The sequence below is a fragment of the Hahella sp. HN01 genome (assembly GCF_018986435.1).
Classification (GTDB): Bacteria; Pseudomonadota; Gammaproteobacteria; order Pseudomonadales; family Oleiphilaceae; genus Hahella.
In genome coordinates this window covers 57,672-173,014 of sequence record NZ_JAHMIN010000010.1, presented here as the reverse complement: position 1 = coordinate 173,014, position 115,343 = coordinate 57,672, and the positions used below count along the sequence as shown (strand labels likewise).

Genomic DNA, 115,343 nt, shown 5'->3' with positions numbered 1-115,343 from the left:
GCTAACGGCGCAGTTGGCGGCTTCGATCCAGACAAACTCACATTCTCATCAGGCGTCTATCGCTATGCCGACTCCAGCATAAATACACAGTGGGGAACGAACGCAATCCCGTACTCAGACCTTGAGTTGTACATGATGGGCATAATGGATAAAGCATCCGTTTCCCCTCTTAATGTCTACAGAAATCCACGCAATGTATCTGTTGGCTCCGACGCCATTACTTTCAATGCCGACAGGCACGTTTACTCTGTCGAGGATATAGAGGAACTGGCGTTCAGCAAAGTCAACGGATTTACAGGATCAAGCGCCAACAAATCCTTCAGGTCCATTCATATTGTCGCCACGGTCAGTCCACTAACCCAGTCAGAGTGGGAAGAGGTCAGCACTCAGGTGAGCTGGTTCAGTCACCCCGGAGATGACAGTATATTCGCTGATCAACTAGGCGATAGCGCAGTTGAAAGACTCAATAACTTTTGGGAAGCCACCAAAGGAAAAGGGAAATTAAATGCGGAAGGTTTATCAGACTTTCTGCTCGGCGCAGGTAAAACCAACCCACCCCGCGCCTCTCGCAAACCTGTCAATATATGTTGGACAGGCAGCACAGATGAATATGACGCTTACATCAATGAGTCCGTCAACGAATTAAATCAAAACTATAATCAAAAGTATGGCTTCAGACTGAGCTGCGGTCTTGATAGCGATTCATTCGGGATGCTGAATATCAACGCTGGCGCTTCATTTCAGGTGTCTCAAGCAACGATAGATAAGGTCAGCATCAACACAGATACAACTGATTCTGCCTGCACCCAAAAATGCTACAAAAATCAGGTTAAAGAACTCATTTTTAAAGGCCTTGCAGTGATAGGGTCACTTAAAAGTGAATCGCCTGAGAAAGTAACCACCAAGCATTACCACAACTGTCAGTTAAAGGACGACGCCTCTGTTTCCTGCTGGGGAAGTAACTCATTCGGCGGAGCGGACGCGCCTTTAGAGAGCTTCAAACAGGTTACTGTCGGCAACTTCCACTCTTGCGGGATCAAATTAAACAACGAAGTGCAATGCTGGGGTTATAACGGTAACGGTCAAACCCAGCCTATTCAGGGCGTCTACAAAAATATTGTCGGCGGCGACTATGCAACGTGCGGCATTAATAACGATAACGAGACAGTTTGCTGGGGAAGACTCAGTTACCTACCGCCGCAGAAAACGAAGGTGAAGCAGCTTAAACTAGGCTCTTATCATAGTTGCGCCATTATGTTGGATGACTCTATTCAATGCTGGGGCAGCAACTTCAGCGGTTCCGCAACGCCTCCTGCCGGTAAATTTTCCAAACTCAGCACGAATTACTCTCAGAACTGCGCAGTAAGCTTTGATGGAAACATCACATGCTGGGGACAGAACAACTATGGTCAGACTAACTCCCCTGCCGGAAACTTCGTAGACGTATCTATGGGCTGGGGCCACGCATGCGCTCTTCGCGCCGATGGCGCAATTAATTGCTGGGGCTTAAATGAAGACGGCCAGGCGACGCCGCCAAATCAAAGTTTCACCGAAGTTCACGCCGGCATGAGACACACTTGCGGCGTTACGTCTGAAAATACGGTCCAATGCTGGGGCAGAAATGCTGATGGCGAGACTAACGTTCCACTTTAACGCATAAACACCATCCCACTAAAACAGAAGATCAGTTGCAGGTGCGACTGATCTTCCCAAAACAATCCACTATGGAGAACAAGAAGTTGCAACTAATACGGAACATTAGCCTGCTTATTGCCGGCGCTACCATGGCTTCAGGATCAATGGCGGCGGAGTTAGGCGATGATGTGAAGTTGGTGGATATCACCAACCAGAGCGTTTTCAGGCACAGTGGTTATTGGCTGTGGCAAAATCCCTTGCCGGTTGGCGCCAGCGAGCTGGATATTCAGGACGCCACGTTTGTCTTGAGAGCAGGCTTGGCGGAGAGTAACTGCTACTCTTTTGAATCAAAAAACTATCCGAATCACTTCATCCGTCACACCGGCTCAAGATTACGCATCTCCCAGAGCGATAATTCACAGCCATTCAAAGAAGACGCCACATTTTGCTTTGGCTCCGACCAAACTCTCAACGCGTTTAATTATCCCAACAGCAAGCTGACGGTGAACAGCAAAAACGAGGTGTGGATCTCCGGCGATTACAGCCACAGCACCTTATTGCGACTGCGGGAGAACAGAGAATCGCAAGCCTGCTGGAACGGTGTGACCGGTCAGTTCAACAATGTATCGGGCAATAACGCCCTTAACCTGGCCTGCCAGGCCCAGTTTGGCGCAGGCTCCGCAATGAAAGCCGCAGGCGCCGCCAGCTACGTCTGCGTCACGCCTGGAGGCGCAACTCAGTCGATCAATTACAAGCCTTGCTCTTCCTCCTTGTCCGACATGCTCCTGAAAGCGGGATGGCGCTCCTACAAGTATCTGGATGACATGTCCGAAGGCGACAAGCACAATACCCTGATCGTGGAGCTGTACAATCGCAGCGCCGACGATATCGTCAGCCTGCAACAGCGCAGCGACGAGGACCTTGTCGCACGCGGAGAAACATATTTGTCCCTGCTAAACAGAGTGGGCTACGGTGAGAAAACAAGAATCGAACAGCTCACCACGGATCAGCAGTATCAGGAACTAAACGGCGACAAGGCCGACTATCTTGCGCAACACTTGCCGGTGGCGAGAGTATCGCAACTTCCCCTGGCGCAACGTCAGGCGCTGATTCGCGATAACCTGCCCATCTGGATATTGCATGGTTCCGAGGATTACTATCCGAAGGCCTTCCAGCAATATTTATCCGCAGACGTGAAGTTCGGCCGCGCCGACGGCGTTTACTACAACCTGCGCGCGTGGGTGGACAAGCGCCATCACGATAAAAACGGCTCCCAAAACTCCGTCAGACCTAGCGAAAACAGAATCAACTCCAATATATTCGTGGATAGAATGGGAGACCGGAGCGACGTCAATGTCTCCGCCATGGCGCCTCAGGCTGCGCCCACCTACACCACTTATCTCGAAACCCAAAGCGGAGAAGTCTGGATCCGGTATTTCCTGTTCGCAGGCTACAATGACACGTCCGCCACCAATCCAGGCAGCGCAATCAAAGGCAATCATTTTGCGGACTGGGTGCACGTTTCTGTCAAATTGACCAATCAGGGCGGGCAATACCTTCCGGCTGAGTACTACTTCTCTGCACACGCAGGCGGCGAGCATTTCGCGGCGAATGACGGCCGGCTGACTTTTTACGAAGCCAACCTGAACGCCAGTGCGCCCTCATTGAAAGAAGTGGGCTTTGACGCAGCGACTCAGAGCGGAGAGCATCATGTCGGCGTCTACCTCGCACTGGGAACCCATGAGGCTTACGCGCAGGCGGGCAACCATAGCTTCCTGGACGGAGCCAGCACTTTCTGGGATATCACGCAATTCGGCTCCCTGATTATTCCATTCGCCGATGCGCTGCCCAATAACTCCAGGTACTCCTATCACCCTTATCCGACCTGGGATATGAGCAGCCCGATGAATAATCCTTATTTCCAGTCTCACACTGCGACGCCGGAACAAGCTCAAGTGCATTGGCTGCAAAAGGTCCCTGAAGTCATCTTCGGATCAAGCGACCCCAACCATCAGGACAGCTTTATGCAGATATTCACGACGAAGTACAAAGCGAATGAAAGCGAGAGCAACCGCAGGGCCATCCAAAACTGCGGACAGGATGACGGGCTGTTTGAAAATAACGAAAACTTCACGGCTAAAAACCCGATCGCGAAGATTTTTGAATGGGGCGGAAATTTCAATAACTAAGACGTTTTCATAACTCCTTGTTCGCCATTAGCTCTTTGAGCCAGCCTTGCAGCGGAGCTAATGGCGCTTTTTTGGGACTACCTTTTCTTCTCCTGTGACGCGACTTCCTGCGTCCAGCGATCCAGCAAGCGCTGCCGGTTTATCCCCGCCCACTCGAAATCCAATGGCAGCAGTTTTACATCCTGCAATTTAATCTGCTGACTTTGCTCGCTATACAACTTGCTGTGAGTGGGTATGCGATCGCTGCCTGCGCTTGTTATTAAAGACTGCCCTTCCCAGGAAAGCGCAAAGTCGATAAACGCCTGCGCCTTCTGCAAATCCTGGCCATCATGTTTGATGATGCTCAGCCCGCCAATTTCATATCCCACGCCTTCAGGAGGAATGATAAACGCCACATCGCCGCCCTCGATGGCATTCACGACCTCATGGTAAAAGGTAATGACGATGCCGATCTGCCCTGTCGAAACGCGATAGGTCTGTCCTTTGCCGTAATACTCCACGTTCTGATGCAGCGCTTTGAAATAATCGAAGGCGGCGTCTTCTCCCATCAGGGCGATCATGCTGATCAGGGTGGTAAAAGCCGTGCCCGAAACCAGAGGGCTTTTCATCCCGATCATGTCGCGATACACAGGATCTGCAAGGTCCTTCCATGTTTTAGGAATCGGCGCGCCCCTCTCCTGCAGGAACGGTTTGCTCACGACTATTCCCAGAATGCCGCCATACAATCCATTCACCGTTCCCTCCATAAAGGGGCCGCCCAACAAAGGCTCCAGCCTGGTCGTTTCCGGCGAAACATAAGGGACCAAATATCCTTCCGCGCCAGCCTGAATATGCGACCCCAGACTGCCGCCGAACCAGATATCGCCACTACCGGAATGCTGCTCGTATTGCAGTCTGGCCATCGCCGCGCCGCTGCCGCGCATCTCAATGATGTCCACTGGTATTCCCGTTTTTCGGGTGAACGCATAACTCACCACGTTCGGGTATTCGGATAGCACGCTATATAAAATCAGAGGCTTAGTTGCCGGATCAGTTTGACTTGCAGCGTTAGCAGGAAGGTCGGCGCCTTGCGCGAACGACAGCGGCGCGAATAAAACAGTGAGGGAAAAAAGCCGCCGGAAATGGCGACATCTGTTGGCGAAATCCATTGCATGACCACGTGTATCGACCGTCGAAACTCAACGCTTCCAGTGAGGTTCCGGAAACAACATCCGCCGCTTTCTGCAATACGAATCAGACAGTTAAGTGCTGCCGCAACAGAAAGAAATACGGGTAAGGAAGGGTAAGGCGCCGGGAAACAGGTTGTCAAAAGAGGAGAAGTTAAAAGACCAAGCGGTTCTCAGTCGATAATGATGCCGCGCTTTTTCGCCGCCATCACCGCCTGCGTCCGATTCTCCACGCCAAGGTGGTCGATAATGTCGGACACATACTGCCGAACGGTGATATCGGAAATGCCGAGGTTCCTGGCGATTTCTTTATTCGATAATCCCTGAGTCAGGTACTCCAGGGTTTCAAGATGACGAGGCGAAAACGACGGCAGTTGATCATGACATTGCGTCACTGTCACCAGTTCGCCGCGCAGTATCGCCAATAAGCCTTCCTGCATTTCATGCTTTTTGGCTGATTTGGCGATAAATCCATTCACGCCCAACGCCATGACGTTCTGCACGTTAGGCCCCATTTCCAAGGCAGACACAACCACTATCGGCAGCAACGGATAAGCGCCGCGCAACTGCTTCACGCCATCCAGGCGTTGCGTGCCGGGTAGCTGAATATCCAGAATCAGCAGGGACAGGTCCGGGTGCAGTATGAGCTGCTCGCTCGCCGTATAAAAGTCAGACGCCTCCACGATCTTGGCGTCCGGAAAAATTTCCATAACCAAATGCCGCAGGCCGTCTCGATACAAGTCATGATCTTCGGCGATGAGTATTTTTGAAGCCATCATCAGGAATGTTCTCAATAGTCCCTTAACATGTAGTCGCGCGGCGCGCACTCCCCGCCAAGCACAATGCGCGCAGCCTAGTCTAAACCCCTCCTGATTCATATCCTGCAAATGTAGGATATCCTGCCTGCGTCTCTTATTTATCCGACCAACCCGCGACAGTGCTTATACAGTTTCTGATTGCCGCTGGTTTTGCGCATGCATCAACAAGGAGCGCAACTGGGCTGGCGCGACAGGTTTGTATAGCATGAGCAACCCCATCTTCGCCGCTTCCTGCATGCGCGCCACCGAAGTGTCTCCTGTAATCAGTGCCGGCGTAAACGGCGTTTGCAGCCGCCGCGACATCAGTTCAATCGCGGCCACGCCGTTCTCGCCATTCGCCAGCTCCACATCCGCAAGCAGCAGACTCGGCGCGCTGGAGAGCGTATCCAGCTTATCGTCCAATTCCGCCAGACTGCTCGCCAGCACAACGTCACAGCCCCACCCTGTCAGCAACGCTTCCATCGCCTGCAATATCTCCTGATCATCATCCAGTACGATGACCAATTGGCGCGCCGGGACGCCCGCCAGCTCCGTCTGCGCGTCAATGAAGGGCATTTCCGGTTTGGCGACCCGCGGCGCTTCGAGCGTAAAGATAGAGCCTTTGCCGGACTCCGATTGCAGACTCAACGGGAGTTCCAGCAATTTCGCGGTTTTCTCCACGATGGATAAGCCGAGCCCTAACCCATCGCTGCGTTTATCCAGTTGCACAAACGCTTTGAAAACCTCCTGCTGCTGCTCTCGCGTCATCCCCACGCCGTTGTCGCAGACCTGAATAAACAGTTTGTCGCCCCGGCATCGACACCCCATCAGCACCTTGCCGCCCTCGGCATATCGCAAGGCGTTGGTCAGGAGGTTGCGTAGCATGCGCTCCAGCAACAGTGAGTCTGTATGAATATAGGCGCCGCAATGGGCGACGCGCAGCCGGACGCCCTGGGCTTTCGCCTGAGCGCGGTACTCGCCCTCCAATGTGCTGAGCAGGGAGTCTACGCAAAACGTCTCTTTATTCACCGTCACCGCACAGGCCTCCAGCCGCGCCATGTCCATCAGGGCGTTAAACAGTTTGGTCAGGGAGTCGTGGGAGGACTTGAGTCGACGCATATGCTTGGAGCCGGTTGCGTCCTCCACATAAGGCTCCAGCGCAGAGATAAACAGTCCCATGGCGTGCAGGGGCTGGCGCAGATCATGACTGGCCGCCGCCAGAAAGCGGGACTTCGCCTGATTGGACGCTTCCTCCGATAGCATAGCCTCCCGCATGGCGTAAAAATAACGCTCGATGCGGCGGATATCATCCTGCTGCTCGTCGCTCTTCGCTCCGGCGCCTTGTTGCTCCAACAACTCGTCCCCCAACAGCGTCAGCTGCTTTATCGGGCGGGTAATCACCCCGGAGTAGTGCCAGGCGACGACGCCAATGATAAAGATCACGCCAATGACGATAGCCAGCCCAACGCCCAAGGTGGCGTACATCTCGTTAAAGATGGGCTGGCTGGGTATCTCCGTCACCAGCGCCCAGGCTTCGCCATAGACGTCCACCGGCGTGGAAACTGCGAGCACCTGGGCGCCATCATAGGACGCATACGCCTGTCGCACGCTCAGTCCGGCTAAGGCAGAGGCAACCGCCGGGTTATCAATGTCGGCGGGGCGCTCGCTTATCCGCGTCAAGGCGGAATGCAGTCGATGATCCGGCGCAACCAGGTACGTCTCGCTGAGACCGGCCAGATGCGCAAACCCGCCCAGCAGCCGACAGACGCTTTCATTGCTGTATTGCAAAACCACCACCCCCACCAGTTCGCCGAATTCAAACAAAGGTTTGGCGACATAATTCACAAAGTGGTCTCGGCCAGGATAGGGATAAAATCCGGTGAACACGCTATCCGTGGCGAGGGTTTCAGTGTGAGCGGTTACTTTCTTGAATATGCTCGTCAAACCGGCCTCAGCACCGGTTGAGTATCTCCCTGATTTAAGGTCTTCACCGAAATAGACGCCTTTCTTTACCGAGTAGACCACCCGGCCGCGTCGCTCAATCAGGTACATATCGTCAATGGCGAAGCGTTCGCTGAAGGCACGCAGACGGGTATGGAAGTCGGCGTGGATATTATCGTAATAGGCGCGTCGAACAAGACCGCCTGCTGACGTCGATAACGATGGCGCGCTGGAAGGCCCCTCCCCCGCCGCGCTCTCAGCGAACATGGACTTCAGGATCTCCGTACGCTCACTGTCGTCAGAGGTCAGATGCATGACCCCAATGCTGAATTCTTTCAGATAATGCAAAGCGGGCGTGTTATTTTCAGACATTCCATGACTGGGGGCCTCACCCACAAACACCTGCGCAGTCGCCACCCGTTCTTTGAACAGCTCCGACACCTGATTGCGCTTTACATCCTGCACAGAAGCCAGATGCTCGTATCCCTGCGCCGTCATATTTTCCGAAAAGGTAAACGCGAGGATCGCCGCAAACAACAACAACGGCAGCACGCTCAGACTGAGGCAGACCAGGATAAGCTTGCTGCGAACGCTCAGGTTCCGCTGAGCAATCAAAGGAAGCGCCATCTCAGCCCTACAGCGCCTGGCGCTCCGGACTGGCGCGCAGGATCAGAACGAAGGAAAAGGGGAAACATTTCTGTACAGGTGAAATAAATGGCGTCTTTCAACATCGTCAAACCAGTCCATTTTAGTGGTGCGCGCGATTCCTGCGCTGTTCGGCGTAGCCTGGATCGACAGTCAGACAGACTGTCAGGCCAAAGCGCCTATCGAATTGATCTTAATCGTTTTTTCTCACCTCCGGCAACATACCGACGCCAATGGTGTGAACGGTTACGACAAGTACGCTTTGTAGTTTTGCAGATAGAACGTCGTCATGCAGGAGTCCGATAGAGGAAAGCGCGTTGCATTCAGCGCGTGCAGGACATCCGCTATCAGAGAAGGCGCGATGGACATAGTGTCGCCAGTACTGCGGTAGGGTTCTGCGCAAACAAGGGCGAGCAACTCCAGCAGACGCTTTTCCGTTGCCTGGCAAGGCGCAGGATTAACGAAAAAGAGACCACAGATGGCAGACAGAAAGGCTCCCTCTTTTTCAAACAAATTGATGAAGTAAGGTTCATCCTGATTCTTGCTCTTAGCTTTCGCCTCCACGAGAAGATCGTTGATTCGGCCGATCAATGCGTCATCTATCTGCGGTCTGGCGTCCGCCAGCGCGCTTTCATATTTGCCAATCAGGTCGGCATGCAGAATCGGTCGGTCTGAACCGGTATACAGGTAGTGGTCAGCGACCTTTTGCAGCAATGCGTCAAAGTCGGACAGGTCCTGCTCGTCCACGGTGATAACTTGAGAAGGTTCGAACACTTTATCGAACAGGTCGTCAGCGATGGTTTGTTTGGCCAGAGCCACACTCTCCGCTTCATCCAGGTCCCAACTCGCCGCGACAAACGCCACAAAGTCATCGACTGTGTTCATCGTGCGCAACTCCGCGCTGACGTCTTTCAGAGCTTCGACGTGCGCCTCCAGGTAGAGGTCAGGGAGGAGCGAGAGAAGACGCTCGGCGGTTTCCCGCTCATCCGTCCCTGCATCCGCGTCTTCCGACGCATCAAAATAGTCACGACAGATTTCATTAAACAATACGCTGAATTCTTCCAGCTCATCATTGCCTTCCGCCCGAATGGAAAAGTCATCTACATTGAATTTGCGTCCGCTAAAACCCAGTAAATCTGCGGCGGAGTGACTCTCACTGCCGGTAAAGGCCTGATAGCCAGCCAGATTATTTACGCCCACCACACAGTAATAGTGATGTATGCGCACATCGATAATGAACGCGTAGATATCTTCGTTATAAGGCGACGGTTTGATCTTCGCGATCAAGTCCAGCAAATACCGGCGCAGGGCCTGCCGATAGTTTTGTATTGTTTCGCGCAACGCCTGTTCGCTTTGCATGAGTCGCCTCCAAACGTTTTATCTATGCCCTATCGGGACTTTGCGGAGAATACCGGTTCGTCAATAAAAGTGCCTTTGCACTTGGGACATTTGCCCGGCTTTTTGACTCGGGAGCGGTCTTCAAATACATAGTCGCACTTGCCGCAGCGAGCAGGTTCAATGTTCAGAGAACCGGTCTTCTGCAAATGCTCCAGATGACCATAAATTTCTTTTTCGGATTTTCCTATCAGCTTTGATAAAGAGCCGACAGTAAAAGCGCCGTCCTGCAACACGGACATCAGTTCCCGCCTGACCGTTTCATTGCGTTCTTGTGGAATGGGGGTCTTTGATTTCATGGGTTCCATGCATTCAATTGGCAATCGCCACTGCGCCTGTCATGAAGCGCAATAAGTTCGTCATTACTTACACTTACACAGGACTTCATCGTGCTCAAATGAGCAATAATGAACCAGCGACGCCCCTACTTGGCCTTACCGGCTTCCAGAATCGGCAGCCCGGCTTCAGTGGGAATATAAATCCGCTCACCATTCCCGTCCTGCAAGCCTTTAATCCAGACGTAGCGCAGATAGGCTTCATTGTCTTTCAGTGACGCGCCGATTATTTTGTTGGCTTCGGCGGCGGCTTTGGCCCTTTCAATATCCGCCTGCCCTTCGGCTTTGGCGCGCGCAATCGTCGCCCTGCCTTCCGCTTCGGCCAACGTGACTTGAGCTTTCGCCTGCAAAAGCGACGCCTGTTCCTTGGCTTTGGCTTCTTCTATCAGAATCTTCTTGGTCCATTCCGCTTCCCGCAGCGCGGCTAAGCCGTCCGCCTCCATTCTGTAGATTTTGTACTTTGGCCATCCCCATAACGCCAGAAGAATGAACGCCACAAATGCGAAAGCGAAAAATATCAGAGATCCTAACGCCAGTGCTTGTCGGTTTTGATACATCTAAAAACTCAAGTCCAAAAAAGAATTGGGCGTCATGTTATACGGAGATCAGTCCCCGGCCAACTCTTTCAGCTCCACGTATGAGTAGTAGGTCCCACGACCGCCACTATGGTCGATCCAAACGCCGTCTCCGACGGAATCAAACTCAATGGTGAAACCTGAGCCTTCCGCGCCGTTAACCTGAAGGAGGCCAGCAGTAGGCGCGTGGTCAACGACACCTGACACTTGCTGTCTGGTCATAACGCTAAACCTCTTGTTATCAATCATTGAACCGCTGACATAATAGGACTGGCTGTAATTGTATTCGCCATATTCTATGTTCATCGCCATTTTGATGTCGCCGATAGTGACGCTCTTGCCAGTATAGTGGTCACGCAAACTCACACTTCCACTCGTATTGGAGTTACTCCTTGAGCCATGATCATAACTGTCGCCAGCAGTCGATAAGGCTCCATTCAAGGTAAAATCGCCGTCGTCACTACAGTTATCAAATGCAAAGGTTCCCGAAAAAGTAGTTGAGACGCCACCGTCATTTGATATTGAGGTCATATCCATAGTGACCGTACCATTGTGCTCGCAACTAACAGATAAACCGCCTCCCGTTGTATTGCGCTCATACAGCCCATCGTCAAGCGCCTCAAAATACTTCTTTTGCACCGGAATGGCCGCAAAATCAGACGCATCATCGATACCGTTTTCTAAACCACCAGTAAAATCAGCGGCGACAACAATGGCGGCTATCTTCGGCGCGTTTTCACTATTAATTACCAACGTGTCTGCAGGCTGACTATTACTGGAACCGCCACCTCCGCCACAACCAAATAACGAAACAGAGAGCGTAAAAAGACTGCCAGCTAAAACTTGTTTATTCATAGTTATATCTCTAGAACTCTTGGATTCTTCCACATTGAATTAAAAGATGATAGAGAGCTAACAAGAAGGTGATCAACTCTCACGCCAAGCATTCTAAACAGATACCTAATCGATAAACAAACCTTATAATTTACCCTTGTTCAGTTTACATTCAGGTTTCTTTATTAATGTATATAAAACGCTAAAAAATACATTACATTTAGCCTATAAACCCTTTATGAATAATAGAAATAAATGGCGACTCCGCCAAAAAATGACAGCAGCTTCATTCCCAAGAAGCCCAGATACTGAGCAACACCAACGCCACCTCGGGTCTTTACCAAATAGTACGGTAAAGTAAACGGCCACAGAAAAAATATGAATGCATGAAACTCGAATGGCGCTTTAAAGTATTGTCTCTTGGGGTCCTTGGATACCCAAAGAGCAACTAGCGATGCAAACACCAGGCTCCACACAGTGTCTGTTGAATCTGAGACATCAACGCCTTGTAGATTCAGATACGCTTGAAAAAGCGCGTATAGAATGGATAAGGCAATCAGCAGCGCCAATATCATGTTGTGGATTTTTTTCATTAAACTTCCCGTACGCTTTTAATCCGATCCGCCACAGGTTGGCGTTCCTCCTGGAGCATTCCCAGTTGGAGAGAACCCTCTGATATTCACCTTGAAATCTATATCCCCAGCGAAAAACTTGTCCGCCAACTCTTTGCGGACTCTCTCGTATTCCTGTTCTGGAAAGTGCTCAGTGAAAATAACCTCAATATTTTCCTGAACGGCAAACAACGCGACGGCGTAATGAATATACTTGCCTGACAAGCCGTATTTGGAAATCGCTGTCGTAATCTGTCCAACTGTATATTGAGGACCGCCGCCATAATCCTTACGCAATACGGACGGCAGCACTCGCAAGTATTTATTCAGTGCACGGCGCTTAAAAAAACTGCTTAACATATTAGTCCTTTGGTAGATCAACCTGTTTGAATTATTACTGAATAGCTTCAGCATAATGTTTAAGCGCAGACAGTCTACGTTCAGCGCTACGACCAAATACAAAGTTAATCACTGGCGTCACGATATAACGCAGCCATGATGGGGCGCCAATGATGTTATATTTAAAGGTCACTTTACTGCTGTCGGGGGATATTTGCTGGAATGTCCAGGAGCCGGCGAACTTTGCAAACGCCCAGGGGCCGCGCACCATTTTTATCGCGACAACGGATGGGCGTTTATAAGAGACATACTCTACGGTCATGGTGAAACCGTTTTTCGCAACGATTTCAAGCTGCAATCCCTTTGCAGGCTGTGTCCCATTTAAAAAGCGATAAGATTCTGGAAACGAGTCCCACGCCAAGCGTTTACTGTAATCCTGACTGAGGTCAAACAACATCTCGGTAGACGCCTTTATTTCCAAACTCCGCTCTATCATATATCACCGCACAAGATTGATGCGTACAGCCCGCGGCTCACCCGCCGCGCCATCGCCTTCCCGGCAATTTTCCTCTGGTCGCAAGCATCTGTCTCATTTAAAGTAAGAAGGCTTTCCATCATTCCGACAGATTTCCCGGCGATAAGGAACTTCCGTGAAGCGCGCAGTTGTTCGCCTGATGGGTAAGCGCCGTACGTATAACTATTAATCCTATAGCTTTCAAGAAGATTACTCCTTTAATCAGGCTAAAATCCTAAAAATGGAGCCGCCATGGACGATCAATGGATAAATAGAGAGGAATACCCTTTCACATCGCACTATATTGAGCTCGGACCCGGACGCATGCATTACGTCGACGAAGGTCAGGGCAAGCCTATTGTCATGCTGCATGGCAATCCCACGTGGTCCTTTCTGTATCGCAACATGATCAAAGGTCTGTCTGGACAATATCGCTGTATTGTCCCGGATCATCTCGGCTTCGGCCTCTCCGACAAGCCACGCAACTGGTCCTATCTGCCGCAAGATCACGCCAGGAATCTGGAGACTCTGATCAGGCAACTGGACCTGCAGGACGTCACGCTGGTGGTGCAGGACTGGGGTGGCCCTATCGGTCTTTCCTACGCTCTGAACAACCCTCATAACGTGCGCCGGCTGGTGATTATGAACACCTGGATGTGGTCCGCGCACGGCGATGTTAAATATGAGACCTTCAGCGCCTTGATGGGGGGACTGCTCGGACGCTTCATGATCAAACGCTTCAATGTTTTCGTCAGCGTATTGCTCAAGCAGGCAGTGCAGAAAAAGCTGAGCGCAGATGTCTACAAACACTATTCGGAGCCGCTGAAAAACCCTGCGGAGCGCAAAGGCTGCTGGGTGTTTCCCAAGCAGATCATCAAAGCGGACGAGTGGCTGGAAGAGCTCTGGGAAAAGCGCGCCAACATCGCCGACATTCCTGCGTTGTTATTGTGGGGGATGAAAGACTTCGCCTTTCAGGAGAGAGAGTTGCGCACCTGGATGCAGTTGCTCAACCATCACACTGCGGTGACTTTCGATGACGCGGGCCATTTTCTGCCCGAGGACAAGGGCGCGGAGGTTTGCCCTCTCATCGCCGACTTCCTGCGGGACGCGGAGCCGACGTTTCAGCGTGAAGCCAGCGCTCCAGCGCCAGCGATCTAGTTAGAAATGAACCACCACCGAAGGAGTCAGGGCGCAGACCGCCCTGGCTACCCGCGCTTTTCCTGCAACGCTTTCTCCAACCTGTCGCACAACGTCTCAAGCACCGTTACTCGGGCATGTCGTTTGCTGTTGGCGGGAACCAGCGTCCAGGGCGCATAGTCCGTACTGGTGCGCATGATCATCTCGTGGGCCGCCTGTTCATAAGCGGGCCATTTTTCTCTGTTGCGCCAGTCCTCATCCGTGATTTTGTAGCGCTTACGAGGCGTTGCCTTACGCTCTTCAAAACGTCTTAGCTGTTCTTCCTGATCGATATGCAGCCAGAACTTCAGCAGCACATTACCGTGATCGCAAAGCTGCTCTTCAAAATCATTAATCTCTGAATAAGCGCGACGCCATTCGTCTACGCTGGCGAATCCTTCCACACGCTCGACCAGCACCCGTCCATACCAGCTACGATCATAGATAGTGGCGCGCCCCGCCCGCGGCACATGTCGCCAGAAACGCCACAAGTAATGATGCGCTTTCTCCTCATCCGTCGGCGCGGCGATGGATATAACTCTGGCGATGCGCGCATCGACCGCCTCCATAATACGCCGGATAGCGCCACCCTTCCCCGCCGCGTCCCAACCTTCGAACAACAAGACGGTAGAGACGCCCTGGTGATAGGCGCGCCAACTCAGACTGTTCAACCGCGTCTGCGCCAGCGCCAGTCGCTCTTCGTATTCCTCCCGCGACAGGTCTACGGAAAGATCAATCTGGTTCAGCACGGTTTCTGTCGGAAAGTCGCCGGGAGGTTTTTTGCCGGAGGCGACCTTGATCGTTTCGACCTCTTCCTGCTCCTCAGCCAACCGCTTTTCCAACGCCTGCAGAATCGTTTTCGCCACCATGATATTGCGGAAGTAGTCATCCTCGGACTCCACCACGATCCATGGGGTTTCAGGCTGGTCGGTCAGGCGCACCGCGCGCTCGGCGGCCTTGATGTAATCGGAATACCGTTCGTGCAACGCCTCGTCCAGTTCCGACACCTGCCAGCGGCCGTGTTTGTCCTTTTTCAGCTCTTTAAACTTGCGCTTCTGATACGCCTTGGAGGTGTGCAGCCAGAACTTCAGAATCAGCGCGCCGTCTTGAGCCAGCATACTTTCAAGACGATTGATGCGCAGCATATGGCTGTCGAAGTCGACCTTGCTCTGCTTTTCAAGAGAGCGTTTGATCAACTCCCCGGTATACCATGAGCCATAGAACAGGCCAAAGCGCCCACGGGCGGGAAAGGTGCGCCAATAACGCCAGAAACGGGGCCGCTCCGCCTCTTCATCCGTCTTGGGACCAAAACCGGTGACTTCCAGCCCCCGTGTATCCAGCCATTGATTCAGCAGGTTGACGACTTCGCCTTTGCATGTGTTGTCGACGCCTTCCAGCAAGATATACACAGGCACGCCCGCATTGACCAAGGCGAACTGCGCGAACAACAGCTTGTCCCTGTAATAAGCCGCCTGCTTCTTGTAGTCCTTCTTGTCCAGCTTACGCCCCAGCTCCACTGCTTCAAACATGCTACAACCCTCTGATTCCCATACCCTTTACGGCGCATAGCGGCCGTCGCCTATGTGTCCTTTAACTATAGTGGATTCAGGGACAGGGAGTCGAAAAAGTCTGCATTCAGGTGGAGGTCGCATTCAGCGGCGTCTTGGTCTGTGCCTGAGGCAGCGTCTCAGACGGCGCCGACTCGGGAGGACCAAATAACGCCCTTAATCTGCCCCCCAGAGTGAGCCCGGGAGCCCGGGCGTCACGCCACATGTCCCGCCACTCATGAAAGGTCAGAAAGAGCGGATTGTGGCTGCGCACCTGTTTTACCACGCCATATTCACAAGGCGACTCTTCCCTTTCCGCAACAAAGGTGCCGAACATTTTGTCCCAGATAATCAGAATGCCGGCGAAGTTCTTGTCGATGTATTCCGGATTACGCGCATGGTGCACGCGATGATGGGAGGGGGTGTTAAAAACAGCCTCCAGCCAGCCGAGCCGCTTCACCACCTGGGTATGAATAAAGAACTGAAACGCTAGGCTCAGCATCACCATTGTTACGGCTTGCTGTGGCGTAAATCCGACCAATATAACTGGCAGCCAGAACAGCCACATACCGGAAACAGGATAAGTCAGGCTCTGCCGGAACGCAGTGGAGAGGTTCAGGGACTCGGAAGAATGGTGCACGACATGGGACGCCCACATCCAGCGAATGCGATGGCTTCCTCTGTGAAACCAGTAGTAACAAAAATCCTGCAGCACAAACAACAGGATGAAACTCCACCAGGTAGCGGGGATGTCAAACAGGCGTATCGCGAAAACCGCATCGTACACATAAATCAGCACGATGGCGGCCACCGCCTCAGCCCCCTCATGCATTAACGCCAATGCTGCGTTGCTGAGCGTATCCGGCCAAGTGTACCGCGCAGACGGAAACTGCTCCCCTCGTCCGTTGAGATACCACGCCTCCCAGGCAATAAAACCGAGAAATACAGGCGCTAACGCAAGTAATAAGTATTGAAGTTCAAACTGCATCCGAACACTCCGTTAAGTCCATACATAACCGGCCTGCGCCAGTGTGGACATTTTCTGTTGCGGAGACAGTTTGATTATAGATGTTTCACGCCGAGGTTATTGACCTGAGACGACAGCAGATGATCGCGGTGATCAGAACTGGATGAGCGCAGCGCACGGCAGGGGCGCGCTACCCTTGCCGCTCCATTACAATATCCTGACTCGCGGTCCAGTCCGCGACCGAGCCGTCGCCCAAGGCCACCGCCATCAGGTCCGGGAACTGGTCCGGCGTGCAGGCGAAGGTGGGGACATCCAGACTGGCGAACTGTTGCGCCAGACGTTTATCAAAGTACGGCGCGCCGTCATCATTCAGCGCCAGCAAAGTGATGACGTTAACGCCGGCGTGTTTCAGCTCCGCCACGCGCTGCACCAGTTGCTTCTGGTCGCCGCCTTCATACAGATCCGTGATCAGAATGAACGAGGTGTCCTGCGGCTTGGTGATTTGCTGCTGGCAATAGGTGACGGCTTTGTTGATATCCGTGCCGCCGCCCAGTTGCACGCCGAATAAAACATCCACCGGATCCTGCAGTTTTTCCGTCAGATCCACCACGGCGGTGTCGAACACCACCAGCCGGGTTTTCAATGCAGGAATGGACGCCATCACCGCCGCAAAAATACTGGCGTAGATCACACTCGACGCCATGGAGCCGGACTGGTCCACACACAGCATCACTTCCTTGAGCGCGCTCGGTTGCTTACGCCCGTATCCGATCAAACGCTCCGGCACGATGGTGCGATATTCCGGCTGATAGTGCTTGAGGTTCGCCCGAATGGTGCGCGCCCAGTCGATATCCGCATGACGCGGGCGCTGCTTGCGCATGGCGCGATTAAGGCTGCCGCGAATGGCCTGCTCGGTGTTGCTCTGCAACTTGCGCATCAACTCTTCGACAATCTTGCGCACTACTTGTCGCGCAGTCTCCTTGGAGCGCTCCGGAATCAGATGACCTAGCGACATCAGATTGGCCACCAGATGGATATCCGGCTGCACCGCTTCCAGCATCTCCGGCTCCAGCAACATGCGCTCCAGATTCAGACGTTCGAAAGCGTCTTTCTGCATCACCCGCACGACGGAGCTGGGGAAACGCTCGCGAATATCTCCCAGCCAACGCGCCACCTTTGGCGCGGATGAGGATAAATCCGCGCCACGCTCGTCGTCAGAGCCATACAGTGCGTTGAGAATCTGGTCCAGCTGCATATCCTCGGCGCTCATCGACGCGTTGTCCTGATTATCGCCGCCGAGCAACAGCCGCCAGCGTCTTTCTCGTTCGGAAAGCAGAGTCATGAGGATGAGTTCTCCGTATCATTATTGGCGCCGAGGCCAAGCAGGGTTTCCAGCAAAGGCAGCATGGCGTTCACCCGGCTGTAGTCAAAATCAGGGTCAGCAATAATCCCCGCGGCGGTCGCCGTGGCGGAGCGAGATTTGCGTTTCAGGTTCGCCCGCTCGCCATTGGCGAAGCTGGAGAACGTCCGGCGCAGCAACGGCAGCAACAGCATGAAGCGTTCTTCCGGCAAGGCGCATAAATAGGCGTCCAGCACCGTCCACAAGCGGTCGTCGTGAATCAACAGCAATCCGGAACCTTCCAGCAGCCCTTCAATCCAGGCCGCAGCGTGAGCAGGCTCTTCCGCCGCAGACAGCGCAAAGGACAGCGCATTCGCGGCATCCTCGCCACTGATCTGATCCGCCCCCAGCAGCAATCGATAACAGCGCCCCAGAATCACGCCATTCACCTCAGTTTGCCGCGCCAGGCGAGACAGCTCTCGCCACCACTCAGAAAGACGCTCTGCGTCCGCATAGAGCTTGAGAGCGTCCGAAACGTCCGCGATCAGTTTGGCGTGCGCCTTGGCGGCGTCCTCATCCACATTGCGGCATTGATACACCAGCCCGATATTGATGCGGGCGCAGAAGCCTTCGATGACATGATGCAATATCGACGTATCCGCACCGCGCACATCGCCGTAGCGCACGATGTTCACCAGTCGCGGCAGCGCCGCCATCAGCTGGTCCACATCATTAACCGTGGCGGCCTGCTGTTGCAGGAAGATAATCGCATCCTGAATGGCGTCCGGCAGGTCCGCCAGCAGCAGTCGATCCACCCAGGCGGTGATATCGCTTAATTTGCTGGCGTTGCGCAGCTGTTCCAGAGCGTATCCCATGGCGGCGGTGGCGATGTTATTGCCCCATAGACTCTGTTCAATCAGGTTGAGTTCAAACTCAGGCTGCCATTGCAGACGCCAGATTTCTTTAAACGTGCCCTTGCCGCTGCGATCGCTGACCAGACGCGCCCACTTCACTCCCAGCAAATTAAGCCGATGAAATAACGCGGAGCGCAGCTTGCCATTGCCTTTGCGCAGATCCAGTTCAAGATCTTCCTCCACCGTGGACACTTTCAGGCGCAAGGACTTCTGCTGGGCCTGCAAGTCCGCCTGCAGCGGCGTCTTGGGTAAATTCTCCGGCACGGTTCCAATGCGGTCGCCGACCAGCAACTTGCGTTGCAACAACGCAAGCGGAGCGGCGTCGCCGAAACAGAACAGGGTCTGGATGGTTTCATTCATTTCATCCAGGCTGGGCTGCGGCTTTTCCCGCAACGCCGCCAGCGTATCCGCCATGCGCACCGCTTCGATGACGCTGGAAGGCGCCACGTCAAAACCTTGCTCGCGCAACTCCCGCGCCGCCCGGGCCAGCCAGGAAGCCGAGATGCCGTCACGGACAGGCGCGCCGTTTTCTCCCTCCCGCACCGCGTAACGCCAGATATGCTCATACCAGCCTGGGGCGTCCACCCCTGCGCCGTAGCCGCTACGGTAACTGATACGGTCGTAGGTCCAGGGAATCCATGTGGCGCTCAGCTTGATTTTGGGCAAGCCTTTGATCAGTGCGTTGTCGTCTTTGACGGCGACCTTCCGCACCAGCGCCGGGACGTGCCAGGCGCCGCAGATTACCGCGATACGCTGAAAGCCTTCTTTCTCTGCCTTGCGCACCATCGAGCGCATCCAGGCTTCGCGACGCGCCTCCCTATCACTAAGCTTCTGTGCGGAGGCTTCTGCGCGCAACGCTCCCATGGCGTCCGCGATCGCAGCGAACACTTCAGCGCCCTGGCTGTGCTGCTCCACTACATGCTCCCACCAGCGCTCGCCGTCGGAGAATCCTGCCGCCGCCGCCAACGCGTCGAGAGGATCGCCGCTGAGGGCCAATGAATCGATACTGGGCTCGCTGTCCTGTTCAGAGCCGTCGTTTTCGTCAGTCAGTGCTTCCGCCGCAGGCGCATCAGTTTCCGCCTCATTCTGGCTCGCAGGGCTTTCATCCAACGCCTCTGCGCTCTGTTGCTGCGCCATCTCCCGCTCGGCCGCTTCCGCAGCCGCCGCGGCTTCCTGTCGAGCTTGCCGCGCCAACGCCAGACTGTGGGTTTGCGGCAGGTCTATAAAACGCAACGGAAGATTATTGCGTCGCGCAAAGTGCATGGCCTGCCATTCCGGCGAAAATTCCGTGAATGGATAGAACACGCTGTCGCGGTAGTCATCGCCGGCGTATATCAATTGCGCCACCGGTGGCTGCAACTGCTCGTTGTGCAGGTGCTCCAACAATGGCTCCGCTTCCTGCGGTCCCTCCACCAGCAGAATCTCCGGCTGGAAATCCACCAGCGCCTTCAACATGCTGGCGGTGGAGCCCGGCCCGTGATGGCGGATACCGAGGTATAAAATCTTGTCGTTGATAAGCATGCTTCGCTTGTCGCCCTTTATTGGCGCGCGCCTTCAAGCCATCATGGCTCCGCCGCAAATAGCAGCGCTTGCTTAAGGCGCGCGTTCGTCAGACCGGATGTTTCAGCTCAGTTCGCGACAAGCGCGATAGACGTCTTTCCAGCCGTCGCGCTCTTTCACCACCGTTTCCAGATACTCACGCCAAACCACTGCATCCTGCACAGGATCTTTCACCACGGCGCCGATCAAGCCTGAGGCGAGATCCGAAGCCGATAGCTTTCCGTCGCCAAAGTGATGGGCCAGACTCATACCGCTGTTCATGACAGAAATGGCTTCAGCAGTGCTGAGCGTAGCGCTGGGGGACTTCAATTTTTCCTTGCCATCCAGGGTCTTGCCTTCACGCAGTTCGCGGAAGATGGTCACCACGCGCTGGATTTCCGCAATAGCGTTGACCTCCACCGGCAACTCCAGCGCGCGCCCCATATCGCTGACGCGTTTGGAGACGATGCTCACTTCTTCTTCAATGGTGGCGGGCGTAGGCAGAATCACTGTGTTGAAGCGACGCTTGAGGGCGCTGGAGAGTTCGTTGACGCCACGGTCGCGGTTATTAGCGGTGGCGATAACGTTGAAGCCGCGCACCGCCTGTACTTCGTCATTGAGCTCGGCAATGGGTAGGTGTTTTTCCGACAGGACTGTGATGAGCGTGTCCTGCACGTCGGACGGAATCCGCGTCAATTCCTCGATACGACAGATCTTGCCCTGAGACATGGCGCGCATCAGCGGAGACTCCACCAACGCATTCCGGCTGGGGCCGTGAGCCAACAGTTGCGCGTAGTTCCAGCCGTAACGCATGGCCTCTTCGCTGGTGCCGGCGGTGCCCTGCACGACTAACGTGGAATCTCCCGACACCGCCGCCGCCAGATGCTCGGACACCCAGGATTTCGCCGTACCGGGCACGCCGTATAACAGTAGCGCGCGATCGGTAGTCAGCGTCGCCACAGCAATTTCCATCAGTCTGCGCGAACCGATGTACTTGGGCGTCACTTCAAAGCCGTTATCCAGCTTGCCGCCCATCAGATAAGTGCATACCGCCCAAGGGGACAGCGCCCAGTTAGCAGGACGCTGACGCTTGTCCACTTCACGCAATGCCTCCAATTCCTGCTGGAACAGTTGCTCCGCATGCTGTCTTAAAATGGCTTGTTCGGTCATGACTGTAGCTCCTTATGGAAATCAACGCGGTTCTTGTACACCGCCAGCAAAGGGTTGGTTCGATCGTCTTGCAAGGGCTCCAGCAGGGAGCGGATTTTTTCGTAAGACGTCAACGAGAACTGATAAGCCAGTTGGTCAATGGTCTGGTGAGCGTCGTAATACCAACTCTCACCTTCGAGTATCTTGGCGCGAATCATCTCCGCGATGGCTTCAGATAATTTGGGCGTCAGACGAGAGAAGGCTTTGAGCTGATATAGAACCGGCAGCCAGAACTGACTGTCTTTCTTCATCGCCGCCTGCAGCGCAGGTAATATCAGCGGCTCGATCTTTTCGGCGGCAAAGCCGGCGGCCAGCCCGCCCAGATATTCCGTCCGCTCAACTTCGGTCAGCGCAGGAAACAGCGTCTCAAAATAAGTCACGTCGCCGTGCAACATAGCGCCTTCGGACAAGGCCAACAGCGCAGCTTCTGCGTAGTCGCTGCGGCGATACAAATCAATGGTCTGTTCTAAAGACGCTTGCAAAATCTCGGCGCTGACGCGCGGAGGCAGCAAAGCCAGCACTTGATAGAACCAGCCCGCCCGTTTGCCCACCTTGGTGCGATTGGGCAAATGCGACAGATCTTCTTTGACGCCCCACTTCTCCCAGGATTTATCAAAATCCTTGGGGGGCTCAATGTTCAGTTGGGACTTCTTCAGCAAAGCCTTTTGTAGCTGCAAAGCGCTGGCTAGCCACTCCCGTAACGGCGTCAACACGGACGCATCGCCCAACTGCGCTAAAAACCGCGTCGCCTGATATCGCACAGGCAAGCTGCGATCATCGACGCAGGCGGCCAGAAATTCAGCGTCGTTGGGATTCAAACCGACTTTCATCACTTCCAGTAACGCAGCGCGCTCCTTGGCGGGCTCGTCTTTCCAGATCGCGTTCAACTGATTCAGCGCGGCGGCTGGGTCCGCCTCACGCAGACGACGAAACGCATCTACTCGGGCCACGCCGCTGAGATGGGCCAGTTCCTCCGATGCGGGAGCGTCGCTGCGCAACGTTTCCCACTTGGGGTTGAGTCCGCATAGCCAGCGCCCGCGCGCGCCCATGACGTGACGCAGACTGACCTGCAATCGCGGCTGGTTAAGCGCTGCGTCAAACAGATCCGCCAATGCTGCCGGCGGCGACACCCGTCCGGCGTCGGCCAGCGTAGTCAGATACTCAGCCAGCAAACGCGTATCTTTGGCGCGCAAGGCGGCGCGTAGTAATTCTTCCGCACGTTCGCTGCATTGCTCAACACTGTCACTCTGAGCCGGCGCTACCGCTAAAGCGCGCTGATGAGACTGTCCCACCAAACGCGTAAAGTTGAACATAACGGCGGCCTTCAGCAGGCGACGCTCCGCCGGCTCCTCGGCCATTTTATCCAGCGCCGCGCCCAACTCCGCCGATGGCGCGGTCCAAGGCGCGTCTTGGGCGTCGCAGCCCAATATCAGACGCTTAACGCTATCGTTCCATTCCTGCATGATGATTCCTGACCTGCATGATAATTTCTGAATAGATCCGACGGCTCAGGCGCCGCTTAAGCAGCGAGCGCCTGACGCGAGGTGACATCGAAATACTGATGTTCGGCCCATACGCCGAGGGGATTGAAACGATCGCCGCACCACTCGCCTACAACGCGCACCGGGTGGCCGCCACTGACGGCCAGCAGTTTCCAAAGATCCCCCGCGCGCTCGGCCAGCGGGACGGCTTTACCGTCAGCGTCAACCAGCCAGAATGCGTCATCTTGCCGCCAGGGAACCACCGCGTCGACGATAAAGGGGTAAGGACCGACCCAGGGATTTCGCGCGAGTAATTGCTCATACTGGTTGAACATCGCATCCAGACTTATTCCGGCGGGGGTCGTATGCGTATCGCCCACATGCTCCGGCGACAGGGTCGCGGCGTCAGCAAATATCGCCCGCAACGGCGAACCGGAGGGATAAAAGTGAGCGTCGCCCCGGATCAGCTGACCGCCGCGCCATCCCATCACCAGGCTGGCGCGTTGCGTTTCATGCGCGAAATTAACTACCTTGGCCATGCGCCCGCTCTCCAGCCCCACCAGATGGATCACCTGCATCACCAACCGCTCTTCCTGAGTCTGACTGTGCGACAACGCCAACCAGACGTCCTTCACAGGCGGCGTGGCCAACAGCTCGTCCTGGCTCCATGGCCAGCCTATTTGCGTACGAATATCCGCCTGCAGATCATCCGCCAATTGCTCCATTCTGCCGTAGGCGTTTAGCAGCAGATACAAACGGCTCAGCGACGCCGCCAGCTCAGACATGCGATCGCCGGTAATAGCCAAAGAGGCCATCTGGCGCACATGATTGGCCAAACCCGGCGCCTGCGCATCCACCATGCGCGACTCCAGATTTTTCCAGTACTGGTAATTCTTGTTCTGCAAGTCCGCCAGCCCGGTACGGGCTACGTCTTCAGCCCATAGCGAGAGTTCTTCTACGCCACGACTGACTTTTTGTTCGCGCTGCCCTTTACGCTTTTCCTGCGCGGCGGCGTCAACCGGCTTCTTGTTCTGAGCGCGCTCGACTTTCTTCTGTTCCCGGTCGGCGCGGCTATCCAGCCATTCAGCAACCCAATCTGGCGCGTCTTGCTGGCGGGTAAAGCCACTCTGTTGCTGGGCATACAGTAGAAACAGCGCGAGCCCGTGCTTACAGGGAAATTTACGGCTCGGGCATGAGCATTTGAACGCAGGACCGGACAGGTCGATGCGGGACATATAAGGCTTCGAACCGCTTCCCTGACAGTGCCCCCAAATGGCGTCATCGTTAAATTCCAATAACGGCCATTTACTTGTGTTGGTGAGTTTCTGTGCGGCTTTGACTGAGGCGCTATCCGGCGCCATGGCGATAATTTGTTCTTGATTCCAGGACACGAATTACAACTTTCCAATATGGGTGGTTGATTAGTGACGAGCGGCGGCCTATTTAAAACAGAATCGGCGGTAATTGTATAGGGCCGTCATTCATAATTCATATTTGCGCTTCGCAGGCAAAGGTTGGGTAGAATAAGTTCGCCTGTGAACGCAAAAAACACAAACTCGTTCCAACATGCAGCTTAAAGACGCGCCATGATTATTCGAGACAGTCAGATTTCCGCCGCCTATCTCCGCGGCCTGGTAGATTATCTCATTCTGAAACGACAGGATGCGTCTTTATTTCTAAAACCTTTCCAGATTTCCGCAGCGGCCATTGGCGAACCGCAGCAACGTCTGCCGACCCGATTATTCGGCGCCATGCTGGAGGCCGCAGGGGCGCTGCTGCATGACGCAAACATTGGGCTGCACGTCGGCGAACAGATTAAACCCGGGCAGTACGGCGTACTCGGACTCAGCGTCATGAACTGTAAAACCCTACGGGAAGCAATCGTAAGGCATGAGCGTTACGAACGACTGGTATGTGATGTTGGACACACCACTTACCGACTCGATGGCGATGAAGTGATTCTAAGTTGGGACAGTTGTTCACCGGACCTGTCGCGGCATATCGCGGAAGAAAATATCGCCAGCTGGACCACTTTCGCCCGCTGGATAACCGGCGCGGATGTGTCCCCTACGCTCATCCGCTTTCAACATTCGCGCCCACAGGATATTCAGGAGCACGAACGTCTTTTCCGTTGTCTCCTGCAATTCTCCTGCGACAGCATTGAAGTGCGCTTTCCCGTCGCCTATCTGGATCTTCCCTTACGCCAACATGACCCCGCCATGCTGGCGCTGCTGGACGAATACGCCGACCGCCTGCTGTTGCAGCTCAACCCGGAGGCGGACTTCAGAGATAAAGTGAAAGCGGCGCTGACGGATCTGCTACAGGCTGGCGACATCAGTCTGAAAAAAACGGCGCAGACGTTGGGGCTTTCTGAGAGGGCGTTGCAACGCCGGCTACAGGAAGAGGGGCGCAGTTACCAGCAGATTTTGGATGACACCCGTAGGGAATTGGCGCTCAGGCAAATCAGTGATAAGCGTCTGGATCTGTCGGAAATCACCTTCTTTCTCGGGTTCGCGGATCAGAGCGCGTTTCAGCGGGCGTTCAAACGATGGACCGGGCGAACGCCGGGGCAATATCGTCGCGAACTGGAACCTGTAAGCTAACTATTCGCAGGCGGCTAATGATAGCTGATGCGATGCGCATCCAGACGCACATCCTTGACCCAGCGCCCCAAAGTGTCCACTTCGCCGTTGTAGCGCTCTTCCCCGGTTGAGGAAAACTCAAACGTATAGGTTCGCGCCAGCCGCATAGAGCCCCGCGCATCCCGCCGCAAACCCAGCTTACGCAGGGCCACGCTGCCGTCGAGAAATTGCAGATCAAGCTCCTGACATTGACGCCTCGCAGCACCAAGAGCGATCTCCCGCACCTTTAGCGCCTCCCACCATCCCCAGAGCGCGATGGCGCAAAGCGTCAGCCAGAACAGGTCGATCAATTGCAGATTCATAGGGTTTCCATCTTTACTATGGAGATAGCTTTCATCATAACGATTTTGCCGCAGGGGACGCTAATCACCCGCAGCGCATCTGACTATTTTTACGCAGTTGAAGTAACGACTTTTACGCAGTTGAAGTAACGACGCAAATCACTTTTTTGGGGGCGAGTCAGGCGTAGGTCAAGTGCATCAACAGATATTCGCCTGTCGGCAACTCGACACCGCGCTCGATTTCGCGCCAGCCGCGATGGCGATAAAAAGCTACTGCAGGCTCATTTTGGGCGGCGACTTTCAGTTGCAATGGCGAGGCATATCGCTGACGGCAAAACTCCAGCAGCGCCGTACCGACGCCATTGTTTTTGAAAGGTTTGTCTACATACAGGTTATGAATGAAGCTCTCCGGCTTCCAGATAGAGATAAATCCCACCGCCACTCCCTCGTGATCGGCGACATACACCTCTTCGTCCCGCACGCTGCCTAAAAAGTCATGGATTGAAAACATATCGGCCTCAATCCAGTAAAACGTCTCCTTGCGCGACTCAAAAAATATCCTGCTTAAATCAGGCGTGTCCGCCGCCGTTGCAGCGCGGATAATCAGCTCATTCAGCTTCATCTGATACCAATCACTCAGTCCTTTTTTTAAACCGTCAACATGGTTCCAGAGCCCACCTGCGAATGCAATGTCGGATTGAGCGCTCCTACGCAACGCCCCCGTATTCGTCATTGGATCGCTCGCAACCTCTTCTAATCAAAGCACATCCCTTAAACCTGGGGTGAACGCATCCGGCGTTAGAAATATTTTTTAATAAATTATTTATTGACAACCACAAACAAAGCTATAGACTCAGGAAAAGGTAGAAAGTAAGCCTATAGTTTTATTTAACACTCCGCTCGATGTTTTATTCATAATCTTCGTCCTGTAGTTTTAAATTCCAGTCTTGTTTTTCCACTTTAAAAACCGCCCGCAAGGCAAATTTTATTCATTTATTTTCAGGAAATTTTTATGTCCGAAACAGTTAAAGGCACTGTTAAATGGTTCAATGAAACTAAAGGTTTTGGTTTTATTCAACAAGAGTCCGGCCCAGACGTATTCGCGCACTTCAGTGCTATCACTGGCAACGGATTCAAAACCCTGACCGAAGGTCAGCAGGTTGAGTTCACCGTCGCCAAAGGACCAAAAGGTCCACAGGCTGAGAACATTGTCTGCTTATAAGCGACAGTGATCAGAGCTACCAAAAATACTATTTTTGTTAGCCCTTTTTCTCAGTGCGAGACCGGGGCGGATATATCGCCGCCTCGGCCGCATGAGTTTAAACCATAATTTGATACGCCTTAACCCGCACAAAGCTTTACGGCATCTCGCCATTGCCTTCCGCACATGTACCTTTATAAGCGCCAGCCGCTTATTTCTTAATAAATTAAAGCATTACCAGCCAATATATCTTGTCGAGTTTTATCTGAACTACACTGAAGCCTCTCTTCATATATCATCCAGAGCAAGTTATCGGCTGTCTTTTCCAAAGAGGAAACACCATGAGCACAGCCTCAATAACTGCAATTAGCGCTCAAGACGCGCAAAAATACGAAAATCCGATTCCCAACCGTGAGTACATTCTCAGTGTGCTTAGCCAGCAGGGTGGGCCTCTTAACCGTGAACAACTGGCCGAACGCCTCAAACTGAGCAGCGATCAGGACCTGGAAGCGCTCAGACGTCGCCTGCGTGCGATGGAGCGTGACGGGCAAATCCTTTTCGATCGCGGAGACTACACGCCAATCAACCCGAATGAGCTGATTTGCGGTCGCGTTATCGGCCGCCGTGAAGGACACGGTTTTCTGGCTCGGGATGAAGGGGGCGAAGATCTGGTTCTGGGTAAAAGCCAAATGCGCAAAGCGATGGACGGCGATCGCGTGCAGGTTCGCATCAGTGGCGTCGACCACCGTGGCCGACAGGAAGCCCAGATCGTCAACGTACTGGAGCGCAACACCACGCAGTTGGTGGGTCGCCTGAAAACCGAATCCGGCGTTCATACGCTGATTCCAGATAACGACCGCATCTGTAACGAGATCATCGTTACGCCGGAAAGCATCGGCGACGCCGTTGACGGACAGTATGTAGTGGTAAGCATCTCCAAGTACGCCCGAAACCGTTCGCCAATGCTGACGGACGTGATTGAAGTGCTTGGCAACGCCATGGCTCCGGGCATGGAAATTGACATCGCCCTCCGTAATCACGACATTCCCTTTATCTGGCCCAAAGACGCCATTCAGGCGGCGAAGCGACTGGGGGCAACAGTCTCTGAAGAAGACAAACTGCACCGGTATGATCTGCGCAGCGTTCCCCTGGTCACCATCGACGGCGAAGACTCCATGGACTTTGACGACGCGCTCTTCTGCCAGCCGCGCAGCAATGGCGGATGGCGTTTATTTGTCGCTATCGCGGACGTCTCTCACTACGTAACGCCGGGCAGCCCGTTGGATCAGGAAGCTCAGAAACGCGGCACATCCGTTTACTTTCCCGGTCGTGTAGAGCCCATGTTGCCGGAAGCGCTGTCCAATGGATTGTGCTCGCTGAATCCTAATGTGGATCGTTTGGCCATGGTCTGCGAAATGTTCATCGACGCAGCGGGCAATCTCGGCAAGTATCAGTTCTACGAAGGGATCATGCGCTCTCACGCCCGTCTGACCTACACTGAGGTGGGCGCGCTGCTGGAGCAGCCGGAATCCCGACTTGGCCAACAGGTGCAACAGCGCTACAGCGACCTGGTTCCTCACCTGCAGGCGTTGCATCAGTTGTACGGCGCGTTGCGACAGGCTCGCAGCAAACGCGGCGCAATTGATTTCGAAACCACGGAAAGTAAGTTTCAATTCGACGCTCAGCGCAAGATCCGCCGCATTGATCCAGTTGTGCGTAACGACGCTCACAAACTGGTGGAAGAATGCATGCTGTGCGCCAATGTCGCGACAGCGCGCTTCCTGCAGAAGCTCAAGCTTCCCGCACTGTATCGGGTTCACCAAGGACCGTTGCAGAAAAAGCTGGAAAGCCTGCGCGCTTTTCTCGGCGAATTGGGATTGTCTCTGGGCGGCGGCAAGCGGCCAACCGCTACGCACTATCGTCGTCTTTTGAACAGCATCAGCGAACGTCCGGATGCGGAAGTCATCCAGTCCATCATGCTGAGATCGCTCAGTCAGGCTGAATACAGCCCAGACAACCAGGGACATTTCGGGCTGGCTTATAGCGCGTACTCTCATTTCACATCGCCGATACGACGTTATCCCGATCTGTTGACCCATCGCGCCATTCGTTCGGTGATCCGGGGCGATGAAAGCGGCGGTAAGCTCAAGCGCGCACTCAAGTCGATTACCGGGCTGGGCGTCGATCCCGTGCGCCGCGTCGACAGCGCCGCCTCTTTGTCGCCATCGCAAAGTTATCCCTACAGCCTGGAGGACATGGTGAAGCTGGGGGAGCAATGTTCTCTCGCATCCCGTCGGGCGGATATGGCCAGTTGGGATGTTGAAGCCTGGCTGAAGTGCGAATACATGCAGGACCGTATTGGCGACGCCTTCGCCGGAACCATCTGCGGAGTGACTAACTTCGGTCTGTTCGTTGAGCTGAAAGGCGTGATGGTTGAAGGTTTGATTCATATCTCTGCGCTACAGGGCGACTATTATCAATTCGACGCCGCCAAACAGCGTTTGATCGGCGAACGCAGTAAAAAGAGCTATGGGCTTGGAGACGCGCTTCAGGTCAAAGTAGTTCGTGTCGACCTGGAACAGCGCAAAATCGAGCTTGAACTGGATAGCCATGAGCAAGCGCCAGGAAACGGGAAAAGCGCCACCGGCAAAAGACGACGCCCGCATGACAAAACTTCCGGCCGCCGCCCAGGAAAATCGAAATCCGCCAGCCGCTACGGGAAAAAGAAATCTGCGGTGGGAGAAAGCGTCCACTAAACCCAGGTTAATTACTTAGCGCAGAATTCAGGATAGGCTGATGGAAAATTGATTGAAGAAGGATAAATTCAATGACTTTGACCGAAATCGCCAACGCCTATTTTACTGACCTGGACGTTAACCCGAGTCGTCCAGTCCTGGAAATGATCCGCGATATGCAGAGCCGGCATATCGCCAAGCACAGCTTTAATAATCTGGCGGTGGCGCTGTCACAGGACATCCAGATCGACAGTGAGTCTGTGTTCAACAAAATCGTGCGCCAGGGCTTCGGCGGCTATTGCTTCGAACACAATAAACTGACCTTCGACGCCCTTTCCGCACAGGGTTTGGATGTCCGCATCCTGCTGGCCCGAGTGGTCTACAACACCGACAACGATGTCCCCCGCACCCACCGCATCACGTTGCTCACGCTGGATGAAGGCCAGTACATTGTCGACACCGGCTTTGGACACTTCGGCGCGCGCTTTCCCATCAAACTCGAAGAGGGTCTGGAGCAGGATCTGGGAGACGCCGTCTATCGCATCGTCAAAAATGCGCGGGGAGATTACTGCTACCAGATTCTGAAGGAAGGCGAGTTTTTTACCCTCTACACCTTTGATCTGGGGCGCTATACCGAAGCGGATTGCCTGACTGGGCATTTTTATTCTCACAAGCATCCCAACGCCGCGTTCCTGCACAATCTGGTGGTGTGCCGTAAGTACTTCAACGACGTGCAGTCATTGCGCAACGGCGAACTGCATCGTATGCGCAACGGCGAAACTACCATTGAGCCGGTCGCCGACGTCGAGACGCTGCACCGCCACCTGACGCAAACCTTTGAGTTGAGCGTGGACGCCGCCGTTTCAGAATTCCTGTTCAATAAATTTATCGCAGAAAAGTCCGCTTAAACGCGGACTCTCCTCGCGCGGAGCGCGAACCTTTCGTTTTTACCCTGATTTTATTCCTTAAAGTGGATTCGACTTATGCACGCGCTCACGAAAGATACGCTGACGCTGTTGCTATGGGTGGCGTTAATGGCGTCCTCCTTTGTGGTATCAGCCGACCTGCCTCAATACGCCAGCCCCATCGCCGGTACGGAGCTGCGTTTTATTCTTGCGACCTTACTGCTGGCGCCGCTGGCGCTGTCCCGTTACGCCCTGTTCAGCGACCTTGGCCTGCTCATGCGCTATGGTTTGATCAGCCTGTTCCTGGTGCTGTTCTTTATCGGGTTGTTTGAAGCGCTGAAAACCACGACTGCGCTGAATACCTCCGTGATCTATACCCTGGTTCCGTTGATGAGCGTGGCGATCAGCCGCATTTTTCTGGGAGCCGGCGTCAACGGCGTTATGTTATGCGGATTCGTCCTTGGCGCCGGCGGCGCGCTCTGGGTTTTGCTCGCCACTCATGGAAGCAGCGCGGAAACGCTCGCCTGGAACGACGGCGACGCGCTATTCCTGCTCGCCTGCGCCAGTCTCGCGCTGCATGTCACGCTAGTCAAAAAGTGGGGCTCCAATACGCCCCCCATTCAAGGGGCGTTTTACATCATGCTGATGGGCGCGGTCCTGATGGCGCCAATTACGATTGTCGCAGGCGATATTGAACAGGTCGCCTGGGGTGAGTTCGATTTCTGGCGGGTGCTGTTATATTTGACCCTGTTCGCCACGATCGCCACTTTTTATCTGCAGCAGCATCTGGTGCAGAAAGTCGGCCCTAACCGCCTGCTGGCGTTCAGTTATCTCATCCCTACATTCGTCGCCATCGGACAGGGTTTCATGCAAGGCCCAGGGCTGTGGTACAGTCTGCCCGGCGTGGCTCTGACGCTGCTCGCCCTGCTGCTGATCTCCGGCGCCTGGTCGCCAGCGGCGCGTAAGCCCCATGTTAGCGACGCACCGGCAAATTGATGTAGAGATGAGGGGACACGATGAATCAGCGGGAAATCGAACGGAGTTTCCTGAATTTTCTCAAGCAATCATTCCACCTGATTGACGCCGTCGACCTGACGGATTTGGATCTGCAGGGCGAAGTGCATTGCTACCGCAAGGGCGACCTGCTGATTCAGCAAGGTCGACCCGCCCCCAAGCTTTACTACTTCGCCAAAGGTTTCGCCCGCTATGTCTGCGTCTCCCCTGAAGGCAAAGAGTTTACTCAGTCCTTCGCCTGCTCGCCCAATATCGCCGGCTCCACCCGCGCCATGGTGCTCAATGCCCCAGCGTTATTCAGCATAGAAGCGCTGGACGACGTACTTTGTCTGGAGTTCGACTGGAGTCATTTCAGCCAGAGCCTGCAACGTCATCCCGGGCTGCTCGCCACCTACACCAAAATGCTGGAAGCCCTGTTCATTGGTAAAGAAGAACGTATCTATGGCTTTGTGCAACTGACGGCGGAGCAACGTTATCTCAACTTCCTGGAACAAAATCCTCAACTGAGCGACAAAATTCCCCTGCAATACATCGCCTCCTATATCGGCATCACCCCTGTGGCGCTCAGCCGCATCCGCAAAAAACTCCGTCTCGACTGAACACCTAACTACCCTCGACGGCTCCTTGGTAGATGGAGGGACAGGCGGAAGGGTGAACAGATGGACGGATTGACGACTCGAATTTGAAAGCAATCCTCAGAGTGCGAGCAAAGTCGTCCATTGCTAAATTCTCCGCCATCAGGTAGACCTTAACCAAGGAGCGCCACCATGAACGCATCAACCAAAGCCATCGCCACAGAAAATGATCCCCGCTGGCGCGCGCTGCTGGAGCGCGACGCCCAGGCGGACGGAAGTTTCTATTACTCAGTGAAGACCACCGGCGTTTATTGTCGTCCATCCTGCGCCGCCAGGACGCCGCGCCCAGAGAACGTATGCTTTTACGATAGCCGCGAAGAAGCGGAGCAGGCGGGATATCGCCCTTGTCGGCGCTGTCGCCCTGACGCTCCGCCTCTGGCCGCGCAGCAGGCGGAGAAAATCGCTGCGGCCTGCCGATTGATCGCTGACTCAGAAACCTTCCCCAGTCTGGATGAATTGGCTCAAAGCGTAGGCATGAGCAAGTTTCACTTCCATCGCCTGTTCAAACAGATCACCGGCCTCACTCCGCGCGGCTACGCCGCCGCACAACGTCAGCAACGCCTCAACAGCGCCCTGCAGAATGCTGAGACGGTGACGGATGCCATCTATGACGCCGGGTACAGTTCCAATGGGCATTTTTATGGGGAATCGGATCACTTTCTCGGCATGACGCCAAGCGACTATCGTCGGGGCGGAACCAACGCGGAAATCCGTTTCGCGGTGGGCGAGTGCGCCCTGGGCGCCATCCTGGTCGCGCAAAGCGCTCGGGGCGTCTGCGCTATTTCACTGGGGGACGAACCTGAAGCCCTTGTGCATGAATTGCAGGATCGCTTTCCCAAAGCGCAACTGATTGGCGACGACGCTGACTTCGAACGCCTGATCGCCAAGGTCGTGGGATTTGTGGAAGCGCCTCAGATCGGGCTCGACCTTCCCCTTGACGTGCGCGGCACCGCCTTTCAACAGCGCGTGTGGCGCGCTTTACAAGAGATTCCCTCAGGCGCGACGGCGAGTTACGCCGATATCGCCCAGCGCATCGGCTCCCCCAAATCCGTGCGCGCGGTGGCGCAGGCTTGCGCCGCCAACCTGCTGGCCGTGGCCATTCCCTGCCATCGCGTAGTGCGCAGCGACGGCGCGCTCTCGGGCTATCGCTGGGGCGTCGAGCGCAAGCAGGCGCTGCTGGAGCGGGAGACGTAGGAATGAACGGTTTTACTGGCGCCGCTGTAATGCAAACACCCGCTACGAGCCTGTCCACGCGTTTGAGCGGCTACGATTGGGAACAAGCGGGTCATGAGTTAACGACCCGCGGCGCCACCATACTGGGTGGATTGCTGAGCGAGCAGGAGTGCGCGGCATTGATCTCCCTGTATGACGAAGCGGAACTCTATCGCAGCAAAGTGATCATGGCGCGTCATGGCTTCGGGCTGGGCGAATACCAATACTTCCGTTATCCCCTGCCCCATCTGGTCTCAGAGTTGCGGGCGCAGGCTTACCCCTATCTTGCGCCCGTGGCGAACCAATGGAACGCCGCCATGAATCTGGACATCAGCTACCCCGAAGCGCATCAGGACTTTATCACACGCTGCCACAACGATGGACAGACGCGCCCGACGCCATTGATCCTTCAATATCAGGAAGGCGACTACAATTGCCTGCACCAGGATTTATATGGCGAACATGTCTTCCCCCTACAACTGGCGGTGTTGCTGTCCGCGCCAGAGCGCGACTTTAGCGGCGGTGAATTTGTGCTGACAGAACAGCGGCCGCGCATGCAGTCCCGCGCGGAAGTGGTTCCACTACGGCAGGGCGATGGGGTAATCTTCGCAGTGCATCATCGCCCTGTACGAGGCGTCCGAGGCGTGTATCGCGTCACCATGCGCCATGGCGTCAGCCGGGTGCGCTCAGGCAGGCGCTATACGCTGGGAGTGATTTTTCATGACGCCAAGGGTTAAATTTCTCAGCAAGATCCAGGTCTGACAAACGGCCGCAATTGACATTGATGGACTTATTCATGACAGCAGAGCACAGCGACAAGCAGTTCCATATCCAACCCGGCGTTGGCATCGGCGATTTGATATTCGGCCTTGGCAGAGAAGACGTGGAAAAATTGCTGGGTGCGCCGGATAAAGAGCATGTCAACGACTACAACGACGTCTTCCTGCATTATCACGAAAAACAGCTGGCGCTGAGGTTTGACCATGACAGCGATCTCCGCCTGTCGTGGATTGAGTGTCACAACCCCAAGGCGGTTTTGTTTGGACAAACACTGATCGGAGAACCCCAGGGAGAGGTCCTCACAGTGATCCAAAATCATCATGCAGGAAAGTCTGAAGTCGATGAATTTCTGTCGTTCGAAAGTCATACCTATCACGATATCTGGACAGAATTTCAATTCACTTTAGGCCGTCTTACCAACATTAACTTCGGCTATGTGTTTGACGAGGACCATGAGCCCGTCTGGCCTGAGCGCAGTAGTTAAACTGCGCTTCCCACTTAACCTCCGCCTGTTCTTCTAAACGCTCGCCGCGACCTGACTTGGACGCGTCGAAAAAATTAGCAGTCGCCTTCACGCCGGCCAAAGATAGGCTTGCAGGGATATGCAGGCCATTCTTTCTTTGATGGGATCTTTCCCAGCCTCCGATTTTCCAGACAGTCCCGTCAGGTTACTTTACAACCAGCCCTGATCAACCTCGCCGAAAAGCTGACAATTACTCGATTTATAAAGCCCATAGCCCTGACTGGCTTAAGACTTGCTGGTTGTCACAGTTCATCACATTAGCAGTGGAAGTACGTGATTATAAAAGTCAGGGCGCCACTCGCTGTTTCCAGGCGCTGCTCCGATAAGATCTACCAAGGAGAAGGGATATATGGTGGACAAAAAGCGCACGATCTCCTTCCTGTATATTGCAGCTCATGTCTTTGTATTTCTGATTGGCTGTCTGTTAATTCAGACATCCTTCGCACAAGAAGATGGCGACGTCTGGCCCACGCCGAACGGGCTTGTCGCTCCCTCGATGCTATTGACCCGCAGCTCACCGTTCGATCCTCCGGACACTGACAGTTTCGTCGCGGACGATGGCCCCGGTCTGGATACGGGATGCACGTTCAATACCAGCCCTGAACACCCGCTCATGATCGACGTCATGATTGACGTTTCCGTCGGGCCGGTGGACGGGGACGGCTACTTGATCGATCCCACTCCCCTCATCGCCCAGGGAATCATTCCCGCCACCGTGGACATCATTCTGCCCGCCTTCGATGTGGACTATAACGGCTCACCGCCGCCGGAACGCGATGAAGTTGTCTTCAACGGAACCAGTCTGGGCCTGTTGACCGGCGACAACAATGTCTGGAAGCTGAACACCTTCACAGTAGGCATCGAAAACATTAAGTTTCCTGCGCCGCCTGCGCCCGGAACGCCTCCCGCTCCTCGCGCCAACCGCGTCCAGGTCAACATCGACACGCTCAGCACCGGCCGCTGGTGCACCGCCGTCGATTGGGTGGCGCTGATTCTCCCGGTGGAGCCGAAAGTCGCGCTAACGCTGGAGCCCACTATCTCCAACCCCGTACGCGTCAATGACCTCGCCTCTAATGACTTGATTGACGTGATCTACCAGCAAACCAGCGACGCCAGCTGCAACCTGACGGAAGTGATCGGGCCGAAAGACGACTATCCTTTCTCCGGGCCAGCGGAATCCGGATGGTTCGGCTCTGGCGAGGTCAAGATACGCACCCGTCTGGACGCCTGTCCCACAGGCAGCCTGCCCTCGGATGCGGAAGTCGAAGCCTCCTGGACAATTGTCGGCACGTCGTTGCACGGCACGGAAGTCTGGTCTGGGCCGGAGGGCGACATGACGCTCACCATGCCGGACGTCATCGGCGGCTATGACGTCGAGTTTGAATACAAAGTGGATGGCGACGCTCTGCCCACCATCACCCGCAAACTCTACGTCACCAAAACCACGCCGATCACGGCTGGCGCGCCCCGCATTTCCTGGTACGAGCACGCCACTGACTGGGCCAGTGGTTTGATTGATGAAGGCGACGTGCTGGAGCATCTGCTCAGCGGCGGCTATGCCTATGGCGGCTTGAACTGGCGTTACGGTTACAGCTTCGGCGCCGCCGTCAAATGCAATTGGAGTCAACTCAGCGCCGACCCGATCACCTGTGACTACTCCGACTGCTATGTATTCAGCGATGTGTTTGAAAACATGGCGGCCACATTAGGAATTGGCGGACTCAGCGCGGTGCGCACTGACGGGCGCGGCAATGGCTTCGTCACCACCGGCGCGCCATCGCTTGACCCCGCCTTTACCGGCAGCGCCCGCCCCTTCGCCGGCGGGCCTTATGACAAGTATGAGTTCTCCAGTCACAGCCTGCGCAGTCGCGGTTTTTTCTTTCCCGATTATTACGACGCCACCTTTAACGGCATTTATTCCGCCGTGGATGAGTTCATCCTCTGGAACCATAACGGCGCGGTCGACTACGACGCGGATGGCGGCTATCTGGAAACCTTCGAAGGCGCCAAGGTGTATCCGGTTCCCGGCGCCCACTCTTACGATTCATGGGGGGATTACAAATACAAAGCGCCGGCGCCACTGGCCTTGCTCGCCTCAGCCAACAACGATCAGGGAGTGATGATGATAGAGCCTGACCTCAGTATTCCCGGCGACGTCGACTACGTGACGCCGGACTCCAACAGCGACGGGGCGTATGAAGCCTTAATCGCCAATGTGCGCGTGGACGTCAATCGCGCAGGCGTCTATCTGGTGATGGCGACCTTGCGTAAGAACGGCGAAGTGGTCGCCAATATTCCTGAGTTTGAGTCGATGAAATTCACCCAGGACACCGTCGGCGACGACCCGGGGCAGTACTCCGCCAAGCTGAAGTTTTCCGGCGAGCAGATCCTGCGCTCCGGCAAAGACGGCCCTTATGAAGTCAAGATAATCGCATTCGCCGAGGGCTCAACGCCAGTGCAGGCCGTACTGACGACGCCCGCGTATGCTCACGGCCAGTTTGGCGAGAAAGGCTCGCACCTGACGGATATCGCTGAGGCCGCCGTGGATACTGACGGCGACTCCCGCTATGACTATCTGGAAGCCGTGGTGCAGGCGAAAGTCTCCAAGGAAGGCGAGTACATGCTGCAGGGCGTTTTGATGAAGGCGGGCAAAACGGTCGCCAACGCGACGGAACGCTTCCCTCTCGCCAATGGCCCTCACAGCCTGACCCTGCGCTTCCCCGGCTCCACCATTTTCCGCTCCGGCGAGGACGGCCCATATGAGTTGGTGGTGGGCCTGTTCAATGCCGATGGAGAACGTCAGGCGGATATTGGCGCGATGACTCAGGCGTATCACCATGGCGAGTTCGAAGGACTGCTGGACGTCACCGGCGCCTTTTCCGATCAGGGCGTGGACACCAATGGCAACGGACTGTTCGAGCAACTGAAAATCCAGTTCAGCGCAGACCTGAGAGCTGCCGGAACCTTCATGACGTCCGCCGCGTTGCGCAACGCATCCGGTCCTTTGGCGGTATACATGGATGAGGTCAAGACCTTCAGCCACGGTGAGCAAACCATCACGCTGACCTTCTCCGGTCCTGAAATCAACCAGTTGGAGTTAGATGGGCCCTATTTCGTCAGAGTAACGCTGCGTCATCCCGATACGCTGGAGATTATCGACCAGGTCGCCATCAGCGATGCGACCGCACCTTACAGCCACAGTGACTTTGAGCCGATATCAACCCCCGGCGCTATCGTACTGACCGGCGCTTCCAGCGACGCCGGTGTCGATAACAACGGCAACGGGCTTTTTGACTTGCTTCGCGTCAAGGTTGGCGTCTCTCTCGCCAAGTCCGACGTCTATACCTGGAGTGCAAGGCTGCTGGACGTTAAGGGCAATGAGATCGGCTTCCACGCCAAAACCGGCGCGCTCAATAAGGGAGATTCGGAGATTGAATTCAATTTCGCCGGGCTTCCCATCGGCCAAAACGGCATTGCCGGCCCTTACTACGTGCGGGGCTTGCTGATGTATGGCTCCAGCGGCGGCAATCTGGTGGCGAGCAGCGTGGCGACGACCAAGGGCTACGCCGCCAGCGAGTTTGAAGGCTTTGTCGGCCCCGTCAAAGGCGATGTTGATGGCGACGGCGACGTGGATCGGGATGATCTGAACGTCGTAGTGTCCGCTCGTAACACGCCGGCGACAGGCAGTGATGACCCCAGGGATCTGGATGGCGACGGCATGATCACCAGTCTGGACGCCCGCCAGCTGCGGCTGCTGTGCACCCGGCCGTACTGCGCGACGCAGTGAGCGCCGTCGCCCTGTCGTTTTGACGTTTATATTCACTCACAAGCACTAACCGGAAACCGGAGCGACGGCGCAAGCCGCCCGCTCCGGCCTCAACCCCACAGGGAGAACTTCTATGTCCACCTCTCGGTTGTTGTCTATCGTACATGTGTTGAAAAGCGTTCTGGCGTCGTTTCTATTAACTTTCGGCATAGCGGTGTTTTGCGGCACGCAGGCCCAGGCCGCAGTCATTACCGTTCTGCCTTCCACCTCCACAGTACTCCCGGGCCAGCTGTTTACTGTCGATATTTCCATCAACGGTCTGGCGCCCGGCGGCGCGCCGTCGTTATCCACCTTTGACCTCAATTTAAGCTTTGATCCCGGCGCCGTCGCTATCGACGCCACCGACGCGGACGGCAATGGCGTGATGGACAGCGTCGCGCTGGACCCACACGGCCAGTTGGATGTTCTGGGGCTTGGTTTGAATCCCATGTCAGCCGAACTTCTCGCGCCCGGGGAACTGAACCTGTTCGATCTGTCTCTGGATATTCCTGCGGATCTGGACGCCCATCAGGACAATTCCTTTCTGCTCGCGTCTCTCAGTTTCACCGCCCTGTCGTCGGGATTCAGCTATTTTTCCGTGGTCGTCAACTCACTGGGAAATTCTCTCGGCAATCCTATTGCAGCGACCGTCAATAACGGCGGCGTGACGATCGTGGCGGAGCCCGCTCTATTCCAGAGTCTGTTTATCGGCGGTCTGATGTGGATAGGTATGGCGGGATTGCGTAAACGAGGCGCACAGGTCGTATAAAGGCCAACCTGACCCACGCCACTGTCGGAGTCCAACTCCGGCAGTGGCGCTAACAGCTTGATGTAAGTCTACTCAAACACTTCCTTGCGGAAATACGGCGCCGGCCGCTCGTCCATCACTTCAAAGGCTTTTACGCTGGTGTAGATCTGACCCTCGCCGTTACTCACGATGACTCTCAAATAGTGCGAGCCTTGCTCCAGGTCCGCGGGAATAGCAACAGTCCAGATATGATTAGAGGATTCCGTCCACATGGACGCGCCGGAGGGTTGCGGATCGGCGACGCCAAAACGGGAGCCGTTAAACAACTCAAACCCCTGCGCCCGCTCTTCTCCTGATTCACTCTTGGCGGCATAGCGATACACATACATCTGCTTCTTCAGGGCGAAAGGATCGAGGCTATTGCTCTTGCCTTCACCGGTCCCACTCTGAGTACGCACGGCTTCAACCAGAGGACCATCGTCGATATGCGTCCACACCTGCGTATTTTTGGAGCCGTTCCACACATTGATGATCGCACTGACGCCGCCAGCGAAATCAGCGTCGGTCAAAATGCTGGTGTCCGGTAAATCATTAAGATTCAAGGGCGGCGTCGGCGAACGGGAGCCTTCGGGCGTCAACGCCCACTCTTTCAGAGACTGATACCAGTTCAAAAAGGTCGGCGACAGGAAGTCCACGGACATTTGCTCCTGTGGGTCCTTGCCGGCGGCTTTGAAAGTACTGGTGAACTGCGATCCCTTAAACTCAAAGAGCATATATCCACGCGGCGCTCCCATGCGCTGGATGGACATCGGCAGGTTGTTATCGTCAAAGTCGCCGGACCACCATGAGCCCGCCGTAGCGCCGGTAATAATGTGCGGGATTGGCGTGGGACCCGCCCCCACCGCTTCGTCCCATCCCTGATAGAACTCGCCGGCGACGATGTTTTCCAGGTTATGCGTATGCCCCGCCAGCGCCAGCGCGGGACGCCCCTGCAACAACTCATACAGCCAGGCGACGTTATCCGTCTGATGCTTGGTGGAGCCCATATCCGAAAACGACACCAACGGAATATGCATGTTCAGCACGATCAACTTATGTTCCGACGTCGCGGCGATATCGTTGGTCAGCCACTCCACCTGCGCTTCATCAATGACGCCGTTATAGGTGGGAGCAGTCGCCGGATTGTCGCAATAGTCATGTTTGCCGTCAGCATTGTCCGACTCGGGCGTGCAGGGATAGCGTACATTATCCAGCACGACAAAATGCACGTCGCCGACTTCAAAGGAGTAGTAGGCGGGTCCCCACTCGCGCTTGAACGTATCCAGGCTGTGCTTATCGCTGGTGGCGTCATTGTCGATATCATGGTTGCCCGGCGTCAGATAGACCGGCACGCCAGCTATGCTCATCGTCTTTTTCAGACGGGGGTATAGACCCAGATCATCGCCAATGATGTCGCCTTCAATCATCACCAGTTCCAGATCCTGCCTCGCCGCCAGCTCTGCGGCCAGAGAGTCGCGCACGTAACCAACTTCGTTGTTGGAATAGGGCTGCGTGTCGCCGGATACGGCAATTTTGAAGTGTTTCTTATAAGGGCCCCGCACCATGGGGAAATTCACCGCCTTCGGCTGCGGTCCGCTGGCTGGCAACCCGCCAAAGCGCAGCTCCGGCGAACCGTTGGGAATATGGTGATAGGAAAACTGCGGGACGTTGTCTTCGTTGACCGGCAAATCGAAACCGGCCGGCTTGGTGACGAACAGGGTGAATGCATTCAGGCCGCGGGATTTCGCGGGTAATTTGTAATAACCGCGATAGTCCGTCAGCGCCACATCATATCCGTTGGACACCCGCACCCGTGGCAATCCGCGCTCGCCACGATCCAGCTTGCCGTTACGGTTACGATCTTCAAAAACCCGACCTTCCGCAAATTCCCGTGTGACCTCACCGTTGTCGGAGGGAATTACTTCCACTCCGCCACGATACAATTCCGGGCGTCCGCCCAACCCGTTGAAAGCGTCCGCTGACACCGTCGGCGCCGCATCAGCCAGCCCGGCGAACGCCGCGCTCACGCCTATAATGAATGGGGTTATGGTTTTCACAATGCCTCCTTTTGTTGCATGAATTCCTTTGTCTTGAGCTAAGGAGTGTACATCGTAAAAGTGCAAAGTGACGTTATAAGGTCATGTTTGTAAAAGTTATTTTGCAGGGATCAAATTAATGGTGGATGGGCTGGACGATAGCCCGATTGCGTGCTTCAGCAAGCAGGTTAAGACGCTGGTTAGAGGATATTTCAGCTTATGAGAATGTCTGGCTTTCTGTCTCAACTGTTCAGGGAAATCATTATCCCCCTCGCCATCATAGCGGCGTTGATCGGCGCCGTTATCGCCCTGCGATGGGGACTGGAGCATTCAATCCAGACATTTTGCGAGGACCTCCCGCAAGGCGCGTTAATGGAGACCGTCATTCAAGAAGCCGAGGCCAAGGGATTCATTGTAATGCGCGACGGCGCCGCGTCAGACAAGTTAAGCATCCTGAACCATCAAGCGCCGTTCTTCCGGGTGGCCTGTCAGTGTGAGTTTTCGGATGGAAGGCTGCAAACTAAGCGACTATTGCAGGCGGACTAGCGCTTAAGCGTGTGGCTACTCATTCAGGAACAGCGCGTCGATTCTCGGCTTGTCCTGATCCAGAATCCAATCGTTACAGCGAACGTATACTTCTCTCAGAGCGCTACGATTTGTCGCAATGACATCCAGGCCACGATCATCGTACAAATGAAGGATCATACCTTTTGTTCGGTTCACGAAATAACAGCGCCCACGCAACGACGGTTTCCGTTGAGGAAAATCCGTGTTCACAATGGATAAAAACAGGTTTGCATAGTTCACTTCTTTGGAGGTTGCTCCAGTCACATACGCGATTTTCCGATATTGGCCTCTAGCGCCATCCACCTTTCTCGATGCAAAGGTTACATGCTTGCGCGCCGAATCATTTATCTGGCGTAAAACATAACTCTTCATTTTTATTTTACGGCGACGATGGCCAAGAATTTCATATACAACGTCCACGTCGTCGGATTCTGAAAAGACCGCATTACAGATAGATACCGCTCGTAGTAGGGCATTTTCAAAATAAAGGGTATTCAAAACGCCGTTTTCAAAATCGCGCCAGACACCGGCTTCCGGCGACCCGATCTCGAACCGGACTCCAATAGGCCACCTGTAAAACAAGGGGGACGCCAACTCGAGCCCCTTGAAGTTATTTTGAAGATAGCGGCACACTGAGTTTTCCATTTGCACTCTCTTTCAAACCCTTTCTCACTTCACAGACCTTCGGGAACATAGAAAAAATTCACCTCAGACGGCACTTAATCTTTAAGCGCCACATGCTAAAACAGCTGGCGCCAGGCTGGCCTTATACTTTTTGGCCATACCTGAGCAGCGTTATCACGCTGGGCTATAATAAGTAGGAACACCTATTCAAGAAAGGCTACAATAATTTACCACGTCCACTTGTTGAGAGCGCCGTGACCTCATTAAAAGCAAAACTCGTTTTGGCCCTGATTTCCACCAGTCTGCTAGTCGTAATCATCATCGCCATTATGACGCCGATTATGGTGGAGCACGAATTCGTCGAGCATGCCAAGGACGCGCATTATGGGCGCTTTCAAGCCGCCATTGAACGCTATATCCGGGAGAACAATTCCTGGGACACGGAAAAAGACGCGCTGCGTTTCGCCATAGCGGAAGAAAATAGTCGCAAATTACATCGTAAGCCTCGCAATCCTCCACCTATGAGGCCACAAGGCCAGGGAGATGCGCCCTACTTCTCCGGGCTGCCCCCGCCGATGCAACGCCCTGACGCCAATGCATCGGATGAACGCCCCTTCGCCTTCGTACTGACGGACACCCAGGGCCATATTCTGCATGGAGGCAAGGACTATAAAATTGGTCAGAAGCTCACAGAAGAGGAGCTGTCAGGCGCCGATTCTCTGTGGTTGAAAGGCCGCCTTGTGGCCTATGCGCTTTCCAGCGGCGAACCAGATCTGTCGGCAGCCGATCTCGCCTATTTGCATACGCTGAGGGAAACGCTGTTCTTCTCCGCATTAGGCGCCATCGTATTCATCATTCCATTTGGAATCTGGGAGGGAAGCCGCCTCGTGCGTACGCTTAACCATCTGACATCCGCGGTGAACCGCATGGCGGAGGGCGACTTCAAGCAGCAGGTGCCGGTCAAATCCGAAGACGAAGTCGGCGCTCTGGCGAAGGCGTTCAACCTGATGAACACCCAGTTGCATGAGGCTTACAAAAACCTGGAGGACTCTCGCAACAAAGTCGCGAAACAGGCGGAACAGCTAAGAGAACTCAGTATCCGCGATGAACTCACCGGGCTTTATAATCGCCGCTTTTTCAATGAAGAAGTCAAAGTGCTTCACGCCAACGCGTTGCGCTACGGTAACGGCTTTTGTCTGGTGCTGGGAGACATCGACTTTTTCAAACGCATCAATGACGGTTATTCCCATGTCATTGGCGACGAAGTGCTGAAACAGGTGTCGAAAATCCTCATGAACAGCATCCGCAACAGCGACATCGTAGCCCGATACGGCGGTGAGGAAATGGTGCTGGCGCTGCCCAACACCTCCCCTAAAGCCGCGATGGAAATGATGGAGAGAATCCGCAAAGCCATTGAGCAGCACCCATGGGAGCAGACGGCAGAAGGTTTGACCGTCACCATGAGCTTCGGCATCTGTGATGAAACCAACGGCGAACACTTCGAACACATGCTGGCCGTGGCGGATGAGCTGCTATACAAGGCCAAGAACAATGGCCGCAACCAGGTTTGCAGCCTGAGCTGCTCCCAGGTTCATTGAAGAGACATCAACCAGGCCGCCGCAGATGGCGGCCTTTCCTCGCCTGACGGCTAATGCGAATCGTCCCGCTGCGATTCCTGTCTGAGATAGCCAGCCGCCTCTTCATCATGAGCCAGGGTTTGCTGGGTGGGGATAGCCCGGGTTTGCTGATTAAGCTGATGAATCTGCGACGCGTTGCCTAGATCTCTTGCGCTGGTGATCGCCGCAATGGACTCCCTGTCTTTCAAGAACGCCACCACGTCGTGTTTAATCTCCTGCAACTGCTCGTCATCCCGATGCATCTCCAGAATATGTCTGGGATGCTCCAGGTTTCTCATCCCAGTGGCGGCGAAAGTGGTCGAAACGATGCGCGAGACAATCACCCATGGCGTAATGCTGCAGCGCACCAGAGTATTCTCCGAACGGGTGCTGTCGTGAATGCCTGTTCCAGTGGAGATTTTCGACTCAGTAAAAGTGCCTTCGCACTTGAAGTAGACCAGCAGCGATTCAAACTGGATTTCAGCGAAAAACAAGTGCGCCGCGCCACTGAGCAATTTGGCGAAAGACTTGAGCAGAAAGCCGATCAGAAACATATGCGCGCAACTCATCAGCAGCCCCGCCCATTCCTCAAAACGCGGCGTTCCCCATATTTCTTTCAATGAAGAGATGCCCGACTGCGCAGTAAAGGCATATAGATCCACCAACGCATACGCCAGCATCAACGTGTACACAGTCGCTGCGATAAACAGGATATTTCCCACCAACAACGCCGCTACTCGCAGCTTTTTGAAGAGCTCACCCAGTTCCAGGGCTCTGACCTTAGGCTGCACTTCCTGAATCATTTCTCCTTTGAAGCCGCCTTTGCCATCCACCTGCTCGTCCAGTTTTGGGTCAAGTTCGCGGTATACACGGTTCGGGACCTCTTTGTAACGGCGATTGGCCATGACAAGGTTATCGAGATTGATGAAAATTTCCTTGGGATGGACCGACTCCTGCCAGTTCTCCCGCAGCTCGGACACTTCGGCGACAGGCTCAGCGCTACTCAGGCGCCGTTTCAACATCAGCAATACGATCACACTGCAGGCGGCGGCGATCAGCAATGTGCCGACAATATAAGGCCCAGCGTGCAGGTCAGGCAGTTGCGCCAGCCAGCCTTCAACGTCCGTCCGCGAGATTTTCCACTGTGACATGGCCCAGGACAACGCCAGACCGACGATCAATGGAATAATGAACGAGAGCGCAATCACCTTGGCGAGAGAACCGCCGCCCAGCGATTCAACCTGCTTCTCCGCTTTGCGGTCCAGAGGTTTACCAGCAGCTCTCCAGGTGAACAACAAATAGGCCATCAATAACGCCGTATACACGGGAAAGGCCAACTCTCCCGCCTCTCCCGCAAAACCGGCGAGAGACACAAATGCGACAAACGCGTAGGCGACCAGCATCACTGCGGTATTCACCCAGGCGCCAAACAGACGCTGCGACATATTCCTGACTGGATACGGCATAAATAGCAGCTTGGGAACAAGGCTGTGAATCAAGCGCGCCAGCAAGCCTTTCGGCTCCACAAAGGTGATGTTCTTGCGCCCCATCAGCATTTCTTCCAGCTGCCGATGGTCATAGCCCACGTAGGTCCGTTCTTCCTGCGCCGTACTGGCCTGGGATTTACTCTGATTTACCGCCAGCGAGGTAGGGTGATTACGCCCGACAAAATAACGCAGCATCGCATAGACGCCCGAAGATAAGGCGATGACGCCCATGCTCAGAACGAGCACGCCAAAGGCCATCAGAATCCAGCCTGAAGCGGCGTCGTCTTTGACCACACTCGCCGCCGTCACAAGAAGATAAAGAGCGACCAAAACCTGAATCGCGCCTCTGCCCGCCGTCACGGCGCCTTCGAGTTTGAAAGGATTTTTCAGCCCCAGGTCGATGGAGCCATAATCAAATGCCATTCGTTAATCCTTAAGTCAGGGATGTAGTAAGAGGTGTAGTTGGTTTTTGTTGTATTAATTCGCCCTATTATATTCCGAGCCCAGGCGCTTTGGATAAACAAAAATCGTCCACCCAATAACGCGCGCCCACACAGGGAAAACAACGCCGCTAGGCGACGTCGGGAAACACAATGGTCGGATAAGCCTGCGACAGGACGCTGATACAGTCGTTTTCGCCAATGATCAGATACTCCTGCAACCCTTCATGATGCTGTGACACAAACCCCGACCGCTGCGATTCCTGCTCCAACCAGCCGCCGGCGTGAATCCTGAACGCCCATCCCTGCTTTGAAGTGAGACTTCCCCAGAACTCCAGCAGATCTCCCTCATCAAGCACCCTGAATCCCGTAGGCTGCTCAAAAGTCATGCTGATCCGGCCATCCAGCGTCGACGACGCCAAATCGACCCGTAAATACTGTAAATCATAGTGAACGCCAACGATTTCCAGTCCCTCGCTATGCTCACTTTCAATGACGTCAAAAGTAACCTTTTTATCTTTATCCACACTCACATCCATACTCATAAATGACTAGTAATTGGCTCCATCAATCTCGCGCACAGAAATAGCTGCAAGCACCTCCAAAGGAGCCATGTTCATATTAACCGCCACGACCTTATCCGGGCATTTAGGCGTCGTGACATAGTGGGTGACGCATCCGCAGAGATTGCAGCGATGGAACTCCACTTCCCTGTCTCCCCATATATAAAAGACAGATTTTTCTTTCTCATATGCAATATTTACTTCTTCAGGGGAATAGTATCCCCATAAAGCGGCATACCTGCGACAAATAGAACAATTGCACTTACCAACTTCGGCCGGCGGATTTTCAACTGATAGCTTTATGTTGCCGCAATGGCAGGTTATTTCCATTTACTAATCCCTTGAAAAATAATAACAATAAGAACAGCTGCAAACGGGCGGCGCATATTTCCGGTTTCCTCGATTAGCTTCGGTGAAAATCACTTTCCCCACAAGCTCATAGCCAGATAAAAGCGTCGCATTATTGTCCCCATCAGCAAGCCTTTTACCAGAGAAGAAGCAGGAAAATAACGATAGGCAAACAGGATGTTATACAGCTTTCTATGCGCTACTTTATGGGCGTCGACAGGGATTTTCGTTAAGTTCATTGATGGCATGAGCGTTTTCCATATCATCTGGGGACGCTTTTTAGTTGCTTTCATTTTCGGCGCAGTATTACTAAAAGCGCATTCTTTCAGGCGTAGTGGGCCTTCTGCCTATCAAGCGCAGGAATTCCCATTGGCGTTGATGATGACGCTTTATTATGTGCTGGCGACATTCTCTTTCTATTACGCTCCTGTCGCCGTCGCTGCGCTGTTGATCGCTCTCGCGCCGTTGTTTACTTTTCTTCTGCGTTTGTTCCTGCAGAGTGAATTCAATCAGAACGAACTCATCGGTTTTCTTATCGCCTTTGCCGGCCTGGCGTTCTATTTCTACGGCAAAGACTATGCTGCGGAAGGTTACGCCATCAGCGATATACTCCTTGGCTCTGCCCTTGGTTTGGGCGCCGCATTTTTGCGAGCCGTGTTTTCTTTTTCCCTATGGCGCAGAGTAAATCAGGGGAGAGTCGTTAACGCCGCCAACATCAACAATCTGACCCTCGTACTTGGCGTCGCGCTCTTATTGCCATGCCTGCTTCTTCAGCCAGGAGAAGCAAAAGTGACTCAGCAAAATCTGATATTGATTGTCGGTTTGGGACTGCTCGCCACCTTTTTGCCCAATTTTCTGAACAATCTGTCTTCCATGAAATTGAGCCCGACCCTGCATAACATCATCGGCATGACCACGCCCATTTCAGCCAGCCTAATGGCCTGGGGGTTTCTGGATGAGGCTCAGGACCTGCAAGCGTTGCTAGCCATCATCATAACGGTATCAGGTATTTTTCTGTCCATGCGCCCAAGCAAAAAGCCGGTTCGCATTGGCGCCACAAAAACCTAACCTGATATCACGTATATGCCAACGACTCCTGCAAAACTTGTCTATTCTTGCTTAGAGGAAAGGAATAGTCGCTGGGAATATGCGTATGAAGAACACTCTATGGGAGCAGTTCAAAGCGGGCCTGTTTCGTGGCAAAGCGGAGCGGGAGACGTTGCACAATGTAGTGGAGTACGCACCCAACGCCATCATACTGATCGACCAGGACGGTCTCATTCAAATGGTGAATGCGCAAACTGAGCTCGGCTTTGGTTATTCACGCAGGGAACTGATTGGCCAGCCGGTTGAGATACTGGTTCCTCATCGTTTCCGTAACGCTCACCCCGCACAACGCAACAGCTTTTTTGCACATCCTGAGCGTCGCGCAATGGGCTCCGGGCGCGACCTGTTCGGCATGCGCAAAGACGGCGCGGAGTTCCCTATTGAAATCGGCCTGACGCCAATTCCCTCAGGAGGCAAGATGCTGGCGATGGCCAGCATTATCGACATCACTGAACGCAAACGCGCGGAGGAGCGTTTTCGCCAGGTCATCGAGTCCGCGCCCAACGCCATTGTGGTCGTCAACAGACAGGGCGAGGTGACGTTGGTGAATGCGCAAATGGAAAAGATATTCGGCTACTCCAGGGATGAAGTGATTGGTAAGCCAGTCGACTTTCTCATTCCAGAGCGTTTTCGCAGTCGCCACGCCAGCTTTATCAATTCCTTTTTCGCCTATCCCAGCGCCCGCAGCATGGGAGCCGGTCGAGAGCTGTACGGACGCAAACGAGACGGGACTGAGTTTCCTGTCGAGATTGGCTTGAATTCCATGGCGTCTGAAGAAGGCCCTATGGTGCTAGCGAGCATTTTTGACATCTCCGAGCGCAAGCTGGCGGATGAAAAGGCCACCCGACTGCGCAAAGAGTTGCACGATGTCATTTCCGTACTTTCAACCGCCAACGATGAAATCATGTGCTCCGTCAATCAGGCGGTGACTAGCAGCCAGGATACCGCCACCGCCATCAGCGAGATCGCCGCCACGGTTGAAGAAGTCAAACAGACGGCATTAATGGCGGGCAGTAAAGCCAAGACGGTCGTCGAAAGCGCCGAGCAAACCCGTAAAGTCGCCAAGGAGGGGCACGCCGCGGTGAATGACACGCTGCAGGGAATGCAACAAATCCGCACCCAAATGGAAGGTATTGGCGAAAGCATTACGCAGCTGTGTGATCAAACCCAGACCATCGGCGATGTGGTCGCCGCGGTGAACGATCTGGCGGAACAGTCGAACCTGCTGGGCGTGAACGCCTCCATTGAAGCGGTTAAAGCAGGGGAAGTCGGGCGAGGTTTCTCCGTCGTGGCGCAGGAGGTTAAATCCCTGGCTGAGCAATCCAAAGTCGCAACCAAACAGGTACGCGCCATTCTGACGGATATTCAGAAGGCGATGAACAAAACTGTATTAGTTGCGGAGCAAGGCCACAAAGCGGTCGCGATTGGAACCCAGCGGGCGCAGTTCAGTGGTGAAGCGATCAAGGCGCTCATGGACAACGCCACAACCTCAAGCCAGATGGCGATTCAGATCGCCGCCACCAGTCAGCAACAAATCAGCGGCATGGATCAAATCGCCCAGGCGATAGAGAGCATCAGAGAAGCGAGTCAGGGCAATGTCAGCGGCATCCGACAGGTGGAGGAAACTGTGCGCAACCTGCATCAATTGGGCGCAAGACTAAAAGAGCTGGCGGCGCACTTTAAACCTTAAGCAAGCGCCCTGCCCCCAACCCAAGCCATCATCACCTTTACTAATCAGCGCCATATAAAAGGTCAATTAGTCCTGTTTGCGTTTCACCCCCATTATTGCCTCAGTTACACAATTTCAGATTCGAGGTGAGCCATGAGCGCATTCGTAAAGCACATTTCAGATGCAGATTTTAAAGACGCCGTCATCAATTCAGACAAGCCTGTATTAGTGGATTTTTGGGCTGAATGGTGCGGGCCATGCCGGGCGATTGCGCCAGTGCTGGACGAGTTAGCGGAAGAGATGGCGGACGATATTCAGGTCGTCAAAGTCAATGTGGATGACAATCAGGCGATCGCCAGCGCGATGGGCATTCGCAGCATTCCGACTCTGATTGTCTTCAAGGATGGCAAGGCCGTAGCCAACCACAGCGGCGCCGTGGGTATGGCGCAGTTAAAGAACTTTGTTGCGCAAGCGATTTAGTACCCCCTCTTGGAGCAACGCCCTGTTGCTCCTTTTTTATCTATTCACCATTTTTTTATTCGCCACGCTTTTCCGCCATCACGTCTTGGCGACGTCTTGCGCCTGCGCTAAAAACACGTCGCCACAAACGAAAAAACGCGCCGCCCGGAAGACGTCGGACGAACGCGTAATACAGCTAAGACAGTTGACGGTTTAATCGACGCGACGCCAGTTAATCTGGATCTCTTCCTTGCGTGCGAAGCGAACCAGGTGATCGTCCAGAATATATTGAACCACGCCAAGCGCTTCCTCGTTCTCCGCCTCGCAAACCATTTCCAGCGTCGCCTGATCGGCTTTCATCACGCAAGTACCGGGCTTGAACTGCACCCGACCTTCATGATCATCCCATTCCGCCGGCACTTTATGGCGAAAGTGTTTGCACAGTTTGTTGAGGTACAGGCTCGCAGAGTCTGTAGGTACTGTCGCGACAGATTTAAGCATTGGTGTTTCCTTTTTATGTTAAGGCCTCTATGCAGAGAGCCAACGGCCCCGGGCTTAGTTTCCAAAATTCATCGCAAACTATCCGAGGCCGGAATCACTGACAAGCGTCCTTGTTACACAAGCATTAGAACGAATACGCCAGCGTCAATTTGTAGTTACGGCCTGGCTCGTAGTCGTTCAACAGCAATTCGCCAAAGACAGGGTGATTGGTTCTGCCAGTGCGTGAAGCGTGAGCGGTGTATAGCTCATCAAACAGGTTTTCAATACCAAAGGTCACCGCCACACCATCAAGCTGTCCTTTCGGCAGCCATTGCATGGACACATTATGTACTTGGTAGCCGTCTTTATTTTCTGAGCCTTCAGCTACGTTGTCTTCCTCGGATACGAATTGCGCGTTCCAGTCAAACGTCAAATCAGCACGAGGTACATAGTAAGTTACGATAACGCCTATTGTGTCTCCAACTTCTCGATCCAGCGGCGTAGTTGAACCATCATGACGACGCACTTCCGAGTCCATGGAGGCATAGGTCAGCATCAAGGAGAGGTCCGTCAATGAATACTTAAAGCTGGCTTCATAACCATCGATAACGGCGGTTCCCACATTTTCATCCATGTCGACAGTTTCAGACGCCTGAATCACATCATGGATCTTAGTGCGGTATAAAGTCACGCCACCGGCGATAGACTTAGCCCCCCATACGTCAGGCTTGAAATAGTTAACGCCAAACTCTTCGTTATGACCGTCTTCAGGTCTAATGTCTGGATTAGGCGTTTTTACTCCACCTGCGTTATTGAAGATCTCAGACAACTCAGGCCCTTTAAACGTCTGAGTCGTGGAGGCGCGAATACTTAACGCATCCGTTACAGGCATTTCTACAGCCAGCGCGCCAGACACTTCCGTGTAAGTTTTATCCGCATTCACGGAATCAAGGTTATAACGATCTACTCTGACGCCAGGCGTAATAGCGAGGCCGCTATCGAAAGTGGCGCGATCTTCCGCAAACACAGCAATATTCAGCGCCTTCTCTTTAGTCAACTGTTCCCCATCTTTATTGGAAATACCCTGTTGACGCAGGATATCGGAGCCATAGGTGAACAAGTGCTCCAGACCGAACGCTTCGGTCAACGTCTGCGCTGTAGCGTTCGCCCCTGAGTTGATCGCCTCGCCTTCAATGATGCCGCCGGATACGATGGATTCATCCCGCCTTAAGTCCAGTACATTGTGAGACAGACTCAGACGCAAATTCAGCATATCGCCGCGATCCATGTCGTAGTTCAGAGTGTAAGTGTCACGGTTATATTCCGTTGGATAGGGCAATGAGCTACCAGGAATATTGGTGTTTGTGGCCGGTCCCATATCCGGACGGTAGGTGTAATCGCCCTCGTCCCGATATGCGCCATAGCCGAACTCCAGACGATCATACTCTCCGATGTCATAACCCAGCTTGATCAGGTGGTCTTTGATTTTGCCGTCATTGCCGACGTTTTCCACGCCATCGCCATCTTTCGGATTGTCTCTGTCGTTCACCAGCATATAGGCCAGGAAGTCAAAGCTGTCGCCCAATTTTCCGTAACCGGTCAGAGAACCCTGTGTGGCGTCATTGGTGAAATGTGAGAAAGAGACTCTGCCGCCGAAGTCGTGGCCTGGCTTCAACAGGTCTTTCGCATCTTTGGTTTCAAATTTGACGCCGCCGCCTAATCCTCCGTGAACGATGGAGTTAGCCCCCACCTGAATATCCACCGCCTTCAAAATATCTGCGTTGATCAGCAGATTGCCCATGTGGTGGTACATGAAATTGCTTTGGCTGGCGCCGTCGATACGGATGTCCAGGTCAGTGTCGTCCAGGCCGCGAATGTTGATGCGCTGGTTGACGGAGTGAGTGCCGCCTACTTCTACGCCGGGCTGGTCTCGTAACAGGTCGCTGAGGTGGTCCGCCTGTTTGATGGAAATGTCTTCTTCACCCAGATACACGGACGAGCTGGATACCTCCGTCCCCCAAACTGTCACCGGCGCCAGATTGGTGCTCTCCTCCGCCTGAGCTACGCCAGCCACTGGCGCCAGGGCGACAGCCAAAGACGCACAGCGCAATGCAAGCGGCAGCTTGGCGGGAGGAAAAGGAACTTGGGCGGAACGCGCTAACCTTCGGACAACATGAAAGGACATTTCAATACCTCTAATTAAGAACCAGCCGGATCGACGCGCAATAACGCCCCAGACGACAAAAAGCCGTCCAGATGCGATCATTAGACGCCGGGATATATTAATGAGAATTATTATCAATTATATTATCGTTAACATGAGCTGCGATTAAGGCTCAATGCTTATGCAAAATCGTCGAAACGTTATGAGGTATCGCCAAATGGCAAACGCGGCTCAGTCAACCGCCCCGCGCATTAACGCGGACGAGCTGATCAGACTGGCAAACGACGCCGGCTACCGGCAGCAGGTCGAGTATTCAGAGTCCCATCGTAAAGACGCCATCATGGAAGGACGCTTCGCGCTGACCAGTTATCCGTCCGGTCTTTCCGTGCACCTTAGTGACCTCAAAGAGCTGCAAACGCTGTCCACCAGCATGGAGCTACCGGCTAAACTGACCTTATCGGTCATACTCAGGGGCAAGCTGGATTTCGCTTTGGGCGACGCCAGCTTTGAAGCCGGGGGCGCAGGTCCGGAATGTTTCGCCTTATGCATTCCCAACCAGCAAACCTTCCACCGCAGACTGCGCGCCAATCGCTGCCTCACCAAGGTGAATATCTCCGTCAGTCGCGAATGGCTGGAATGTCGCAGTCTGGAGGAAGGCGGCACGGCTCTTGATCTGGAGGAACTGTTTGGAGAGGAGGTGACGTTCGCAAAATGGCCAGCGTCCGCCCGCTTGATTGGACTGGCGGAGCAGATTCTCAATCCCCCTCCCCTGAATCGTCTACTCTTGAGCCTTTATATTGAAAGCCGCGCTATGGAACTACTCAGCGACGGCATGTTGATGCTGCCGAAGCATATCAGCAAGCCCCGCGCAGAAACCGCTGACGCCCTGAAGCCCCAGGAAAGCCGCCGCATTGCAACCGCCAGGGAGTTTATTGAGGCGCATCTGGAGACTATTGATTCGCTGGAAGAGACCGCCGCCGCCGTGGGCATGAGCGTCAGCACCTTACAGCGTCGCTTCAAGCTCGCTTACGGACGCACCGTATTCGAATACGTGCGCCAACGAAAACTGGAGGCGGCCCGCGATGCATTGTTGAAAAAAGAACTTAGCATTGGCGAAGCCGCTTACAGAGCCGGTTATCGCCATCCTTCCAATTTCGTCACCGCGTTTAAGCGCGCCTTCGGCGCCACTCCCGGAGAGCTGTAGAGCTTCCTCGAACGGAGCCATTGTAAGTTCATTGCGTCTGGTCCAAGGGAAAGACTTGTTATAACATAACACCCGTTTCCACGGACCGACGACGCAAAGGGACTCGCATAATGCCAACCAAAGAACAGAACGCAGTGCCTAACAGAATCCCCACCAGTATTATCACCGGCTTTCTCGGAGCCGGAAAAACCACCGCCATTCTTCACCTTCTGGACCAAAAACCCGCCAACGAGACCTGGGCGGTTTTAGTAAATGAGTTCGGTGAAGTCGGCATAGACGGCGCCATTCTTTCCAACAAGGGCGCACTGGTGAAAGAAGTCCCTGGCGGCTGTATGTGTTGCGTGAACGGGCTGCCAATGCAAATTGGCCTGAACATGCTGCTGGCGCGCAAGCCGGACCGCTTGCTGATCGAACCGACCGGACTTGGGCATCCCGATGAAATTATCGCGACGCTTAACGGCGAGCACTACCGGGACATCGTCAGTATTCAAGCGACCCTGACCCTGCTGGACCCAAGAAAGATCACAGACCCACGTTATAACGAGAATGAGAATTTCAGGAAGCAGGTTCTGGTCGCCGACATCCTGATCGCCAACAAAACCGACTTATGCTCAGACGAAGATAAGCGGGTGTTTTATGAATGGGTTAAGGCCGCCAGACCCGACTTGCATGAGGACGCCATTGGCTGGGTCAATCATGGTCGCGTGAACCCGGATTGGCTGGGGCGCTCCGCCACCCCCAGCGACTATAGCATTCCTGCGTCGCCGGAAAGCAAGCTGCCATTTATCGACATTGCTCTCGCCCCTCAAGAGGATATCGTACGCAAGGAAAATCGCGGCGATGGTTATTTCAGTTGCGGCTGGGTTTTCTCACCCAAATACCGTTTCGATATGAAAGAAGTGCTGAATCTCGTCTACTCCCTGAATGTAGAGCGCTGCAAAGGCGTATTTCGCACATCGGAAGGCGCAGCGGTGATCAATGCGGAGAACGGAGGCGTTACCGTTTATACCGTCACCGAAGCGCCGGACAGCCGTATCGAAGTGATCGACAGTCAGCCTCTGCTGGTAGAAAGCTTGGAAAAGCTTCTAAAAGAGATTCTGGTCAGCGAGACGACGACTTAATCAAACCGCGTCCAGCAGGCCGCGCAACTCCTCTGCGGTGAAGGACACATGTTTGATCGTCTCGCGCCGCCATGTATAAGCGATATGGAGATCGCCGCAGCGAGTCACGCAGGCAGACGGGTATGAGAATTCTCCCTCGCCGTTTTCGAGCACATGAACAGGTCGCCATTGCTCGCCGTCTGTCGAGGCGGACATGATCAGCACAGCGCGACCAGCCGCGCCGGAGTTATGCAACAGTAGAAACTGACCGTCGTTGGCGCGCACCACATCAATGGCGGCGTCCGGCGCAGGTATTTGCGTCAGGCGCAAATCAGTCCAGCTTACACCTTCATCAAACGACCAGCATTCACCCAGAAAGCCTTCCGTCGTACGGCAAAGGCTCTGAATAGCCTGCCCATGAATCAGCAATACGGGCTGAATCGCCGACAAAGACGAGGCCCTTGGCCCATGCGCGCTCCAGGTTTCTCCCCTGTCTTCACTGCGCTCAAAGCAGATTCGCCACGCCTCATTTTCTGTGCTGGTTGGGATAAGCATGACGCCGGAGGGCAAAATGACTGGACGCCCGCGCACCGGCCCAACTCTACCGCTATCAAGCAATCGCGGCTGCGACCAGGTAGCGCCTTCATCCACAGATTCGATATAGGCGCCCCACCAGCGGGAAGGACTCGGGCCCACTTGATAGTACAACAGTATGCGACCGTCGCCAGACCTTGAGAAAACAGGATTCCATAGGGGGTAGCGGCGTCCGCTTGGCTGCAGGGGATCAACCAGGAGGCGCTGATTGCGCCAGCGTCCGTCACGGTACTCAGCTCCCCAAATCCCCGTTTTCTGCGATCCTTCCCTAGGGCCCGCAAAGCAAGCGAGCAATAAGCCGTCTTCTACGTCCTGAATGGTCGCAGCATGATATTGCTTCCCATCGTTAACATCGAAAACAAAGGCTTCCTGCATGGTCGACCACCTCTTGTGAAGCTTTCCTACAAATCGATGCCGGCATCGCCATCGCGAAACAGCATGCGAATGAGACGGAAAGGCAGAATGACCAGTTCAAAACCGATGTCGATAATGAACTCCAGCCAATCCAGTGCGTCCAGCCAGCCGCTATCGCTGTGGCGATGCTTTTTACTTGGCCAGACATAATGAGCGAGGATAAATCCCGCGATGGATGCCGCCAGTATCCACCCATTAAAACCCTGGGTGAACTGACTTACAACGCCGATCACCGCGCCGACGAATAACGCCAGCGACAATAACACTCTCAATAAATCCATAACGCCAGGTCAAACCTCTACAGAATATACGCCAGCAGTAAGGCGCCATAGGAGCGGCCATCAGGCCGAAAGCTCATGCTCAATACTACGTCAAAGGTTAACCCAGTTTAATGCGGAGGAAACGCCTCATCCTAATTCTTTCTGCTAACATACGAGCGCTAGTCGGTGAAGGCGCATGATGAAGGCATGGGGATTTCGAACTATTCAAAATTAATTGCTGCGCTGGCGATAATATTGCCGGCGATGGGACTCGCTTTGTATTTCAAAGCTAACAGTCGCGGTAACGCGGCTTCGCAGGAGTGTCTGTTCGGCAATATTTACGAATTACTGGAAAGCCAGAAAGTCGGCGATAACGTCTACGAGCTGTATCTTCATGTAAGCGGCTGGCCGGACAGGATAGAAAGCATTTCTCTGTTCAGTCCCCCTGCGTCCTTTGACGCCTGCGGACAACCTTTGCAAAAAGCGCTGGCTTCATCGCCAGTTGAGTACGGTCAGGAAGGAAAAATCGTTAAGTGGCCGATCCGCTTTGTCGTGGAAGGCGGCGCTGTCAAAATCCGCTATTCCAGCGACAAAGACGGCAGACTGGCGATGGAAGACGTTCCCGTAGACTGGAAACTCAGCTCAACCACGCAGCTTCCTCCACAGCTTACGCACTAAAGAATTCGCATACTCCGCTCGCATCTCGTGAGCCCGATTGATGTAGTAGCGATAATCGATGCTTCCATCCTCTTCTATTCGATAGTCCACTGTACGGGCTTGCTTCGCGGGGTCTTCCCGAGCGGTTTCCGTCATCAGGAACACTTCCGCCATTGTCAGTGCTTTCATACTCATAACCTCTTGGATCTGTACTGAACTTTTATTTCATCTTAGTTCGTTCTATGATTCATAAAAATCAATATTTCATGATCATATAGTTCAAGATATTTGATATATGAAGCTACCTGATATTTCCACGGAATTAGTGCAAACCTTCGTCACCGTTGTGGACAGCGGCGGCGTGCTGCGCGCCAGCGAACGCCTGTTCAAAACCCAATCCACCGTCAGCATGCAACTCAGCCGTCTGGAGGAGCGCCTCGGCGTCGCCTTGTTCCGAACGGTGGGACGGCGTAAAGAGCTGACGCCAGAAGGCGAAACCATGATGATCTACGCCCGCAAAATTCTGGATCTGCAGAACGAAGCATTGAAAGCCATTCAGGGCGTGCAGTTTGAAGGCGAGCTGACCATCGGCATTTCCCGCTCTTTAGTGGACGGAGACCTGACCAATGAGCTGTCCAAGTTCGCCATGCAGTATCCGCTGATAAAACTTAACGTGCGCTCCGCATCCAGCATGCATTTGCATAACGCATTCGAGCAGGAGGAGTTTGACTGCATTATTCGCCTGACTCAGGACCCTTCTGCGGACGAGTTAGTCCTCAGTAAAGCGAAGATGGTCTGGGTGGCGTCGGACAAGTATCAGTTTGATCCCAGCGTCCCTTTGCGCATGGCCAACTTCACCACGCCCTGCCAGTTCCGCTCAATCAGTGAAAAGGCGCTAAAGGCCGCCGGCATTGTGTGGCAGGAAGCGTACACCACCAACAACCTCAACGCGTTGATGTCGGCGGTGCGAGGCAATCTGGCGGTCAGCGCCCGCACCCAGCATGCGTTGCAACCGGGAACCCGGGTGGTGGGACCAGAGGAAGGACTCCCCGAGCTGCCGGAAATTTTTGTCGTGGCGCAAACCCGCGGCAGCTCAAGGCTGGCCGAGTTCTTTATTTCATGGCTGGCGCCCCGTCCTCCGGTCGCGGCTTGAAGTCGGAGGGCGACGGACAGCCCGCGTTTTCGCAGAACTCATTCAGAGGCTGATCCCAATAAGGCGTCCCTTTGAAGCGCTCCAGAACGTAATCCACAAAGGTGCGCACCCGGTGAGAAAGATGGCGGGTATGGGGATAAATCAGATACGCGTTCGATTCCACCAGTTGGTATTCCGTCAGTATGGGCTTCAGGGCGCCGCTGGCGATTTCCTTGTACAAAATGAAATTAGGCTGCGTCATGATCCCGTAGCCGTTGACCGCCGCCTGCCGTAAATAATCGCCGGCGTTCGCCTGCAGCCAGGGATTCACACTCACCTCGATGCATTCGCCCTTGCTGTTCCAGAAGCGCCAGATGCTGTTGGGCAGATTGGAGTAATGAATCACACGATGCTGCGTTAATTCTTCCGGGGTTTTGGGCTCGCCGAACTTCTCCAGATAAGCGGGACTAGCGCAGATCACCGTGTGTATTTTGCAGATCGGGCGGGCGATCAAAGTGGAATCCACCAGGCGTCCGATACGAATCGCCAGGTCATACCCTTCCTGCACGATGTCGACCTGACGGTCATTAAAATTGATGTCGAAATTCAGGTTCGGGTGCATTTGCATGAAGTCATTGAAAACGCAGCCCAAGTGCATCATCCCGAACGTGAACGGCGCGGCGATCTTTAGCTTGCCGCTGAGGGACTTGTGCTCGCTGGTCACCGCCTCTTCCAGTTCCGCCAGATCCTCCAACAGTCGCAAACAGCGCTCGTAATAACTGCGCCCTGTTTCGGTCAGGGTCAACTTGCGGGTCGTTCGCACCAGCAACTGCACGCCCAGACGGGATTCCAGTTCCGCCAGACGGCGACTCACCGCTGACTTGGCGATGTCCAGAACCTGCGCTGCGCGGGTGATGCTGCCAGTCTCCACCACTTTGGCGAAGATCTGCATTTCCTCAAAACGACTCATGCGTTCCCTCCAACTATGTCTCGCTTAATTGTTCTTATTTTAGCAACAGAATTTTCCCTTCAGCCATGTTTATCCCTTTTATCTCAACAAATATAGTGAGCCCATCTAAACGACAGCCAAACTTTCAGGAGATAATCCATGAACCAGTCAAACACTCGCATTCTGAAAATCGACAGCAGCGCCCGTGCGGAAAGTTCAATGAGCCGCAAGCTTGCGCAACAACTTACCGAGCAACTGGTGGCCGCCAATCCTGGCGCGGAAGTGGTTTCCCGCGATGTATCCGGCGGATTGCCTTTCGTCACGGAAGAGTGGATCGGCGCCAGCTACACCCCGGCGGATCAGCGCACTGAAGCGCAAAACCAGGCGCTGGCGCTGTCAGACAGCCTGATCGAGGAGTTACAGGCGGCCGACACGCTGATTATCGCCGCCCCTATGTATAACTTCAGCGTCCCCGCCACGTTGAAAGCCTATATCGACCAGATCTGCCGGGCGCAGGTGACTTTCCGTTATACCGAGCAAGGCCCTGTTGGACTGCTGGAAAATAAAAAGGCGTATGTAGTGGCTGTCACCGGCGGCACGCCCGTCAACAGCGCGGCAGACTTTGTGTCCGCCTATATGCGTCAGGTGCTGGGCTTCATCGGCATCAAGGATGTGACCTTTATCAACGCCGACCGCATCATGGTTGATCCGGAGTCCATTCTGGCCGACGCGCAACAGCAAATCGCCGCAGCCACGGAAGTGGCCGCCGCTTAAGAGTTCGTCAGCCTCGTCCAGCAAGGAAGCAGGCTGTCGCATTTTCCGCGCTGCGACGCAGGTTGACGGCGGCATCCGCCAGGGCCTGGTCCAGAGTGACCACTCCCGGCGCAATGGGAAAGACAGCGGTCAATCCCATTGTTCGCGCCGCCGTGGCATCGCCCAAAAGCGCGCCAACCAGCGCAATGGTGGGCGCGCCGGCTCTTTGAGCTCTCTGCGCCACGCCCAGTGGCGCTTTGCCTCGCAGACTTTGACTGTCCATACAGCCTTCTCCGGTAAACACCAGATCCGCTCCCTTTAGCTTTTCATCAAATCCACTGAGCTCCAGCACCAAATCAATGCCCTTGCGTCCTTGAGCGCCAAGCACGCCAACAAACGCCATCCCTAATCCTCCCGCCGCGCCGCCACCGGGTATTGCCCCCAACTCCCGTCCCAGCATCTGCTCATTCAACGCCAGCCAATGGGACAACAAGCGATCGAGTTCCTGCACGTCAGCGGACGTAGCGCCTTTTTGCGGACCAAAAACCGCCGACGCGCCCTGTTCCCCGCACAGGGGATTGTCCACATCCAGCGCGATGGTGATGTCACATTCGCGCAAGCGCGGGTCCAGCCCACTGTAGTCCAGCGTGACCAGATCCCTTAAACCCTGCGCGCAGGGAGCGATTAATTCACCCTCAGCATTGAGGGCGCGCAGCCCCAACGCCATCAACATCCCGACTCCGCCGTCATTGCTGGCGCTGCCGCCGAGTCCGATCATGAAACGTCTGGCGCCGGCGTCCAGGGCATCGCGAATGACTTCACCGCTGCCCCAGCTGCCCGCCAGAAAAGGATTACGCTGCTCTCGCGCCAATAAATGCATGCCTGTGGCTGCGGCGACTTCTATCACCGCCGTGGCGCCATCCTCCAACAGCCCCCACATGGCGGTTACCGGCTCTCCCAAGGGGTTACGCACCGTCACGTAGCGCTCATGCCCGCCCTTATTGGCGAGAATCGCCGCGACAAAGCCTTCGCCGCCATCGGAGATTTGTATCGCTTCGCAATGAGCGTGAGGCGCGGCGCGAAGTACGCCCTCCATGATAGCGGCGCCGACTTCCCGGGAAGACAGGCATTCTTTGAACGAGTCTGGAGCAATCAGAACTTTCATTATTTGTTTCCGCATAAGAAAAGGTGACCGACTAAGCCTAGCTATTCTCATGCCAGGGCTAAAGGGTCAGGTAAACTCACGGCAGATTTTTTGCGAGTCTTCCGCAGACAGCCCTTCCCCCGTCAGCCCGCATTGTCCCGTGCCCGCACCGCCGGACTGATAGTGTCGACAGGTATGACAAACGCCAAAGCGCTGCCGTTTCCGCGCTATCTGCCATTGCGCCAGGATATCGCGCAGGTTCCCGAGCAAGGCGGCTTCCTCTTGTCCGGAGAAATTGCGCATGGCGTCGTCGAACCCAGGTGGAGGCGTCAGTTTATCCAGCAGCGCTTGCGCCTTTTCCGTCAGATGCAGGTGCACCATGCGCCGATCCGAGGCGTCCGCCTGCTTTTCTACAAAGCCTTTGGTCTCAAGCTGCTTGATGCTCTGGGAGATCGTGCCTTTGGTGATTTCCAGATATTCCGCAACGCCTTGCGGCGTATCCGAATAGCGGTTGCAGGCCGCCAAATAACGCAGCACATCCAGATGCACCGGCTGCAGATCGTACTCCAGCAACGCCTTGCGCCACTCTGTGCGGATGACGTAACCGATACGTTCGATGAATTCAAAAATAAGATTATCAGGCATCCGCAAATACTATCGACACAACACTGTAATCACAACCGTCCCGATGATGCGAACTTTCTGATCAGCCATCTGATATGCAATTTCTATCAAGGTGATAAGAACAATTAGGCGCCATAGGCTTCGGCATAGTATTGACTCGAAACTTTATAAAAAGATAAATTAATTATGTTTCGAATCGATACCAAAAGAGGTTTTTATGTTTACGTCCCGATTACTTGCTTGCAGCGCTCTGGCGCTCTCCGTTGGCGCCTGCGCCCATACGCCTTCCGACACGAAAATCGAGTCCGCCGCTAATAACGCAGTGAAGGCGCAGTTCGATCTGATTCAAACCCGCGTTTATCGCGAGGGCCCCTACGCTGTCTTTGAACACCGCGTTCGCGATGGCGCAGGCGCGCTTAAGCCCAACGCTATCGGACAGTTGGCCGGCAGCGATGTGTTCAGCTATGTCTGGCCGACCTCTCTGAACAGCAGCGCAGTGGGGTTTGCAGCGGACCAGGGCATTCTCGCCTTCGTGCTAACCGCACATCCCGACTTTGACGACACACCAAAATTTGACGAGAACGCCGACGGCAAGTTCGATAATGACGGCGATCTCTGGCATAGCCACTGGGTGGTGCTGACGCCGGATGAACAATGCGGCCCTGGCGCGTTAAAGGTAAAGGACATTCCCGCAGGCGCGCACCCCGACCTGCCTGCGACCTGGCCTGGACTGCCGTTGTTTATCGATAGCCCAGGTTATGAGCCGGAGCTGAAGGGAGAGCAGGTTCGTGCACGGGTTCCACTCAAAGACATGGGTTTCCCGGAAGCATTTCAGTATGACGGCGTCACCGCCGCCCTGCGGGTCAACGTCAACGTACACAATCCATTATTGTGCGTGACCAATGTATGGGATGTAGCCTCCGGCGATTTAAGCCTGCCGGCGACTTACGCTCCGAAGTAGCCAGGGCATTCTAAACGTACAGACATGTTAAATGTACAGGCATGTGAAACATGCGGGTGGGTGAATAACGCCGGTATGAGCATTATGAAAATAGTGAGAATAGTGAAAGTAAGTTAATCCGGCGGACAGCCCCCCTTCGATGGTCCAACAAACGACAAGGTCTTGGCGCTCCAGGCCTTGTCTCCTGCGGGCTTTCGCCGTGCTAACGCCCTCCTGTATGCATAAACACGGCGTTCCTTGCGTGATGGCGCATAGTCGCGTCAAGCTGGCGAAAGCGGGGTTCTGCTTCTATAAAATTAGTATTGGGTACGAAACTGTATCAGGTGTCTATTCAGAATGTAGGAGGACACGCCATGGCTGAGGAGTTCGAAAAGCTGCATCCGATTCTCAATGAAATCACCCGCACCTTCACGCAACTGTATGAACGGCAAAAAGACGTCGACACGCTTGAAAAGCTCATCAAGCTGGAGGCCATACTGAAAGTCAAACTGGATGAAATCCAGGCCGTCAGGGCGAAAGTGGAGAACGAGTAACGCTCTCCAGCCTGACTAAAAACGCTGAGTCGCCTGCTGCCGGTACTCTCTGGGCGTAAGCCCTTTCAACTCCTGAAAGCGCCGATTGAAATTGGCGACATTATTGAAGCCCACCTGAAAACAGATGCTGGCCACCTGCTCATCGGTTTCCGCCAGCAGACAGCATGCGCGGCTGACGCGGATGCGATTAAGAAACTCAACAAAACGATTGCCGGTGGCTTTGCGGAAAAAGCGTGAGAAATGACTGTCCGTCATGCCCACCAGTTCCGACACCTCCTGCAAGCTGATCGGCGATTCAATATTGTTGATCACATACTCCACCACCGTATTGATCTTGCGTTGCATGGTCTCGTTGGCTTTGGAGTTGATCTGCATGGTGGAGAGCATGCGGTAGTTCGGCCAGGCCGCCAGCTCATTCATGAAATCAAAAAACAGCACGATGCGGGCCAGACCGGAGGCGTCGCGGATCTCTGCGAAACGGGTGCGCACCTCATCGAGATCGACGCCGATGAATTCGATGCCGGAGCGCGCACGCTCCAGCATCGGCAGCAACTGGCTCAATTCGGGAATGACCTTGATGCCCTGCTCGATCGTATCGTGATTGAAGTGGAGCAACATGTCCCTCAGCTCCACTTCAGACTCCGGGTCATTCTTGCTGATCCAGTTATGCGGCAGCCTGGGGCCGGTCAGAATCAACTGCCCCGGCCCGAACAGCCCCACATAATCGCCGATAAAGACTTTACCGGTGGTGGCGACGATGAAGTGCAACTCGTACTCCTCGTGCACGTGCCAGCGAATCAAATCGCTGGGGAATCCATGCTCGATATAACGCACTGTGCCCGCGCTGCGGTCCGTCAACTCGATTTCCGGCACGCCTTTATTCATCTTCCGCATCGACTTAACCTACTGCTCAGCTCATGACGTTGCCGCCATCCACGTTGAATGTCTGCGCCGTAATGTAATTTGAGGCCGGCGACGCCAGAAACAGCGCCATCCCACAGATATCCTCCGGCGCGCCCATGCGTCCAAGCGGCACATCCAATCCCACCCGCCTTTTCTTCTCACCCAAAGGCAGGTTTTCATATTTGGCGAACAAGGCGTCCACCTGCTCCCACATGGGAGTATCCACCACTCCAGGGGAGATCCCATTGACGGTGATATTGTGCTTGGCCAGCGCCAGCGCAGCCGACTGCGTATAGCTGATGATCGCCGCTTTGCTCGCGCAATAGTGCGACACTAACGCCTCACCTCTGCGCCCAGCCTGAGACGCCAGATTGATGATTTTGCCCTGCCTTTGCGAGTCTACCATGTGTTGCGCCACTTTCTGCATCGTGAAAAAGGCGCCTTTCACGTTTACGGAAAATATCCGCTCATACATGGCTTCATTGGATTCCAGCAGCGGCGCCAGATCAAATACCGCCGCGTTATTGAACAGGATATCCACGCCGCCGAAACGTTCCACTGACTGCTCCAGCAAGCGATCCACGGAGGCCATATCCGTCACGTCCGCCTGCACATAACAGGCTGTTTCGGGGTACTGCTCCAACACGGCCGCAGCCTCTTTCGACGGGGTTGCGGGCAAATCGCAGAGCACGCAGGAAGCGCCCGCCGCCAGATACGCCTCCGCCACGGCCGCGCCAATACCGCCGCCAGCGCCGGTCACCAGAGCGGTTTTGCCCTGCAGGTTGGTCAGGTTTTCAATGGGATAACTCACAGTGTCTTTCCTTTCAAAAGAGGGGATGTCGTTAAAAGCGCGAGAAGCCGACTCAATATGACGTCGCAGCAATTCGCCAAATTCAGGATAGCGCTGCGGCAGATCTCCCCAGAGTTTGGCGTCGGAGACAAAGCGCGCCACGGCATCCGGGGCGGATAACAGTTTTTGCAGCCGCGGCCATTCCGGCTCGTAATAAGGAACCGGAGCCTGCCCGGCGCGCACTCGCTGCATAAAGACATACCAGTACGCAATGGCCTGTAGTGTTCGCTCCGGCGTGCGACCGGCCGCGAAGCCGCCTTGCAAGGTCGGCAGGATGAATATCGGGAACTTGCTGCCGCCGTCCGCACATATACGCTCAATGCGATCGCCGATATTGCGGTTGCCAAAGCGGGCCAGCACTTTGCGCCAGTAGGCGTGTAAATCCAGGGGCGAATCCCCTAACGCAGGAATCGCCTCCTGCTCTTCAAAGGCTTCGACAAACGCTCTCAACTCAGGATCATGCACCGCCGCGTCGTACGTAGGGAATCCGCGCAAAGCAGCGTAGTAGGACAAGGCGGTATGACCGCCATTGAGGATACGGATTTTCGCTTCCTCATAAGGCTGCACATGCTCCACCAGCGTCACGCCGACGCGCTCCAGCGGTGGACGCCGCCCGGCGAAATCATCCTCGACCACCCACTGCACAAAGTCTTCCGCCATCACCGTCAACGCGTCAGCGACGCCAAATCGCTCGCGCACATCACGTGAATGCTCAGGCGAAAGACGCGGCGTAATACGATCCACCATGGCGTTGGGGAAACTGGCGTTATCACGCAGCCAGGACAACAGGTCGGCATCGCCAACCTGCTGCAGGTACTGGGTGAAACCGGTCTTCAGGGTATCGCCGTTATGACGCAGGTTGTCGCAGCTCAGCAGGGTGATGGGCCCCTGTCTGGACTGCATTCTCGCTCTTAATCCCGCATGCAGAAACGCATATAACGTATTACGTCCACTGCCCTGCAGATCCGCGGCGATTTCAGGATGGGCGACATCCAGCAGACCATCTTCCTTCAGATAATAGCCGCCCTCCGTCACCGTAATGGTGACCAATTGCGTTTGCGCATCCGCGAGGCATTGATCCACGCTCTGCGGAGACACTGCGCCGTCCAGCAAACGAATCAGCGCGCCAATTTCTTCATAGCGCGCTTCACCTTCAGGCGAAACGGTTTTCAGCACATAGCTTCCAGACTGCGCCTGCAGCGCAGCGAACGCAGGGCTGTCGGCGGGCCGCAGATTCACGCCGGTAATGCCCCAGTCCAGACAATCCTCATGGGCCAGCAGCGCATTGAAATAATAGGCCTGATGCGCCCGATGGAAAGCGCCGACCCCGAGGTGGACCACCGACGAGCTTACTTGCGAACGATCATAGGACAGCTTGAGCAACCTTGCGTCGTTCGCCCCAGAACGCGTATCAGACATGAGCCGTCTCCCCGCCATTCACATACACCGCCTGATTTTGCGGATTGAATAGACGCATTTCTTCCGCATCAAAGTTCAGGCTCACTTGCTGGCCTTCCATCAAACCGCTGCGCGCGGCGGACTTCACCACCAGATTCCCGCAGCCGTTCACTTGCACATGGCAGTAAGCTTCCGAACCCAGGTTTTCAATCAGTTCAATACGCCCCTGCACCGGTCCATCGCCTATTGGAGCGATATGGATATGTTCAGGCCGCACTCCCAGACTCCATCCGGCGCTGACATTGTCCGCCAACACCCGCGCAGGAAGACGCAGATGGGCGTCAGCCGCGCGCACTTCGACGCTTTCGCCGCCGTGTATCACTTGATCGATCGCCAACATATTCATCTTCGGCGTGCCGATAAATTCCGCGACAAAGCGATTCGCCGGCTGTTGGTATAGGTCAATGGGAGAGCCGCATTGTTCGATCTGGCCCTGATTGAGAATGACCACCCGGTCCGCCAGAGTCATCGCCTCCACTTGATCGTGAGTCACGTAAATCATCGTCGTGCCAAGCTGTTTATGCAGACGCGCCAGCTCAAGACGCATCTGCACCCGCAGAGCCGCGTCCAGGTTCGATAACGGCTCATCAAACAGGAAAACTTTAGGCTGTCGTACAATGGCGCGCCCGATAGCGACCCGCTGCCGTTGTCCGCCGGACAACTCACGCGGCTTGCGCGCCAGCAGTTTATCCAGTTGCAACGAGGCGGCGACGGAACGCACTTTCTGATCGATTTCCGCCTGCGGCCGTTTCGCCAGACGCAAGGCGAAGGAAAGGTTTTCCGCCACGGTCATGTGCGGATACAGCGCATAGGACTGGAACACCATGGCCAGATCCCGCTTGGAAGACGGCGCTTCGGTGATATCCCGTCCGTCCAGATGGATAGAGCCTTCGGAGACCAGTTCAAGCCCCGCGATCAAACGCAGCAGCGTGGATTTACCACAGCCGGACGGACCGACGAAAACGATAAACTCCCCTTCCTGGATTTCCAGATTGACGCCGCGAATAGCATGGTACTGATCGTAATGTTTATGCAGATCTTTAATATTCAGATAACTCATCGGATAAATCCTCGAAAACTATTTCACGGCGCCGAACGTCAGGCCCTGCACCAACTGCTTCTGACACAACCAGCCGAACGCAACGATGGGGGCGCAGGCCAGTGTGGAAGCCGCCGAAAGCTTGGCCCAGAACAGGCCTTCCGGGCTGGAGTATGAGGCGATCATGGAAGTCAGCGTGCCGGCGTCCGCCGCAGTCAGGTTGAGAGACCAGAACGCCTCGTTCCAGCACAGCACAATGGATAACAGGCCAGTGGAGGCGATGCCGCCCCAGGCCAGCGGCATGACGATTTTCACCACCTCGCCCATGGGACTGGCCCCGTCCATCCTGCAGGCTTCCAGGATTTCCCTGGGAATGTCTTTGAAGTAGGAAAACAGCATCCACACCACGATGGGCAGGTTCATCATGGTGAAAATGATGATCAGACCAATACGCGTATCGAGCAGCCCGTAATCACGGAACAGAATGTAAATCGGCACCAGTACGCCCACCGCCGGCAGCATTTTGGTGGACAGCATCCACAACAGCAGATCCTTGGTGCGCTTTCCGGGATAAAACGCCATGGCGTAAGCGCCGGGAATGGCGATCAGCAGCGCCAGAATAGTCGCGCCGAAGGACGTCACAATCGAGTTGATGGCGTGCTTCAGATAATCGCTGCGCTCCTGCACCAGAGAAAAGTTCTCCAGAGTCGGTTCGAACACTAAGGTAGGCGGCGTGGAAATCGCCTGCAGTTCGGTTTTGAATGAGGTCAGGAACATCCACAGAATGGGGAAAAACAGCAGCAACGCGATTCCCCAGGCGGAAGCGCCTACAATCCAGGTTCGCACTTTAAGTTTTTGCTTCAGATTCATAGCCGCCTCACACCGTTAAGTTCTTGCCGATGGCGCGAATCAGGAAAAACGCCACGATATTGGCTAACACCACCGCAAACAGGCCGCCTGCGGACGCAATGCCCACGTCAAATTGCAGCAGCGCCTGGGAATAAATCAGATACGCCAAGTTGGTGCTGTCATAGCCGGGACCGCCGCCGGTGGAAACATAAATCTCGGCGAACACCACCAGCAGGAAAATGGTTTCGATCATGATCACCACAGCAACCGGACGCGCGAGGTGGGGAATGGTGAGATAGCGGAAAATATGCCAGCTGGTGGCGCCGTCCATACGCGCCGCTTCTTTTTGCTCGGTATCCTGAGACTGCAACGCGGTGACGAACACCAGAATCGCAAACGGCAGCCACTGCCAACTCACCATGATGATAATGGACAGCAAGGGCGCATCCGCCAGCCAGTCCATCGGCTCCATCCCAACCATTTGCGAGAGCCAGGCGAAGACCCCATACACCGGGTTCATCATCATGTTTTTCCAGATCAACGCACTGACCGTCGGCATGACGAAAAACGGCGAGATCAACAATACGCGCACAGCGCCGCGCCCAAAGAAAGGCTGATCAATCAGGGCGGACAACGCCACGCCAAGCACCACAGTGATAGCCAGCACCGATCCCAGCAGGATCAGCGTATTGTTCACCGCCGGCCAGAAGCCAGGATCGGTGACGAAAAATTCGTAGTTCAGCAAGCCAGTGAAGTTATGCTCGCCGGGGTACAGCAGGTTATAACGGATGGTGGAGAAATATATCGTCATCGCCAGGGGCACGATCATCCACAACAACAGTGAGATGACGGACGGAGCGAGTAACGTTCGCGTTACAGCACGTTGCATCGAAACACTCTCTGGTAACTGGGTTCTTAAGATCCGAAGACGGCTTCGCGGTTGGAGTCGCCGCCCGCAGCCCGCCGTGAATGCCCATAAACACGGCGGCGCAGGCGGTTTATCTCATGTCGCGAAGTACGGATCAGTAATAGCCGGACTGACGCATCTGACGATCCGCCGATACATTGGCGGACTGCAGCGCTTTTTCAACGGACACGCTGCCCGTCAACGCCCCGGTCAACATCTGCCCGGTCGCCATGCCAATCGCCTGAAACTCAGGAATAGCGGCGAACTGTACGCCGATATAAGGCGACGGCTCCAGAGTGTTGTCTTCCGGATTAGCGGAGTTAATGGCCTTGAGTTCCGCTGATGCGAATACCGCCGCTTTCAGGAACTCAGGATTTTCGTAGGTGCTGGTGCGTGTTCCAGTGGGAACCGAGCCCCATCCCTGCGTATCCGCCACCAGTTGGATATAGTCCTTGGAAGTAGCCCAGGTGACGAACTTCTGCGCTGCTTCAGCATGCTTGGTCGCGGCGGGAATAGCGAGCGACCATGCCCACAACCAGTTGGCGCCTTTATCGGTCACAGCGACGGGTGATTGAGCGAAGGCGACTTTATCCGCAACCTTGCTCTGTTTGGGATCGCTGACGAATGACGCAGCAATAGTGGCGTCGATCCAGATGCCGCACTTGCCTTCATTGAACAACGCCAGGATCTCGTTGAAGCTGTTAGAGCTGGAGCCCGGCGGGCCGTAGTTCTTCAGCAGATCGACATAGAAGCTGACCGCGTGGGTCCAGGCAGGCGTGGTCAGCTGCGGCTTCCACTTTTCATCAAACCAGCGCGCGCCAAATGAATTAGCCATGGTGGAGATGAACGCCATGTTGTCGCCCCATCCGGATTTTCCGCGCAGGCAGATGCCGTAGACGCCATCCTTGGGCTTATGCAGCGCCGCGGCGACGTCTCTGATATGGCCCCAGGTGGGTCGGTCTTCGATAGTCATGCCCGCTTTTTCAACCAGATCCTTGCGGTACATGATCATGGAGCTTTCGCCGTAGAAAGGCGCAGCATAGAGTTTGCCGTCAACGGACAGTCCTTTACGAACCGCCGGTAGAATATCGTCCACATCATAGGACGCGTCGGTTTTGATTTCCTTCAACCAACCGCGTTTGCCCCAGATCGGCGTTTCGTACATGCCGATGGTCATCACATCGTACAAGCCGCTCTTATTGGCGATGTCCTGCGTGACGTTCTGGCGCAACACGCCTTCTTCAAGCGTCACCCATTTCAATTTGATGTCTGGATTGGCCTTTTCGAAATGGCTGCTCAGCTTCTGCATTTCGATCATGTGGCCGTTGTTGACGGTAGCGATTGTGATTTCCTCAACCGCTGACGCGAGAGATGAGATCCCCAGGGAAATGGTCGCCGCCGAAACCAACGCAGCGCGGGATAGAAACTTCATAGGTTACCTCCGAAGAAGTGTTATTTTTATATTCAAAGGGGGCCTTAATGACTTAAAGCAGAATTACTATGCGTCAATCCAGTTTCCAACTCTAATACCTACCATCGAAAAAATTATACTTTTTTGACAAAATTTCCATGAAATAGGGATAATTTTGTAAATTCAGTACATATATAACGTAGATCTTCAGGGAATCGGCAAAGTCAGCCGGCGTTGCACAGCGTTTCTTTACCGCAGCCTAGGGTACACCCCAGGTGGCGTGCGGTTATGAGCGTCTATTATGTTTCTGCATCCGGCGCCGACCGGATGCGATAGCGACGCTCAACGCTGACCGAGCCGATTGAGGGAGTTGGAAGAAGACAATGACAAAAGTGGCGGGAAAAATCTGTGGCGTTGGTTGGGAGCTCACTCTGTATTCAGTGAGCGAGTTTGAGGAACGCGCCACCTATCAGGATATCGCCCGGCTCACCCGCTTCAAGCTGGTGTACGCCAACGATAATATCGAAGAAGAAGTCTGCGACATTGCGGACCTGAATAATCTGCTGATCCAAAATGGCGTATTCGTCAGCCATTTTTCGCCATCACAAGCCAGAGGCATGGCGGAAATACTCTGCAAGCTAAATCATATGGGAGAGCTGGTATGCGCTAGCTCGCCTTACTGGGCCGGCGTCGAAGCTTACACCGGCCAGGGCCCTGACGATATCACCCCGCAAGTCGCCTCGGAGTCGATCAATTTCGTCGTATTCCGCTCCTACCTGATGTTCAAGCGCCATGGATTTTTCCTGGCCCGGGTGTCGGTTCGGGATATGTCGAAATATGAGTTATGCTGTTTGTCAGAACAAACACGCCATTCATTTATGAGACCTGCATTTCCTGGAAGTAAAAATGAATAATCCCATACTGACGCGAGACGATCTGCTGGGCGGCAAGCTGGCGGAGATCATGAGCTACTACATGCTGCAGCAGGACGCGGACAGAAAGGACTTCTTAAACATCGCCCGCAAGCAAAAAGGTAAATTCGATGACAAAGCCAAACGCGTAGAAGCGCTTTTCGGCTACCCCGTCCCTGCTGAAGTTATCGAAGCGGAAGAGTGCATGACCGCTTATGACAGGTACAGTGGCGCCGCCCAAGACGTCTGGATGCTTGCTGGCGAAATGATGAGCCTGCCAAACAAAGTCAGCGCCAAAGACATCGCTACCTCTCTCCGTGACTTCGAACTGATTATGCGCCTGCTTACCGGGCTCGAAATTATCGGCCGGGACCCCAGCGGCGACACCTGCTTTCTCAACATGCTCCCCTCTCCTCTCGGTACGGCCCGAGTGATCGTTTATGATCACGAAACCGGGGAGCCGTCCTCCGAAGAGTACTTCTCCATCGCCGACTTCGTCGCAGACCGTTGGGAGGAGGACTGCCTTAGAGAGCCGGACGACGATGACATGGATGATGAGGACGAAGGTGATGATGAAGAGGATGAAGATGAGTACGAGGAAGACTTCCAGGAAGAAGAATGGTTCAGCAAACACTCCGACGCCGCCAAACAAGCCATTGAAGACTTCAACGCCTTCGCCGAAGCGGAAATAGACCAGCGCCCTTACTACCACAACCCCAAACAATTATTCAGCCGCACAGACTGGCTGCATGGCCATCCCTCCGGCCGCCCCACTTACGCCTTCGCCTCAAAAATGGATCAAGCCCCTACATTTGAGGTGTACGAGCAGGAGAAACCATTACTCGATAAAGAACCAGCGCTGGCGAACTATTGGATGCTCGCGCATTTCTTTCTGGGTAATCATACCGCCTGTCGCGAAACGATTAACGTGGTCAAACAGGCCAATGCCCTGGGAAGCATTACGCAAGCGCTGGCGGAAGCCCTGGATGAAACACTGACCGCCTTGGAAACCAAGCCGGACTCAGCGCAATTCGGACGTCTTGATCATCAGAAAATTACTGACCTCATAAGCCAGACTCAAGCCAATTGCTCACCTGAGCATCTGGAGCCTGCGCGCCGCGCAGCCCTGTTGGAAGCCAGAGGCGAGACCCAGCTTAAACGGCTAAAACCCAAAGAGTGCAAACAGCGCCTCGCCAGCGGCGTCGATCCGCTAACGCTGATAGCGGAATATCCCGATGACGTGGCCACCCATGACTTGGCGCTGGCCGCCCTGGGAGAACAAGACAGTGAATTCAATAAAATAGTCACCGCCTATTTCAAGGAGCGAACTGAAGACGCGTTTAATCAGTGGCCTCACAGACGACGACCAGAGCTTATAGACAAACGCTTATCATTGCCTTTGGCCACTGCGTTTAAATCAGGGCTGAAGTATGACGCTGAGCATAAAAAAGCTTACGCCGGCATCACGCGAACTCTCGGCAAATATGACGATGACAACGCAATGGATGCGTTGGAGGCGGCTGTTTCACTACTACCTCCTGACGATGACCGTTTGAAATATGTCGTTCAGTGCCTGCGGGACAGCAAGCATCCCCGTCGCAACCAAATTATGGAGAAAACCGCTATGCGGCTGTTCCAGACTCTGGAGGTCGCCATGAAAAACCAGCAGGAGCAAGCCCAGCAGCGCCGGGAGGAAGGTCCTTCTCTGGAAAATATGATTAGAGTGGAAAACCACTACCTACAGGCGGCGCATATATTTCTAAAAGAAGATTCTAAAGCCGCGCTACCAATCGCCGAACAGCTGCTTCGTAACAGTGAACACTTTAACTTGTTCAGACATACATTGGGAGACGCCTTCAGACTTGCCGGAAACCATGGCCTGCAAGAGCATGAGGAGTTCGCAGAATATTACGTAACACGCGTCGCGACTATCAACGTCAACGCCCCCAAAATGACTATCAAAAATGTCACCCTGTTGAACTATATTGAGGCCGCCATCGCCTGGAGCAAGTTAAATCCTGAAGCCGCCAAGGCCACCGCTAAAAAGCTGTTCAACCGTGAGACGGAGAGCCAGTATTTCGACTTAGAGATCAAATCAGGGTTGCTCTACGCCCTGCTGAAGGATGATAAGGGTAATGCCGAACTACTTGACTGGGCTCGCCGGCTACTGGGGAATCGCAGTAACGCCACACGCATTTGCGGCCCACTACGCGCAGCGGAGGAGCTGAAGCTGACGTCGCTTATGGAAGACGTCCGGTATCACCTTTACTCCGACTATAACGACTTATTTCCTGCACAGGTCTTGCTCAAAGAAATCGCCTGGGACAGTTATCGCGCACTCAATAAAGATAGCGTCGAAGCCCCAACACGAAGTAAAAAAGACCAGTTCGCCATGGAAGTTCCGGCAGATCAACTTGCAGATGCGTTAGCCCACCCGGAAAAGCATGATCTGGAGCATGTTTGCAAACGCATCTATAAAGAAAACCACATCTATCCAGAGGCGATACCGGCCCTCTCAAAGTATCTGACGGACCTGTTGCAATATAGTGGAGACGACTCCGATAGAGTTGAGTCAAGAGAGGGACTGCGCGCCTTACGCATTCAGGGAGTTGAGGCACAGCCTGCATTCGCGCATCTCCTGCAGCTGCAGCACATGGCGATGGATCACTACAACAAGATTCTCTACACCATGCGTTTCGTGGAGACTGAAGCCAGCTTACGCGAGTGGCTATACAGCGCGGACTTAGCTGAGCTGTTGGCGCAACTCGCCAACCCAGCGCCCCGTTTTCTACCCTGGCTGGACCTGATCGCCGCACGCGCCGTCGCCCTTAATCAAAATCAGCATTCGGAGCCGTTGCTCAATGCTCTCTCTCAAGTGATGGAACACCGCTTGTCATTTCCCCTGGGGGACTGGAGCGATGAAGAACCGATACTGATCAGGCTGCCGCAGATCCTGTCGCGGTTTAAAGGCGATAAACGCATAGATGGCAGCTTAAAGAAACTCAAGCGCTGTGTAGATAAGGCGGGCCTGTACACCCTCGACGTCAGCCGCCTGACCCGTCGCCGCGCCCAGCCCGATGCAAACGCGTTCCAAATAAACAAGGGCGAAACCATCCGTTTCAAGCAGCCTATTAAAGGCCCCGACGATGACGAAGCCATCTACACGCTGACGATTACCCCCACCAGCGACAGCGTCATGTTTGAGTGCGGCGTGCACAATCTCTACTTCCGCACCTGTATGGAAGACAATGAGTTGAAGAGCGCGGGACAGATCCGCGTCCAGAATGAAAACGCCGCGCTATCACTGGCGCAATCCATAGCGTTCGAGGCCATGATTCTTGGCTACAGTCAGGAAAAACCAGCGCCTAAAAAAGCGAAGAAACGCAACAAGTAGATTGTTTCAACAATAAGGCGCGTCCCACCGCGCCTTTCAAATCGATATCAGCAACCAGCAAAAGCCAGTCCCACAGAAAAACAGCAATTTGGATAAGACATGAATAATCCCATACTGACGCGCAACGACCTGCTGGGCGGCAGGCTCGCAGAAATCATGAGTTACTACATGCTGCATCAGAACGCGGATAGAAAGGACTTCTTAGACATCGTCCAGAGACAAAAAGGCCACTTCCACGACAATGCGAAGGAAACGACAGCCTTGTTTGGTCACCCCGTCCCCGACGAAGTCATTGAGTTGACGGAGTGCCTGGAAGCCTACCATCGCCATAGCGACGCCATTTCTGATACCTGGGCGCTGGAGGGTGAGCCGTTAGGTCACCCCCAAATTATCCCCCCTAAGGTTATCGCAGCCTCGCTGTCCGATTTTGAGATGATTTTGCGCCTGCTAACCGGTATGGCGATGTTGGGTGAAGACCCCAGCGGAGACGCCTGCTTCGTCAATATGCTGCCGTCTCCCTTGAGAACAGCCCGCGTGATTATCTTTGATCACGAGTGTGGCGAGCCCTCCGAGGAGGAGTATTACTCAATCGCAGACTTCATCGTCAACCGCTGGCCGGAAGGCCCGCACATCTCAGAATCCGGTGAAGAGGAGGAATGGGTCTGTAAACATTCCGACGCCGCCTTGCATGCGATTGATGACTTTAACGCCTTCGCCGAAGCGGAGATCAAGCAGCGCCCCTATTACCACGATCCCAGGCAACTATTCACCCGCACGGAGTGGATGCATGGCCACCCTTCCGGCGAACCCACCTATGCCTTCGCCGCCAAAATGGACAAGGCGCCGGCCTTTGATGTTTACGAACAAGAGAAGCCATTGCTTGCTCAGGAACCCGTGCTGGCGACCTACTGGATGCTCGCGCATTTCTTTCTTGGCAATCACAGCGCTTGCCGCGAAACCATCGATCTGGTCAAGCATGCCTGCGCCTTGGGCGCCATCACGCAGGCCATCGCAGCGGCGTTGTCCGAGACACTCGCAGCCTTGGAGCAAAAAACCGGCTCGGTAAGATTCGGAAGCTTGAATCGTAAAAAAATAAACCACCTGATAGCCCAAACTCAGGCCAATTGCGCGCCGGAGCAGCTTGAACCCAGCTTACGCGCAACGCTGCTCAAGCCTAAGGGCGAAACCCAGACCAAACGGCTAACTCCGAAGGCTTTCCAAGAGCAAATAGAAAAAGGCGCAGATCCGTTGGCGTTAATAGCGGAGTACCCCGACGACGTCGCCATGCATGACCTGGCGTTGAAAGCGATCGCCGCCAAGGACGAAAGTTTCGCCAAAATTGTCAAAGCCTACTTCAGCGAAAGAACTGACTACGCCCATAACGAATGGCCATACAGTTGGCTTCCAGATATGCTGGATTCACGCCTATCGCTACCCATCGCCGCCGCCTTCCGCTCAGGACTGAAGTTCGATGTTGAGAACAAGAAAGCCTATCCCGGCATTACCCTGACGCTCGGCAAATACGACGATGACAACGCCCTTTCCGCATTGGAAGCCGCCGTACTGCAACTGCGTCCAGAGGATGATCGTCTGGAGTATGTCGTTCAATGTCTGCACAGCAGCAAGCATCCTCGCCGTAATGAGGTTCTGCAAAAAGCCGCCTGGCGGCTGTTCGATATACTGGAAGTCGCCCGCAAGAACGAAGAAGCCCTTTCACAGAAACGCAAAAAGGAAGGGCTGACCTTGAGCAACATGTCAGACATAGAGAACCACTATCTGGCGGCGGTGCATTGGGTATTGAAAGAACGTATGCCGGCCGCCGAGCAGATTGCAGAAAAAATCCTCGGCTTTCGCGACCTCCCTACATTATTCAAGCGCGCCTTCGGCGACGCTCTACAAGTAGTTGGCGATCTAGGATTACAGCAGCACACCGGGTTTATCGCCGACTACGTAACTCGCATTACCCACCTTGACGTTGATGACGCAAACAGCTTCTTAAGAGAGTTCACGCTGGTGAGGTACACCGAGGCCGTCATCGCCTGGACCAAACTGGACCCGAATGCGGCGATTCAAGCAGCGAAGTCACTGTTTGAGAAAAACCATCGCCCCCTACTACGACCTGGATATCAAATCCGGGCTGCTCTATCCCTTGCTGAAAGATGATCCACGGAACGCATATTGGCGGGAGTGGACACGCCGATTGCTGGGAAATCGTAACAATAACCCCAGAATCTACGGCCCTCTAAGAGCTATCGCCGAACTCAAGCTGACAGGTTTTGAAGCAGACATCCGCTATCACATATATTCAGAAGCCAGTATTTTCGAAATTGCACACGCCATCATCAAAGAAACCACCAGAGACGCACTAGACTCTCTCGGCGTCGCTCCTGAAGCGTTGCCTGAATTTGATGATGAAGACGAGTATGCAACGGATGTGGTACCGGAAGATCTCCCTGATGCCTTCAAGCACCCTGAAAAATACCTTCCTGAAAGTGTCTGTGAGCGGATTATAAGAGAAGAGTATCGCCACCCTGAGGCCATTGCAGCGCTATCCTCCTACCTCAAAGAGATGCTGCAGTACAGCATTGATGAGAAAAGCTCCCCCGATGCGTGGAAGGGACTATTAGCATTGCGAATACAGGGAGTTGGGGCTTTGCCTGCATTTGCAGAGCTGCTTGAGTTACCCCATATAAAGCCTTCGCAGATGACCAAAACCCTCTACCTTATGCGCACCATAGAGCCTGAGGCGGATATCAGGCATTGGCTATATCAAGCAACGGAAGTGGAAATTCTCACCCAGCTACATAACGCAGAGCCGCGCTTTATGCCCTGGTTAGATCTGCTAGCGGCGCGGGCCTGGACGCTTAGCGGCGACAAGCCCGCCACCATCTCCGCACTCTGCGCTGCAACTGCGTTCCGGACCCGGGGTTTACCGGGGGGAAAACAGTGCAACGAAGAGCCTATTTTGCGACGCTTACCGCGCATTCTCGCTATTGCAAACACGTCTCAAAGCCTGGATTGCCTACAGCGTCTGGACCAGATTGCCCGCTCAGGCCACGAATACAGCGACTACAAGCCCTTGGATCTGGAGGCTTTAGCCACAAGCAGAGAGCAGTTGCCGCCTTCGCACGCCATTTCAGCATCCCAAGAGGAAGCCATATGCCTGCTGCAGAGCATGCGTGACGAGGTTAATGGGCCTTTTCATCATCTTAACCTCAAGATAAGCCATACCAGCGTCTTATTCGAATGCTCACTCACAGGCCTCCACTTACATGGCGTTCCTCAAGAAAGTGAAAGCCGGGCTCAAATTGACTGCGCCTCCGAAGCTGAAGCAATCCATCTGGCGAAGTCCATCATTCTGGAATCTTTGATCCTTGGCTATCACATCAAAACCAAGTAACGCCGACACCACGTCAATGGCGACTTCAAATAAAGAAAAGGCGCGCTCTAATGCGCCTTCTCTTTAGACTTATCCTAAATCTCCCATTATTCACATAGAGGAAAATATCTTTGAGGCATCCTCGCGTTCCATTAGGCGCGAAACAGAGCGGAGCGCTTCTGAAGCCCTGCGAGCGGACTTCGTCATTCATTACATTCAGGTTTTCAGCTGGGAAAACTTAACCCTACCAGCGTCTAAGCTGCCCATTAAACAACTCTGCCCGGCGTGACCTAATCCACGCTAAACCTTTGCTTTATACCGGATTTCCCATTGACCTAAACCACATTAAAAGAAGACCATAATCTTTTGATTAAAAAGGTATAGAATTGTGTAATTTTGTCGCACCATGGGTGCAAAATCACACAATTGGTCTATGCTAGGACAATAGACCCTGTTTAACGCCTTACACCCGTTTACGGTCGGGGTTCGTGCGGCACGATACTTTTCAGACCTGACTACAACGTTGCGCCATTTATGAAAAACATCCTGATCGCTCTGTTTCTTTTATTCTGTTCCTCGGTTGTACTCGCTGATTCTGAAACCATTCTCCCTGAAAACCTGCAAAGCCTGGATACGGCCAACATCAGCCTGGGTTCCGTAAACGCCAAGGTGGTGGATGTGGAGAGCGGCGTTACCTTATTCGCCAAAAATCCGGAAACGGTGGCTCCCATCGCGTCCATCAGCAAGCTGATGACCGCCATGGTCGTGCTGGATGCGGAGTTGCCCCTTGATGAAATGGTGACGATTACGGAAGAAGACGTCGACACCTGGAAAAATACATATTCGCGGATGCGTATCGGCGCCGTATTGCCCCGCAGCGAGCTTCTCCTGCTGGCGCTGATGTCTTCGGAAAACCGCGCTGCGCTGGCGTTGGGACGTTCATATCCTGGCGGCATGAGCGCCTTCGTCAATGCTATGAATGACAAGGCGAGAGCGCTGAACATGCGCGACACGCGCTTTGTCGAGCCCAGCGGATTGTCCATGGAGAATGTGTCCACCGCCTCGGACTTGGTCAGAATGGTCTCCGCTGCGTCACGTTATAAACTCATCCGTGATTACACCACGACTCCCAGTCACCTGATCAAGCTTGGCGAAACGGAAAACGAAATGGAGTACCGCAACACCAACCTTTTGGTGCGCCAGGGTGAGTGGGGCATCAGGCTCAGTAAAACCGGATTTATCAATGAAGCCGGTCGTTGTCTGGTGATGCTGGCGGACGTGGGCGAACGCCCTGTAGCGATCGTGCTGTTGGATTCCTATGGCAGACGCACGCCTATCGGCGACGCCAACCGCATCAAACAATGGATGGTCACTGGTAAAAGCGCGCCCGTCGCGGGTGCGGCGCTCAAATACGAACAGGAGAAAAACTCCGGCGTATTCCAGACCGCTGCAATGGATGACGACACACAAAGCTAAGGGTCTTTGACTGCGGCGACTCTATCGCGCCGCAGTCTCCGTCTCAGGGAAACAGCTGTACGATACCGCTCTCCGCCTTCATATCCGCCACCATCCAAATCTGCTCAAAAGGGTGACTGTCCGGCACCTGAATACAATGCTGCAACCCTCGAATCTCATCGGCGCGCCAAGCTGGGTGAGCGTTGCGGATGACCAGCCATACACGCTCACTTTTGTATGTTTTCAAGGCTTTGTTGGCGAGTATGCGGTTCAGCGCTCGCAACAAACGTCCGTCGGCGTCCGACTCCTCCAGCATCTGCAGCTCATGAAGCGTATTCCGGTCCAGGTCGCGCCCCAGTAGTTGCATGGCTTCCTTCTCTGAGCCATACAAATGCGCGATTTCCATATCCAGACGTTCACCGTTCAGAAAGCAGGAAACATCCGGCTTGATCGGCTGGTTGTGCCAGATATGCCGGATTGGCGTTCCCGTCAGCCGCTCATAACAACGCATGAACAAACGGGCTGCATCATGTTCAAGCACCAGTTTTTCCGATTCGCCAGGAGTCATCCGCTATCGCCGCTATCTCAACAAAAATCAAAAGCCTGTGTCGGATAATGGCATAACCGGCGCAAAAGAAAAACGCTTCTTGGAGCTGACGAAAACGCGCTTCATCAGATCGAGATAACGCCTCTCAGATAGGTCACTGCCGATCCGGACATCAGCACCCTGTCGCCGGCCACTTCACAATCCAGACGACCTCCACGCTGGGACAATTGCGCCGCGGTCAACGAAGTCTTGCCAAGCCGGGCCGCCCAGTACGGAGCCAGAGTGCAATGCGCGGACCCAGTGACCGGGTCTTCGAAAATGTGCGCCTGGGGCGTAAAAAACCGGGAGACAAAATCAACCTCTTTGCCCGGCGCTGTCGCCACCACGCCACCGGGGTCCAGGTTAATGCGGTCCATCAACATTCGATCTGGCTGCAGCGCCCGAATCGCGTCCTCATCGGCGTACACCAGCACGATGTCCCGTGCGCGCAAGACTTCCAGCGGCTGGATATTAAGCGATTCCAGCACCTCAACCGGCGCTGTCGCCACACTCGGCGGGCGGGCGGGAAAGTCCAGGGTCAACCGTCCATCTCTCCTGGTCACTCGCAATTCTCCGCTAAGGGAACGGAATACCATGGCGTCACGCTCATAACCGAGATGCGTCGTCAAAACATGAGCGGATGCGAGGGTTGCATGGCCGCATAAGTCCATCTCTATTTCCGGCGTAAACCAACGCAGATGAAAGGCATCCCCTTCCCGCACAAAAAAGGCCGTTTCCGCCAAGGCGTTTTCCTGTGCGATCTTCAACAGCACAGAGTCAGGCAACCAGGCCTCCAATGGACACACCGCCGCGGAATTACCGCCAAAGACTTCATCGGTAAAGGCGTCAACCTGAAAAAGCTTTATATCCATCATTCTCCTCGCTGAGTGACTTCTTTCAAAAAGCGGACAACAAGATCCCTAACGTCTTTTTCGACAGACGTGGAACCCAATCCGACGGACTCCAATAATCATTTGCAGAACAGCAGCTTGCAACTTAATCTTGCGATCTGTATAGCCAACAGGCAGGACGGGACAAAATCAGGGGCGCACACCATGGAAATCAAACTTTATTCCGCTATCCACAAACAGGATTGCCTTCGTGTTTTCGACAGCAATCTCGACAAATATTTCGCGCCTCATGAAAGAGAACAATTCGTTGAGTTCCTAGATAGCGTGACCCAGGCTGACGATAATCAGTATTACGTCGCCCTGCAGGATGGCCAGCTCGTAGGATGCGGCGGACTGCGCCTGTATCAGGATACGGTCTATTTATCCTGGGGCATGCTCGCCAGAACAAAACATAAAACGGGGTTGGGCGAACAACTGCTACGGCATCGGCTGGAGCAGGCAACTCGCCTGCATCCTGGAAAAGAGATTGTGATTGAAACCTCACAACACACCCAAGGCTTCTTCGCCCGCTATGGCTTTGCAATAGAAAAGTCAGAGACCAACGGATTTGGCGAGGGTATCGATAAAGTCACGATGCGTCTGAACGATCAGATGCATTCACCCCGGAAGTAGAGCCTCCCGGGTCGGACATTGCCTCCAGTTTCGCTCGAAGCTCCTCCGGCCCATACTTCCTAACCTGTTCTTGCAAGCCGTCAGGTCGCGCCTGTCCTATCACCAGCCCACATGACAAACATGCGCATAGTCGGCGATCCATTAGAGCCGGCGAATTGCTTAGCCTTTGACGTATACCTTTCGCTTTGGCGTCGTCGAGTTCAAGCGGAACAGCATTCGCATACAGCAACCCTCCCGCTAATATCAACTCATCCGCACATCGGGGACAAACAGAGAAAGAAAGTTCTGGAAGCGCTTTATAACCTCGATACTCATGAATATTTCCGCCATGAACATGAGGCTCAGCTTCTTCACTTGGCGTAAAGTACTCCTGCTGGCGTTCAAGCGCCTCCGCCTCTGTTTTCTCGTTAATGACCTCTCCCACCAATTCCGCCTGCGCACCCGCCGGCAAAGCTTGAAAAATGTCATACAAACGAGATTTATCCAGGCTCTGATAGTGCGCTTTATTCAGCAGGAAAACATTTTGTAAGTCACTTAGAAACTCATTCCCGGCGGCGGAAGCGCCCAGCTCAATACGCCCCTCAGAGGTAACTAGCGCGAGATTGAAGCCTCGCCTACCAATGTAATAAATATCTTTGGCCTCTAGCGTTCTTTCAGTAATAGGCTCATCAGAAAAGTAACCGCTATAAGTCAGCCGAACCGCATTATCTTGCAACGCAATGCCGGAAATAGCGCCTCGACGTATAAAACGGAGCAACTGCACAGACCAGATAAATAGGAAAACGACGAAAAGCTCCGTCCCATGCTTCTCCAGATAGGGAAGCCACTCAAAAAACCTGTTTCGCCATGGCCCAAAAAACACCATCCACACCGCAACTAAAACAAAGGCGTGAAGAAGACAGCGCTTTAACAGCTGATTGACTTGGTTGGACAGGCGGTATTCTTTTGTCACGGATACTCCAAGAATGTTTTCGGAATATAAGTAAAGTAAAACTTATTATTAAAAGATGAATCGTCCCCGGCTCAGGAATAACGATTAAGTTCGCTGCGTTAATAGAACTTTTTCTTTTCGAAGCGGAGTAATAAAGCTCTTTCGATGAGTCCGATGTAAGGAAGGAGAAATTATCACCAGCTTGCCCACCCTTGATTAAAGCAAAAAGATCCCCCCAAGCAACTGGGCTGTGTGAAACTATATCTACGTCTGGCGGCGCATATCGCCATGTATCTGTAACTACACTGTCCTCTTCCTGCGCGGCATAGCCTGCATCCATAGAGAACAATGCGGGGGCGCTGACAGTGTGGGGCAAAGCATAGGCGGGGGTCAGTGCGGGTAATAGCGCCAGGGCGATTGTCGCAATGTATCTCATATCCTTCTCCGTGTTTCCCTTGATTCCTGGTTTGCGTCATCGCTCTTTCCGCAACGTACTTTATTTTCAAAGAGCCTTGGCAATACCGGGCTCTTTATAGCGCAAGCGGGCGTCAGTTTTTATGATGGACATCAAGCTGACTCGTTAGGTCCGTTGACGCAAACATCTTCTCAATCCAACTATCGTGTCTGGTTTGAGACTGCTCAGGCGGTGAAGGAAAGTCCGACGACCCCGTGTCTTGGACGGGGTCTATATTTATTAGGGAGCCTCTGAAAAACGTTGGCGGCCGCAGGTAGTTTTTCAATGCTTCCTTAGTGATTGAATCTCCAATCTAGAGAATATACCGATTACCTTCAAGCACGGGTTAGACTATGTTTTCACAGCGCAGAGCCCGCATATAGCGGATATTTATGATCAAACAAAACGTGACATTTACTATTATTTTGTCATCAAAGATGAGCTTATAATTCCGTAACTTAATAGCCGTTAGTTGTCAGCCTCAAGATTGCTGAGTCAGTGTCGCACAGGACTGTTTATATGCGCCGTTCACTTCAAACTACGATGGGATTCTCCAGACGCCAACATAGCACTCCCGGTTCATCAATGACGCGTGTTTTGATGATGCTGATTCCCGTCGTCTTATTCACACTTTCAATAAACAGCAGGGCTGAAATCTACAAATGGACCGACGCCAAAGGCACTGTGCACTATTCCGACGCCGCTCCCGCTGACAGCGACGCGCAGGTTATTACTCCCACATCCGCCATTGACGGCGTCAGGCTGCTGTCCGATGAGGCCAAAGCGCGTTTTAAAAATCTCCCTTCAGAGCCAGAGCAAACCAATGCGCCCAGCTCAACCCCTGTCGTTAAAGTGTCTGAGTCAGTCAAAACTGAAGATATCCTTTGCGACGACGTCAATGGCGACTGTTTTTCCGAAGAGGACACCCGCGTCTGTAAGCTGCGATTCGGCAAGCCCTGCGAAGAGGTTTATCTCTGGAAAGTCTGCGCCTTACAGAAAGTTTGTACGACTGACCGTTGCGACAACGCGCGTTTTGTTATCGATTGGCGTCCCCCTGTCGTGGGTGTTCGAGATCTCGGGCGTTCACTCCCCCTGCGCGCCAATGTCTCCGACAAAGACTGGAGCTGTCTGCAACACAGCGGCTTCTATTGCGATGAACTGGCTCTGGAATCTCAATGCCAAAAGGATTATCGGGAAAGCTGCGGCGCCGTTCGCGACTGGCTGCTCAACGCACCCGAAAAGTGTGAGGCGGATAAAAACGTGGATTGCGGCGAGCTCGACACTCTAATCAAGTATCGCCCGGTTTCTGAGGAGGAGCGCCTGAAGCTCGGCGCCACCAACGCCAGTGGCGGCCATTTCGCACGCGACCTGCTTATGGAGAAAGTCGAGCAGAAGAAGAATGAACTCTCTGACGAAGCCTTACAGGCCGTATTGGACAAACTTCCGGGTATTGACCGCCATAGCTTTCGCAGAGACATCAGTTGCTCTCTGAAGTCCTGGCGACGCTACCGCTAGCCCAATATGTCGTCGTTCCAGGGCGGCGTATCGCCAAAGCGCTCCACCAAAAAGTCCAGCAGCGTGCGCAAGGTTGCGGGCATGTGCTTGCGGGACTGATAGACGCCGAACATGCCCAATCGCAGCGCCTCCCAATCGGTTAGTAGCGCAGTTAACTCTCCACGCTTTACATAATCCGTCACCATATAAGTTGGCAACATGGCGATCCCCGCGCCCGCAGCACAGGCGTTGGTCAACGCCAGTACTTCGTTGGCGCTAAGGTTGCCCGTCACCTCGGCAGCGTCGGCGGCGCCGGTCTTCTTATGGGTAAAGCGCCACTGACTTTTGCCAAAGTGCGAGTATGTCAGACAGTTATGCTCCGTTAACTCTCTTGGCGTTTTGGGCGCGCCCCGCTCTTTGAGATATTGCGGAGAAGCGCAGATGACAGAGCGGCAGTCCGTCAGTTTGCGGGCGATCAGGTTGGGATCGAGGTCGTTCGTGGTGCGTATGGCCAGATCAATACGCTCTTCTATCAGATTAACGCTACGATCAAGCAGTTGCATGTCCACACGGGTTTTCGGGTAACGCTTGAGATATTCCGCCACCACCGGCGCCAAATGCACTTGTCCAAAGGCCACACTTGTCGTGATTCGAATCAGCCCATAGGGCTCAGTCTCCCGTTTACCCGCAACGGCTTCCACGTCATCGGTCAGGTCCAGAATCTGCCGGCAGCGCAACAGACAGGCTTCTCCCGCCTCAGTCAAAGAGATGCGCCGGGTCGAGCGGTTTAGCAGGCGCGCGCCCAGCCAGCTTTCGAGTTCATTCACATAACGGGTGGTCATCGCCCGCGACATGTCCAGATTATCAGCCGCAGCAGTAAAACTTTTGCGGGCGGCGACCTCGGCGAACACTTGCATAGCCGTCAGTCTATCCATCTTCAGCGTCTCCCCGGTATGTGAACGGAAATCTTATTTGTTCAATTCAAGCAACAAAGAAGGTCATTTTACTGCATTTATTGGGCGCATAAAGAAAATTATAGTGTGTCCATCTTTTAGCCATACCGGCTTTCGCTTAGTAACAAGACTATATGAGGAGCAGACTATGAACACATCGATTCCTTCTACCCGCAAAATCGTTATCACTGGCGCCAGCGGACGCTTGGGCTCACTGGTCGCAAAAGCGTTGATAGCGCGCGCAGGCGACGCAGATCAACTGACCTTCTCCGCACGCGCTCCTGAAAAAATCGCCGCGCTGGCTGCGCCGGGCAATGAAATAGTCAAAGCGGACTTCGACCAGCCAGAGACCTTGCTAACCGCGTTCACCGGCGCCGACACCGTGCTGATCATCTCCGGTGACGCCCCAGTAGATGTGCGCATTCGCCAACACCGCAACGCCATCGACGCCGCCAGGAAAGTGGGAGTCAAACGCGTGGTTTACACCAGCTTCGTCAACCCAACCGCAGAAAGTCCGTTCACTTTCGCTCGCATTCATGAGGACACAGAACAGTACCTGAAGGAATCCGGGTTGCAGTACAGCATCCTGCGCAACAACCAATATATCGCCAACCTGAGCTCAGGCCTGGCGAATTCGAAAGAAACCAACCAATTGGCGCAGCCTGGCGCAGCCGGCAAAGTGGCGTTTATTACTCATGAAGATATCGCCGACGCCATCGCCGCTGTGTTGCTGGAGTCAGGACACGAAGGCCGCACTTACGAGCTGACTGGTCCTGAGGCGTTGAGTCTGTATGACGTCGCAGACATCCTGGGCGAAGCTCGGGGCGCGCAGGTAACGGTTATTGAGGCGGAGCCGGCAGGATTTGGTGAAATACTGCAGTCAGTTGGCTTGCCGCCATTCATGGTGGAGGCGTTGCTGGGCATTTTCGCCGCCACCAAACAGAACGAATATGCGGCGGTGTCCGGCGATATCGAACGCATCCTGGGGCGCAAACCACAGTCTGTGCGCGACTATATCAAGTCTTTCGCATAAGCCGTGACTCAAGGGAGCCTCGTCTGGCGACGATAGCTCCCCGGCGTAACGCCCGCCATTTGCTTGAACGCCCGTGTAAAGTGGCTTTGATTGGCGAATCCGCATATTAAAGCCGCTTCCGCCAGATCCACGCCTTGCGCAAGAAGCTCTCTCGCCGCGTTAATGCGCAGCCGGCGCAGGTACTGATGCGGAGCCTCCGCCATGGTGACTTTAAACATCCTGGCGAAGTGGAAAGGGCTAAGCCCCGCTACCAACGCCAGGCGCTCCAGAGACAGGTCTTCGCCAAAATGCGCCTGCATATACTCCAGCACTTTTCTTTTGGTCGCTGGCGCCAATCCGCCTTTGTAAGCCGCTTCAGGTTTGCGAAAAACCGCATAACGACGCAGCACGTGCGCCATCATCTCATAACTGATCTGCTGCAACGCCAGATTATCCGCGCCTATCAGCCCTTCCGGCTGCAGCGCCGCGATATGCCCCAGTCTCGTCAGCTCCGGATCGTCCGCATAAGCCAGGTCCGGCAGTTCTACGCGACGAGGGTCCATATCCCATAAGCTCAACGCCATCTGCTTGAAGCTGGCTTCAGAAAAATAGAGATGCGCGAACTCCAGGGGACCGCTGACCTGCCATGTAGAGTCATGCTCCGCCGGCATCAGGCAGATTTTACCCGGCCCCCCGTAACGTTCAGGCGCATCGATACGGCAGGTTTCCGTCCCGCCACGCAAATAGATGCTCAGCGTGTGATGTCCCACCATCTGATAGCGCACCCGGTCCTGCCGGTTCGCCCAACGCGCCAGCGCCAGATCCTCATTCAGGCGCAAATAATCCAGTCGTGTTGCGGACGAACGACTCAAGGTGAGATCAACGCTATTGGTGAAGGATTTACGCATAACATGACAACAAATGGGGTTAACTCAGAAATTAACCGGTCGATGATTGACTGGCAAGCCAGCGACGGCCAGAAATGCGCAAGATTATGCAAAAAGAGCAATTTCAGAAAAGACGCAATCTCTCGGGCTTATTAACCTTTCACGCATTAATGTCATGCATGATGGGAAGCATCTATGAACGCCCTGCTCTATCTGACCACCGTCCTCATTTGGGGAACCACCTGGATCGCCATCCATTTGCAACTGGGTTCAACGCCGGTTTTGACGTCAGTGTTCTTCCGCTTTGCGGTGGCGGGGAGCCTGTTATTGCCAATCCTGCTGCTATGCCGCCGCCTACAGCCTACGCGGACGGTGGACCACCTGTTTTTTCTGCTTCAGGGCGCCTGCCTGTTTTCCCTGAACTTCATCTGCTTTTACAACGCCGCCCAGTATGTGGCGAGCGGCGTCATTTCGGTCGTCTTTTCCGCCGCCACCCTCTACAACGCATTCAATAGCTGGATGATATGGAAAGAAAAGCCCGCCGGACGGGTTTATGTGGCCGGCGCCGTCGGCGTACTGGGACTGACTTTGCTGTTCTGGCGCGAACTGGGCGTCAATACGCTGTCTACTGAGGCGCTGACCGGCCTGGGGCTGGCGGCAGTGGGTGCTTACTTCTTCTCTCTGGGCAATATGATCAGCGTGCGGCACAGCCGTCAAGGTCTGACGCCTCTGACCAGCAACGCCTTCGCCATGCTGTACGGCGCCGCGATTCTTTTGACGCTTATCTGCGTTTCCGATACGCCCATCGTTTGGGATGAGCGGCCAGCGTACCTTTACAGCCTGCTCTATCTGGCTATTCCTGGAAGCATTGTAGGATTCACCGCTTACCTGATGCTGGTGTCACGCATCGGCGCCAACAACGCCGCCTACGCGACAGTGTTATTTCCAGTAGTCGCCCTGAGCTTGTCGTCCATTTATGAGGGATACGAATGGGATGGGTGGAATATCGCGGGACTGGTCCTGGTGCTGTCGGGCAATCTCATTCTGCAAGGCTCTGTCGATAAAATCCGCAAGTTTTTGCGCGCCCGCAGTGAAGTCGCCGCCAACCCGCACAGCCCCTGATGGCGAGGGCTGGCGGCGTTCACAGAATTGCGCGCCGCTCGTTAAAAATGATTCGAATTTAAATAAGTTCATTGTATGATCTGCGGTCCAACATTTACTGACAAAATAATAACAATTAAGAACAATTCGCAGGATCGCCGCAATGAATACAACCCGTACGCCGCCAACGGCGGTGGACCCTTTTCGGGTCGAAGAAAAGCTGACGCTGTCAGTCGTCATCGATAACCCTGACGCTGATTGGCGTAAAGGACAAGCCGTCATATTTAAACGCGCACTGGAAGCCAGCGCAGGCTCCGATGTACTGGAAGCGCGCCTGGATACCGGGACGCGCCTGGGACAGATCTGCAATACGCTGATCGCCAAATACCTGCAGGCCGGCGGAAAGGCCCGCGCCAAGATCATCAATCGTCCTGGTTTGTCCTTTCTGCCCGCCAAGAAAGGCCAGTTGAAAACCGCCCTGGTAGAGGTGCGCCCGGATGGGTTGGACTGGAGTCTGATCGACCCGATCATCCAGCGTGATAATGAAATCGCCTACAAAATTACAGAAGCGGCTCATTTCAGCAAGCGCCAGCCCAGCATCGCACTGGCTTTCTATCAGGACGCCATCAACGACATTATCGATCTGCATTTTGAAAACCCGTTGGCGGACCACTGGCGCCGCGTGATTTTCCCGGTCAACGAACTCTCTGCGCTACTGGAAAGTCAAAAGGAATATAAGCGCGCCTATGAGACCATTCGGGCCTATGAAGCGTTTGACGATAAGCTGGGGTTGCCGCCGGAAGAAATGGCGCAATTACAAAAACGCAAACGCCGCCTGAAAAATGAATTACGTCTGAATGATGGAGAACTCAAACAAGGCTCTCCTCTTTACTCCAAACAAATGGAGGAAGTGCGACGCCTGGCGGTGGACAACACCGTGACTAATTTGCATTACTTCTCCAAAAACGAGGGATAGCGCTTTCGCGTCCCTCTACTTTGACTGAGCCGCTCCGCTCACTACATCCCGTTGGCGCTATCGCCGCCCTCTTACTTATCCTGTCTATCCGACTTCTTTGACCAACGCTCTAACTTGGGAATCCCGCGCGTAAACAGCCAACCGATGATTCTGGGATACCCCATCTCTTTCATTTTCTCAATGCAGAAGGCCTGCATATCCTGTGCGGAAAAGCTGGACTGGGTGAAGGCTCCATCGACGAAACAATAGCTACAGTATTTCTCGCTAGGGCGGCCATCGGCTTCCGTTCCACCGCCTTTGGGGTCCTGCTTCATCGGCATACCGCAGCTTTGACACTGATTTTTCATAACCTGTTTTCTCCGTGCAACGCAATAATCAATGCGCCGGACTATCGAGACATTTCAGACATGATGTGAACTCTGACGTGCTCACGGTCGGCATAGCTGTATCGCAGCACATACTCGCGCCAATAGGTGGGTTCTTCCGATGAAAGCTCAATGAGTTCGCGTTCAGCGTTGTGGATGATATGCAGCCCAATCAAATACTCCGAGACGCGCTTATCCGCTCTCAACGTATCGATAATATAGGCGACCTCAAACTCCATGCCTTCGTAGCGAAGGGTTTCGCCGTAGCGCAAAGACAGCTCCATCGCACCCTGCCCCCATGCCCTGTGCGTAGAGAATAAAAGCATGATCATAGCAACGATTAATGGCTTCACGATTTGCGTTCGCACCTTGAACATCGCTCCAGGCCCTGGCGTAGCACCAACCCCCTAAATGCGGACAGATGGCTCATACACCCTGTTACGTCAGCGAGTGGGCGCCTCTGCGCCATTGTCCGCAGCGACCAATGTGAGAAGTGTAATACGCCAACTAGAATCAGGAAATCACATTGGCGTTGCAGGACGCCTCTAATTAACGACAAAGACCCAGTATTAACTACACTTTTTGTTTAGGTATGACGGTTTCCATTGCGAGGTCTGCGGAGTGATGGCACAGAGGGTTGTCTTGTTTGGCGTTCTACTCTGGATGCTGACGCCGAACTGGTCGTCTGCGCAGGAGGTTGCTATTTACGCCCGCTCCCATACCCAGTTCGATGAACGCAATGAATACCCGGTCCAACTTCTGGAGCTGGCGCTTCAAACCAGCGGCGCAGACATCAAACTCAAATCCAGCCAGGATATTATTCTGCAGGGCCGCGCCATCAACCTGATCCGCAACAACCAGGGTGTTCACGTTCTCTGGGCCATGACCAGCAAAGAGCGGGAAACTGAACTCTCCCCCATACGCATCCCGATTTATAAAGGCCTGATCGGTTGGCGACTTTGTATTGTTCATCCCAACAATATCAAGAAGTTTTCCCGCATCCGCTCACTAGACGACTTACGCGCAATCACCTTCGTGCAAGGCCATGATTGGCCGGATCTGGACATTTTTCAGCACAACGGTTTGCAGGTCGAGAGCAACGCCAACTATCACTCCATGTTTAAAATGATCGAAATGGAGCGGGTTGACGCCTTCCCCCGAGCGCTGATCGAGATCTGGCCGGAATTGGAAACTTACTCCAGTTTGCGCGCAGAGCCGCACTTATTGATCCGCTATCCTGCGGCGGTGTATTACTTTGTCAGCCGCAGTAATCCCAATCTGTACCGGGCGATCAAAGACGGGCTGGAGAAAATGATGACGAACGGCGAGTTCACCCGCCTGTTCAATGAATTTTATTTGCAGGCGATTGAGCGCGCCCGCTTGCAGGAACGTACGGTCATCGATCTGGAGAATCCATTATTACCTGCCGATACGCCGCTGAATAATCCACGACTGTGGTACGCCGATCCCTTACAGCACAGCAACGCGGACAATGCCGCAAGCGCCAACAAAGCCAGTGCTTACGACGGAAGCTGACCTTTATTGAGCGCCAATTCCTTTGTCTTTACGCCATTCGTTGGCGAGTTTTTCCGCTTTGGAGATTTCTTCCTGTGACATCTTGGAGCCCAGGAAAGAGACGAACTGAATGGCGCGAGGAAACTTCTTCTCAGCGCTCAACATAGCCCAGCGTAGCGCTTCCACCATGTTTTTATCAGTGCCTTCGCCAGTGGCGTAGGAGTACGCCAGATTAAACTGGCCGAATACATTGTTCTGTTCGGCGGAGTTGCGATAAAGCTCAAACGCCTTGCCCAAATCTTTCTCCACACCCTCGCCTTTGGCATAACGCAGAGCGAGATTGTATTGCGCAGTGGCGTTGCCGGCGTCAGCGGCCTTGGAGAACCACTTTACCGCTTCTTTATAGTCCTGGGGCACGCCGCGTCCCTGATTATAGAGCTGCGCCAGATTATTCTGCGCTGAAGGGTGTCCCTGTTCCGCCGCGGCTTTATACCATTCCGCCGCCTTTTCCTGATTCGCTTCCGTGCCGCGACCTTTCTCGTACATCATCGCCAGCAGAAATTGAGCGTCAGGATGTTTTTGATTCGCCAACACCTGCAGGCCATCGAACGCTTTATCCATGTCGTTCTTCTTAATGGCCTCAGCCACTTCCGTCATAGTAACGGCGAACACCGCCTGAGTAGAAAGCAGCACGACAGCGATTGCGGTGGTGATGAGCTTGAAGATTCGTCTGACCATGTCTTGTCCCCGAGAAACGACCTTGTCACCTTCGCCTAGTCGATAACAATGCAAGGTGACGCAATTTTATACTTCTTGTTCGATAACGCCTAAGGATGCGCCCGCGCTTCTCCGCCTTGAGATCATCGCGCGCAGCCGACCATCAGAAAAAACTAGCAAAGCCGTTTGACCAGAACAAGCGAAATTCCGCGCAGACATTAAAGCTGTGATGGATTGCTCAATGAAGACTAAAGAGAAGAGATCCGTGCTGGAAAGGCGACGCCAGAACGCAAAAAGGCCGGGTAAACCCGGCCTTTTTCACGTTGTTGTCGCTATAAGGACTACAGCAGCAACTTACGGATATCGCCCAGCAATTCACCCAGCAAAGAGGTGAAACGCGCAGCGTCAGCGCCGTTAATGGCGCGGTGGTCATAGGACAAGCTCAGCGGCAGCATCAAACGGGGCACGAAACCGCCGTTTTCATACACAGGCTTCATCTGCGCTTTGGACACGCCCAGAATCGCCACTTCAGGCGTATTCACGATAGGCGTGAACGCAGTGCCGCCCAAGCTGCCCAGGCTGGAGATAGTGAAGCAGCCGCCCTGCATTTCGTTCGGCTTGAGCTTACGATCTTTGGCCTTGGCCGCCATTTCCGCACACTCTTGCGCCAGTTCCCACAGACTCTTCTTGTTGACGTCGCGGATAACCGGCACCACCAGACCTGCGGGGGTGTCCACCGCCACGCCGATGTTGATGTAATGCTTCTGAATAACTTCTTTCTTATCCATATCCAACGACACGTTGAACTGCGGATAAGTTTCCAGCGCATAGGCGCACGCCTTCAGCAGGAAGGGCAGCGGAGTCAGCTTGACGCCTTTCTTCTCTCCCGCCGTCTTCTGCGCTTTACGGAAGTCTTCCAAGTCGGTGATATCCGCATCGTCAAACTGCGTGACATGAGGAACTACCAACCAATTGCGCGCCATATTATCGGCGGTCACCTGATGGATCTTGCTCATCGGCAGACGATCGATCTGTCCGAATTGCGAGAAGTCAGGCAATTTCACCGTCGGCAAGCCCGCGCCAGAGCTGACTGCGCCGCCGGCGGCGCCAGCCTTAAGCTGCTGCATTCCGTTCTTGACGAAGGTTTGCAGGTCCTGCTTCAGGATACGACCTTTCGGCCCCGTGCCTTTGACCATCGCCAAGTCAACGCCGAACTCACGCGCCAAACGACGCACAGCAGGGCCAGCGTGCACTTTGCCGGACGTCGCAGGAGCGGACTCTTGCTGCGCCGGCGCACTAACAGGCGCTGAAGCTGGAGCCGCTTTAGCAGGCTCCGCGGACGCTTTGGACGGCGCGGGAGCTTGCTCAGCAGGAGCCGCCGCAGGTGCGGCGCCCTCTACTTCGATTTCCGCCATGGCGTCGCCTTCGTTGACGGAATCGTTGGCTTTGATCAGCAACTTCTTGATGACGCCAGCGACAGGGGATGGCACTTCCATCGTCGCCTTATCTGATTCCAGCACCAGAATAGGATCGTCAACCTTAACGGTATCGCCTTCCTTGACGGAAATCTCGATAACCGTTACGCCTTCCGCTCCGCCGATATCCGGTACAGGAATCGTCTGTACGCCGCCTGAGGCCGCAGGAGCCGCTGCAGGCGCAGCGGGTTCCGGTTCTTGCGCTGGGGCCGGGGCTGGCTTCTCTTCCTGCGCCGGCGCAGGCTCAGACGCTTCCGCAGCGCCTTCGCCCGCCATCAATAGAATCAGGTCGCCCTCGGATACTTTATCCCCTACCTTGATTTTCAACTCGGCGATTTTACCCGCCTGAGGAGCAGGGATATCCATAGTGGCCTTATCAGACTCCAGAACAATCAGAGAGTCTTCCGCGTTCACCTCATCACCTGGCTTCACGCAGACTTCAATAACCTCAACATCGGACGCTCCGCCGATGTCAGGAACTTTGACTTCGATATTACTCACGTCAGTCTCCTTCTATCAGGCGTAGATTGGGTTCGGTTTGTTAGGATCGATGCCGTACTTGCGGATCGCTTCAGTCACCACTGAACGTTCGATCTTGTCTTCCCGAGCCAGGCAATCCAGCGCTGCGACAGCTACGTAGTAACGGTCGACTTCGAAGTGCTGTCTCAGCTTCTCGCGAGTGTCGCTGCGACCAAATCCGTCCGTGCCCAGTACGTGAACTGTCTGCTGCGGAATGAACTGACGCACCTGATCGGCGAACAGACGCATGTAATCGGTAGACGCGATAACAGGACCTTCGCGATCTTTCAGACACTGCTTCACGTAGCTCTCGCGACGTGGTTCTTCCGGATGCAACATGTTCCAGCGACGTACGTGATGGCCTTCGCGAGCCAGCTCAGTGAAGCTGGTGACGGACCAGATATCGCTGTCAATGCTGAAGTCGTCTTTCAGCAGTTTCGCCGCTTCGCGCACTTCGTTGAAGATAGCGCCGCAACCCAGCAACTGAACACGCGCCTTGCCGTCTTTCGCGCCTTCTTCGAACAGGTACATCCCTTTCAGGATGCCTTCTTCGGCGCCTTCTGGCATGGCGGGATGCTCGTAGTTCTCGTTCATCAGCGTCAAGTAGTAGTAGACGTTTTCGTTTTCGCCATACATACGACGCAGACCATCGCGAACGATAACCGCTACTTCATAGCCGTAAGTCGGATCATAGGAAACACAGTTCGGGATGGTCGCCGAAATAATGTGGCTATGGCCATCCTGGTGCTGCAAACCTTCGCCGTTCAGCGTGGTGCGGCCAGCGGTGCCACCCAGCAGGAAGCCACGCGCGCGCATGTCGCCAGCAGCCCAGGCCAGATCGCCAACGCGCTGGAAGCCGAACATGGAGTAGTAAATGTAGAACGGGATCAACGGGTAATCGTTGGTGCTGTAGGACGTCGCCGCAGCAATCCACGCGGACATGGCGCCCGCCTCGTTAATGCCTTCCTCAAGGATCTGACCTTGCTTGTCTTCCTTGTAGTACATGATCTGGTTACGATCGTTCGGCACATACTTCTGACCTTCGGAAGTATAAATACCCAACTGACGGAACATGCCTTCCATACCGAAGGTACGGGCTTCGTCAGGAACGATCGGAACAACGCGACCACCGATCTGCTTGTCTTTAACCAGTGCGTTAAGTACACGTACGAACGCCATGGTGGAGGAGATTTCGCGACCGTCGCTGCCTTTCAGTACAGCGTCGAATGCATCCAGACCTGGGATCTGCAGCGGCTGACTGTCTTTGCGGCGCTTGGGCAGGAAGCCGCCCAGGCTCTCACGCATTTTCTTCATGTACAGCGCTTCAGGAGAATCCGGCGCCGGACGGTAGTAAGGCAGGTTCTCAATCTCATCGTCGGAGATCGGCACGCCGAAACGATCGCGGAATTTCTTGACCGTCTCCATATCCAGTTTCTTCAACTGGTGCGTGGTGTTCTGGGCTTCGCCCTGCTCGCCGAAACCATAACCCTTAACGGTATGCGCCAGAATAACCGTCGGCTGACCTTTGTGATTCACCGCATTATGATAGGCTGCGTACACTTTGTAGGGGTCGTGACCGCCGCGGTTGAGCTTGTAAATGTCCTCGTCGGACATGTTCTCAACCATCTTCTGCAGTTCTGGATACTTACCAAAGAAGTGCTTACGGGTGTAAGCGCCGCCATTGGATTTGAAGTTCTGCATTTCGCCGTCGACCGCTTCGTCCATACGCTTCTGCATAAGGCCGTGGTCGTCTTTTTCGAACAGAGGATCCCACAGGCGTCCCCAAACGACTTTCAATACGTTCCAACCCGCGCCGCGGAAGATGCCTTCCAGTTCTTGGATGATCTTGCCGTTGCCGCGCACCGGTCCATCCAGACGCTGCAGGTTACAGTTGATGACGAAGATCAGGTTGTCCAGCTTTTCACGGCCGGCCAAACCGATGGCGCCCAGAGTTTCAGGCTCGTCGCACTCGCCGTCGCCAACGAAACACCACACTTTGCGGCCTTCCATATTGGTCAGCTCACGGCTGTGCAGATATTTCATGACATGCGCCTGGTAGATCGCCTGAAGCGGCCCCAAGCCCATGGATACAGTTGGGAACTGCCAGTAATCAGGCATCAGCCAGGGATGCGGATAAGAGGACAGACCGTTACCGTCAACTTCGCTGCGGTAGTTGTCCATCTGCTCTTCAGAGAAGCGGCCTTCCAGGAAAGAACGCGCGTATACGCCAGGGGAAGTGTGGCCCTGGAAGTAAACCAGATCGCCTTCGCGCTTGTCGTCGCCAGCGTGGAAGAAATAGTTGAAGCCCACATCATATAGAGTGGCGATGGAGGAGAACGAGGACAAATGTCCGCCCAACTCGCCAGGCTTCTTGTTCGCACGCAACACCATCGCCAGAGCGTTCCAGCGCACCAATGAACGAATGCGGCGCTCCATGAACAGGTCGCCAGGCATACGCGCTTCTTTAGTATGCGGAATAGTGTTGCGATAGGGTGTCGTAATGGAATAAGGCAGTTGCGTCCCGTCGCGCGTCGCCCGCTCCGCCAACCGTGTCAGCAGGTAGGTTGCACGCTCGACGCCTTCAGTATCCAGGACGGATTCCATCGAATCCAACCACTCCTGGGTTTCAATAGGATCGGCATCATCATGCATAGAGGTTACTCCTGTAGAGCTAGATTGATTGTAATTGTGTTACCGGACGCGCCGACGCCTCGTGAGCGCCCACGCACCATAAAAAAATGTTCCGGAGTCCCCATCGACCCACATCAGGATCTTTTAAAAAGTAGTCGCGCGGCAGGATTTTTTTATTCATCCAGATTTTGCAGGCGCCGCAGGGAGCGCATGTTTCTGGAATCGGCCTTGCCTTTTTCCAATACGATTTCTTCCACATATGCGAGATGCTCGTGAGCCGCGGCTCGGGCGGCGTTCGGATCTCTCGCCAGTACGGCTTCTTTCAGGCGAAAGTGTTGCTCTTTTATTTTCAGCCGCATCGCCTCTTCTTCGTAGAGGTAATGTAGGTTGCTAACAATATTCTGTTTCAACAAGGTGAACAATGCGCGCATAGTATGAAGCAGCACCACATTATGAGCGGCTTCCGCGATGGACAGATGAAACTCCGCATCCGCTTTCGCCTCTAAATCAGATACGCGTTGTTCGTGATAGTTCAGCCAGTCATTGTAGCGTTTTTCAATTATTTTGCGATCCGCCCCCGTGCCGCGAATCGCGGCGTAGTAAGCGGCCACGCCTTCCAGCGCGTGACGGAACTCCAACAGGTCATACTGCGCTTCCGGATGCTGCCCGATCAGGGCGAACAACGGTTCGGTGTAACTGGCGCCCAGTTCCTGGGACACAAAATTGCCCCCGCCCTGACGCCTCACCACCAGCCCTTTGGCCTCCAGTTTCTGGATAGCCTCTCGCACAGAGGGCCTGGATACTTCAAACTGCACCGCCAACGCCCGCTCGGGAGGCAACCGCTGACCTGGTTTCAGGCTGCCTTCCAATATCATTTGCTCCAGGCTATCGACGATCACATCCGACAACTTGGGTTGTTTGAGGGGCTTCATTACAGGCATTAAAATGTCACCGAGACGGTGTTATGGCTCCAGACAGACGCTAAACGTTTCACTTTCCGACGCTCCCTACCCCGCAGTCTGTGGAATCAAGTTCCTCGCGGGCGGATGTCAGGACATTTAGCCGCAGGCGCTTGAAAGGCCGAGCATGCGCGCAGCGATGTACGCAAGTAAGCTTAGCACGGGAGGCGTATGCGGCCACTTTCCAATAGCCCCGGCGCCCCGCGCGCCGCCTATAATCCTGGTGTTTCTTTGGAAACTGCGGCGGATTCGCCGCTGACGGTATGACCAACAAACTGGTATGACCAATCCAAACGACGCGCAGGCTAACACAACTGTCCTGCAAACGCATTATTGCTTAGACCAAAGTATTAACACTCTACTAACCAGTACATTTATTAGCCATGCACGAGGTTTATTGCCGCTAATTGACACCAGCGGGAACACCGCGTTATTTTAGTCCCAGCACTTTTGGTAAATTGGTATTACCAATTATTAAAACCACAATTCCTCGCACAAAATCCACGGCAGCCAAGACTGAACGTTAGATTTAACTCAGGGGAAGACAACGCAGAGATCAGACATGCAACGAGCCTATCCGGAAAAACCCGAGCAGGTGTATTTTTTCGGCACCTGCCTCATTGATCTGTTCTACCCCGAAGCGGGTATGGCGGGCATTCAATTGCTGGAACGTGAAGGCGTCAAGGTGGTCTATCCGCAACAGCAATCCTGCTGCGGCCAGCCCGCCTATAACTCAGGGTACGACAATGAGGCGCGCAAGGTGGCGGCGGCGCAAATCGCCTGTCTGGGAGAAGAACGGCCAGTTGTAGTCCCTTCTGCTTCTTGCGCGGATATGTTCCGCCATCACTATCCAGACTTGTTCGCCGATACGCCATTGCATAAACAGGCGCTGGATTTGGCTGCGCGCACCTATGAACTCACCGAGTTTCTGGTGCATGTCTGTAAAATTCGCCTTGTGGATCATGGACCTGCCGCCACCGTGGCCATCCACAATTCCTGCAGCGCCCAGCGCGGTACGAAGACAGCGCAAGACGCCATCTCCCTGCTGCGCCAGATGAGCAACGTAGCCATCGTACTACAGGAGCGCGCCTCCGAATGTTGCGGATTTGGCGGCACGTTCGCAGTGAAAGCGCCGGACATTTCCAATGCGATGGTGCAGGACAAGTGCGACAACCTGCTCGCCACCGGCGCCAATGATCTGGTTTCTGGCGACTGCGGCTGTCTGATGAATATCAGCGGAGCCCTGGAAAAGCGCAAAGATAAGCTCCCGGCGCAACATATCGCTTCCTTTATATGGGAGCGTACGCAATGAGCCGTTTCGAGCCCGCCACGGTCAACCTTGAGTTCGACAAACGCGTCGACGACGCCCTACAAGATCAGGAACTGCGCGCTAATTTCCGCGGAGCCATGGACTTCCTGATGGGCAAACGCGCCGCCATGTTTCCCGACAAAGAGGACCTGGAAGCCTTACGCAGCCAAGGCGAAGCCATCCGCAATCGTTGCCTGAACCAGCTGCCTGAGCTACTGGAACAGTTCGAGCAACGCTGTACGGAAAACGGCATACAGGTGCATTGGGCGGAGACTTCGCAGGAGGCCAACGCCATCATTTTGGAGATCATGCACAAGCATGACGCCACCCGAATGGTGAAAGGAAAGTCCATGGCGTCGGAGGAGATTGGACTCAATCATTTTCTGGCCGATCATGGCGTCGAATGCCTGGAAACCGACATGGGCGAATACATCGTCCAACTGGCGGACGAAACTCCCTCGCACATCATCATGCCCGCTATTCACAAGAACAAGCAGCAAATCGCCCGCCTGTTCAACCAGAAGATAGATGGCGTGGAATATAGTGAAGACGTCGACCGCCTGATCGGCATTGGCCGCGACGTATTGAGACAGAAGTTTTTCGAGGCGGAGGTGGGTCTTTCCGGCGTGAACTTCGCCGTGGCGGAGACCGGCACGCTCTGTCTGGTGGAAAATGAAGGCAATGGCCGCATGACCACCACCATTCCGCCTGTGCATATCGCCCTTTGCGGCATTGAAAAAGTGGTTGAGTCGCTACGGGATATTCCTCCCCTGCTGCGCCTGCTTACCCGTTCAGCAACCGGACAGGCCATCACTACTTATTTCAATATGATCAGCGGCCCGCGCAAGCCGGATGAAAAAGACGGTCCACAGGAAGTGCATGTTGTACTGCTGGATAACGGACGTTCGCGTATCTATGCGGATAAGCAACTGCAAGAGACTCTGCGCTGCATTCGCTGCGGCGCCTGTATGAATCACTGCCCGGTATACACGCGCATTGGCGGCCATGCATATGGAACCACTTATCCCGGCCCCATTGGCCAGGTGGTGTCGCCGCAGATTTGGGGTCTGCACACGGCAGGCGCCATCACCAAGGCCTGCTCACTCAACGGCGCCTGTGGCGAAGCCTGCCCGGTCAAGATTCCACTAGCGGATCTGATTCGTCGCCTGCGTTATGAGTCCAACAACAACGAGCCAACGCCCGTACCCGCCCCAAGAGGCCAAGGGTCATTACGCAAACGCTCGGAAGCGGTTACCTGGAAGTTATGGGCGCTGTTGTCGCGCAAACCTGGACTGTACAAACTGGCGCTACTGCTCGCTACCCGACTGCGTGCGCTGACGCCAAAACACATCGGTCCCTGGACCCGCTATCGCAGCGCTCCCAAACCCGCCGCGCGCTCGTTACATGAACTGGCGGCGCAGCGCTCTCAATCAAACGCCTCATCACAGGAGCACGGTCGGCATGAGTAGTCGCGAAGCCATCCTCAACCGTTTACGCACTTATCGGCAGCCGAAACCTTCCCAGCCTCCGCAGGAAACGGCTTCCACCACCGCATCGGCGGAACTCAATATGGCGGAGAAAGTGCGCCTGTTTACCGAAAACCTGCATGCGGCGCACGCTGAAGTGATCACGGCGACACAAGAAGATTGGACACAGCGCCTTTTATCTCTGTGGCGGGAAACGGGCGTCCATAGCGTGATTTACGCCCCGAACACGCCACATGGAGAAAGCCTAAAATCTGCAGCGCATGAGTTTCCCGAACTACAGTTACAAGCCTACGAAAACAGCATCGAGAGCTGTAAAGACGCGCTGTTCAACCACATCCAGGGAGGCTTTGGCACCGCCATGGCGGGCGTCGCCGAGACGGGAACCTTGATGGTGAATACCGGACCCGATGAACCCCGCGCTCTGTCTTTGGTTCCCCCCACGCACAGCCTGATTATCCATGCCAAAGACTTGTATGCGGACCTGCCCGAAGCGTTTCATCAAACCCAAGTCGAATCCGCATTACCGACAAACCTGCTGCTGATCTCCGGTCCTTCCAAAACCGCCGATATTCAGCAGACACTGGCTTACGGCGCCCATGGTCCCAAACGCCTGATCGTCGTTCTGATAGTTACGGAGGAAAGCGTCCGTGTCTGAGTCTTTCACCCGCTTCTCTCAGGCGGTGCGCCAGTTCATTCCCGCCGCCAGAGTGATTGACGATCCCCTGCGTCGTCTCGCCTATGGAACGGACGCCAGCTTTTATCGGTTGATTCCGCAACTGGTGTTGCGGGTGGAAAACGAAGACGAGGTCATCCGCTTGTTACAACAGGCCGACGCTCACCGCATCGCGCTGACCTTCAGGGCGGCGGGCACCAGCCTGTCCGGTCAGGCGGTGACAGACTCGGTGCTGGTGCAGCTGCAGGGATGGCGAGAGCATCAAATCGAGCAGAATGGAGCCCGTATTCGCCTGCAGCCCGGCGTGATCGGCGCTCACGCCAATCGCTACCTGGCGCCCTTTCAACGCAAAATCGGCCCGGACCCTGCGTCCATCAATGCGGCGAAAATCGGCGGCATCGCAGCGAACAACGCCAGCGGCATGTGCTGTGGAACGCAACAGAACAGCTACCATACTCTGGCGCATATCCGTGCGGTGATGGCGGACGGAACGGTCCTGGATACTGTCGACGAGAACTCCCGCAAGGCGTTTGCACAGACGCACGCAACACTGCTGCAAGGCATATCGAGTCTGCGTGTGGAAATTCTCGCCAATCCGGAGCTGGCGGCGAAAATTCGACACAAGTATCGCCTGAAAAACACCACCGGCTACGGCATCAACGCGCTTCTGGACTTTACCGACCCGGTGGATATTCTGGCGCACTTGCTAATCGGTTCCGAAGGAACACTGGGATTCATATCCTCCATTACTTACAACACTGTGGCGGATCATCCTGACAAAGCAACCGCCCTGGTGTTTTTTCCAGACATCCATGTCGCATGTCAGGCGGTGTCGAAGTTGAAGACATCCCCCGTAGCGGCCGTGGAGCTGATTGATCGACGCGGCCTCACCTCCGTACAAAGCAAGCCCGGCACGCCGGAGTTTGTGAGCGATCTACCCCCTGGCGCGGCGGCGCTGTTGATTGAAACCCGCGCCGCTGACGCTCTGATGCTGGACAATCAGATCCAGCAGATACAGCAACTGCTCAATGAGTTTTCACTGCTCAACCAGGTTCCGTTCAGCAAAGACTCCCATCATTGCGCGCAGTTATGGAACCTGCGCAAAGGGTTGTTTCCCGCATTGGGCGCCGCCCGGGACGTTGGCACGACGGTTATCATCGAAGACATTGCCTTCCCGATTGAGCACCTTGCGGAAGGCGTCCTGGAATTGCAGCGCCTGTTCAACGAGTATGATTATCCTGACGCGCTGATTTTTGGCCACGCCCTGGAAGGGAACCTGCACTTTGTGTTTTCCCAGGAGTTTTCCTCCGATCTCGCCATTGAGCGTTATCGCGGACTGATGGACGCCGTGGCGCAATTGGTGGCGGTGCGCTTCGGCGGTTCCCTGAAAGCGGAGCATGGCACAGGCCGTAATATGGCGCCGTTTGTTGAGCTGGAATGGGGGGCGGAAGCCTACGCCGTCATGCGTCGCATCAAAGACCTGTTCGACCCCAAAGGCATTCTGAATCCCGGCGTCATCATCAACGACGACCCGGAGGCGCATTTACGCCACCTCAAGCCGCTCCCCGCAGCGGACCCGCTGGTGGATAAATGTATCGAATGCGGCTTCTGCGAGCCCGCCTGCCCCTCTCGCGAACTAACCCTAACGCCGCGCCAGCGCATCGTCGCCTCCCGGGAAATCGCCCGCCTGCAGGCAAGCGGAGAAGACGCCGAACAATTACGGACATTAATGGACGCTTATGACTACGCCGGCGACGACACTTGCGCCGCGTGCGGTCTATGCGCGCTCAGTTGCCCGGTGAGCATTAATACCGGCGACCTCACTCGTCTGCATCGCAAACAGAAAAACGCTGCGCAAGCCGGTAAAGCCCAATGGGCCGCCGAGCACTTTTCCACGCTGACCAAAGCCACACGCTTAGGCCTCGGCGGAGCCGACGCCATGCACCGGGTTTTGGGTTCAGGGGCGATGACCACGCTAAGCCACGCCGCCCGCAAGCTAAGCAAAGAACGGACGCCGCTCTGGCATCCTTATCTTCCCACCGCCGCCCGTTCATGTCGGACAGATGAAAAGACGGCGGACGTGGTGTATTTCAGCAGTTGCGCCTCCCGCACGATGGGGCCCGCCCGGGGCGATGCGGAAACCCGCTCTCTCACGGAAGCCTGCTTGCGCTTGTTGGAAAAGGCAGGCTTTCAGGTTCGCTTCCCGTCCAATATCGATCAACTTTGTTGTGGTTTGCCCTTCGCCAGCAAAGGCTTCCCCGACAGCGCGCAGCAAAAGGCCGAAGAGCTGGCGCAAGCGCTGCTGACTTCCAGCGACAACGGACAGCTCCCCGTCTTTTGCGACGCCAGCCCATGCACACAGAAATTAAAGGAAGCGATTGAACAAACCGATGCCGGGAAGAAGTTAAAGATTTACGATTCTGTCGAGTTTATTCACGACTACGTGCTCGATCGCCTGAGCATTCAAAAAGAAGATGCGCCTGCCGCCATTCATGTCACCTGCAGCGCACAAAAAATGGGGATTGGCGACAAACTCCTGGCGATCGCCAAACGCTGCTGCCATCAGGTGGTGACGCCGGAACATATCACCTGCTGCGGTTTCGCCGGCGACAGGGGGTTCAGTCACCCAGAATTGAACGCGTCAGCCTTGGCGCCGCTGAAAGCGCAAATACAGGAAAAGGGATGCGGAGAAGGTTTCTCCAATAGCCGTAGCTGCGAAATCGGATTATCGCTGCATTCGGGGGTGCACTATCACAGCATTGTTTATCTGGTGGACAGAGTCAGCGAAAAATTGGAGGGGGCGGCAAGGGTGTAAAGCTACGCATGCCCGTTTGCGTAATCGTTAAGAAAGTGGGCGGTTTCATCGTCGATATCGGTGATCTCCACGCCAACCAGATAGGACGAGGTGCGCACGACGACGTGTCGCACGATAACTGACGCAATGCTCTCCCAACGCTTGGCGTGATGCACGATCTCGACTTTCATGATCAGCGTTGCGCCGACCTGCACCGGAATGGGGAACTCAAACAGATAGCCGTGGGCGGACACGTTATCGATTTTGCCCATGTACATCTTTTTGTCGGGAGTTTTGACTATCGTCCGCCATGACGCGTTCCGCCTGGGACTGCGTCGACCATCATGCTCAGGAGCATCGCTCATCGCATTCTCCGGTTTCACCAGCTTAGTGGAATATCGCAACACCGGCGCATGAACTCCATTATCAGGGCTGTCGATCCAGCCATTGAGTCGCGCCTTAGCCTTTTCTTATCGAGCCTGCATATACTAAAGATTAGCAGACCCTACGCCAACGCCAATTCAGTGCTAACTTGATTTGTATCGGGTTAGGCGCGCGGGCGATCGGACACAATGTCTTCTACGTCATTGACCGGCGAATCCGCGCCAGCGACACAGGGGGAGTAGTGAAAAAGGCTTTGATAACGCTGATTGCTGCGGCGTTGATACTCGGGCTGGGTTATTGGAAATGGCGTCCGCAACCATTACCGGTGTCCCTGTACACACTCAGCAAAGGCTCAGTGGAAAGCACCGTCGCCAACACCCGCGCCGGCGCCGTGCGCGCCTGCCAGCGCTCCAAGCTCTCCATGCCGACTGGCGGCGCGGTATCCGCCCTCCACGTGAAGGCGGGTGACAGAGTCGAATCCGGACAACTGCTTTTGGAGCTTTGGAACAAAGATCTGCGCGCGCTCTATGATCAGGCCCGCGCCGGATTATCCATCGTCGAGCGGAAAAAGGCGGAAATCTGTTTCGGCGCTGAGCGGGATCAAAGAGAATTGCAACGCCAACAGACCCTGGCCAGCAAGAAATTATCCTCTGAAGATACTCTGGACGCCGCTCGCACCCAGGCGGGAATGTCCGCCCTCGCCTGCAAGGCCGCCGCAGCGCAGATTGAAGAAAGTCAGGCTGTCGTAGCGCTGCAGGCCGCCCAATTGGAACGCAGTGCGCTGCGGGCGCCGTTCAGCGGCGTCATTGCGGAAATCAATGGCGAGATCGGCGAATACGTAACGCCATCCCCACCCGGCGTCCCCACGCCTCCCGCCGTCGACCTGATAGACGACAGTTGCCTGTACGTGCGCGCGCCCATAGATGAAGTCGACACGGCGCGCATCAAGGTCGGCATGCCTGCGCGCGTGACCCTGGACGCCTTTCGCGGACGTGCGTTGCAGGCGGTGGTGACGCGGGTCGCGCCCTATGTGCAGGAATACGAAAAGCAGGCCCGCACCGTTGATGTGGAAGTGGAAATCAGTGAATTTCCCAAGGACATGAATTTACTGGTGGGCTACAGCGCGGACATCGAGGTCATTATCGATAACCGGGAAAACGTATTGCGTCTCCCCACTGAGATGATACTGGAAGGCGACGCCGTCCTGAAATTCGATCCGAACGACCAGAGCCTGCATAAAGTCTCCTTCCAGGGCGGCATCGGCAACTGGGTTTACACAGAGGTTGTCAGCGGCCTGAACGAAGGCGATCGCGTCCTCTCTGCACTCGATCAGGAAGGGGCGGAAGATGGCGTGCAGGTGCGTCCGCAACCATGAGCGTCGCGAACCGTTCGTCATCGTCACCATCACAGTTAAAGTCGGCGGAGCCAGTCGTCGCCTTGCATGAGATCAATCGACATTTCCAACTTGGCGAACAGACCGTAAAAGCTCTGGATGCCGTCAGCCTGGAACTGCTGGCCGGCGACTATGTCTCCGTCATGGGACCTTCTGGTTCCGGTAAGTCGACCTTGCTGAATATTCTCGGATTACTGGATCGACCGGACGCCGGCGCCTATTTGCTGAACGGAGCGCCCACCCAGGATCTCAGCGAGGAAAAAAGGGCGCGTTTGCGTCAGCAGAATATCGGATTCGTATTTCAGTCCTACCATCTTATCCCCCGCATGAGCGCACGGGAGAATATTGAGTTGCCGCTGATTCTTGCCGGTACAGCGCCAAAAGAACGCGCACGCATGGTGTCTGAAATGCTGGAGCGACTGGGCCTGACCGCCCGCGCCAGTCACCTGCCCAATCAGCTGTCCGGTGGGCAACGACAACGAGTCGCCATCGGCAGAGCCATCATCATGAAGCCCAAGCTGCTCCTCGCAGATGAGCCAACAGGAAACCTGGACACCCAGTCCGGCGCTGACGTCGTCACTTTATTGGAAGAGTTGAACACTCAGGGCATTACCTTGGTGGTGGTCACTCACGATGTCGAGCTGGGCAAACGCGCCAGACGGCAACTGCGAATGGTGGATGGCCGCATTCAGAGCGACCTGCGCCAAAGCGATGTGAGCGACTAGCCATGCGCGCCATGGACTTAGCCCGCTTCAACTTCCAGGTCATGGTCGGGCATCGCTTTCGCACGATCATGTTAATGATCGCCCTCATTATTGGCGTGGCGGCGGTCAACCTGCTGACCGGACTCGGAGAAGGCGCGCGCCTGTTTGTCTTGGGCGAGTTCAGCTTTCTCGGCAAAAACACGCTGATCATCATGCCTGGGAAAAAAGAGACCACTGGCGGCATGCCTCCGATAACCGGGGAAGCCCCACGGGATCTAACTTTGGAGGACATGCGGGCGCTAACGCGCCTTTCCGCAATCAACCGCACAGCGCCGCTTATCGCCGGTATGGCGGAGCTGTCATATCAAAGCCGACTGCGGGAAAGTTTTGTGGTGGGAACCACCCATGACTTCTTTGCAATCCGCAAGCTGAGCCTGCTGCAAGGGCGGGCATTGCCGCCGGGAGATCCAACATTCGCCGACGCGGTCTGCGTGCTGGGGCAAACACTTAAACGAGAGCTATTTGGCCCTGAGCCCGCCCTGGGTCAATGGGTGCGCGCCGGCGACCGTCGCTTTCGGGTGATCGGCATACTGGAAGGCAAAGGCGTCGCCATGGGCCTGAACTTTGATGAAGCGATGCTGATCCCCGTCGCCAGCGCCCAGATGCTATTCAACCAGGAAGGATTGTTTCGAGTGTTTGCGGAAGTCCGCTCAGAGCGGGAACTGACGCCCACTCGCAACGCCATTCTCAGCATCATCAAGGAAAGACACGACGGCGAGGAAGACATCACCCTGATCACGCAAGACGCGTTACTCTCTTCCTTCGATGAGATTCTACGCACACTGACGCTGGCGGTAGGCGGCATAGCCGGAATCAGTCTGGCCGTGGCGGGAGTGTTGATTATGAACGTCATGCTGATCAGCGTCAGTCAACGCACAGCGGAAATAGGGCTGCTGAAAGCGCTTGGCGCCAGCGCCGCGACTGTCCGCCGTCTATTCCTGAGCGAGGCGCTATTGCTGGCGATAATCGGCAGCCTGATCGGGCTCTTGATAAGCGAGTCCTTATTGGCGGCGGGCCGCCTGCTCTACAACCAGATTCCATTAGGCTCGCCAGTGTGGGTGAAGGTAGCGGCGGTGGGCGTTGCGATTGTCACCGCGCTTCTATTCGCCTATCTGCCCGCCCGCAAGGCCGCCGCCCTGGCGCCCGTCGAAGCGCTGACGCACAAGCAAGGCCCCTGACATGAAAGCGCCGGACTTACTGAAAATGGTGACTCGCACCATCAACTTTGGCCGCACCCGCGCGGTGCTCACGTCACTCGGCATCACCATCGGCATCGCCGCAGTCGCCCTGCTCACTTCTATCGGAGAAGGCGTGCGCAGCTATGTGATGGACGAATTTTCCCAGTTTGGCGCGCGCATCATCGCAATTAACCCGGGTAAAAATGTAACTGGCGGCATGGGAGGCATTCTCAGCACCGTACGCCCCCTCTCATTACAGGACGCGGAAGCCCTGCGCCAGGCGCCTTATGTGGAATATGTGGTGCCGGTTGTGCAAGGGGCCGGAGCCATAGAATACAAACAGCGCACCCGTAACGTGGATATCTTCGGCGTCAGCGCGGACATGCCCGCGGCCTGGCGTTTCGCCGTGGCGCAGGGTCGTTTTTTGCCCCGTAACAACGATGCACGCTCCAGCCCTTATGCGGTCATCGGCCACAAAGTTAAACAAGAGTTGTTTCAAGGTGAAAGCCCATTGGGTCAGCTTATCCGCATCGGCGGCATGCGTTTTCGCGTGATTGGGGTGATTGAGCCCAAGGGAGATATGCTGGGGTTCGATCTTGACGACACCGCCTATATCCCCGCCGATCTGGCGCTGGACCTCTTCAACCGCGAAGGCTTGATGGAGGTTGACGTTATTTTTTCCCCCGCCACAGATTCCACCTACATGTCCGCCCTGATTAAAAAGATGCTGATTCAACGCCATGGCCGCGAAGACTTTACGCTGATCACACAGGATCAAATGCTCACCAGTCTGAACAGCATATTATCGGTGCTGACATTAGCCGTCGGATTGCTAGGCTCTATTTCTCTGCTGGTCGGCGGCGTAGGCATTCTCACCACCATGACCACCAGCGTGAGGGAACGCACCAGTGAAATCGGTTTGCTGCGGGCGCTGGGCGCCACCCGCGCGCAAGTGCTCAGTCTGTTCCTGGCGGAGGCTGTGACGCTTTCGACAATAGGCGGAGTATGCGGGCTGCTGCTCATGGGCGTCGTAACGGCACTGGCCTTTCTGTTCGCCCCGGAATTTCCTATCCGCCCCCATGTGCCGTTTCTATTGATTGCGCTATTACTGTCTTCGCTGATTGGGCTCATTGCAGGCGTCGTCCCGGCGCTACAGGCTTCGCGCTTGAATCCTATTGACGCGCTCAGAACAGAATAAACGCGACTATATCTGCGACATCAAATTCAATGGGTCGTACCAGAGTTCTTTGCGCCGTACTGGCGTCTCCTTTGGTAAAAGCGGGTTTTTGATAACGAAAGCGCGGCGCTCGGACAAGCGCGCTTTATTGATGGAATCGCCATGATGCTTGAGAAAAATCTGATCAAACGTCTTATCGGCGATCATGATATTCAGCCCCCGCTCAATACGTTCAGCCAGCTTGGCGTTCTGCTTGGAAACAAAGAAATAGTATGGCCAGGGATAATAGATCAGCGTGTGCTGCTCAATCTGAATTTGAGACAGATAATCCCGCCGCGCCTGATACTCGGCGAAAATCTCATTCACGCCTCGGGGAAAGTGATCAAATCGGCGTTGCGCCAGCATCTTGAACAAACCTTCGTAACTACTGGCCGTCACAACCTGAAAACCGTTCTTCTCGTAAACCTGGATATCTCCCCACCCCAGGCCCTGCCCAATGCTTAGCAAGCGCAGATCGGACAGATTTTCGAGGGCGTCGAATTTGGCCTGAGTTTCCTCCGTGATCAGGCTGATGCGATAACCCAGCAGCCCTTTACGTAAGGGAATTCGGATGGGCCGCATCAAACGCTCCTTCTCCTCAGAGGTGGAGCTCCAGGCCACATTAAGAACGGATGACCCTCTGTCCAATTCCGCAAGGTAGCGTGCTTCGCTCATCGCCAGAGGCGTCTCCTCCAGCAGATAAGGTCCGTACTGCTCCACGGTTTTATCCAGGGAGACTTTCAACATCTCCACCAGATCGATAAACCGGGTGTCCTGCAAGGATTCGGAAGCGGGAAAAATGACTTTCAACGGCCCGGCGGCCCAGGCGATCTGACAGGCGAAAAAGGCGATTCCAACAATGATCAACTTCATAACGGAGCCCCATCATGAAATGCAGATGGCGTTTATCCTTAAGCTTAGCAAAGCCCGGCGAGCAGTCACGCTCTCCAGGCTCAGCCCCCTTTCTTACGCAGCTTTTTCTTAGGCGAGAAGCCGGCGGGCTTGGAGCCAAGCCACTGCGCAAACTCTTGCACTTCTGGCAGCGCCCGCAGGCTTTCAAGACTGTTGTAATGGGCCGCCAGCTCAGATTCAGACTTCAATCCATGTATGAAGCTGTGGCAAGGGCGACAAACCCAGACAATGGCCTTGTTGAGATAATCCCGATCATACTGACGGCGAATATTTTTCTTGCCGTGCAGCGTCTTGGGGATCAAATGATGGCGAGTCAGAGATGACACTTCGCGACGGCACAACTGGCAGCCGTCAATGTCACGGGGATAATTCCGTTCTGAATCCAACATTTTCGAATCTGTTCTCAGCGTCGTACAACCTCAGTGAAGTAATGCGTACAGCTTGCGACGGTATGTCCGCACCAAAGAATGCGCGGCGCCTAACATGTCGAATAGCTCTATCAGGGTTTTCCTGGCGGCGTCATCGCCGTAACTCCGATCCGTCTGCATCAGGTTCAACAGAGCCTCTACCGCGTCCTCAAACTTATTATTCATGATGGCGTGCAAAGCGAGTTGAAAGCGCGCTTCGGCGTCGGCCTCATTCGCCTGCAAACGTTGCTGGATATCTGCCAGCGGCGCGATCGCGCCAGCCTTTTCCACAAAACGTATGCGCGCCAGCAACTGTTTGACGTCAGGACGCCCCTGGATATCCGCCGGCAAACTGGACAGAATCGCAGATGCTTCGTCCTTCTCTCCCAATGCAACTTTCACTGCGGCGATATCCACCAGAACTTCCATGTTGTTGGGGTCCGCCTGATTCGCCTGAGTCAGCATCGCCAGGGCCTGCTCGGCCTGGCCTTGTTCAACCAGCGCACGGGCTTGCTCACGCAACTCTGCGCCCGGGGTTTGAATGTAGCGGCCCAATAGTTCGCGTACTTTGGATTCCGGCTGCGCTCCGCTGAACTCCCCCGCCAACTTGCCTTGATGGACCAACTTAACCGTAGGCAGACTGCGCACGCCCAGATGAGACGCCAGTTCCTGCTGCTGATCCGCATTCACCTTGGCCAGAATAAAAGCGCCCTGATACTCCGTCGCCAGCTTTTCCAGAATCGGCATCAGTTGCTTACAAGGGGCGCACCAGTCCGCCCAGAAATCCACCAATACGGGAACCTGCATGGATTTTTCCAGAACTTCCGTCTGAAAGTTTTCTAGGGTCGCTTCGATGATATAGGGAGATTCGGCCATGTCAGATATGACTCCGGTTTATAAAAAAGCCAGGCGCGCCGAAAGACTTCGTGCGCCTGAATTGTCGGGAAGAAACAATGCTAAACAATGTGTGGGCGAACTGGTGTAAAAACAAGGCGTCATGGTCCCGCCACCTCTGACAGACTATAATTTAACCAGAATCGTCAGATGTACAGCAGGGCGACACCGGAATCCGACGGTCAAACCGCCATATGTGCAACATAGCCGCCACCAGCGGCTGTCATGCTGAGGAGGATACAATATGTCTATTTCCAATACGCTCCAACGATTTCTGACCAGTCATAACGTGAATTATGAGGTCATTACCCATCCGTACAGTGAAACATCCATGGCCAGTGCGCAAACGGCGCATGTTCCCGTGGAAAGAATGGTGAAAGCAGTCGTGCTCAAGGATGAGAAAGGCTATGTCATCGCCGCCATTCCATCCACCAATCATCTCAATCTGCGTGAAATCAATCAGGCGATGAAACGTCAATTAGATCTGGCCAGCGAGGAAGAGTTATGTGAGCTGTTCGGTGATTGTTCCGCCGGCGCCATTCCCGCTGTCGGAGAAGCGTTCGGCATGCCGACTATCTGGGATGAGCAACTGGCTTATGAACCGGATTTCTATCTGGAAGGCGGCGATCATCAGGAGCTGGTGCATATCTCTCACTATGATTTCATGGAGATGATGAAGAGCTGTCCCCACGGCACATTCAGCGCGCATAACTAACGTCGCCAGAGCGCCCGTTCCATGGGCGCTCCGCTAATTTTTCCAGCCAGCATTACAACTTACTCACCTATTTTATTGGCGCGCCTCACTTTAACTCGCGTTATTCGTCCCCCATCTATTTCGCCATGAGCACATGGTTATTCATTACTGACAAGATCACCGCACATGACAGAAAGTAATTTTGACTCCGATACAAAGCATTCCGAATACATAGGCAAGGACGAAGCCGAGGAAAGTCGCGCTGGCGGCGCGCTGGTGCTTCCCGGTCAGGTAATGCCCAAGCGCATTTATTTGCTTCCCATCAGCAACCGGCCTTACTTCCCTGCACAAGTTCAACCACTGGTCATTAACGCCAATCTATGGGAAGAAACCCTGAAGCGCGTTGGCAAGACCGAACACCAGATTCTGGGACTGACTTATGTAGAGAAAATCCCCTCCCCGGATGAACCGCCGGACACCAATGACTTCGCCCATATCGGCTGTGTGGTGAAAGCGCATAATGTCGTTAACGAACGCGGCAAACTGCAGTTTATCGCCCAAGGTTTACAACGCTTCCGCATCACGCAGTGGCTGCGTCGTACGCCGCCCTATCTGGTTGAAGTCGAATACCCTGAGCCGGCGAAAGAGTCTGAGAAAGAACTCAAGGCTTATGCAATCGCCCTGATTAACACTATCAAAGAGTTGCTGCCGCTTAACCCGCTGTACAGCGAAGAGCTGAAGCAGTATCTGAGCCGCTTCAGTCCTGACGAGCCCTCCGCATTAACCGACTTCGCCGCCGCTATCACGACGGCGGAAGGCCCTGCGCTGCAAGAGATACTCGATACCGTGCCGCTGCTCAGGCGGATGGAAAAAGTACTGATTCTGCTGAAGCAGGAACTGGAAGTCGCCAAGCTGCAAACCCAGATCAGCGCCGAGGTGAACCAGAAGATCAACGAGCGTCAGCGCGAATTCTTTTTACGCGAGCAACTTAAGGTTATCCAGAAGGAGCTTGGGCTCGCTAAAGACGATCGAACGGCGGACGTAGAGGAATTCCAGCAGCGTATAAGTGAACGTCATCCCCCAGACGACGTACGCAAACGCTTTGACGAAGAGATCAAAAAGCTGTCCATGCTGGAGACCGGTTCGCCAGAGTATGGCGTCACCCGCAACTACCTTGATTGGCTCACCCAGGTTCCTTGGGGCGTCCATACTGAGGACAAACTCGATATCGCTCGCGCCCGGGAGATTCTCGACAAAGAGCATGATGGGCTGGATGACGTTAAAGACAGAATTATCGAATTTCTGGCTGAAGGCTCATTTAAAGGAGAAGTATCCGGCTCGATTCTATTGCTGATCGGACCACCCGGCGTCGGTAAAACCTCTATCGGAAAATCCGTTGCAGCGGCGCTGGGCAGAAAGTTCTACCGTTTCAGTCTGGGCGGCATGCGCGATGAAGCGGAAATCAAAGGCCACCGACGTACTTACATTGGCGCAATGCCGGGCAAAATGGTGCAGGCGCTGAAAGACGTCGGCTCCGCCAACCCTGTCATCATGCTCGACGAAATCGACAAAATTGGCGCCTCTTACCAAGGCGATCCAGCCAGCGCCTTGCTGGAAACGCTGGACCCGGAACAGAACAACGAGTTCCTGGATCACTACCTGGATGTCAGGTTGGACCTGTCGAAAGTACTGTTCGTTTGCACCGCTAACCAGTTAGATACTATTCCGGGCCCGCTGTTGGATCGAATGGATGTATTGCGTCTGTCCGGTTACATCACGGAAGAAAAAATAGCCATCGCCAAGAACCATCTTTGGCCGAAGCTTCTGAAGCGCATGAAGCTGAAAAAGAAACAAGTATCCATCACTGACGCAGCGCTGCGCCAACTGATCGACGGCTACGCCAGAGAAGCCGGCGTGCGCAATCTGGAAAAAAGACTGCATCGGCTGATTCGCAAATCCATCGTCCGCTTGATGGAGAAACCAGAAGAACCGATAAGGATAGGCGTTAACAACCTTGTCGACTTTCTTGGCCAACCGCTATTCCGCAAAGAGAAAAATCTGCGCGGCGTTGGCGTAGTCACTGGACTCGCCTGGACCGCTATGGGCGGAGCCACGCTTCCTGTTGAAGCCCAATTAATTCATTCCAGTAACCGGGGCTTTAAATTGACCGGCAAGCTTGGCGATGTCATGCGCGAGTCTGCGGAAATCGCTTACAGTTATGTCTCCGCTCACCTGAAAGAATTCAAAGGCGATCCCGAATTCTTTGAGCGCGCCTTCGTCCACCTTCACGTGCCGGAAGGCGCCACGCCAAAAGACGGCCCCAGCGCGGGCGTTACGATGGCTACCGCGTTACTGTCCCTGGCCCGCAATCAAATACCCAAAAGCAATGTTGCGATGACGGGAGAGTTAACCCTGACCGGCCAGGTATTTCCGGTGGGAGGCATTCGCGAAAAAGTGATTGCGGCGAAACGCAGCGGCGTGAATGAAATCATTCTGCCCGAAGCCAATCGACGTGATTATGATGAACTGCCGGAACACATTCGCTCCGGATTGACGATGCATTTCGCCAGCACATTCCAGGACGTTTACAAAGTCATGTTTGGATAGGGTCATCTCACTTCATCATCCTGGAAATGGATGCTAAATAATGCGCTGGAGCGCATCTTTTCCCTAGGCCGCATACCGTATCGGAAATCACGTATTATGCGGCTTTGTGGTGGAGTTTTATACTAACCTTTACCAGTTGTGATGATGTTTTGTCCTGTCTTTCTAGTATAGAAAAGCGTTTGAGGTGCTCTCCAAGCACCTTTTTTTTTGCCTTAAATTTTTGCCTCCGAAAAAACTGCGCGAAATCCTTATATCCAAGACAAATGCGCATCTTTTCACCGCGACGCTTTGAGGTTAGTATTCCAACTGGTCAATAGGCCAATGGCCTTAAAATAAAAGTCTATTAACGATTAGACCATAATATGCCAGTATGAAGCCCCGTCCGAAAAAGAGCCTCAGAGCTCACTCTACTCGGCGGCGTCTG

101 protein-coding genes (1 of these 101 only partly in view) are annotated in these 115,343 nt (G+C 54.5%); 47 read left to right on the top strand and 54 right to left on the bottom strand.

The features are described from left to right. On the top strand, positions 1–1,653 hold the 3' portion of the coding sequence (locus KP814_RS12120) for a hypothetical protein (RefSeq protein WP_216737016.1). It extends 483 nt beyond the left edge of the window; the window shows 1,653 of its 2,136 coding nt (coding positions 484–2,136); its start codon lies off the left edge, out of view; its stop codon occupies positions 1,651–1,653. A gap of 131 nt (positions 1,654–1,784) precedes the next feature. Next, entirely contained in the window at positions 1,785–3,824 is a 2,040-nt protein-coding gene (locus KP814_RS12115; RefSeq protein ID WP_216737015.1) for an AbfB domain-containing protein, read from the top strand. A 77-nt stretch (positions 3,825–3,901) separates the two neighbouring features. Here KP814_RS12115 and KP814_RS12110 read toward each other — a convergent pair whose 3' ends face one another. The 10 genes from KP814_RS12110 to KP814_RS12065 form a co-directional block, all read right to left on the bottom strand. Continuing rightward, positions 3,902–4,972, bottom strand: coding sequence for an ABC transporter substrate-binding protein (locus KP814_RS12110; protein WP_253938320.1), 1,071 nt, complete (start codon positions 4,970–4,972; stop codon positions 3,902–3,904). A gap of 191 nt (positions 4,973–5,163) precedes the next feature. Continuing rightward, positions 5,164–5,769, bottom strand: a complete 606-nt coding sequence (locus KP814_RS12105) for a response regulator transcription factor (RefSeq protein WP_216737013.1) — start codon at positions 5,767–5,769, stop codon at positions 5,164–5,166. 162 nt (positions 5,770–5,931) lie between these two features. After that, positions 5,932–8,355 (bottom strand): ATP-binding protein, encoded by a 2,424-nt coding sequence (locus KP814_RS12100; RefSeq protein ID WP_216737012.1) that lies wholly within the window; start codon positions 8,353–8,355, stop codon positions 5,932–5,934. 264 nt (positions 8,356–8,619) lie between these two features. Further along, positions 8,620–9,732: a hypothetical protein gene (locus tag KP814_RS12095; protein WP_216737011.1), complete on the bottom strand. Its 1,113-nt coding sequence runs from the start codon at positions 9,730–9,732 to the stop codon at positions 8,620–8,622. A 29-nt stretch (positions 9,733–9,761) separates the two neighbouring features. After that, the gene (locus KP814_RS12090) at positions 9,762–10,067 is read right to left on the bottom strand and encodes a transcriptional regulator (protein ID WP_127973163.1); all 306 of its coding nucleotides are present in this window, start codon (positions 10,065–10,067) and stop codon (positions 9,762–9,764) included. Positions 10,068–10,192: 125 nt separating this feature from the next. Further along, entirely contained in the window at positions 10,193–10,660 is a 468-nt protein-coding gene (locus KP814_RS12085; protein ID WP_216737010.1) for a hypothetical protein, read from the bottom strand. 48 nt (positions 10,661–10,708) lie between these two features. Continuing rightward, positions 10,709–11,533: a hypothetical protein gene (locus KP814_RS12080; protein WP_216737009.1), complete on the bottom strand. Its 825-nt coding sequence runs from the start codon at positions 11,531–11,533 to the stop codon at positions 10,709–10,711. Positions 11,534–11,748: 215 nt separating this feature from the next. Further along, entirely contained in the window at positions 11,749–12,105 is a 357-nt protein-coding gene (locus KP814_RS12075) for a hypothetical protein (protein WP_216737008.1), read from the bottom strand. A gap of 18 nt (positions 12,106–12,123) precedes the next feature. Then, on the bottom strand, positions 12,124–12,483 hold the full coding sequence (locus tag KP814_RS12070) for a DUF6559 family protein (protein WP_216737007.1): 360 nt from the start codon (positions 12,481–12,483) through the stop codon (positions 12,124–12,126). Between the two features lie 34 nt (positions 12,484–12,517). Then, complete coding sequence (locus KP814_RS12065) at positions 12,518–12,958, bottom strand: type II toxin-antitoxin system RatA family toxin (RefSeq protein ID WP_256446003.1); 441 nt, start codon at positions 12,956–12,958, stop codon at positions 12,518–12,520. 270 nt (positions 12,959–13,228) lie between these two features. Here KP814_RS12065 and KP814_RS12060 point away from each other — a divergent pair, with 270 nt between their 5' ends. Then, positions 13,229–14,134 (top strand): alpha/beta fold hydrolase, encoded by a 906-nt coding sequence (locus KP814_RS12060; protein WP_216737005.1) that lies wholly within the window; start codon positions 13,229–13,231, stop codon positions 14,132–14,134. Positions 14,135–14,181: 47 nt separating this feature from the next. Here KP814_RS12060 and pap read toward each other — a convergent pair whose 3' ends face one another. The 7 genes from pap to KP814_RS12025 all read right to left on the bottom strand — a co-directional run bounded on the left by pap (position 14,182) and on the right by KP814_RS12025 (position 24,539). Beyond that, on the bottom strand, positions 14,182–15,681 hold the full coding sequence (pap, locus tag KP814_RS12055) for a polyphosphate:AMP phosphotransferase (RefSeq protein ID WP_216737004.1): 1,500 nt from the start codon (positions 15,679–15,681) through the stop codon (positions 14,182–14,184). A 106-nt stretch (positions 15,682–15,787) separates the two neighbouring features. After that, entirely contained in the window at positions 15,788–16,687 is a 900-nt protein-coding gene (locus KP814_RS12050; RefSeq protein ID WP_216737003.1) for a sterol desaturase family protein, read from the bottom strand. Positions 16,688–16,856: 169 nt separating this feature from the next. Beyond that, entirely contained in the window at positions 16,857–18,008 is a 1,152-nt protein-coding gene (locus tag KP814_RS12045) for a VWA domain-containing protein (RefSeq protein WP_216737002.1), read from the bottom strand. Then, a complete protein-coding gene (locus tag KP814_RS12040; protein ID WP_216737001.1) occupies positions 18,005–20,440 on the bottom strand; it encodes a DUF5682 family protein in 2,436 nt (811 codons plus the stop codon). Before KP814_RS12040 ends, KP814_RS12045 begins: the two co-directional genes overlap by 4 nt. 102 nt (positions 20,441–20,542) lie before the next feature. Then, entirely contained in the window at positions 20,543–21,628 is a 1,086-nt protein-coding gene (locus KP814_RS12035) for an AAA family ATPase (protein ID WP_216737000.1), read from the bottom strand. Further along, the gene (locus KP814_RS12030) at positions 21,625–23,130 is read right to left on the bottom strand and encodes a DUF5691 domain-containing protein (RefSeq protein WP_216736999.1); all 1,506 of its coding nucleotides are present in this window, start codon (positions 23,128–23,130) and stop codon (positions 21,625–21,627) included. The genes KP814_RS12035 and KP814_RS12030 overlap by 4 nt, the downstream gene beginning before the upstream one ends. 56 nt (positions 23,131–23,186) lie before the next feature. Continuing rightward, positions 23,187–24,539 (bottom strand): SWIM zinc finger family protein, encoded by a 1,353-nt coding sequence (locus KP814_RS12025; protein WP_216736998.1) that lies wholly within the window; start codon positions 24,537–24,539, stop codon positions 23,187–23,189. 195 nt (positions 24,540–24,734) lie between these two features. Between KP814_RS12025 and KP814_RS12020 the strand changes: the two genes are divergently transcribed. Then, positions 24,735–25,751, top strand: coding sequence for an AraC family transcriptional regulator (locus tag KP814_RS12020; protein WP_216736997.1), 1,017 nt, complete (start codon positions 24,735–24,737; stop codon positions 25,749–25,751). 14 nt (positions 25,752–25,765) lie between these two features. Here KP814_RS12020 and KP814_RS12015 read toward each other — a convergent pair whose 3' ends face one another. Next, positions 25,766–26,092, bottom strand: a complete 327-nt coding sequence (locus tag KP814_RS12015; protein ID WP_216736996.1) for a DUF3301 domain-containing protein — start codon at positions 26,090–26,092, stop codon at positions 25,766–25,768. A 157-nt stretch (positions 26,093–26,249) separates the two neighbouring features. Then, a complete protein-coding gene (locus KP814_RS12010; RefSeq protein ID WP_216736995.1) occupies positions 26,250–26,804 on the bottom strand; it encodes a GNAT family N-acetyltransferase in 555 nt (184 codons plus the stop codon). A 279-nt stretch (positions 26,805–27,083) separates the two neighbouring features. Between KP814_RS12010 and KP814_RS12005 the strand changes: the two genes are divergently transcribed. The 10 genes from KP814_RS12005 (at position 27,084) to KP814_RS11960 (ending at position 39,650) form a co-directional block, all read left to right on the top strand. Further along, the gene (locus KP814_RS12005; RefSeq protein ID WP_216736994.1) at positions 27,084–27,293 is read left to right on the top strand and encodes a cold-shock protein; all 210 of its coding nucleotides are present in this window, start codon (positions 27,084–27,086) and stop codon (positions 27,291–27,293) included. A 320-nt stretch (positions 27,294–27,613) separates the two neighbouring features. Next, the gene (gene rnr / locus KP814_RS12000; RefSeq protein WP_216736993.1) at positions 27,614–30,028 is read left to right on the top strand and encodes a ribonuclease R; all 2,415 of its coding nucleotides are present in this window, start codon (positions 27,614–27,616) and stop codon (positions 30,026–30,028) included. 71 nt (positions 30,029–30,099) lie between these two features. Then, on the top strand, positions 30,100–30,915 hold the full coding sequence (locus tag KP814_RS11995) for an arylamine N-acetyltransferase (RefSeq protein ID WP_216736992.1): 816 nt from the start codon (positions 30,100–30,102) through the stop codon (positions 30,913–30,915). 75 nt (positions 30,916–30,990) lie between these two features. After that, positions 30,991–31,908 carry a DMT family transporter gene (locus KP814_RS11990; RefSeq protein WP_216736991.1) on the top strand — a complete coding sequence of 306 codons (918 nt, stop codon included), beginning with the start codon at positions 30,991–30,993 and terminating at the stop codon, positions 31,906–31,908. A gap of 20 nt (positions 31,909–31,928) precedes the next feature. Beyond that, the gene (locus tag KP814_RS11985; RefSeq protein WP_127973183.1) at positions 31,929–32,525 is read left to right on the top strand and encodes a Crp/Fnr family transcriptional regulator; all 597 of its coding nucleotides are present in this window, start codon (positions 31,929–31,931) and stop codon (positions 32,523–32,525) included. A 168-nt stretch (positions 32,526–32,693) separates the two neighbouring features. Next, entirely contained in the window at positions 32,694–33,755 is a 1,062-nt protein-coding gene (gene ada, locus KP814_RS11980; RefSeq protein ID WP_216736990.1) for a bifunctional DNA-binding transcriptional regulator/O6-methylguanine-DNA methyltransferase Ada, read from the top strand. Between the two features lie 2 nt (positions 33,756–33,757). After that, positions 33,758–34,510, top strand: coding sequence for a 2OG-Fe(II) oxygenase (locus KP814_RS11975; RefSeq protein WP_216736989.1), 753 nt, complete (start codon positions 33,758–33,760; stop codon positions 34,508–34,510). 59 nt (positions 34,511–34,569) lie between these two features. Beyond that, positions 34,570–35,037: a hypothetical protein gene (locus tag KP814_RS11970; RefSeq protein WP_216736988.1), complete on the top strand. Its 468-nt coding sequence runs from the start codon at positions 34,570–34,572 to the stop codon at positions 35,035–35,037. 388 nt (positions 35,038–35,425) lie between these two features. Continuing rightward, on the top strand, positions 35,426–38,863 hold the full coding sequence (locus tag KP814_RS11965; RefSeq protein ID WP_216736987.1) for a hypothetical protein: 3,438 nt from the start codon (positions 35,426–35,428) through the stop codon (positions 38,861–38,863). Positions 38,864–38,975: 112 nt separating this feature from the next. Then, on the top strand, positions 38,976–39,650 hold the full coding sequence (locus KP814_RS11960; RefSeq protein WP_216736986.1) for a hypothetical protein: 675 nt from the start codon (positions 38,976–38,978) through the stop codon (positions 39,648–39,650). Positions 39,651–39,718: 68 nt separating this feature from the next. Here the strand turns inward: KP814_RS11960 and KP814_RS11955 are convergent, their stop codons facing one another. Beyond that, a complete protein-coding gene (locus KP814_RS11955) occupies positions 39,719–41,725 on the bottom strand; it encodes a calcineurin-like phosphoesterase C-terminal domain-containing protein (RefSeq protein ID WP_216736985.1) in 2,007 nt (668 codons plus the stop codon). Positions 41,726–41,923: 198 nt separating this feature from the next. Here KP814_RS11955 and KP814_RS11950 point away from each other — a divergent pair, with 198 nt between their 5' ends. Further along, positions 41,924–42,250 (top strand): hypothetical protein, encoded by a 327-nt coding sequence (locus KP814_RS11950; protein ID WP_216736984.1) that lies wholly within the window; start codon positions 41,924–41,926, stop codon positions 42,248–42,250. A gap of 15 nt (positions 42,251–42,265) precedes the next feature. Here the strand turns inward: KP814_RS11950 and KP814_RS11945 are convergent, their stop codons facing one another. Continuing rightward, positions 42,266–42,916 carry a DUF3885 domain-containing protein gene (locus KP814_RS11945; RefSeq protein ID WP_216736983.1) on the bottom strand — a complete coding sequence of 217 codons (651 nt, stop codon included), beginning with the start codon at positions 42,914–42,916 and terminating at the stop codon, positions 42,266–42,268. A 233-nt stretch (positions 42,917–43,149) separates the two neighbouring features. Here KP814_RS11945 and KP814_RS11940 point away from each other — a divergent pair, with 233 nt between their 5' ends. Continuing rightward, the gene (locus KP814_RS11940; RefSeq protein ID WP_279505867.1) at positions 43,150–44,493 is read left to right on the top strand and encodes a diguanylate cyclase; all 1,344 of its coding nucleotides are present in this window, start codon (positions 43,150–43,152) and stop codon (positions 44,491–44,493) included. Positions 44,494–44,543: 50 nt separating this feature from the next. Here the strand turns inward: KP814_RS11940 and KP814_RS11935 are convergent, their stop codons facing one another. From KP814_RS11935 to KP814_RS11925, 3 genes are all read right to left on the bottom strand, one after another. Then, positions 44,544–46,421 (bottom strand): hypothetical protein, encoded by a 1,878-nt coding sequence (locus KP814_RS11935; protein WP_216736982.1) that lies wholly within the window; start codon positions 46,419–46,421, stop codon positions 44,544–44,546. Between the two features lie 148 nt (positions 46,422–46,569). Beyond that, positions 46,570–46,965 (bottom strand): hypothetical protein, encoded by a 396-nt coding sequence (locus KP814_RS11930; RefSeq protein ID WP_216736981.1) that lies wholly within the window; start codon positions 46,963–46,965, stop codon positions 46,570–46,572. A 24-nt stretch (positions 46,966–46,989) separates the two neighbouring features. Next, positions 46,990–47,331 (bottom strand): GFA family protein, encoded by a 342-nt coding sequence (locus tag KP814_RS11925; RefSeq protein ID WP_216736980.1) that lies wholly within the window; start codon positions 47,329–47,331, stop codon positions 46,990–46,992. 195 nt (positions 47,332–47,526) lie between these two features. On the opposite strand from KP814_RS11925, the gene KP814_RS11920 reads away from it, so the two are divergent. The 3 genes from KP814_RS11920 to trxA all read left to right on the top strand — a co-directional run bounded on the left by KP814_RS11920 (position 47,527) and on the right by trxA (position 50,605). Then, positions 47,527–48,417, top strand: a complete 891-nt coding sequence (locus tag KP814_RS11920; RefSeq protein WP_216736979.1) for a DMT family transporter — start codon at positions 47,527–47,529, stop codon at positions 48,415–48,417. 85 nt (positions 48,418–48,502) lie between these two features. Further along, the gene (locus KP814_RS11915; protein ID WP_216736978.1) at positions 48,503–50,146 is read left to right on the top strand and encodes a PAS domain S-box protein; all 1,644 of its coding nucleotides are present in this window, start codon (positions 48,503–48,505) and stop codon (positions 50,144–50,146) included. A gap of 132 nt (positions 50,147–50,278) precedes the next feature. Beyond that, positions 50,279–50,605 (top strand): thioredoxin, encoded by a 327-nt coding sequence (gene trxA, locus KP814_RS11910; RefSeq protein ID WP_216736977.1) that lies wholly within the window; start codon positions 50,279–50,281, stop codon positions 50,603–50,605. Between the two features lie 192 nt (positions 50,606–50,797). On the opposite strand, the gene KP814_RS11905 is transcribed toward trxA, so the two are convergent. Continuing rightward, a complete protein-coding gene (locus tag KP814_RS11905; protein WP_216736976.1) occupies positions 50,798–51,085 on the bottom strand; it encodes a DUF2218 domain-containing protein in 288 nt (95 codons plus the stop codon). A gap of 124 nt (positions 51,086–51,209) precedes the next feature. Next, positions 51,210–53,249: a TonB-dependent receptor domain-containing protein gene (locus tag KP814_RS11900; protein WP_216736975.1), complete on the bottom strand. Its 2,040-nt coding sequence runs from the start codon at positions 53,247–53,249 to the stop codon at positions 51,210–51,212. Positions 53,250–53,445: 196 nt separating this feature from the next. On the opposite strand from KP814_RS11900, the gene KP814_RS11895 reads away from it, so the two are divergent. Beyond that, positions 53,446–54,432, top strand: a complete 987-nt coding sequence (locus KP814_RS11895; protein ID WP_216736974.1) for an AraC family transcriptional regulator — start codon at positions 53,446–53,448, stop codon at positions 54,430–54,432. A 110-nt stretch (positions 54,433–54,542) separates the two neighbouring features. After that, the gene (locus KP814_RS33150) at positions 54,543–55,553 is read left to right on the top strand and encodes a GTP-binding protein (protein WP_216736973.1); all 1,011 of its coding nucleotides are present in this window, start codon (positions 54,543–54,545) and stop codon (positions 55,551–55,553) included. Here KP814_RS33150 and KP814_RS11885 read toward each other — a convergent pair whose 3' ends face one another. Both KP814_RS11885 and KP814_RS11880 read right to left on the bottom strand, forming a co-directional pair. Continuing rightward, on the bottom strand, positions 55,554–56,501 hold the full coding sequence (locus KP814_RS11885) for an exo-alpha-sialidase (RefSeq protein WP_216736972.1): 948 nt from the start codon (positions 56,499–56,501) through the stop codon (positions 55,554–55,556). Positions 56,502–56,527: 26 nt separating this feature from the next. After that, complete coding sequence (locus tag KP814_RS11880) at positions 56,528–56,821, bottom strand: hypothetical protein (RefSeq protein WP_216736971.1); 294 nt, start codon at positions 56,819–56,821, stop codon at positions 56,528–56,530. Positions 56,822–56,986: 165 nt separating this feature from the next. Between KP814_RS11880 and KP814_RS11875 the strand changes: the two genes are divergently transcribed. After that, positions 56,987–57,478 (top strand): hypothetical protein, encoded by a 492-nt coding sequence (locus KP814_RS11875; protein ID WP_127973204.1) that lies wholly within the window; start codon positions 56,987–56,989, stop codon positions 57,476–57,478. Here KP814_RS11875 and KP814_RS11870 read toward each other — a convergent pair. Next, positions 57,443–57,646 carry an RSP_7527 family protein gene (locus KP814_RS11870; protein WP_216736970.1) on the bottom strand — a complete coding sequence of 68 codons (204 nt, stop codon included), beginning with the start codon at positions 57,644–57,646 and terminating at the stop codon, positions 57,443–57,445. The genes KP814_RS11875 and KP814_RS11870 overlap by 36 nt on opposite strands. A gap of 106 nt (positions 57,647–57,752) precedes the next feature. On the opposite strand from KP814_RS11870, the gene KP814_RS11865 reads away from it, so the two are divergent. Beyond that, complete coding sequence (locus KP814_RS11865) at positions 57,753–58,610, top strand: LysR substrate-binding domain-containing protein (RefSeq protein WP_216736969.1); 858 nt, start codon at positions 57,753–57,755, stop codon at positions 58,608–58,610. Here KP814_RS11865 and KP814_RS11860 read toward each other — a convergent pair. Further along, positions 58,570–59,559, bottom strand: a complete 990-nt coding sequence (locus tag KP814_RS11860; RefSeq protein WP_216736968.1) for a LysR family transcriptional regulator — start codon at positions 59,557–59,559, stop codon at positions 58,570–58,572. The genes KP814_RS11865 and KP814_RS11860 overlap by 41 nt on opposite strands. Positions 59,560–59,697: 138 nt before the next feature. Here KP814_RS11860 and KP814_RS11855 point away from each other — a divergent pair, with 138 nt between their 5' ends. Further along, positions 59,698–60,312, top strand: a complete 615-nt coding sequence (locus tag KP814_RS11855; RefSeq protein WP_216736967.1) for an FMN-dependent NADH-azoreductase — start codon at positions 59,698–59,700, stop codon at positions 60,310–60,312. Between the two features lie 7 nt (positions 60,313–60,319). Here KP814_RS11855 and KP814_RS11850 read toward each other — a convergent pair whose 3' ends face one another. Both KP814_RS11850 and KP814_RS11845 read right to left on the bottom strand, forming a co-directional pair. Then, positions 60,320–61,456 (bottom strand): glycerate kinase, encoded by a 1,137-nt coding sequence (locus KP814_RS11850; protein WP_216736966.1) that lies wholly within the window; start codon positions 61,454–61,456, stop codon positions 60,320–60,322. 66 nt (positions 61,457–61,522) lie between these two features. Then, a complete protein-coding gene (locus KP814_RS11845; RefSeq protein WP_216736965.1) occupies positions 61,523–62,080 on the bottom strand; it encodes a MarR family winged helix-turn-helix transcriptional regulator in 558 nt (185 codons plus the stop codon). Positions 62,081–62,276: 196 nt separating this feature from the next. Between KP814_RS11845 and KP814_RS11840 the strand changes: the two genes are divergently transcribed. Next, the gene (locus KP814_RS11840; protein WP_216736964.1) at positions 62,277–63,020 is read left to right on the top strand and encodes a hypothetical protein; all 744 of its coding nucleotides are present in this window, start codon (positions 62,277–62,279) and stop codon (positions 63,018–63,020) included. 353 nt (positions 63,021–63,373) lie between these two features. After that, on the top strand, positions 63,374–63,553 hold the full coding sequence (locus KP814_RS11835; protein ID WP_127973212.1) for a hypothetical protein: 180 nt from the start codon (positions 63,374–63,376) through the stop codon (positions 63,551–63,553). Between the two features lie 15 nt (positions 63,554–63,568). Here the strand turns inward: KP814_RS11835 and KP814_RS11830 are convergent, their stop codons facing one another. The 6 genes from KP814_RS11830 to KP814_RS11800 all read right to left on the bottom strand — a co-directional run bounded on the left by KP814_RS11830 (position 63,569) and on the right by KP814_RS11800 (position 70,991). Then, a complete protein-coding gene (locus KP814_RS11830; RefSeq protein WP_216736963.1) occupies positions 63,569–64,447 on the bottom strand; it encodes an AraC family transcriptional regulator in 879 nt (292 codons plus the stop codon). Positions 64,448–64,463: 16 nt separating this feature from the next. Further along, on the bottom strand, positions 64,464–66,725 hold the full coding sequence (locus tag KP814_RS33400; protein ID WP_371824057.1) for an L-iditol 2-dehydrogenase: 2,262 nt from the start codon (positions 66,723–66,725) through the stop codon (positions 64,464–64,466). Continuing rightward, positions 66,718–67,824 (bottom strand): ABC transporter ATP-binding protein, encoded by a 1,107-nt coding sequence (locus tag KP814_RS11815; RefSeq protein ID WP_216736962.1) that lies wholly within the window; start codon positions 67,822–67,824, stop codon positions 66,718–66,720. Before KP814_RS11815 ends, KP814_RS33400 begins: the two co-directional genes overlap by 8 nt. A gap of 18 nt (positions 67,825–67,842) precedes the next feature. Beyond that, positions 67,843–68,673: a carbohydrate ABC transporter permease gene (locus KP814_RS11810; protein WP_216736961.1), complete on the bottom strand. Its 831-nt coding sequence runs from the start codon at positions 68,671–68,673 to the stop codon at positions 67,843–67,845. A 7-nt stretch (positions 68,674–68,680) separates the two neighbouring features. After that, on the bottom strand, positions 68,681–69,541 hold the full coding sequence (locus KP814_RS11805; RefSeq protein ID WP_216736960.1) for a carbohydrate ABC transporter permease: 861 nt from the start codon (positions 69,539–69,541) through the stop codon (positions 68,681–68,683). A gap of 133 nt (positions 69,542–69,674) precedes the next feature. Beyond that, positions 69,675–70,991 (bottom strand): sugar ABC transporter substrate-binding protein, encoded by a 1,317-nt coding sequence (locus KP814_RS11800; protein WP_216736959.1) that lies wholly within the window; start codon positions 70,989–70,991, stop codon positions 69,675–69,677. A gap of 362 nt (positions 70,992–71,353) precedes the next feature. Here KP814_RS11800 and KP814_RS11795 point away from each other — a divergent pair, with 362 nt between their 5' ends. The 5 genes from KP814_RS11795 to pbpG all read left to right on the top strand — a co-directional run bounded on the left by KP814_RS11795 (position 71,354) and on the right by pbpG (position 80,130). After that, entirely contained in the window at positions 71,354–71,884 is a 531-nt protein-coding gene (locus tag KP814_RS11795) for a hypothetical protein (RefSeq protein ID WP_216736958.1), read from the top strand. Next, positions 71,877–75,275 (top strand): hypothetical protein, encoded by a 3,399-nt coding sequence (locus KP814_RS11790; RefSeq protein ID WP_216736957.1) that lies wholly within the window; start codon positions 71,877–71,879, stop codon positions 75,273–75,275. The genes KP814_RS11795 and KP814_RS11790 overlap by 8 nt, the downstream gene beginning before the upstream one ends. Before the next feature lie 99 nt (positions 75,276–75,374). Continuing rightward, positions 75,375–77,438, top strand: coding sequence for a hypothetical protein (locus KP814_RS11785; RefSeq protein ID WP_216736956.1), 2,064 nt, complete (start codon positions 75,375–75,377; stop codon positions 77,436–77,438). Beyond that, on the top strand, positions 77,365–78,675 hold the full coding sequence (locus KP814_RS11780) for a hypothetical protein (protein ID WP_216736955.1): 1,311 nt from the start codon (positions 77,365–77,367) through the stop codon (positions 78,673–78,675). The genes KP814_RS11785 and KP814_RS11780 overlap by 74 nt, the downstream gene beginning before the upstream one ends. A 513-nt stretch (positions 78,676–79,188) precedes the next feature. Continuing rightward, positions 79,189–80,130 (top strand): D-alanyl-D-alanine endopeptidase, encoded by a 942-nt coding sequence (gene pbpG / locus KP814_RS11775; protein ID WP_216736954.1) that lies wholly within the window; start codon positions 79,189–79,191, stop codon positions 80,128–80,130. A 43-nt stretch (positions 80,131–80,173) separates the two neighbouring features. Here pbpG and KP814_RS11770 read toward each other — a convergent pair whose 3' ends face one another. After that, positions 80,174–80,677 (bottom strand): hypothetical protein, encoded by a 504-nt coding sequence (locus tag KP814_RS11770; protein ID WP_127973222.1) that lies wholly within the window; start codon positions 80,675–80,677, stop codon positions 80,174–80,176. A gap of 104 nt (positions 80,678–80,781) precedes the next feature. After that, on the bottom strand, positions 80,782–81,567 hold the full coding sequence (locus KP814_RS11765) for a PhzF family phenazine biosynthesis protein (RefSeq protein ID WP_216736953.1): 786 nt from the start codon (positions 81,565–81,567) through the stop codon (positions 80,782–80,784). 183 nt (positions 81,568–81,750) lie between these two features. On the opposite strand from KP814_RS11765, the gene KP814_RS11760 reads away from it, so the two are divergent. Continuing rightward, positions 81,751–82,218, top strand: coding sequence for a GNAT family N-acetyltransferase (locus KP814_RS11760; RefSeq protein ID WP_216736952.1), 468 nt, complete (start codon positions 81,751–81,753; stop codon positions 82,216–82,218). On the opposite strand, the gene KP814_RS11755 is transcribed toward KP814_RS11760, so the two are convergent. Beyond that, complete coding sequence (locus tag KP814_RS11755; protein ID WP_216736951.1) at positions 82,175–82,975, bottom strand: hypothetical protein; 801 nt, start codon at positions 82,973–82,975, stop codon at positions 82,175–82,177. The genes KP814_RS11760 and KP814_RS11755 overlap by 44 nt on opposite strands. A 70-nt stretch (positions 82,976–83,045) precedes the next feature. Beyond that, positions 83,046–83,585 carry a hypothetical protein gene (locus KP814_RS11750; RefSeq protein WP_216736950.1) on the bottom strand — a complete coding sequence of 180 codons (540 nt, stop codon included), beginning with the start codon at positions 83,583–83,585 and terminating at the stop codon, positions 83,046–83,048. 537 nt (positions 83,586–84,122) lie between these two features. Between KP814_RS11750 and KP814_RS11745 the strand changes: the two genes are divergently transcribed. After that, positions 84,123–85,118 (top strand): DUF4124 domain-containing protein, encoded by a 996-nt coding sequence (locus tag KP814_RS11745; RefSeq protein ID WP_216736949.1) that lies wholly within the window; start codon positions 84,123–84,125, stop codon positions 85,116–85,118. Here the strand turns inward: KP814_RS11745 and KP814_RS11740 are convergent. After that, on the bottom strand, positions 85,115–86,032 hold the full coding sequence (locus KP814_RS11740; RefSeq protein WP_216736948.1) for a LysR family transcriptional regulator: 918 nt from the start codon (positions 86,030–86,032) through the stop codon (positions 85,115–85,117). The two genes, KP814_RS11745 and KP814_RS11740, sit on opposite strands and share 4 nt — an antisense overlap. A gap of 166 nt (positions 86,033–86,198) precedes the next feature. On the opposite strand from KP814_RS11740, the gene KP814_RS11735 reads away from it, so the two are divergent. Then, a complete protein-coding gene (locus KP814_RS11735; protein ID WP_216736947.1) occupies positions 86,199–87,083 on the top strand; it encodes an SDR family oxidoreductase in 885 nt (294 codons plus the stop codon). An 8-nt stretch (positions 87,084–87,091) separates the two neighbouring features. Here the strand turns inward: KP814_RS11735 and KP814_RS11730 are convergent, their stop codons facing one another. Beyond that, positions 87,092–87,970: an AraC family transcriptional regulator gene (locus tag KP814_RS11730; protein ID WP_216736946.1), complete on the bottom strand. Its 879-nt coding sequence runs from the start codon at positions 87,968–87,970 to the stop codon at positions 87,092–87,094. Positions 87,971–88,144: 174 nt separating this feature from the next. On the opposite strand from KP814_RS11730, the gene KP814_RS11725 reads away from it, so the two are divergent. Beyond that, positions 88,145–89,071 (top strand): DMT family transporter, encoded by a 927-nt coding sequence (locus KP814_RS11725; RefSeq protein WP_216736945.1) that lies wholly within the window; start codon positions 88,145–88,147, stop codon positions 89,069–89,071. Positions 89,072–89,213: 142 nt separating this feature from the next. Further along, on the top strand, positions 89,214–90,026 hold the full coding sequence (locus KP814_RS11720) for a hypothetical protein (protein WP_216736944.1): 813 nt from the start codon (positions 89,214–89,216) through the stop codon (positions 90,024–90,026). A 71-nt stretch (positions 90,027–90,097) separates the two neighbouring features. Here the strand turns inward: KP814_RS11720 and KP814_RS11715 are convergent, their stop codons facing one another. Beyond that, a complete protein-coding gene (locus KP814_RS11715; protein WP_216736943.1) occupies positions 90,098–90,373 on the bottom strand; it encodes a zinc ribbon domain-containing protein in 276 nt (91 codons plus the stop codon). Between the two features lie 41 nt (positions 90,374–90,414). Continuing rightward, positions 90,415–90,759, bottom strand: coding sequence for a hypothetical protein (locus tag KP814_RS11710; RefSeq protein ID WP_216736942.1), 345 nt, complete (start codon positions 90,757–90,759; stop codon positions 90,415–90,417). Between the two features lie 256 nt (positions 90,760–91,015). On the opposite strand from KP814_RS11710, the gene KP814_RS11705 reads away from it, so the two are divergent. Then, positions 91,016–91,927, top strand: coding sequence for a transporter substrate-binding domain-containing protein (locus tag KP814_RS11705; RefSeq protein ID WP_216736941.1), 912 nt, complete (start codon positions 91,016–91,018; stop codon positions 91,925–91,927). A gap of 3 nt (positions 91,928–91,930) precedes the next feature. Here KP814_RS11705 and KP814_RS11700 read toward each other — a convergent pair whose 3' ends face one another. From KP814_RS11700 to pdhR, 4 genes are all read right to left on the bottom strand, one after another. Next, positions 91,931–92,644 (bottom strand): tetratricopeptide repeat protein, encoded by a 714-nt coding sequence (locus KP814_RS11700; protein ID WP_216736940.1) that lies wholly within the window; start codon positions 92,642–92,644, stop codon positions 91,931–91,933. 320 nt (positions 92,645–92,964) lie between these two features. After that, positions 92,965–94,599 (bottom strand): dihydrolipoyllysine-residue acetyltransferase, encoded by a 1,635-nt coding sequence (gene aceF, locus KP814_RS11695; RefSeq protein ID WP_216736939.1) that lies wholly within the window; start codon positions 94,597–94,599, stop codon positions 92,965–92,967. 15 nt (positions 94,600–94,614) lie between these two features. Continuing rightward, entirely contained in the window at positions 94,615–97,269 is a 2,655-nt protein-coding gene (aceE, locus tag KP814_RS11690) for a pyruvate dehydrogenase (acetyl-transferring), homodimeric type (protein ID WP_216736938.1), read from the bottom strand. Between the two features lie 152 nt (positions 97,270–97,421). Further along, positions 97,422–98,189: a pyruvate dehydrogenase complex transcriptional repressor PdhR gene (gene pdhR / locus KP814_RS11685; RefSeq protein ID WP_011395212.1), complete on the bottom strand. Its 768-nt coding sequence runs from the start codon at positions 98,187–98,189 to the stop codon at positions 97,422–97,424. Positions 98,190–98,769: 580 nt separating this feature from the next. On the opposite strand from pdhR, the gene KP814_RS11680 reads away from it, so the two are divergent. Genes KP814_RS11680 through KP814_RS11665 form a run of 4 tightly spaced genes read left to right on the top strand, consistent with a single transcriptional unit; the run spans position 98,770 to position 104,491 of the window. Beyond that, positions 98,770–99,519, top strand: coding sequence for a (Fe-S)-binding protein (locus tag KP814_RS11680; protein ID WP_216736937.1), 750 nt, complete (start codon positions 98,770–98,772; stop codon positions 99,517–99,519). Continuing rightward, complete coding sequence (locus KP814_RS11675) at positions 99,516–100,985, top strand: LutB/LldF family L-lactate oxidation iron-sulfur protein (protein WP_216736936.1); 1,470 nt, start codon at positions 99,516–99,518, stop codon at positions 100,983–100,985. Before KP814_RS11680 ends, KP814_RS11675 begins: the two co-directional genes overlap by 4 nt. Beyond that, positions 100,978–101,658, top strand: a complete 681-nt coding sequence (locus KP814_RS11670) for a lactate utilization protein (protein ID WP_216736935.1) — start codon at positions 100,978–100,980, stop codon at positions 101,656–101,658. The genes KP814_RS11675 and KP814_RS11670 overlap by 8 nt, the downstream gene beginning before the upstream one ends. Further along, complete coding sequence (locus tag KP814_RS11665) at positions 101,651–104,491, top strand: FAD-linked oxidase C-terminal domain-containing protein (RefSeq protein ID WP_216736934.1); 2,841 nt, start codon at positions 101,651–101,653, stop codon at positions 104,489–104,491. The genes KP814_RS11670 and KP814_RS11665 overlap by 8 nt, the downstream gene beginning before the upstream one ends. 2 nt (positions 104,492–104,493) lie before the next feature. On the opposite strand, the gene KP814_RS11660 is transcribed toward KP814_RS11665, so the two are convergent. After that, positions 104,494–104,835: a PilZ domain-containing protein gene (locus KP814_RS11660; protein ID WP_216736933.1), complete on the bottom strand. Its 342-nt coding sequence runs from the start codon at positions 104,833–104,835 to the stop codon at positions 104,494–104,496. Positions 104,836–105,095: 260 nt separating this feature from the next. Here KP814_RS11660 and KP814_RS11655 point away from each other — a divergent pair, with 260 nt between their 5' ends. Genes KP814_RS11655 through KP814_RS11640 form a run of 4 tightly spaced genes read left to right on the top strand, consistent with a single transcriptional unit; the run spans position 105,096 to position 109,387 of the window. Beyond that, on the top strand, positions 105,096–106,229 hold the full coding sequence (locus KP814_RS11655; protein ID WP_216736932.1) for an efflux RND transporter periplasmic adaptor subunit: 1,134 nt from the start codon (positions 105,096–105,098) through the stop codon (positions 106,227–106,229). Beyond that, positions 106,226–106,972: an ABC transporter ATP-binding protein gene (locus tag KP814_RS11650; protein WP_216736931.1), complete on the top strand. Its 747-nt coding sequence runs from the start codon at positions 106,226–106,228 to the stop codon at positions 106,970–106,972. Before KP814_RS11655 ends, KP814_RS11650 begins: the two co-directional genes overlap by 4 nt. Positions 106,973–106,974: 2 nt before the next feature. Next, entirely contained in the window at positions 106,975–108,189 is a 1,215-nt protein-coding gene (locus KP814_RS11645) for an ABC transporter permease (RefSeq protein ID WP_216736930.1), read from the top strand. A gap of 1 nt (position 108,190) precedes the next feature. Further along, positions 108,191–109,387, top strand: a complete 1,197-nt coding sequence (locus KP814_RS11640; protein WP_216736929.1) for an ABC transporter permease — start codon at positions 108,191–108,193, stop codon at positions 109,385–109,387. A 6-nt stretch (positions 109,388–109,393) separates the two neighbouring features. On the opposite strand, the gene KP814_RS11635 is transcribed toward KP814_RS11640, so the two are convergent. The 3 genes from KP814_RS11635 to KP814_RS11625 form a co-directional block, all read right to left on the bottom strand. Then, entirely contained in the window at positions 109,394–110,278 is an 885-nt protein-coding gene (locus KP814_RS11635) for an ABC transporter substrate-binding protein (protein ID WP_216736928.1), read from the bottom strand. An 80-nt stretch (positions 110,279–110,358) separates the two neighbouring features. Then, positions 110,359–110,706: an HNH endonuclease gene (locus KP814_RS11630; RefSeq protein ID WP_216736927.1), complete on the bottom strand. Its 348-nt coding sequence runs from the start codon at positions 110,704–110,706 to the stop codon at positions 110,359–110,361. Positions 110,707–110,736: 30 nt separating this feature from the next. After that, positions 110,737–111,600, bottom strand: a complete 864-nt coding sequence (locus KP814_RS11625) for a co-chaperone YbbN (RefSeq protein ID WP_216736926.1) — start codon at positions 111,598–111,600, stop codon at positions 110,737–110,739. Between the two features lie 262 nt (positions 111,601–111,862). On the opposite strand from KP814_RS11625, the gene KP814_RS11620 reads away from it, so the two are divergent. Both KP814_RS11620 and lon read left to right on the top strand, forming a co-directional pair. After that, the gene (locus tag KP814_RS11620) at positions 111,863–112,333 is read left to right on the top strand and encodes an aminoacyl-tRNA deacylase (protein ID WP_216736925.1); all 471 of its coding nucleotides are present in this window, start codon (positions 111,863–111,865) and stop codon (positions 112,331–112,333) included. Positions 112,334–112,498: 165 nt separating this feature from the next. After that, entirely contained in the window at positions 112,499–114,919 is a 2,421-nt protein-coding gene (lon, locus tag KP814_RS11615; protein ID WP_216736924.1) for an endopeptidase La, read from the top strand. Positions 114,920–115,343: the final 424 nt, after the last annotated feature.

Bases quoted from the DNA above. Each gene is read 5' to 3' on its own strand.
- KP814_RS12115 (WP_216737015.1), top strand. From the start codon at position 1,785: ATGGCTTCAGGATCAATGGCGGCGGAGTTAGGCGATGATGTGAAGTTG.
- KP814_RS12110 (WP_253938320.1), bottom strand. From the start codon at position 4,972: ATGGATTTCGCCAACAGATGTCGCCATTTCCGGCGGCTTTTTTCCCTC.
- KP814_RS12105 (WP_216737013.1), bottom strand. From the start codon at position 5,769: ATGATGGCTTCAAAAATACTCATCGCCGAAGATCATGACTTGTATCGA.
- KP814_RS12100 (WP_216737012.1), bottom strand. From the start codon at position 8,355: ATGGCGCTTCCTTTGATTGCTCAGCGGAACCTGAGCGTTCGCAGCAAG.
- KP814_RS12095 (WP_216737011.1), bottom strand. From the start codon at position 9,732: ATGCAAAGCGAACAGGCGTTGCGCGAAACAATACAAAACTATCGGCAG.
- KP814_RS12090 (WP_127973163.1), bottom strand. From the start codon at position 10,067: ATGAAATCAAAGACCCCCATTCCACAAGAACGCAATGAAACGGTCAGG.
- KP814_RS12085 (WP_216737010.1), bottom strand. From the start codon at position 10,660: ATGTATCAAAACCGACAAGCACTGGCGTTAGGATCTCTGATATTTTTC.
- KP814_RS12080 (WP_216737009.1), bottom strand. From the start codon at position 11,533: ATGAATAAACAAGTTTTAGCTGGCAGTCTTTTTACGCTCTCTGTTTCG.
- KP814_RS12075 (WP_216737008.1), bottom strand. From the start codon at position 12,105: ATGAAAAAAATCCACAACATGATATTGGCGCTGCTGATTGCCTTATCC.
- KP814_RS12070 (WP_216737007.1), bottom strand. From the start codon at position 12,483: ATGTTAAGCAGTTTTTTTAAGCGCCGTGCACTGAATAAATACTTGCGA.
- KP814_RS12065 (WP_256446003.1), bottom strand. From the start codon at position 12,958: ATGATAGAGCGGAGTTTGGAAATAAAGGCGTCTACCGAGATGTTGTTT.
- KP814_RS12060 (WP_216737005.1), top strand. From the start codon at position 13,229: ATGGACGATCAATGGATAAATAGAGAGGAATACCCTTTCACATCGCAC.
- pap (WP_216737004.1), bottom strand. From the start codon at position 15,681: ATGTTTGAAGCAGTGGAGCTGGGGCGTAAGCTGGACAAGAAGGACTAC.
- KP814_RS12050 (WP_216737003.1), bottom strand. From the start codon at position 16,687: ATGCAGTTTGAACTTCAATACTTATTACTTGCGTTAGCGCCTGTATTT.
- KP814_RS12045 (WP_216737002.1), bottom strand. From the start codon at position 18,008: ATGACTCTGCTTTCCGAACGAGAAAGACGCTGGCGGCTGTTGCTCGGC.
- KP814_RS12040 (WP_216737001.1), bottom strand. From the start codon at position 20,440: ATGCTTATCAACGACAAGATTTTATACCTCGGTATCCGCCATCACGGG.
- KP814_RS12035 (WP_216737000.1), bottom strand. From the start codon at position 21,628: ATGACCGAACAAGCCATTTTAAGACAGCATGCGGAGCAACTGTTCCAG.
- KP814_RS12030 (WP_216736999.1), bottom strand. From the start codon at position 23,130: ATGCAGGAATGGAACGATAGCGTTAAGCGTCTGATATTGGGCTGCGAC.
- KP814_RS12020 (WP_216736997.1), top strand. From the start codon at position 24,735: ATGATTATTCGAGACAGTCAGATTTCCGCCGCCTATCTCCGCGGCCTG.
- KP814_RS12015 (WP_216736996.1), bottom strand. From the start codon at position 26,092: ATGAATCTGCAATTGATCGACCTGTTCTGGCTGACGCTTTGCGCCATC.
- KP814_RS12010 (WP_216736995.1), bottom strand. From the start codon at position 26,804: ATGACGAATACGGGGGCGTTGCGTAGGAGCGCTCAATCCGACATTGCA.
- KP814_RS12005 (WP_216736994.1), top strand. From the start codon at position 27,084: ATGTCCGAAACAGTTAAAGGCACTGTTAAATGGTTCAATGAAACTAAA.
- rnr (WP_216736993.1), top strand. From the start codon at position 27,614: ATGAGCACAGCCTCAATAACTGCAATTAGCGCTCAAGACGCGCAAAAA.
- KP814_RS11995 (WP_216736992.1), top strand. From the start codon at position 30,100: ATGACTTTGACCGAAATCGCCAACGCCTATTTTACTGACCTGGACGTT.
- KP814_RS11990 (WP_216736991.1), top strand. From the start codon at position 30,991: ATGCACGCGCTCACGAAAGATACGCTGACGCTGTTGCTATGGGTGGCG.
- KP814_RS11985 (WP_127973183.1), top strand. From the start codon at position 31,929: ATGAATCAGCGGGAAATCGAACGGAGTTTCCTGAATTTTCTCAAGCAA.
- ada (WP_216736990.1), top strand. From the start codon at position 32,694: ATGAACGCATCAACCAAAGCCATCGCCACAGAAAATGATCCCCGCTGG.
- KP814_RS11975 (WP_216736989.1), top strand. From the start codon at position 33,758: ATGAACGGTTTTACTGGCGCCGCTGTAATGCAAACACCCGCTACGAGC.
- KP814_RS11970 (WP_216736988.1), top strand. From the start codon at position 34,570: ATGACAGCAGAGCACAGCGACAAGCAGTTCCATATCCAACCCGGCGTT.
- KP814_RS11965 (WP_216736987.1), top strand. From the start codon at position 35,426: ATGGTGGACAAAAAGCGCACGATCTCCTTCCTGTATATTGCAGCTCAT.
- KP814_RS11960 (WP_216736986.1), top strand. From the start codon at position 38,976: ATGTCCACCTCTCGGTTGTTGTCTATCGTACATGTGTTGAAAAGCGTT.
- KP814_RS11950 (WP_216736984.1), top strand. From the start codon at position 41,924: ATGAGAATGTCTGGCTTTCTGTCTCAACTGTTCAGGGAAATCATTATC.
- KP814_RS11945 (WP_216736983.1), bottom strand. From the start codon at position 42,916: ATGGAAAACTCAGTGTGCCGCTATCTTCAAAATAACTTCAAGGGGCTC.
- KP814_RS11935 (WP_216736982.1), bottom strand. From the start codon at position 46,421: ATGGCATTTGATTATGGCTCCATCGACCTGGGGCTGAAAAATCCTTTC.
- KP814_RS11925 (WP_216736980.1), bottom strand. From the start codon at position 47,331: ATGGAAATAACCTGCCATTGCGGCAACATAAAGCTATCAGTTGAAAAT.
- KP814_RS11920 (WP_216736979.1), top strand. From the start codon at position 47,527: ATGTTATACAGCTTTCTATGCGCTACTTTATGGGCGTCGACAGGGATT.
- KP814_RS11915 (WP_216736978.1), top strand. From the start codon at position 48,503: ATGAAGAACACTCTATGGGAGCAGTTCAAAGCGGGCCTGTTTCGTGGC.
- trxA (WP_216736977.1), top strand. From the start codon at position 50,279: ATGAGCGCATTCGTAAAGCACATTTCAGATGCAGATTTTAAAGACGCC.
- KP814_RS11905 (WP_216736976.1), bottom strand. From the start codon at position 51,085: ATGCTTAAATCTGTCGCGACAGTACCTACAGACTCTGCGAGCCTGTAC.
- KP814_RS11900 (WP_216736975.1), bottom strand. From the start codon at position 53,249: ATGTCCTTTCATGTTGTCCGAAGGTTAGCGCGTTCCGCCCAAGTTCCT.
- KP814_RS11895 (WP_216736974.1), top strand. From the start codon at position 53,446: ATGGCAAACGCGGCTCAGTCAACCGCCCCGCGCATTAACGCGGACGAG.
- KP814_RS33150 (WP_216736973.1), top strand. From the start codon at position 54,543: ATGCCAACCAAAGAACAGAACGCAGTGCCTAACAGAATCCCCACCAGT.
- KP814_RS11885 (WP_216736972.1), bottom strand. From the start codon at position 56,501: ATGCAGGAAGCCTTTGTTTTCGATGTTAACGATGGGAAGCAATATCAT.
- KP814_RS11880 (WP_216736971.1), bottom strand. From the start codon at position 56,821: ATGGATTTATTGAGAGTGTTATTGTCGCTGGCGTTATTCGTCGGCGCG.
- KP814_RS11870 (WP_216736970.1), bottom strand. From the start codon at position 57,646: ATGAAAGCACTGACAATGGCGGAAGTGTTCCTGATGACGGAAACCGCT.
- KP814_RS11865 (WP_216736969.1), top strand. From the start codon at position 57,753: ATGAAGCTACCTGATATTTCCACGGAATTAGTGCAAACCTTCGTCACC.
- KP814_RS11860 (WP_216736968.1), bottom strand. From the start codon at position 59,559: ATGAGTCGTTTTGAGGAAATGCAGATCTTCGCCAAAGTGGTGGAGACT.
- KP814_RS11855 (WP_216736967.1), top strand. From the start codon at position 59,698: ATGAACCAGTCAAACACTCGCATTCTGAAAATCGACAGCAGCGCCCGT.
- KP814_RS11850 (WP_216736966.1), bottom strand. From the start codon at position 61,456: ATGAAAGTTCTGATTGCTCCAGACTCGTTCAAAGAATGCCTGTCTTCC.
- KP814_RS11845 (WP_216736965.1), bottom strand. From the start codon at position 62,080: ATGCCTGATAATCTTATTTTTGAATTCATCGAACGTATCGGTTACGTC.
- KP814_RS11840 (WP_216736964.1), top strand. From the start codon at position 62,277: ATGTTTACGTCCCGATTACTTGCTTGCAGCGCTCTGGCGCTCTCCGTT.
- KP814_RS11835 (WP_127973212.1), top strand. From the start codon at position 63,374: ATGGCTGAGGAGTTCGAAAAGCTGCATCCGATTCTCAATGAAATCACC.
- KP814_RS11830 (WP_216736963.1), bottom strand. From the start codon at position 64,447: ATGCGGAAGATGAATAAAGGCGTGCCGGAAATCGAGTTGACGGACCGC.
- KP814_RS33400 (WP_371824057.1), bottom strand. From the start codon at position 66,725: ATGTCTGATACGCGTTCTGGGGCGAACGACGCAAGGTTGCTCAAGCTG.
- KP814_RS11815 (WP_216736962.1), bottom strand. From the start codon at position 67,824: ATGAGTTATCTGAATATTAAAGATCTGCATAAACATTACGATCAGTAC.
- KP814_RS11810 (WP_216736961.1), bottom strand. From the start codon at position 68,673: ATGAATCTGAAGCAAAAACTTAAAGTGCGAACCTGGATTGTAGGCGCT.
- KP814_RS11805 (WP_216736960.1), bottom strand. From the start codon at position 69,541: ATGCAACGTGCTGTAACGCGAACGTTACTCGCTCCGTCCGTCATCTCA.
- KP814_RS11800 (WP_216736959.1), bottom strand. From the start codon at position 70,991: ATGAAGTTTCTATCCCGCGCTGCGTTGGTTTCGGCGGCGACCATTTCC.
- KP814_RS11795 (WP_216736958.1), top strand. From the start codon at position 71,354: ATGACAAAAGTGGCGGGAAAAATCTGTGGCGTTGGTTGGGAGCTCACT.
- KP814_RS11790 (WP_216736957.1), top strand. From the start codon at position 71,877: ATGAATAATCCCATACTGACGCGAGACGATCTGCTGGGCGGCAAGCTG.
- KP814_RS11785 (WP_216736956.1), top strand. From the start codon at position 75,375: ATGAATAATCCCATACTGACGCGCAACGACCTGCTGGGCGGCAGGCTC.
- pbpG (WP_216736954.1), top strand. From the start codon at position 79,189: ATGAAAAACATCCTGATCGCTCTGTTTCTTTTATTCTGTTCCTCGGTT.
- KP814_RS11770 (WP_127973222.1), bottom strand. From the start codon at position 80,677: ATGACTCCTGGCGAATCGGAAAAACTGGTGCTTGAACATGATGCAGCC.
- KP814_RS11765 (WP_216736953.1), bottom strand. From the start codon at position 81,567: ATGGATATAAAGCTTTTTCAGGTTGACGCCTTTACCGATGAAGTCTTT.
- KP814_RS11760 (WP_216736952.1), top strand. From the start codon at position 81,751: ATGGAAATCAAACTTTATTCCGCTATCCACAAACAGGATTGCCTTCGT.
- KP814_RS11750 (WP_216736950.1), bottom strand. From the start codon at position 83,585: ATGAGATACATTGCGACAATCGCCCTGGCGCTATTACCCGCACTGACC.
- KP814_RS11745 (WP_216736949.1), top strand. From the start codon at position 84,123: ATGCGCCGTTCACTTCAAACTACGATGGGATTCTCCAGACGCCAACAT.
- KP814_RS11740 (WP_216736948.1), bottom strand. From the start codon at position 86,032: ATGGATAGACTGACGGCTATGCAAGTGTTCGCCGAGGTCGCCGCCCGC.
- KP814_RS11735 (WP_216736947.1), top strand. From the start codon at position 86,199: ATGAACACATCGATTCCTTCTACCCGCAAAATCGTTATCACTGGCGCC.
- KP814_RS11730 (WP_216736946.1), bottom strand. From the start codon at position 87,970: ATGCGTAAATCCTTCACCAATAGCGTTGATCTCACCTTGAGTCGTTCG.
- KP814_RS11725 (WP_216736945.1), top strand. From the start codon at position 88,145: ATGAACGCCCTGCTCTATCTGACCACCGTCCTCATTTGGGGAACCACC.
- KP814_RS11720 (WP_216736944.1), top strand. From the start codon at position 89,214: ATGAATACAACCCGTACGCCGCCAACGGCGGTGGACCCTTTTCGGGTC.
- KP814_RS11715 (WP_216736943.1), bottom strand. From the start codon at position 90,373: ATGAAAAATCAGTGTCAAAGCTGCGGTATGCCGATGAAGCAGGACCCC.
- KP814_RS11705 (WP_216736941.1), top strand. From the start codon at position 91,016: ATGGCACAGAGGGTTGTCTTGTTTGGCGTTCTACTCTGGATGCTGACG.
- KP814_RS11700 (WP_216736940.1), bottom strand. From the start codon at position 92,644: ATGGTCAGACGAATCTTCAAGCTCATCACCACCGCAATCGCTGTCGTG.
- aceE (WP_216736938.1), bottom strand. From the start codon at position 97,269: ATGCATGATGATGCCGATCCTATTGAAACCCAGGAGTGGTTGGATTCG.
- pdhR (WP_011395212.1), bottom strand. From the start codon at position 98,189: ATGCCTGTAATGAAGCCCCTCAAACAACCCAAGTTGTCGGATGTGATC.
- KP814_RS11680 (WP_216736937.1), top strand. From the start codon at position 98,770: ATGCAACGAGCCTATCCGGAAAAACCCGAGCAGGTGTATTTTTTCGGC.
- KP814_RS11675 (WP_216736936.1), top strand. From the start codon at position 99,516: ATGAGCCGTTTCGAGCCCGCCACGGTCAACCTTGAGTTCGACAAACGC.
- KP814_RS11670 (WP_216736935.1), top strand. From the start codon at position 100,978: ATGAGTAGTCGCGAAGCCATCCTCAACCGTTTACGCACTTATCGGCAG.
- KP814_RS11660 (WP_216736933.1), bottom strand. From the start codon at position 104,835: ATGAGCGATGCTCCTGAGCATGATGGTCGACGCAGTCCCAGGCGGAAC.
- KP814_RS11650 (WP_216736931.1), top strand. From the start codon at position 106,226: ATGAGCGTCGCGAACCGTTCGTCATCGTCACCATCACAGTTAAAGTCG.
- KP814_RS11645 (WP_216736930.1), top strand. From the start codon at position 106,975: ATGCGCGCCATGGACTTAGCCCGCTTCAACTTCCAGGTCATGGTCGGG.
- KP814_RS11640 (WP_216736929.1), top strand. From the start codon at position 108,191: ATGAAAGCGCCGGACTTACTGAAAATGGTGACTCGCACCATCAACTTT.
- KP814_RS11635 (WP_216736928.1), bottom strand. From the start codon at position 110,278: ATGAAGTTGATCATTGTTGGAATCGCCTTTTTCGCCTGTCAGATCGCC.
- KP814_RS11630 (WP_216736927.1), bottom strand. From the start codon at position 110,706: ATGTTGGATTCAGAACGGAATTATCCCCGTGACATTGACGGCTGCCAG.
- KP814_RS11625 (WP_216736926.1), bottom strand. From the start codon at position 111,600: ATGGCCGAATCTCCCTATATCATCGAAGCGACCCTAGAAAACTTTCAG.
- KP814_RS11620 (WP_216736925.1), top strand. From the start codon at position 111,863: ATGTCTATTTCCAATACGCTCCAACGATTTCTGACCAGTCATAACGTG.
- lon (WP_216736924.1), top strand. From the start codon at position 112,499: ATGACAGAAAGTAATTTTGACTCCGATACAAAGCATTCCGAATACATA.